Below are 115,343 nucleotides of genomic sequence, written 5' to 3' on the forward strand. Positions count from 1 at the left end.
ACCGTGCTGGACCTGCTCGATGAGAGTCAGGGGCTGGCGCGGCTGGTGGATGATATCGTGCTGCTGAACCGGCTTGAGGCGCATGACTGGTCACCCGATGCGACCGTCTTTAACCTGCAGGAACTGCTGGATGAGATCGCGCTGGAAAGCCTGCCGCTGATGCGCCGCAAAGGGCTGTCGCTGGTGGTGAATAATCACCTGGCTAATGATGAGACGCGCTTTGGCGACCGTCGCGCCCTGCGTAAAGTGCTGACCACGCTGATGCACTACGCCCTGACCACCACCCGCTGGGGGAAAATCACCCTGGAAGTTAAGGCTGCAGACAAGCAGGCCGATAGATTGATTATCGAACTGGTGGATACCGGTGCGGGCCTGACGGTGGATGAACTGGCCAATGTCGACTTCCCGTTCCTGGGCGATACCAGCCAGGATCGCTACGGACAGGCTTCTGGCATGGCGTTCTTCCTCTGTAAGCAGCTCTGCAAGCAGATGGGCGGCAGCCTCGATATCGTGGCAAAAGCGGATATCGGCACACGCTACAACATGCAGTTGCCGCTGGTGCTGGAGCAGAAGCGCGAAGAAGAAGAGGAAAAAATTCTGGATGGCGTTACCGCGCTGGTGGAGATCACCGTGGAGGACGTGCATAAAATTGTCTGCCGCCATCTGGAAAACTGGGGAGCGCGTTGTCTGACACCCGACGAGCGCATTTCCGGTCAGGATCACGATGTGCTGGTGACCGACGATCCATCAAAGCTTAGCGGCTGGGCACTGCTGCTGGCGGAAGATGAACTGGGGCACCATGCACTGAACGACCAGCAGTATCGGGTCAATTTCAATCTCAGTAATGCGCTGCTGGATGCATTGCTGGCACTGATAGAGAAGCAACTGTCGCATGATGTGATGGATAACGACACGGAAGACGACGCGGCCACGCCATTGATGAGCGGCGGCTATTTCCAGCTGTTTACGGAGACAGTACCGGTTGATGTGAAGAGGCTGTATACTGAGTCGGCGGAAAAGGACTACGCCTCGCTTGCTCAGACAGCGCATCGCCTAAAGGGCGTGTTTGCCATGCTCAATCTGACTCCCGGCAAACAGCTTTGTGAAGAGTTAGAACACCACATTAAAGCGTGTGACGATTCAAACATTACAAATACCACCAGTGATATTGACGCTTACGTCAATCAACTGCTGCAGCAAGGTAACCAATAAGATGAATAACTTAAACGTAATTATTGCCGATGACCATCCAATTGTCCTTTTCGGTATCCGAAAATCTCTGGAACAAATTGAATGGGTTAACGTTGTAGGTGAGTTCGAAGACTCAACAGCACTGATCAATAATCTGTCCAAGCTTGATGCCAACGTCCTGATCACCGACCTCTCTATGCCAGGTGAGAAGTATGGCGATGGTATTACGCTGATTAAATATATTAAACGCCACTACCCGGATCTCTCGATTATTGTTCTGACCATGAACAACAACCCGGCGATTCTGAGTTCAGTGCTTGATCTCGATATCGAAGGGATTGTACTGAAACAGGGCGCGCCAACCGATTTGCCAAAGGCACTGGCTGCACTGCAGAAAGGCAAGAAATATACGCCGGAAAGCGTTGCGAAACTGCTGGAGAAAATCAGCGCGGGTGGTTATGGCGACAAACGTCTGTCACCGAAAGAGAGCGAAGTGCTGCGTCTGTTTGCAGAAGGTTTCCTGGTGACCGAGATTGCCAAGAAGCTGAACCGCAGTATCAAAACCATCAGTAGCCAGAAGAAATCAGCGATGATGAAACTGGGCGTGGATAACGATATCGCACTGCTGAACTACCTGTCGTCTGTCAGCCAGACTCAGGTCGAAAGAGACTAAGTTACTTCCTGAGGCGGTGCAGACTGCACCGCCTCGCCTCTGCCCTTTCCTGCCCTACCCCATCCGCGTTTTACGTACCCGATCAGCATAGATTGCCAGCGTCACTTTCAGCACATCTAACGTCACCGGTTTCGACAGGCAGTTATCCATGCCCGCATCCATGCAACGCTGTTTCTCCTCAGCCAGCGCATTCGCCGTCACGCCAACCACCGGGAAGAGATGGCCCAGCTGGCGCAACCGCTGCGTCAGGCGATAACCGTCCATATTCGGCATATTTACGTCGGTGAGTACGATATCGATCTCATTGCGACTCAGTACGTTAAGCGCATCAACGCCATCCTGCGCAGTTTTCACCTGATAGCCCAGCGTGCCGAGCTGTTCCGACAGCAGCATGCGGTTAATCGGATGGTCATCGACAATCAGTACCATGATGTCATCGTTATGCACTTTCTCTTCTACCGGCGCGGCCAGCAACAGCGCATCTGCGGCGTCGTTGCCCAGTGCGATCCGATAGATGCGCGCCAGCAGCGCCGGAACCTCGTGCAGCGTGGCGGTAGAGTGGATCCAGCGGCCAGGCTGACGTTCACGCGGCATATCCACATGCGATCCATCGAAAGTGACCAGCGCGCGCAGCGGGACATCAATATCCAGTTCGTAATCGGTCATCACCACATCGTCGTGGCCAGGCTTACCGTTATACTCCGCGACCTGAATGCCCTGCTGCTGAATCTGACGCGTGATAAATTCCGCGAGGTACTCGTTGCGCATCGCCAGCCAGATTTTCTTATCCTGTAAATCCTCCAGCAACATCAGTGACGGCTTCTGCCCTTTGTAGATTGGAATACGCACAATAAACTGGCTGCCCATGCCTGGCTCTGAGTCGACCTCGATGTCGCCATCCATCATATTGATCAGCTTTTCACAGATCGCCAGTCCCAGCCCGGTGCCCTGGAAATTACGCTGCACGCCATTTCCCACCTGGAAGAAGGGATCAAACAGGCGTGGCAGATCTTTCGCCGGAATGCCGACGCCAGTATCACGGACGCGGAATGCCAGATAGCCCTGCGCAACGTAAGCGTGGAGGATAATACAGCCCGTATGCGTGAACTTAATCGCGTTATTCAGCAGGTTCGAGATCACCTGCTGCAGACGCAGCGGATCGCCGTCCAGCACCTGCGGAACGTCATGTTCAATAAAGCAGTAGAGCGTAATCCGCTTCTTCACCACCAGCGACAGATAGTTGCCGACGATGTGGGTCACGATTTCACGAGGTGCAAACGGACGCGGCTCAATTTTCAGCTGCTCTGATTCGATTTTTGAGAAGTCGAGAATATCGCTGATGATTTTCAGCAGCAGGCTGGAGGAGTTGTTCATCGCCGTCACCAGCGAGTCGATACCGCTGGGCAGCTCTTTGGTCTGCAGCAGATCGAGATTACCGATAATGCCATAAAGCGGCGTGCGCAGTTCGTGACTGACCGTGGCAAGGAACATCGATTTTGACTGGCTCGCCTGCTCTGCCGCGTGGGCCATCTCCTGCAGCGACTGCTCCATCCGCACGCGCGCCGAGACGTCGACCAGCACGCAAATCGCCACGTTCTCATTACGATAGCGCGAATGCACAAAGCTGATTTGCAGGTTGGTATTACTGCCGGTGAGCACATCGACAAAGTTGACCTGCTGCCCGCCAATAATCTCATTCAGCCGCAGGCGATCTTCCTGCGTCAGCAACGTCAGATAATTGTGCGCCAGCTCGTTACTCAGAATATTGGTGCCGTCGCTGGTGCGTAAAATACAGATCCCGACCGGCGCAGAGGCGACAATCTTACGGTTAAACTGCTCGTGCTCTTCCAGCCGGTGCGCATTCTCCTCCGCCGGCAGGAACATCCGGCGCTCAAACAGCCAGGCGAGGGTAAACAGAATAACGGCGCTGAAAATATTGAGCAGCAGCGCATTAATGATCATCAGCTTGAGCTGATCCACCATCACGTCGGTAGATATCGACCACACCACGTTAAGATCGGAGGGCGGCAGCGGCTTTTTCAGGACCAGCTGACGATAACCATTCAGGTAACCAAACCAGGTTTTATCATCAGGCAGACTGTCGAGCGAGAAGCCCAGCCCGCCGCGCCGCGAATTTAGCAGTGGACGATAATTTTCATCGGTAATAGACGCGATAACCGGCAGGCTGCCCGGCTGAATAAACTCATCCAGACGGATATTCTGTTCGACGCCAAGCAACGCCTGTAACTTATTAGCAACGTAGACGGGCACCACCATAAAGAAGGTTCCGACGCCTGGCTGAGCACTGCTGTTAATCCAGTACATCGGATTGCGGCGATCTTCTTCGCTGCTGTTGCGATAGCGCAGCACATTCTCACGCAGCGATTTCAGGCTGCGTTCCCGGTCAGCATTGCTGCTGCCAATCGTGAAGTCGGCCAGACACTGGCTCTCGCCACCGATAAAGAACACCCGATTCAGCTCATACGATGAGGCGAAGTTACTTTTCCAGTAATTGATGTAGTAACTGAGTGAGTCGAGCGAGTTGCGCCAGGTATTGCTCATCGAGGTACAGTCGCCATCCGAAAACAGGGGCGTAAACTGCGGCTGAGATGTTTTGCCTGGCATCATACCGGTCAGCACATCCAGACCGCTGCTGGCGTTGGTTAAGCGGTTTTCGGTGATATATTTCAGCTCACGCATCATGTCCGCCGAATGGCGGACATACCACTGTATCGTGCCGTAGTTGCTGGCAAACTCCTGCCGAACCTGCGTCTCTTTATTGTGCAGCACGCTGATAATGTAAAACGCAGTAAGAACGGCGCCCAGCGTCCAGATTAGCAGCGCCAGCGCGCGGAAAAGATAGCGCGAGATGCGAAGCGTAGTGCGGAAAGAGACAGGATATTTCAAAGGTAACTCGCAGTTGGCAAGGTTAGTCGCATCATCGATTTTTAATGCCCATACACTAGCTTTATCGGGCGTAAAAAGCCAGCCAGCCGCAGGCTTAGCGGGCGGTTTGGGAATGTTTTAAGACAGCCAAAGCAACATCTGCATCTACTCAAAGCGGTCCACCATCCCAAAAAGAAAGGCCTGCCTCTCACACCTCAAACAACACGCCCATCCCCTCAAAGCGACACCCAAATCCAACAAGAAAGGCCTGCTGTGCCCGAAGAGCAAAGCGTCCACGCCAGGGATGGCGTGGCCGATCCGCACGGATGCGGGAATCCTTTGCGATCGGGCACAGCAGGCCTTGCGACGGCTCCCGACTCACAGCCATCAGCCATCAGCCATCAGCCATCAGCCACCCATTTTCCCGACCCGCCTCTAAAACCTCAAACAACATGCCCATCCCCTCAAAGCGACACCCAAATCCCAACAAGAAAGGCCTGCTGTGCCCGAAGAGCAAAGCGTCCACGCCAGGGATGGCGTGGCCGATCCGCATGGATGCGGGAATCCTTTGCGATCGGGCATTGCGGGCCTTTCGACGGCTCCCGACTCACAGCTACCAGCCACCAGCTACCAGCTACCAGCTACCAGCTACCAGCCATCAGCCACCCGCCATAAGCTCTCTGCCCCCTGCAATCTCCCCATCACACACAAAAAAAAACGGCAGGCCGGGTTTCCCCTGACCTGCCGTTTCTGCAACGAACCTCAGCTCACGCCAGACAAATTACTCTTCGTCTTCAGCCGCGTCGTCTTCTGCATCCGCTTCCGGCGCAATCTCTTCATCGTCAATCTCTGCTTCCGGCGCGATATCTTCCTCGCCTTCCGCCACGCTACCGTCGATTGAATCCAGCTCTTCTTCTTCAACCGGCTCGGCAACACGCTGCAGACCCACGACGTTCTCATCCTCTGCGGTACGAATCAGAATCACACCCTGGGTATTACGACCCACGACGCTGACTTCTGAAACGCGGGTACGCACCAGCGTACCGGCATCGGTGATCATCATAATCTGATCGCCATCAACGACCTGAACGGCGCCAATCACCGGACCATTACGTTCGGTCACTTTGATTGAAATAACACCCTGGGTCGCGCGCGACTTGGTCGGGTATTCGCTGTTGGCAGTACGCTTGCCGTAACCATTCTGCGTCACGGTCATAATTGCACCCTCTTCACGCGGCACAATCAATGACACAACCCGATCACCTTCAGCCAGCCTGATGCCGCGTACGCCAGAGGCGGTACGACCCATCGCACGGACTGCGGTTTCTGCAAAGCGCACCACTTTACCGGCCGCTGAGAACAGCATCGCTTCATCGTTACCGTTGGTCAGCGCCACACCGATCAGCTCATCGTCGTCACGCAGATTCACGGCAATAATACCGGCGCTGCGTGGACGGCTGAACTCTTTCAGGGCGGTCTTCTTCACGGTACCGAGCGCGGTCGCCATAAAGATATTAAAGCCTTCGGTATACTCACGTACCGGCAGAATCGCCGTAATACGCTCGTTGGCTTCCAGCGGCAGCAGATTGACGATTGGACGTCCACGTGCGCCACGGCTTGCTTCCGGCAACTGATAAACCTTCATCCAGTAGAGACGGCCACGGCTGGAGAAGCAAAGAATCGTGTCATGCGTATTGGCGACCAGCAGACGATCAATGAAGTCCTCTTCTTTGATACGTGCGGCTGACTTGCCCTTACCACCACGACGCTGCGCTTCATAGTCGGTCAGCGGCTGATACTTCACATAGCCCTGATGCGACAATGTCACCACAACATCTTCCTGATTGATCAGGTCTTCGATATTAATGTCAGCCGTGTTGGCGGTAATTTCTGTGCGACGCTCATCACCGAACTGATCACGCATCAGCTCCAGCTCTTCGCGGATCACTTCCATCAGACGGTCCGCGTTCGACAGAATGCGCAGCAGCTCAGCGATCTGCTCCAGCAGCGCTTTATACTCATCCAGCAGCTTCTCGTGCTCAAGGCCGGTCAGTTTCTGCAGACGCAGATCCAGAATCGCCTGAGCCTGCTGCTCGGTCAGATAGTATTGACCATCACGGATGCCGTATTGTGGATCCAGCCACTCCGGACGCGCGGCGTCATCACCGGCACGTTCCAGCATCGCTGACACGTTACCGAGATCCCACGCCTGCGCAATCAGACCCGCTTTCGCTTCTGCCGGGTTTGGTGCACGACGAATCAGCTCGATGATCGGATCGATATTCGCCAGCGCAATCGCCAGACCTTCCAGGATATGCGCACGATCGCGCGCCTTACGCAGTTCAAAGATAGTACGACGCGTCACAACTTCACGACGATGTCGAACAAAGGCGTCCAGAATCTCCTTCAGCGCCATGATCTTCGGCTGACCCTGATGCAGGGCGACCATGTTGATACCAAACGAGGTCTGCAACTGGGTCAGTGAATAGAGATTATTCAGCACGACTTCGCCGACCGCATCGCGCTTGATCTCAATCACGATACGCATGCCGTCTTTATCAGACTCATCGCGCAGTGCGCTGATGCCTTCGACACGCTTCTCTTTCACCAGCTCCGCAATCTTCTCAATCAGGCGTGCCTTGTTAACCTGATACGGCAGCTCATGAATGATGATGGTCTCGCGGCCCGTTTTAGCATCAGCTTCCACTTCGCCACGCGCACGAATATAAATTTTACCGCGTCCGGTGCGGTACGCTTCTTCGATGCCACGGCGACCATTGATAATAGCGGCGGTCGGGAAATCAGGCCCCGGAATGTGCTCCATCAGCTCTTCAATGCTGATGTCTTCATTTTCAATGTAAGCCAGGCAGCCGTTAATCACTTCACGCAGGTTATGCGGCGGAATGTTGGTTGCCATACCCACGGCGATACCGGAAGAACCGTTCACCAGCAGGTTAGGAATTTTGGTCGGCAGAACTTCAGGGATCTGCTCAGTGCCGTCGTAGTTCGGTACGAAATCGACGGTCTCTTTTTCCAGGTCAGCTAACAGGTCGTGGGCGATTTTCGACATGCGAATTTCGGTATAACGCATCGCCGCGGCTGAGTCGCCGTCGATGGAACCGAAGTTGCCTTGTCCGTCCACCAGCATGTAACGCAGGGAGAAAGGCTGGGCCATACGTACAATGGTGTCGTATACGGCGGAATCACCATGCGGGTGATATTTACCGATAACGTCACCGACGACGCGGGCAGATTTTTTATAGGGTTTGTTCCAGTCGTTACCCAGTACGCTCATCGCAAAAAGTACGCGACGATGAACCGGCTTCAGGCCATCACGCACATCGGGTAAAGCTCGGCCAACGATGACCGACATGGCGTAACCGAGGTAAGAATTTTTTAATTCTTCTTCGATATTGACCGGTGTAATTTCTCTCGCAAGGTCGCTCATGGAGCCGCTATCCCTCTACTTAATCCCGGATTTTAAAGGTGCGAAAGTATATCACACTGCAATGCTCTGGTGAACGCTAACCACCGATTTCACCCGCTTTTCCTTGTGCCTGAAAGGTGTGCCATCTGCGGTTAAGCGTTTATACTGTGGGCACATTTTGTCAGGAGTTACGATTCAATGAATGCACAACCGCAGAATCATCAGCAGAACGTCGATGCGCAGGAAATTGCCAAGTTTGAGGCCGTTGCCTCGCGCTGGTGGGATCTGGAGGGTGAATTTAAACCGTTGCACCGCATTAACCCGCTGCGCCTGGGCTATATCGCGCAGCACAGCAACGGCTTATTCGGTAAAACCGTGCTCGACGTCGGATGCGGCGGCGGCATCTTAGCCGAAAGCATGGCGCGCGAAGGCGCCGTGGTCACGGGTCTGGACATGGGCGCGGAACCGCTGGCCGTGGCGCGCCTGCATGCTCTGGAGAGCGGAGTGACGCTGGACTACGTGCAGCAGACCGTCGAAGAGCATGCGGAGCAGCACGCAGGAAAATATGATGTGGTGACCTGCATGGAGATGCTGGAGCACGTGCCGGATCCGCGCTCAGTCGTTCACGCCTGTGCGAAGCTGGTCAAACCCGGCGGCGAAGTCTTTTTCTCTACGCTGAACCGCAATCCAAAAGCCTGGCTGCTGGCGATATTTGGCGCGGAATATGTGTTGCGCATGCTGCCGCGCGGCACCCACGACGTGAAGAAATTTATCCGTCCTTCCGAACTGCTGGGCTGGGTCGATGAAACGGCCCTGCGTGAACGCCACATCATTGGCCTGCACTACAACCCGGTGACCAACCGCTTCAAACTGGCTCCCGGCACTGACGTGAATTATATGGTGCACACCCACCGCGCCGTCTGAGTGATATTACCCGCCTGAAAGCAGGCGGGTAATATTGAAGTCTGACTTGCGTTAACCGCTCAAATAAAACTATCCGCGCATTAACCGTAACCATTGCAGCATTCAGTTACGAATCACGCTAAATACAGGCGCGCTTTTCATAGCCCCTCCCTGCCTGATAACCTTCGCTGGCACATTAAAACAACCCCCTCACCAAAACTGAATAAAACCACGTTCAGCGCATGAGAATAATTAAAATCAGGCCTTAATAGCCGATTGGCTTTAATTCATTAAAACGGATTACTGACTCAACCCTGACCTTTAAAAACTTATTGATTTAAAAAATAAAAAAATAAAAATCACGTTGATAAAACCCCAGATTTAATTATTCACCAGGTAAAGAACTTATCCTGTCAATGCGCTCATACCGCTCTGAAGTGATGGTTTTAACACACTGTGACACGCTTCAAAAAACCTCCATCCGCAATTCAATATACTAGAATGGTAGAATTACCTGATACTCAGTGACCTGACTGTTGATGCCTTAGATAAAGAGGGCTGAAACCTGTATAGCCCGGCAATCAATCTGTAAACGTCGCTACGGTGAGCGCTATAAATGGCGATTAAGGCTGAAAGCCTCCGGCCAGACAAACAGCGACTTTAATTCTGAACAGGGCAAGCGGTGCTGAATAAGTTACCAGCCAGAATAATAACGGGCAGTCGTATATGCCTGCATAAGATTAACTTCATCACTGTTAAGGATAACCATGACGCCCTTTTTATCGCTTTTTTGGGTACTGGCTGGTATCGCGATATTAGTCGTACTCAATCTGAAATATAAATTCCACAACGTCTTCTCTCTGCTGATTGCGGGCATGTTTGTTGCCATCATGGTGGGCATTCCGTCAGATAAAATTGTCGGCGTAGTCCAGATGGGGATCGGCAGCATCATGGGTCACCTTGCGCTGATCATCATATTCGGCGCGATTATTGGCAAGTTCATGACCGAATCGGGTGCAAGCCAGCAGATAGCGGATACGGTCATCCGCCATTGTGGCACTCGCTTCCTCTCGACCGGGCTGATGTTTATCGGCGTCATATTCGGTATTGCGATGTTCTACGAGGTCGCCTTTCTGATTGCCATGCCGCTGGTGATGAACATAGCTAAAAAAGCGGATATCCCTTACATGAAGCTGGTCATCCCGACGGTGGTCGGCGCCACCATGGGACACAGCCTGTTTCCACCACAGCCGGGGCCGGTTGCCCTTATCAGCGCATTTAACGCGGATATCGTTCAGGTCTATCTTTACGGCGTTGTGGTGATTATCCCTGCCCTGTTTTGCGCTGGCGTTTTACTGCCTCGTTTCCTGCCGGGAATCAGCCGTATTCCGCTTAATTCAATGATCAAACCGATAAAAGAGCTGGCATCTGAAGATCTTCCTTCTTTCAGAATCAGTATTCTGATCCCGCTGATCCCTGCGGTGCTGATGATTCTGGCGTCAGTGGTCAAACCCCTGGCCGGTGATGGCGCTGAGCTGACACGCGTCTTTAAACTGCTGGGCAGCGCGGAGGTCAGCATGCTGTTCGCCACGCTGGCTGCGATGTGGTTTCTGGGGGTTAAACGGGGGATGACTTCCGAAGGCATAACAGAGCACGTCACCAACTCGATTTCGCAAATTTCCAATGTGCTGTTTGTCATCAGCGCCGGCGGCATCCTTAAACAGGTGATCATCGATTCTGATGTGGGTGACAGCATTGTCCAGCTCATGAGTCATGTGCCCTTCTCACCTTTTATCATTGCCTGGTTAATCACGGCAGTGATCCGCATTCTTACCGGCCAGGGCGCGGTAGCCGCCATTACTTCAGCGGGCATTGTGGCCCCGATGATCGAGGCCTTTCATCTTAATCCGGCGCTGATGGTGCTTGCCGTAGCCTGTGGCAGCAACACCATCACGCTGATGTATGACGGTGGCTTTTTACTGTTCAAAGAGACCTTTGGTATCTCCATGAAAGGCACCTTCAAAACCTGGGGGCTGCTGGAGTTGATCAACTCGGTCGTGGGTCTGGGCATGGTCATCCTAATCAGCCAGCTTATTTAGTTTTTCCGCCTCTGCCGTACAGGATTCACGTCAGAGGCGATTCACTTTACTCCCTTCCGTGCCAAAGAGAGATTGCTGCAGGAAAACGCACACTGAGGCATTCTGTTATGTGCCAGAGAGTTACGCGTTTCTGGCGGTAAGCCATCAGAAGCAGCGGCAATGGCCTGACCCGCTCACAGCAACCCGCTAGCGGCTTTTAGCCATTTTTCATCCCTTTTCCTGCTGAATCCTGAGGATTGAATAAGAAACACGCGCCCGATCATAATAAGAAAAAAAAGTGTGATCTGGTTGACATGATGCCAGGCCTTACAAGGCGTGGGCTAAGAAATTTCGCAAGAATTACAACCCCTCCAGCCATCATTTTTTGCTCTTGTTAAGCGGCCGTAAAATACTAAAATATGCCCCCATGTAGTTATGGCTTTTCCCATCACCCCCTAGATGTAGTGTTTATCCACACATTATTCACAATGAATAGGCTGTGTATAAACCGGGATTTCTTTTAATTTTTGGATACTCACGCAAAGGTAAAAACGCGACATGAACCAGAGTCTGCTCGTTACTAAACGCGATGGCCGCCAGGAGCGCATTGATCTCGACAAAATTCACCGTGTGCTGGACTGGGCAGCTGAAGGGCTGAACAACGTCTCAGTTTCACAGGTTGAGCTGCGCTCTCACATTCAGTTCTATGATGGCATCAGAACCTCTGACATTCATGAGACCATCATCAAGGCCGCAGCAGACCTCATCTCCCGCGATGCCCCTGACTATCAGTACCTGGCTGCCCGCCTGGCGATCTTCCACCTGCGCAAAAAAGCGTATGGTCAGTTTGAGCCGCCAAAGCTCTATGACCAGGTCGTTAAGATGGTCGACATGGGCAAATATGATCGTCACCTGCTGGAAGATTACAGCCAGGAAGAGTTTGCGCAGATGGACGAGTTCCTCGACCACTGGCGTGACATGAACTTCTCCTATGCCGCTGTGAAGCAGCTGGAAGGCAAATATCTGGTGCAGAACCGCGTTTCGGGTGAAATCTACGAAAGCGCGCAGTTCCTCTACATTCTGGTCGCCGCCTGCCTCTTCTCCGGCTACCCGCGCGACACGCGTATGGATTACATCAAGCGTTTCTATGATGCGATCTCGACGTTTAAAATCTCCCTGCCGACGCCAATCATGTCTGGCGTTCGCACCCCGACGCGCCAGTTCAGCTCCTGTGTACTGATCGAGTGCGGCGACAGCCTGGACTCTATCAACGCCACCTCCAGCGCGATTGTGAAATATGTCTCTCAGCGTGCCGGCATCGGTATCAACGCCGGTCGTATCCGTGCGCTGGGCAGCCCGATTCGCGGCGGTGAAGCGTTCCATACCGGCTGTATCCCGTTCTACAAGCATTTCCAGACCGCGGTGAAGTCCTGTTCTCAGGGCGGCGTTCGTGGCGGCGCAGCCACGCTGTTCTACCCGATGTGGCATCTGGAAATCGAAAGCCTGCTGGTACTGAAGAACAACCGTGGTGTTGAAGGCAACCGCGTGCGTCACATGGACTATGGTGTACAGCTCAACAAGCTGATGTATCAGCGCCTGCTGAAGGGCGAAGATATCACCCTGTTCAGCCCGTCTGACGTGCCTGGCCTGTATGACGCATTCTTCGCCAATCAGGATGAGTTTGAGCGCCTTTATACCAAATATGAGCAGGATCAGAGCATCCGCAAGCAGCGGGTTAAAGCGGTCGATCTCTTCTCACTGATGATGCAGGAACGTGCCTCTACCGGCCGTATCTACATTCAGAACGTCGATCACTGCAACACCCACAGCCCGTTTGACCCGAGCATTGCGCCGGTTCGCCAGTCTAACCTCTGCCTGGAAATCGCCCTGCCGACCAAACCGCTGGAAGATGTTAACGACGAAAACGGAGAGATTGCCCTGTGTACGCTCTCTGCGTTCAACCTCGGCGCCATCGAAAGCCTCGACGATCTGGAAGAGCTGGCTACCCTGGCAGTACGTGCGCTTGATGCGCTGCTCGACTATCAGGACTACCCGATCCCGGCTGCCCAGCGTGGCGCAATGGGTCGTCGTACTCTGGGTATCGGCGTGATCAACTACGCCTACTATCTGGCGAAGCATGGTGTGCGCTACTCCGATGGCAGCGCCAATGGCCTGACACACAAGACCTTTGAAGCAATTCAGTATTATCTGCTGAAAGCCTCAAACGAGCTGGCGAAAGAGCAAGGTGCCTGCCCGTGGTTCAATGAAACCACCTATGCACAGGGCATTCTGCCTATCGACACCTACAAGAAAGATCTGGACGCGATCAGCAACGAACCGCTGCATCTCGACTGGGAAAGCCTGCGTGAAGAGATTAAAACGCACGGCCTGCGCAACTCGACCCTGTCTGCGCTGATGCCGTCTGAAACCTCGTCGCAGATCTCCAATGCCACCAACGGCATTGAGCCTCCACGCGGCCACATCAGCATCAAAGCGTCGAAAGATGGCATCCTGCGTCAGGTCGTGCCGGAGTATGAGCGTCTGAAAGATCAGTACGAACTGCTGTGGGAAATGCCGAACAACGACGGCTACCTGCAACTGGTGGGTCTGATGCAGAAATTCATCGACCAGGCGATTTCGTCCAACACCAACTACGATCCGTCGCGCTTCACCAACGGTAAAGTGCCGATGAAACAGCTGCTGAAAGATCTGCTGACGGCGTATAAGTTCGGCGTGAAAACGCTCTACTATCAAAACACCCGTGACGGTGCTGAAGATGCGCAGGATGACCTGGCACCTTCTATCCAGGATGATGGCTGCGAGAGCGGCGCCTGTAAGATCTAATGGTCAGGCGGGAGGAATCTCCCGCCTCATTCATTTCACGAGGCCTGGCTTCGTCTACTTTTGGACAACTTTTATGGCTTACTCCACTTTCTCACAGAACAAAAATGATCAGCTGAAAGAGCCGATGTTTTTCGGTCAGTCCGTAAACGTGGCGCGCTTCGACCAGCAAAAATATGACATCTTTGAAAAGCTGATCGAAAAGCAGCTCTCCTTCTTCTGGCGTCCGGAAGAGGTCGACGTTTCCCGCGATCGCATCGATTACCAGGCGCTGCCGGACCACGAAAAACATATCTTTATCAGCAACCTGAAATATCAGACGCTGCTGGATTCGATTCAGGGCCGCAGCCCGAACGTCGCGCTGCTGCCGCTGATCTCGATTCCTGAACTGGAAACCTGGATTGAAACCTGGGCATTCTCAGAGACGATTCACTCCCGTTCTTACACCCACATCATCCGTAATATCGTTAACGATCCGGCGGTGGTGTTTGACGATATCGTCACCAATGAGCAGATTCTGGCGCGTGCTCAGGATATCTCACGCTATTACGACGATCTGATTGAGATGACCAACTACTGGCATCAGCTGGGTGAAGGCACGCATCAGGTCAATGGCAAACCGGTTGTCGTCAGCCTGCGCGCCCTGAAGAAGCAGCTCTATATCTGCCTGATGAGCGTCAATGCGCTGGAAGCGATCCGTTTCTATGTCAGCTTCGCCTGTTCCTTCGCATTCGCTGAGCGCGAGCTGATGGAAGGCAATGCCAAAATCATCAAGCTAATTGCCCGCGATGAAGCGCTGCACCTGACCGGCACTCAGCACATGCTGAACCTGCTGCGCAGCGGTGAAGACGATCCGGAGATGAAAGAGATTGCGGCAGAGTGCCGTGAAGAGTGCTTCGAGCTGTTTAAGAAAGCAGCGCTGCAGGAGAAAGAGTGGGCAGAATATCTGTTCAGCGGCGGCTCAATGATCGGCCTGAACAAAGATATTCTCTGCCAGTACATTGAGTACATCACCAATATCCGTATGCAGGCTGTCGGCCTTGATTTGCCGTTCCAGACGCGCTCAAACCCAATCCCATGGATTAACTCCTGGCTGGTCTCTGACAACGTTCAGGTTGCGCCGCAGGAAGTGGAAGTGAGCTCCTATCTGGTGGGTCAGATCGATTCTGAAGTTGGCGCTAACGACTTCGACGACTTCCAGCTTTAATGATGAGCCGCGACGTTGTTATTCTGCGCAGTTCCGGCACCCGGCTGGAATGCACAGACGAACATACCAATCTGCTGACGCTGCTGGAAGCCAACAATCTCTGCGTGGAGTTTCAGTGCCGCGAAGGTTACTGCGGCTCCTGCCGGATGCGGCTGCTGAAAGGCGAAGTGCATTACCCACAGCGGCCGCTGGCCTTTGTGCAGCAGGATGAGATCCTGCCCTGCTGCTGCAAAGCCAAAGGCGAGATTGAGCTGGAGTTATAACTGAGATGGAATAAGTCTGGCTTGATTTGCTGTGAGATCGAGTCAGCTTAGGGAACACGGTCAGATCGGAAAGACGCAAAAAGCGTCATCCCTGACAACTCGGCCCGCGCGATTACGCACCTCATCCCTGAGGTGCGCCCGTAGCCGGGCCAACGCGTTGCGTTGTTCAAAAACGCTCCCGGCGTTTTTGTCCCAGGCGCGGGACGCTTTCCTCCTCTGCCCGTGTTCCCTGCGCTTTGAGCTAATTTATTGCTGCGAGAATGACGCTGTATGGGGTTAATTCGCAGTCACATATAAAACGGGCGCCTCAGGCGCCCGTTTCGTTTTCACTAACATTACTGTCTGACAGTTTCGACCACATCAATCCAGCCGTGACCGGTGCTCACTTCGCTGCCGTGTAACCAGCGGCGCAGCATGTTCATCGCCATCATTGCCACCACCTTCTGCCGCGTCTCCAGATTATGGCGACCGGTACTGAACTTCACGCGCTGACCAAAGCTGCCATCCGGCGTATGTAGCGCCACCGAAATCTCTTCCTGCTCCAGGCTGCCTACAGAGAGCGCCAGCGCGGCCTGCTGCTGTGCAGCAAGTTCGCGGGTGCGGGTCACCTGCTGCTCCAGCGTCTCCTGCCGGGATGGCAGGATGTCAGCGCCACGCAGCGGCACGCTGGCGCCAGCCAACTGCCAGTAGAGCAGTCCGGCGGTGTATTGCTCACTGACTGCCAGCTGCTCACCGCGCTGCTCCAGCTCACGTGCCAGCAGCGCCGGTAAGCCTTCGGTGCCTTCGAAAATGGTGCACTCCGCCAGTTGCAGGCGCACCTGCTGCCACACCTGCTCCATCGCCACCCGCTGACTGGCCGGGCCGGTGAGCTTGATCTCGATGATCGGCATGGACGAGCGATATCCCATGACTACGCCTTCCGGCAGCGCCAGCGGCTCCAGTTCGGCGGCAATATCGCTTTCACCACGACCGAAGGTAGTCAGCCGCAGACAAATCGGTGGCTCGGGCGGCGAAAATTTCGCTTTCAGACGGGGGATGATCTGCTGCTCCACCATCACTTTAAATTCAGACGGCACACCAGGCGTGAAGAACATCCAGCAGCGATTGAGTTGCAGGGCAAAGCCACAGGCGGTACCGACCGGATTATCAATCAGTTCCGCATTAGCCGGGATTTCCGCCTGCTTGCGATTGCTGGCCGCCATCACGCGTCCCCGGCTGGCGAACCAGGCTTCCATCTGTTCCAGCCACTCCTGCTGCACCTCTAGCTCAACGCCACAGGCTCTGGCTGCTGCCAGCGCACTGAGATCGTCACTGGTCGGCCCCAGACCGCCATTTACAATCAGCACATCTGCCTCATGGCTGCGCGCCTGTAGCGTGGCGATTAGCGATTTGAGTGAATCTCCTACCGTGGTGCGGCTGGTCATAGGTAACCCCTGCTGGAACAGCATATCCGCCAGCCAGGCTGCGTTGGTATCGACGATTTGGCCATGCAGCACCTCATCCCCGGTCGACAGCATCTCTACTCTAATCACGTTGAGTTCTCCTTTTCACGTTTGCTTTACTGTACGAACTCCTCCCGCCAGACACAATCGGCATCACCAGGGATTGTGACCATTGCGTCTCAGGCACATTGTGCATAAAGATAGCGAGGGTGAAGCAGGATCAAGGGAGGGGAAGGTGTTCAGGGAGTTAAAAACCAATAAAAACGGCGGGATTGCCCCGCCGCTTTTTTATTACTGTTGTCTGCTACAACCGGGTCAGCGAATCGCGATTAACGACGCGCCAGCAGCAGACCGAGTACCAGACCGGCTGTTGCACCGATACCGACACCCTGCCATGGTTTTTCGTGTACGTAGTCGTCTGCACGGTAAGCCGCTTGTTTAGCGCGATAATAGTAGCTATCGGACGCCTGGCTGACACGGGATTTCACATCGTTCAGCGCCTGTTCGGCTTTGCTTTTAAGCTCAATGTACTTCTGATCGGCCGGATCGCCTGATGCCTTAAGAACTTCTTCCAGCGTTTCAGTCAGTAACGCAATATCGTCATCGAGGCCCGTTTCGAATTGATTTGTCTGGTTTACCATCGTTTCCTCCGTGTGAATTGCAAAGCAGTTCATTAACTATAGTCATAATCTGGCGCTCTGCTGATTTCCTGCTCCAGGAATCACCTGATTTTTCATCTGTTAATCTTGCTCAGTGCAGGCTGTGCGCCGTTTCGCTGCGCAAAGAAGTGTAAGACGCAGCGGCAACCGCGGAATTTCGCTTCGCTTCTTTGATTAATCTGATAAATTTTGTCGTGACTGAATTTTCCAGTAACCCTACTGTCGTACCCCTCTGTTGCCTGTGATTATCGGGCCATGAAAGTGCATTTTGCACGACAGTCACGACACCCTCGAACAGCTAAGGAATAATCTCTGGCATGAATCGAAGAATGTTTATGAAAGCGTCAATGGCCTTCTCCGCCGTCAGCGGCATGACCGGCCTGTCAACGCTGTTTGCGCAATCCGCATGGGCAGAAGATGGCATTGCTGACGGAACCGCCGTACGCTTCGATTTCGACGTATTGAAGAAAAACGCGGCTGCGCTGGCGAAAAAACCCTGGGGCGGAGCACCGGGCGCGCTGCCGGAGACGCTGGCCACACTGACCCCGCAGGCGTACAACGAAATTCAGTATGACGCCAACCACTCACTCTGGAACAACCTGCCCGATCGTCAACTGGACGTTCAGTTCTTCCATGTCGGTATGGGCTTCAAGCGGCGCATTCGCATGTTCTCTGTTGACGGCGAGAGTCGCGAAGCGCGCGAAATTCACTTCCGTCCCGAATTGTTCAACTACAACGACGCCAAGGTCGATACGAAGCAGCTGGAGGGCAAAACTGACCTCGGCTTCGCCGGTTTCCGCGCCTTTAAAAAACCGGAACTGGCCCGTCGCGACATCGTCTCCTTCCTTGGCGCAAGCTACTTCCGTGCCGTTGACGATACTTTCCAGTACGGCCTCTCGGCGCGTGGCGTAGTGATCAACACCTTCAGCAATGGCCAGGAGGAGTTTCCCGATTTCACCGCCTTCTGGTTTGAAACGCCAAAAGCGGAAGATACCACCTTTACCTGCTACGCCCTGCTGGATGGTGCCAGCGTCACCGGTGCTTATAAATTCATCATCCATTGCGAAGAGAAACGCGTGGTGATGGAGGTGGAAAACCACCTGTTTGCCCGTAAAGAGATCCGTCAGATTGGCATCTCGCCAATGACCAGCATGTTCAGCTGCGGCACCAACGAACGCCGCATGTGTAACACTTACCATCCGCAGATCCATGACTCCGATCGCCTGGCGATGTGGACCGGTAAAGGCGAATGGATTGCCCGCCCGCTGAATAATCCTCAGCGTCTGCAGTTCAACGCCTATGAAGATGAGAATCCGCGTGGGTTTGGCCTGCTGCAGCTTAATCACGACTTCAAAGATTATCAGGATGTGATTGGCTGGTATGACAAACGTCCCAGCCTGTGGGTTGAGCCGGTCGGTAAGTGGGGCAAAGGCGCGATCAACCTGATGGAGATCCCGACCACGGGTGAAACGCTGGATAACGTGGTCTGCTTCTGGCAACCGGCTGAGCCGGTCAAAGCGGGCAGCGAGCTGAACTTCTCCTACAAGCTTTACTGGAGTGGTTTGCCGCCGGTGCGTAGCGGTCTGGCGCGCGTGGATGCAACCCGTACCGGTATCGGTGGTTTCCCGGAAGGCTGGGCGCCTGGCGAACACTTCCCGGAAACCTGGTGCCGCCGCTTCGCCATCGATTTTATTGGTGGCGATCTGCAGGCTGCTGCGCCGAAAGGTATTGAGCCGGTGATTACCGTTTCATCCGGTAGCGTGAAGCAGGTTGAGATTCTGTATGTCGATCCGCTTAAGGGCTATCGCATCCTGTTTGACTGGTATCCAAATAGCGATTCCACCGAGCCGGTAGAGATGCGTCTGTTCCTGCGCAGCAAAGATGAGACGCTGAGTGAAACCTGGCTCTATCAATATTTCCCGCCTGCGCCGGATCAGCGTAAATATGTCGACGACCGCCAGATGACGGTGGGTTGATGTAAAAAAGGCGAGGCTCAGGCCTCGCCTTTTTTATGGCGCGTTCTTCAGCATATCAACGTGAGGGATCCCATCTTCCAGGTAGTTCTCCCCCACCGCGACAAAGCCATGCTGCCCATAGAAACTTTCCAGATGCGCCTGCGCGGAGAGAAACAGATCGCGGCCCGGCCAGTGCTGCTGACAACTGTTGATTGCCTGCTCCATCAGACGATTACCCAGCCGCGCGCCACGAACCCGATCTGAAACAATCACCCGTCCGATTTTCACCGGGCTGGTCTCATCCTCCGGGGAGAGCAGTCGCGCATAGGCCACCAGCTGGTCATCCGCCATTCCCAGCAGATGCCGGTTTTCCGCCTGCAAATCTTTGCCATCCACATCAAGGTAAGCGCACTGCTGTTCCACCACAAACACGGCACTGCGCAACGCCAGCAGGGCATAGAGCTGTGAGGGGGTCAGTTCGCTATGGTGTTTATCCTGCCAGTTAATGTCCATGGTCTCTCCTTTAAACCACACACTCTACATCAGCGCGGTGTCGCCAGCACCTGCTGGTGACACCCTTTTACAGGCAAAAAAATCAGGCCCGGAGGCCTGATTCGTCAGTCGCAGCACGCGCTTACATCAGCGGTTGAGCCATCTGCACCAGTCTGATCAGCGGCTGCGGGTAAACCCCTAACAGCAGCACCAGAATGGCAGAGATCAGTACCACCACACCACCGGCCGTAAATGCCCAGTTAGCCGGAGTATCACGGGTATGCAGTTCCGGCGGGCTGAGGTAGAGACTCACCGTCACGCGCAGATAGTAGTAGAGGCCAATCGCACTACCCGCGACTACAGCACCGGTCAGCCACCACAGGTGCGCACTGACGCCTGAAGCGATAACGTAGAATTTACCGATAAAGCCCAGCGTCATCGGGATACCCGCCAGTGACAGCATCATCACCGTCATCACCGCTGACAGAATAGGACGATGCCAGAACAGACCGCGATAGGAGTAGAGCGAGTCAGCATCCGGGCCACGATACGGGCTGGACATCAGACTCACCACGCCAAACGCGCCCAGGCTGCTGAACAGATAACCGGCCAGGTATACGCCAGAGGTTTCCAGCGACAGCTGATGATCTTTAACCGCAATCAGCGCCACCAGCAGATAACCGAGGTGGGCGATAGAGGAGTAACCCAGCAGACGCTTGATGTTGCTCTGCGAAATCGCCATCAGGTTACCGAACAGAATCGACACAAAGGCGATCATGGCCAGCACTGTGCGCACCGCTTCGCTGTCGGTCACCGGCGCATACATAAACAGACGCATGATGACACCGAAGATTGCAATCTTGCTGGCGGTGGCCAGGAAGGTTGAAACCGGCGCAGGCGCACCCTGATAAACATCGGGGGTCCAGAGGTGGAACGGAACCAGTGAGAGCTTAAAGCCCAGACCGATGATCATCATACCCAGACCCACCAGCAGCAGTGGCTCGTGGATCATGCTGTCAGTCAGGCTCTGGCCCAGCGCCACAAAGCTCAGGTTACCGGAGTCGGCGTAAATCAGCGCAATACCAAACAGCAGGAACGACGAGGCCGCCGCTGAAAGAATGGTGTACTTCAGTGCGGCTTCAAGCGAACGTTTCTGGCGGAAGGCGTAACCAATCAGACCAAACAGCGGCAGCGACAGTAGTTCAATACCGATGAACAGCGAGGCCAGATGATTAGCACTGGCCAGCACGATGCCACCGAGTGCCGCAATCAGCACCAGCAGGTAAAACTCATCTTTGTTGTCCGGGAAGCCTGCCAGCCATGGATAGGCAAAGGTACAGGTCGCCAGACTCGCCAGCATGACCAGCGCGGTATAGAACATCGAATAGCCATCGACGCGCAGCAGCGGCGTGACATCCATCGCTCCGACCTGACCGACAAAGTAGAGCGAGAGCAGCGCCAGGTTCAGGCCAACTACCGTTAGCGTGGCGTTAACGAAGTGGTTGCGTCGCCAGGCAATGGACAGCATCACAACCACCACCGTCAATCCGACGATTAACAGCGGTAGCAACGCAATCAATTGGTGAGGAGTTATTGTCATGGCGAATTACGGCCTTGTAGTTGAAATTGAAGCGGTAAACCACTGCTGAATATTGCTCATGGCAGCGTGCGAAGTATCCAGAATCGGCTGTGGATAGACGCCCAGCAGCACCAGCAGCACCACCAGAACCCCGATAGTCATGAACTCACGCGGTGACATGCCTGGCAGCGGATCTTTCGATTTCGCTTCGCCGTAGTAAGCGCGCTGCATCATCACCAGCGAGTAAATCGAGGCGAACACCAGACCAAAGGTCGCGATGATGATAATCATCGGCACCACCTGGAAGCTGCCGGTCAGAATCATAAATTCGCCGACGAAGTTACCGGTGCCTGGCATACCGAGGTTGGCAACAGCAAAGAACAGCGACAGACCCGGTATCCATTTAATGCGCGACCACAGGCCACCCATCTGACGCATATCGCGAGTATGCAGACGCTCATACAGCTGGCCACACAGAATGAAGAGTGCTGCAGCGGAGAGACCGTGCGCAATCATCTGAATCACCGCGCCCTGCAGCGCCAGCTGGCTGCCGGTGTAGATGGCAATCAGCACAAAGCCCATGTGCGAAATCGAGGTGTAAGCAATCAGACGTTTGATATCGGTCTGCGAGAAGGCCATCCACGCACCGTAGAAGATACCGATGATGCCTAACCACATGGCAATCGGCGCAAACTCAGCTGACGCATTCGGAAACAGCGGCAGACTGAAACGCAGTAAACCGTAAGCTGCGGTTTTCAGCAGGATACCCGCCAGGTCGACAGAACCGGCAGTTGGCGCCTGACTGTGCGCATCCGGCAGCCAGCCGTGCAACGGTACCACCGGCATCTTCACCGCAAAGGCGATAAAGAAGCCCAGCATCAGCAGATATTCAACACCGCTCGACATTGGCGTCTGCAGCAGCTGTTCGTAGTTGAATGTCCAGACGCCAGTCGCGTTGTAGTGAACAAACACCAGGCCCAGAATCGCAATCAGCATTACCAGACCTGAAGCCTGGGTGTAGATGAAGAATTTGGTCGCGGCGGAAATACGGGTTTTGCCGTCCGATGCTTTATGACCCCAAAGCGCGATGAGGAAGTACATCGGCACCAGCATCATTTCCCAGAAGAAGAAGAACAGGAACAGGTCGATGGAGAGGAACACACCGATCACGCCGCCCAGGATCCACATCAGGTTCAGGTGGAAGAAGCCCTGATACTTTGAAATCTCATTCCAGGAACAGAGCACCGCCATCAGACCGAGCAGGCCGGTCAGCACCACCATCAGCAGCGACAGGCCATCAATGGCTAAATGGAAGCTGATACCGAAGCGTGGGATCCACGGAACGGAGAAACTTGACTGCCACTGCGGAATACCCGCTGCCTGCGTCAGTGAATAGCCTCCCTGCAACCAGAGTTGCAGTGAAAGCGCCAACGTCAGCCCCATAGTGATCAGTGCGATCCAGCGTGGCACCTTCGCGCCGAGGCGCTCAGTGAGCCAGCAGATCAGACCACCGACGAAGGGTATGATAATTAGCCAAGGTAATAACACGGCACACTTCCCTTTTCTTTGTCTTAGTTCGGGCTATCTTACTTGCCATTTTGGCTCCCGGCAGTGCTCGCAATCCTCACATACCTCGGTATGCTCCGGTTGCTGTGCGCTGGCGGTAACCAAACTGGCCGCGACGATAACGCCCTTGCTCAGGACAATTTTTGACATTCTCAATGGGCAGATTAGCTAACCTGCCCCGCTCATCAATCTTTAAATCACCAGCAGCAGAGCCAGCACCAGCACGGCGCCCACGCTCATTGACGCAACGTACCAGCGCAGGTAGCCATTCTCACTGACTACCAGGCCCTTGTTGGCAATACGTGACAGCAGCGCGGGCAGGTTCATCAGGCCATTCAGTGGGTCGCGCTTCAGCAGCCACGCAATACCCAGATAAGGTTTGACGAACACTTTATCGTAGAGCCAGTCGAAGCCCCAGGCCGCAAACCACCAGGTGCCGAAGAAACGGCCTGGTGCACTGTTTGCGATACGGGTAACCAGCTCACGTTTGCCCAGCCACAGCGCGGCAGCGATCAGAATGCCGACAATCGCTACGACGCCCGAGGTGATTTCAAGTCCCACTTTGCCCGCTTCACCGAATTCATTGGCTGGCAGTACACCTGCCAGCGGCGGCGTGATCAGCGCACCAATAAAGGTGGAGAGCAGCAGCAGCACAATCAGCGGCAGATGATGGGTAATACCCTTACCGGCGTGCGCATGAATTTTCTCTTCGCCGTGGAACACGATGAAGATCATGCGGAAGGTATAGATAGAGGTCAGGAACGCCCCCACCAGACCCGCAACCATCAGGTTGATGTGACCGTTAGCCAGTGCGCCAAACAGGATCTCATCTTTACTGTAGAAGCCCGCCGTAATCAGCGGCAGTGCCGCCAGCGCCGCGCCGCCCACCAGGAAGCAGGTGTAGACCAGCGGAATGCTCTTACGCAGGCCGCCCATTTTGAAAATGTTCTGCTCGTGATGGCAGGCCAGAATCACTGAACCCGAAGAGAGGAACAGCAACGCTTTAAAGAAGGCGTGCGTCATCAGATGGAAAATCGCCGCATCCCACGCCTGAACACCCAGCGCCAGGAACATGTAACCAATCTGGCTCATGGTGGAGTAAGCGAGAACACGTTTAATATCGGTCTGTACCAGCGCGGCAAAGCCTGCCAGCACCAGAGTAATCGCCCCGATAATCCCGACCAGATGCAGCACTTCCGGCGTCAGCAGGAAGAGACCGTGGCTACGGGCAATCAGGTAGACACCTGCTGTCACCATGGTCGCGGCGTGGATCAGTGCCGAAACTGGTGTCGGACCGGCCATCGCATCTGCCAGCCAGGTCTGTAACGGCAGCTGTGCCGATTTACCGACCGCGCCACCCAACAGCATCAGCGTTGCCCACTGCAGCATATGGTTATCTGCGGCAAAGTGCGCAGGAGCCAGCTCCATCATCTCGCGGAAGTTCAGCGTGCCCAGCTCGTTGTAGAGGATGAACAGGCCGAATGCCAGGAAGACGTCGCCCACACGGGTGATGATGAATGCTTTCATCGCCGCTTTGCCGTTTTCCGGATTGCTGTAGTAGAAACCGATCAGCAGATAAGAGCAGAGCCCTACCCCTTCCCAGCCCAGATACATCAGCATCAGGTTATCGGCCAGCACCAGAACAACCATGCTGGCGATAAACAGATTGGTGTAGGCGAAGAAGCGGGAGTAGCCCTCTTCTCCGCGCATATACCAGGAGGCGAACATGTGAATGAAGAAACCGACACCGGTCACGACAGACAGCATGGTCAGCGACAGGCCATCCAGCGTCAGGTTCACCTTCATGTCGAAGTTGCCGACATGCATCCAGGTCCAGAGCGCCTGCGTGTAGGCTTGCTGGCCGTTGGCGAAGAAGTCAAAACCGACCATAGCCGTGGTCAGGGCCGCCAGACCCACCGATCCCATACCAATCGTGGCCGACAGGTTCTCTGACCAGCGACCGCGCGAAAACGCTAACAGCAGAAAGCCGATCAGCGGAAACAAGACAGTTAAATAGAGAAGATTCATCCGCGCATCTCGCTCACAGTATCAATGTTCAGCGTCTGACGACGACGATAGAGCTGAAGCAGCAGTGCCAGACCAATACTGGCTTCCGCTGCCGCCAGGCTGATCGCCAGGATATACATCACCTGTCCATCGGCCTGACCCCAATAGCTCCCGGCAACCACCAGGGCTAAAGCGGCGGCGTTGATCATGATTTCAAGGCCGATCAGCATAAACAGCAGATTGCGGCGTATTACCAGCGACGTCAGTCCAAGGACAAACAGCACGGCAGCAAGAATCAATCCATGTTGTAACGGGATCATGCGTTCTCCTTTTTCACCTGAGCGGCGTCAGCATTACGGTTACTCAGGACTTCGCCCTGACGCTCTTCACGACCGATATGGAACGCCACGACCAGACCCGCCAGCAGCAGCATTGAGGCCAGTTCAACCGCCAGTACGTAAGGACCAAACAGGCTGATGCCGACCGCTTTGGCGTCGATGATGGTGCCATCGATGCCCTGATCGTTGGCGGTCAGGATGGCGTAGACCATTACGACCAGCAGCAGCAACGAGACGATTCCCGGGCCAATCCATAGTGACGGGCTGAGCCACTCACGCTCCTGCTTCTCGGTCTGTTTGCCTAAGTTCAGCATCATGACCACGAAGACGAACAGCACCATAATGGCACCGGCGTAGACGATGATCTCCAGCGCACCGGCAAAATAGGCACCCATAGAGAAGAAGACGCCCGCGATCGATAACAGCGAAACGATCAGGTACAGCAACGCATGTACCGGATTAGTGTGGGTAATGACGCGCAACGTCGTCAGCACCGCCACCAGTCCGCAAAGATAAAACGCAAATTCCATGCCTTGCTCCTTAAGGTAATAAGCCTTTGACGTCGATAGGCTTCGCTTCGTTTTCCGCTTCGCCCTTATCTTTACCGTCAATCGCCATACCTGCCATGCGGTAGAAGTTGTACTCCGGATATTTACCCGGCCCCGAAATCAGCAGATCGTCCTTCTCATACACCAGATCCTGACGCTTAAACTCACCCAGTTCGAAATCGGGGGTCAGCTGAATCGCCGTGGTCGGACAGGCTTCCTCACACATGCCGCAGAAGATGCAACGTGAGAAGTTGATGCGGAAGAACTCCGGGTACCAGCGGCCATCTTTGGTTTCAGCTTTCTGCAGCGAGATACAGCCAACCGGGCAGGCAACCGCACACAGGTTACAGGCGACGCAACGCTCCTGACCATCCGGATCGCGGGTTAACACGATACGACCACGATAGCGCGGTGGCAGATAAACCGGCTCTTCCGGATACATCTGAGTTTCACGTTTGGCGAAGGCGTGCAGCCCGATCAGCCAGATACTGCGAACTGTCGTGCCAAAGCCTGTGACAATATCTTTCAAAGTCATTTGTTAACCCCTTACGGCGCTGTGTAGAGAATCACTGCGGCAGTCGCCAGCAGGTTCAACAGCGTCAACGGCAGACACACTTTCCAGCCGAATGACAGCACCTGGTCGTAGCGTGGACGCGGAAGCGCAGCACGAATCAGGATGAACATCATCATAAAGAACGCCGTTTTCAGGGCGAACCAGATGAACGGCGGCAGGAATGGGCCGTGCCAGCCACCAAAGAACAGCGTCACAATCAGCGCTGAAACGGTGGTAATCGCCACATATTCGCCGACAAAGAACAGGCCGAACTTCATACCGGCATATTCGATGTGATAACCGTCCGCCAGTTCCTGCTCCGCTTCTGGCTGGTCAAATGGATGACGGTGACACACCGCCACGCCAGCAATACAGAAGGTCACGAAACCGAAGAACTGCGGAATGATGTTCCACAGGTGCGTCTGGCTGTTGACGATATCGTTCATGTTGAAGGAGCCCGCCTGCGCCACCACACCCATGAGCGACAGACCCAGGAACACTTCGTAGCTCAGGGTCTGCGCCGAGGCGCGCATCGCACCCAGCAGCGAGTATTTGTTATTACTCGACCAGCCGGCAAACAGCACCGCGTAGACCGCAAGGCCCGCCATCATCAGGAAGAACAGCAGACCGATATTCAGGTCTGTCACCATCCAGGTTGGCGAAACCGGTACGATAGCAAAGGCCAGCAGCAGTGAAACAAAGGCGATAACCGGCGCAAGGGTAAAGATAAAGCGGTCGGTAAACGGCGGGACCCAGTCCTCTTTAAAGAACATTTTGATCATGTCCGCTACCAGCTGGAGCGAGCCGCCCCAGCCTACGCGGTTTGGTCCATAACGGTTCTGGAACAGGCCGAGCAGACGACGCTCGGCGAAGCTCATGAACGCGCCGCAGGCCACAACCACCAGCAGAATCACGATGGCTTTAACAATGGCCAGCAGAATGTCGATAACGTCCGGTGTTAACCAGCTCATTGCGCCGCCTCCTGCAGAGTGTCGATTTTACCGTTCGCCAGGAATGGCGGAACGCCCGGCATGCCCAGCGGCAGACCAATCTGTCCCGCCTGCAGTGACGCCGAGAAACGGACCGGCAGACGCACTGTCTCACCGGCACAGATGAACTCAACCGCCGCGCCATTATTGACGCCCAGCTTCGCTGCATCTTCCGGGTTAATCACCAGTGCAGGTGGAGCCATACGCTGCTGGAAGACCGGTGAACGCTGTGACATCTCTTCGCTACCAAACAGCTGGTAGAGAGGGGCCACGCGCCACTGCGCTTCACTGACGAATGCCGCCGGAACGTTGCTGAACCAGGGCAGACTGGCTGCGCTGGCTTCAAACAGCCGTACACCCGGATCGCCATTACGCAGTTTGCCGCCCACTTCAACCTGGAACTTGTTCCACGCCTGCGGTGAGTTCCAGCCCGGTGCCCAGGCAAACGGAATCTGCGAACGCGGTGCGCCTGGCTGGTTGTTCCCTTCCATTGAGAAGGCGAACATCGTGTCCTGATCCTGCGGCTGACGCGGTTCGTGCACGCTGATATTGGCGCGCGCCGCGGTACGGCCACTGGCACGGTGCGGTGAACGCGACAGTTTCTGTCCACGAATACGGAAGCTGGCATCCGGTGCCGCATCCTTGATTCCGGCCAGCTGTGGCAGATGACTGACCACCGCATCGATCACGTGGTCCAGCTGCGTCCAGTCGACGTGACGGCTTTCCAGCGTGCTGTGCAGCGAATGCAGCCAGCGCCAGCTCTCCAGCATCACAACGTTGTTGTCATAGTAAGAAGGATCGTAAACCTGGAAGAAGCGCTGTGCGCGGCCTTCATGGTTGATCGAGGTGCCATCACTTTCGGCGAAGCTGGCGGTTGATAACACCAGACCCGCTTTCTCCAGCGTCGCGGTGCGCTGATGATCAACCACAATCACGTTAGTGGTCTGGGCCAGCGCCGCATCCACCAGCGCTTTCGGTGCATGGCGATAGAGGTCATTTTCCAGTACCACCAGCGCATCGGCTTCACCGTTGCTCAGCTGCTCCAGCGCGCTCTCCAGAGGATTACCGCCCATCAGGCCAAGACCCACACTGTTGGCGTGTCCCGCCAGCAGCGTAATCCCGACGTCGGCACCGCGCGCTTTCAGCGCTTTGGCCACGTTGGCGGCCGCTTCGATCATCGCGCTGCTGCCGGAATGGGTCCCGGAAATAATTAACGGTTTTTTCGCGCCGGCCAGCGCCTGCACGATGACATCCATCTTGCCGTTCAGTTTGCTGTCGAAATCGGTCACCGCCGGGGCGGTTTCATCCAGCGCACTGGCGATAGCGAAACCGAGACGCGCCTGATCTTCAACCGGTGCGCGATAGCTCCATGCCGCGATATCATCCAGACGGGTTTCATCGACGTTGGTGATAAACAGCGGATGTTTCGCATTCTGACCGATGTTCAGGATCGCGGCGATCTGCCAGTCTGCCACTTTCTGAGCGGCAGCCATATCGCGCGCTTTGCCTTTTACGGCCTGACGCACTGACAGCGCCACGCGTGCGCCAACCTGGGTCAGATCTTCGCCCAGCACCAGCACCGCATCGTAGCTTTCAATTTCACGCAGCGATGGCGTATAGATACCGCCCTCACGCAGGATTTTCAGCATCAGTTCAAGCCGGGCCTGCTCACCCGCTGGCATGCCGGTAGAGAAGTTCTCTGCACCGACCAGTTCACGCAGCGCGAAGTTACTTTCAATGCTGGCGCGCGGCGAGCCGATACCGATCACTTTTTTCGCCTGACGCAGCAAATCTGCACCGGCATTGACCGCCTGCTCTGCGTTCAGCGTCACCCAGTCGTTGCCGCGCAGCAGCATCGGCTGGCGTGGGCGATCTTTGCGGTTCACGTAGCCATAGCCAAAGCGGCCACGATCGCACAGGAAATAGTGGTTTACGGTGCCGTTATAACGGTTTTCGATACGGCGTAATTCACCATAACGCTCACCCGGGCTGGTGTTACAGCCCACACTGCACTGCTGGCAGATGCTCGGCGCAAACTGCATATCCCATTTACGGTTATAGCGTTCGGAGTGCGTTTTATCGGTGAAGACGCCGGTCGGGCAGATTTCAACCAGGTTACCGGAGAATTCGCTCTCCAGCGTGCCATCTTCCGGGCGTCCGAAGTAGACGTTGTCGTGTGCGCCATAGACACCCAGATCCTTGCCATCGGCATAATCTTTGTAGTAACGCACGCAGCGGTAACAGGCAATACAGCGGTTCATCTCATGGGAGATGAACGGGCCGAGATCCTGATTACGGTGGGTACGTTTGGTGAAGCGATAGCGGCGGAAGCTGTGGCCGGTCATTACTGTCATATCCTGCAGGTGACAGTTACCGCCCTCTTCACACACCGGACAGTCGTGCGGGTGGTTGGTCATCAGCCACTCCACCACGCTTTCGCGGAACTCTTTTGCTTCGCCATCATCGATGGAGATGAATGTGCCGTCAGAGGCCGGCGTCATGCAGGACATGACAAGACGGCCGCGGGTATCTTCGGCATTCTGGAATTGCTTTACCGCACACTGGCGGCAGGCCCCAACGCTTCCCAGCGCCGGATGCCAGCAAAAGTAAGGAATATCAAGGCCCAGAGAGAGACATGCCTGTAGCAGGTTGTCCGCTCCGTTCACATTATACTCTTTACCGTCTACATGAATTGTAGCCATAGTGACATGCTTCCGTAAGGCTCGTCAGAGACGAGCGTTAATCATATTCTTGCCCCGACGCACGACATTGTCGGGGCGGCGGCACCAGGCCTGTTCCGTGTTCTTCGGCGAATTACCAGCGCGCTTTCAGCAGGTTTGGCTGGATCCCGCCAATGGCGCGGGTATTGCCAAACACCTGCGGTGCCATGCCGGCTTCAAACTCTTCACGGAAATATTTAATCGCACTCTGCAGTGGCTCAACCGCACCCGGCGCATGCGCACAGAAGGTTTTACCCGGGCCAAGCTGACGGCAGAGTTGCAGTAAGGTTTCGATATCGCCTGGCTGACCCTGCTTCTGCTCCAGCGCACGCAGAATTTTTACGCTCCATGGCAGGCCATCGCGACACGGTGTACACCAGCCGCACGACTCACGGGCAAAGAACTCTTCCAGGTTACGCACCAGCGAGACCATGTTGATCTCGTGATCGACCGCCATCGCCAGCGCCGTACCCAGACGACTGCCCGCTTTGCCGATGCTGGCAAATTCCATGGGCAGATCCAGGTGCTGGTCGGTCAGGAAGTCAGTCCCCGCCCCGCCGGGCTGCCAGGCTTTGAACTTCAGTCCGTCACGCATACCGCCCGCATAATCTTCAAGGATTTCACGTGCGGTGATACCAAATGGCAGCTCCCAGACGCCGGGATTTTTAACCCGTCCGGAGAAGCCCATCATTTTGGTACCGGCATCTTCGCTTTTAGAGATGTTTTTGTACCACTCCACGCCGTTGGCCAGAATCGCCGGAACGTTGGAGAGGGTTTCCACGTTGTTCACGCAGGTCGGTTTGCCCCACGCGCCCGCACTCGCCGGGAATGGCGGTTTCGAACGCGGATTAGCACGACGGCCTTCCAGTGAGTTAATCAGTGCCGTCTCTTCGCCGCAGATATAACGACCTGCGCCGGTGTGGACAATCAACTCAAAGTCAAAGCCGGTACCGAGAATATTTTTACCGATATAGCCCGCTTCCGTCGCTTCAGCAATCGCACGACGCAGATGCACCGCGGCTTCAATGTATTCGCCACGTAAGAAGATATAGCCACGGTAAGCCTTCAGCGCAAAGGCGCTGATCAGCATTCCTTCCACCAGCTGGTGAGGCATCTGCTCCATCAGCAGGCGGTCTTTATAGGTGCCCGGCTCCATCTCATCGGCGTTACACAGCAGGTAACGGATGTTCATCGACTCGTCTTTCGGCATCAGGCTCCACTTCAGCCCGGTGGAGAAACCCGCACCGCCGCGCCCTTTCAGGCCTGAATCTTTGACTGCCGCAACGATTTCATCCTGCGACATGCTTTTCAGTGCTTTTTCCGCACCGGCATAGCCGTTTTTACTGCGATATTCGTCAAGCCAGACAGGTTGCTTGTCGTCACGCATCCGCCAGGTCAGCGGATGGGTTTCTGCAGTGCGAATGATCTGTTTAATTGTCATTGATACTGCTCCAGCAAACCAGGGATGCCTTCCGGCGTCAGATGCACATGCGTGTCTTCATCCACCATCATCGTTGGCCCCTTATCGCAGTTACCCAGACAGCAGGTTGGCAGCAGTGTAAAGCGGCCATCGGCAGTGGTCTGACCCGGTTTGATATTCAGTTGCTGTTCCAGTGCTGACTGGATGCCCTGATAACCGGTGATATGACAGACCACGCTGTCACAGTAACGGATCACATGACGGCCAACCGGCTGACGGAAGATCTGGCTGTAAAATGTCGCCACACCTTCAACATCACTCGCCGGGATACCCAGTACCTCGGCAATCGCATTGATGGCGCCATCCGGCACCCATCCACGCTGTTTCTGCACGATCTTCAGCGCTTCAATCGAGGCTGCACGCGCATCTTCGTAGTGGTGTTTTTCGTGCTCAATGGCGTGATGCTCTTCCGCGCTCAGCACGAAGACCTCGTTAGGGTCGATCGTTTTAATGGCAATGTGTTGATCGTGCATAATTAGCGGTCCACGTCTGACATAACAAAATCGATACTACCCAGATATACGATCAGGTCGGATACCAGGCTGCCACGGATTACTGAAGGAATCTGCTGCAGATGCGGGAAGCTCGGCGTGCGCACGCGGGTGCGGTAGCTCATGGTGCTGCCATCGCTGGTCAGGTAGTAGCTGTTGATCCCTTTCGTCGCTTCAATCATCTGGAACGACTCATTGGCTGGCATCACCGGCCCCCACGAAACCTGCAGGAAGTGCGTGATCAGCGTTTCAATGTGCTGCAGCGTGCGCTCTTTCGGTGGCGGCGTGGTCAGCGGATGATCCGCTTTGAACGGACCCTCTGGCATGTTGTTGAGGCACTGCTCAAGAATACGCAGCGACTGCCACATCTCTTCCATTTTCAGCATAACGCGGCTGTAAGCATCGCTGATGCCGTCGCCGACCGGGATTTCAAAATCGAAGTTTTCGTAGCCGGAGTAGGGACGCCATTTACGTACGTCAAAGTCGAGACCGGTAGCACGCAGACCAGCACCGGTAGTGCCCCACGCCAGCGCCTCTTCCATGTTGTAAGCAGCAACGCCTTTGGAACGGCCAATCAGTACGCTGTTGCGCAGTGCCGCTTTGTCATACTCTTTAAGACGTTTTGGCATCCAGTCGAGGAAGTCACGCAGCAGACGTTCCCAGCCTCGCGGCAGGTCATGCGCGACGCCACCAATACGGAACCACGCCGGGTGCATACGGAAACCGGTAATCGCCTCAACCACGTCATAGATTTTCTGACGGTCGGTAAAGGCAAAGAACACCGGCGTCATGGCCCCGACGTCCTGAATAAAGGTGGAGATATAGAGCAGGTGGCTGTTGATGCGGAACAGCTCAGAGAGCATCACGCGGATCACATTAACGCGATCGGGCACCACGATACCGGCCAGTTTCTCCACCGCCAGTACGTACGGCATTTCGTTTACGCAGCCGCCGAGGTACTCGATGCGGTCAGTGTAAGGAATGTAACTGTGCCACGACTGACGCTCGCCCATCTTTTCGGCACCACGATGGTGATAGCCGATGTCAGGCACGCAGTCGACAATCTCTTCACCATCCAGCTGCAGAATGATGCGGAATGCCCCGTGCGCCGACGGGTGGTTAGGCCCGAGGTTCAGGAACATGAAGTCTTCGTTGGTGGTGCTGCGCTTCATGCCCCAGTCTTCAGGCTTAAAGGTCAGCGCTTCCATCTCCAGATCTTCTTTCTGTTTGGTCAGCGTAAACGGATCGAATTCGGTGGCGCGCGCCGGGTAATCTTTACGCAGCGGATGGCCTTCCCAGGTCGAAGGCATCATGATGCGCGTCAGATGCGGGTGACCATCAAAGGTGATACCAAACATCTCCCAGGTTTCACGCTCATACCAGTTGGCATTCGGGAAAAGTCGGGTGATGGTCGGCAGATGCATATCGTTTTCAGAGAGTGCCACCTTGAGCATGATGTCGCGGTTGCGTTCAATCGACAGCAGGTGGTAGAAAACGGAAAAATCCGCCGCAGGCAGGCCTGCACGGTGGGTACGTAAACGCTCATCCACGCCATGCAGGTCATACAGCATGACGTAAGGCTTGGGTAATTTACGCAGGAACTCGATAATTTCCAGTATCTGTTCACGCCTCACCCACACCACCGGAATACCGGTACGGGTTGGCTGAACAGTGAAGGCATCCGGCCCAAAACGGTTACGCAACTCGCCGATCACCGGGTCATCAAGGTGATCACGGGTTTGCCATGAAGGCTGAGCGAGATCTTGCGTGGTCAAATCTGTCATACGTTACTCACCATTCCGGCCTGGTCTCAGGCACTCAAATGAAGGCGTCAGGATGGGGCCATGCATTAAATTGTGATGTTCTGCTGCAGGCGCTGTTTTCCATCCATACGGTTTTAAACTTCGTCCGGGCTGCGCAGGTTTGTGACTGCAATGCGCTCGCCGCGTTTTCTTTCACGCTCAGATGGCATGTTGGCGCGATAAACGCCCTGATCGCCAACCACCCATGAGAGCGGACGGCGCTCTTTGCCGATCGACTCCTGCAACAGCAGCAGTGCCTGCATATACGCTTCAGGACGTGGCGGACAGCCAGGAATGTAAACATCAACCGGCAGGAATTTATCGACACCCTGCACCACGGAATAGATGTCATACATGCCGCCAGAGTTGGCGCAGGCACCCATGGAAATCACCCATTTTGGTTCCAGCATCTGATCGTACAAACGCTGAATAACCGGGGCCATTTTGGTGAACGGCGTACCGGCAATGACCATGAAATCGGCCTGACGTGGCGAAGCGCGCATAACTTCGGCGCCAAAACGTGCCACGTCGTGGACCGCGGTGAATGACGTTGTCATCTCAACGTAACAACAGGACAGGCCAAAGTTATAAGGCCAGAGGGAGTTTTTACGCCCCCAGTTCACCATGTCATGCAGGGCATTTTCGAGTTTGCCCATATAAACGCTGCGATGAACGTGCTGCTCCAGCGGATCGCTGACGATTTCCTGCTTTTGCAGAGGATAACGGTCGTTCTCACCACCGTTCGGGTCTATGCGGGTGAGCGTATAGTCCATCTTATTGCCTCTCTTTTACTGCTTATGAGGATTGGTGTGGCTGACCGTAGTGGTTTTGACCACCACGCGACGGCGAGCTGGAGCCCAGTCCAGTGCGCCAATGCGTACCAGATAGACCAGACCCGCCAGGAGCACCAAAATGAAAATTGCGGCTTCCACAAAGCCGATCCAACCGCTTTCACGGATTGAAGTCGCCCATGCGTATAAAAAGAGGGCTTCGACGTCGAAGATGACGAAAAACATCGCAACCAGATAAAATTTCGCCGACAGGCGGATATGGGTATCACCAACGGATTCAATGCCCGATTCGAATGGCGTGTCTTTGTAGCGGGCGCGCGCTCTGCCGCCAAGCAGCCATCCTCCGGTCAGCATGAAAGCACACAGGCCAAAGGCAATAACGATAAATACGATAAACGCCCAGTGCTGAGCGATGATTTCGGTGGTAGTTGACATACTCATTGCTTACTCATCAAAAGTGGCGCTGGCATCCTGCACGCGTTTCCCGCAGCAAACTGACCACATCGATTCAAGGGAAGGATAAAAACCTTTCAAATGTCGCTGTTATTACGTAATAAGCAGCTATTTTATGGGGTTTTTTACTCCTTTCTATAACCTTTTGTCAACTTTGACAAAAGTATCCAAACATTATTTCACACCTGCATCATATTATTAACAAATGATGCCCCGCTTTCCAGCTAAATCGCTTCAGTCTGTAGGGTTAATTTTAGTGTAGCGGGTATTCACATGCATGGATCGTTCATTTAACAAACATATTTTGACAGGTATCACTGATTTTTCCCTCCCCTTTCCAGGGCTATTTTTTTGATCCAGAACACACTTTTGCCCTTTATGCGTTAATTTTCTCCATCTGAAACGGTGATTCGGAACAAAGTGTTCGGTTTTTTGGTCTTGAAATTTCAATTAAACAGTAGGTGAAACTTTTTTAGTCGGGTCAGGAGAGGCAGATGAATCAGTTAGGGACGTCGGACGAGGGTCAGGCACAAAAAAGCCTCTCGTTCTTTTCAGGGAAGGAGAGGCTTATTTATAAGCGTTTATTAAGGCAATCACGCGGGTATTGAGTACAACACGTTAGCGAAATTACTCTTCGTCATCCAGCAACAGTGAACCGTCGGGATTATTGCTCAGGTTATAAGGATCATTGGTGGACTGCATGGCATTGAAGATAGCCAGCGCCAGTTCATTATCGCTGTCTGGATTACGGCACAGCAGATATTGCGTATCCGGCAGTACCGGCAGTCCTTCAGCTGCACCCATAACACGCAGTTCCGGGCTCATCATCTCGACCGGACGTGCCGTCACACCCAATCCCGCTTTCACCGCTGCGCGCACTGCAGCCAGTGTGGAAGCGACATAAGAGATACGCCACGGGATACCCGCTTCGTTGAGATGATCAATAGCCATATCACGATAAGGACTTGGCTCATCCAGCAACACCAATGGAATGGCTTCGCCACGCTGGAAGATATAATCCGCTGCGCAGTACCACAAGGTAGGTGAAGTACGCAGTACCTGATAGGTAAAATTGCCCGGGCTGGAAGTGGTCACAACCAGGTCCACTTCACCCTGATTGAGCATTTCCATCATAAACGGATTACGTTTAACCCGCACATCGATTGCCAGTTTCGGATAAACCGAGGTCACCCGGTTTAGCAGGAACGGCAGAATAGTGTCAGAGGTGTCATCAGAGGCACCAATGGTCAGCACGCCCTGAATGTTGCTGTACATCAGAGACGTGCAGGCTTCGTCGTTAAAACGAAGAATTTTTCTCGCATAGCCTAAAAGCTGGATACCGTGCTCTGTCAGAAGCTTATTACGTCCATGTCTGGCAAACAGCTCTTTACCTACCAATTGTTCCAGACGCTGCATCTGCTGACTGACTGCTGACTGGGTTCTGCAGACCGCTGCAGCGGCTGCTGCAAAGGTATTCAAATCCGCAACGGCAACGAAGGTTCTCAGCAGATCGAGGTCGAGATTCAGTATCGGACGATTTGCATTAGTCATGTTTTTTCTTCACTTATAAGATTTTTACGAACTACTACCCTGGTGTTATCACAAGCTTATCAAAGTGATAAGCAGTAATGGTGCTCAATGACAGTCCTGTGTGAAGACTGACACAAAAAAAGTTTATGTGGATCCTGCACTGTTGACTCCTCTGAAGGGTCATAGTGCTATTCAAGACAGATACAACTTCTGAACCGATGGCGCTGGGTGCGCAAATGCAGGAAGCTGCGTAGTTGTCTTATTCCCACCAGAAAGAATCATGCGGGATAGAAAGCGCACTTTACGGGCTATCAAAGCGAAGCGGCAAAGTGCACTAAATAATAAATTATACTTAATCATTTTTGACTTCAAAATGGAAATGATTTTGTGAAAAGCGCTGTAAATTTTGTGCTAAAGGCATTTCCAGACCCTTATGCCACATTATTGATCACTTTTTAAGCCTTCAGCGTTCTGAAATTTAGTGAGGAAGTGTTAAGTACGGCTCACAATCCTGCAATAAAGGTGCCATATGAAGCTCTGCTTTTGGCACTTTTCCGGCGAACACAAGGCCTTAAACGCGCCACTCTTAAGCAGCGTTAAGGCGTAATCTTTAGGCACGTTCTAAAATCGTCCATAATTTGAACATTTATAAAATATCCTTTAACTATTTCTCTAAGTGTATATTTCAGGTGCAAAGAAAAGTTCCATTTCAATAACTTCCAGATAGCGTTCATGATGTTAAAGCCATATGTCGGTTCAGCAGCGCTTTGGACAAGTTAAAACCCTGCATTAATGCTAATTTATAGTTTAATTAACCAGTTTACTCGGCAACGAATATTTTTTACGCTGCGCACTGGGCAAAAAGTTGTTGAACCCGCCAAAACGGGGCGGCACCCTTCTTTTGTGACTGACAGGAGAGTACATTGTGCTGGTTGGATTTCTGTGGCAGCCAAAAGGATTCTGCCCATTAAGGCGGTAACAATGACTTTTCAAATTGATAAATCCGGAAAACTCGATAACGTCTGCTATGACATCCGTGGCCCGGTACTGAAAGAGGCTAAACGCCTCGAAGAAGAAGGTAACAAAGTTCTGAAGCTGAACATCGGCAATCCGGCGCCGTTTGGTTTTGAAGCACCGGATGAGATACTGGTCGATGTTATTCGTAACCTTCCCAGCTCTCAGGGCTATTGTGACTCCAAGGGTCTCTATTCCGCCCGTAAAGCGATCATGCAGCACTACCAGGCGCGCGACATGCGCGATGTCACCGTAGAAGATATCTACATTGGCAACGGTGTTTCAGAGCTCATCGTGCAGGCGATGCAGGCGTTACTGAACAGCGGCGACGAAATGCTGGTGCCGGCCCCCGACTATCCGTTATGGACGGCTGCGGTTTCCCTCTCCAGCGGTAAAGCGGTGCACTATCTCTGTGACGAATCAGCAGGCTGGTTCCCTGACCTTGATGATATCCGCAGCAAGATAACGCCTCGTACCCGCGGCATCGTGATCATCAACCCGAATAACCCCACTGGTGCGGTCTACAGCAAAGAGCTGCTGTTAGAGGTGGTTGAAATTGCGCGTCAGCATAACCTGATTATTTTTGCCGACGAGATCTATGACAAGATCCTCTATGACGATGCACAGCATCACTGCATCGCAGCGCTGGCACCCGATCTGCTCACTGTCACCTTTAATGGCCTTTCTAAAACCTATCGCGTTGCCGGTTTCCGTCAGGGCTGGATGGTACTGAACGGGCCGAAGAAACATGCTAAAGGCTATATAGAAGGGCTGGAGATGCTCGCCTCGATGCGCCTGTGTGCCAACGTACCAGCGCAGCATGCGATTCAGACGGCGCTGGGCGGTTACCAGAGCATTAGCGAATTTATCATGCCGGGTGGTCGTCTCTACGAGCAGCGGCAGCGCGCCTGGGAGCTGATTAATGACATCCCAGGCGTCAGCTGTGTGAAGCCACAGGGCGCGCTTTATATGTTCCCGAAAATCGATGCCAAAAAATTCAACATTTTCGACGATCAGAAGATGGTGCTGGATTTTCTGTTACAGGAGAAGGTATTGCTGGTTCAGGGCAGTGCCTTTAACTGGCCGTGGCCCGATCACCTGCGCATTGTTACGCTGCCTCGTGTGGATGATCTTGAGATGGCGATCAATAAATTTGGCCGCTTCCTGCAAGGCTATCGTCAATAATCAGGCCCGCGTATACTGACGCTATTTGGGGAGAGCCAGAGTCTGTCTCTCCCCCGCCAGCCAACAGGAACGCTCATGACACAAAGCCACTTCTTTGCTCATCTCTCCCGTCTTAAGCTGATCAATCGCTGGCCGCTGATGCGCAATGTGCGCACCGAAAATGTCTCCGAACACAGCCTGCAGGTCGCCATGGTGGCGCATGCCCTGGCCGTGATCAAAAACCTCAAATTCAACGGCTCACTTAATGCCGATCACATTGCCATGCTGGCGCTTTACCACGATGCCAGCGAAGTGCTCACCGGCGATTTACCGACTCCGGTAAAGTATTACAACGCGCAGATCGCCCACGAATATAAGAAAATCGAGAAGATTGCTCAGCAGAAGCTTATTGAGATGCTGCCTGAAGAGTTTCAGGCGATCTATCGCCCGCTGATCGATGAGCATCTGCACAGCGAAGAGGAGCAGGCGGTTCTGAAACAGGCGGATGCGCTCTGTGCATATGTAAAATGTCTTGAGGAGTTGTCTGCCGGGAACAATGAATTTTTACTGGCCAAAGCGCGGCTGGAAAAGACGCTGGCACTTCGGCGTTCACCGGAGATGGATTACTTCGTTGAGGTGTTTATTCCGAGCTTCAGCCTGTCACTGGATGAAATCTCGCAGGATACGCCACTCTAAGCCCGGCGGTCTGGCCGCCGGGCCAGCCCTTAAACCTGCTGACTGAAGGTAAAGCTACCGTCAGACTCGCGGGTTATCACCAGTGACGCCAGTGAGTCGAGCTGAAGCGCCACCTCATCCAGTCGGGGTGTCTCCGCCGGCGCATTGATGGCAATCACCGCACAGCCAGCATTCAGGCCGGATAAGATGCCGGCAGGTGCATCTTCTGCAACCACGCACGATGTCGCCGCTAATTCCAGCTTCTCCGCGCCAAGCAGGTAGGGATCGGGTTCCGGTTTGCCTTTAGCCACCTGTTCAGCGGTAATAAACACGGCGGGCTTCGGTAATCCTGCGGCTTTATGACGTGCATGTGCCACCGGCACCGAACCGGAAGTGACAATCGCCCAGGGAATCTGCAGTTCGTTCAGCCGGTTCAGCAACGCGTTGGCCCCTGGCAGCGCCTGCACACCGTCGGTGTCCGCCGCTTCAGCCTGCTCCAGCGCGACAAACTCCGCCTGAATAGCCTCTTCCGACTGGCCTGCCATGAAATGACGCAGAGAGGTAATCGCCTGTTTGCCATGAATGAAATCCAGGATTTCATCAGCCGCGATGCCATGACGGGCACCCCACTGGCTCCAGGCTCGTTCAACCGCTGGCAGTGAATCCACCAGCGTGCCGTCTAAATCAAATAGAAAACCTCTGTAGGTCACGCGCTCCTCCTCATCAGGCATTAATCACTTGCGCAATTTCGTTTGCACTTAAATGGTACTGGCGCGGACAAGTCTGCCACAAAGCTAACATCCGTTGATACTTTTCCCACATCGGGGTCTGCGCATTAAAACCATGGGTGCCGGAATCGAAGTGGGTATAACGCCCTTCTGTATTGACCATAAAACGGACGTAACCCAGCAGTCGCGCTTCCGTTGCCGCATCGAAGCCCAGAAAGGCCAGACGGCGCTCTTCAAGCTCACCTTTCTCTTTAAGGTTCGACCAGGAGACGTGGAGAGCGTGATGCATTTCCATAATGTCGATTACCGTCCGGCAGATCGCTTCGCTGAGTTCGCCAAACTCTTTGTCCAGCTCCCGCATCTGCAGCGCATAACCGCGTTCGATGATGGTCTGGTAACGGCGAAAACGTTCAGCATTTTCCGGCTCAAGCATGGCCATCATTTTGTACTGATTAGTGAGAATCAAACGCTGCGCATGGGTCATTTCCATCATTTACTCCCGGTCAGAGACCGCTCAGTTAATCGACAATGGAGAAATGATTGCACAGCGTTAGCGACACGGAAATCGCCGTATCACCATTCTTTGATTTGGCCGCAGGTTAGCGGTAAATATTTTACCGCCAGCCCGGGATGGGTCAGAGATCGTCGAGGAAAGTGCGGTCGAGTTGTTTGAACGCCCGCTTTAACAGATCGGCCAGCGCCTGATAGGTCGGCTTGCCTTCTACTGGCGCAGTCGCCTGCCCCGCTTCTTCCAGCCGGGCACGAACTTCATGAAACCAGTTAAGCAGCGTCGGCGGCAGCGGCGTCACTGAACGCTTCCCCAGCCACCATAAACCCTGCATCGGCAGGCTACAGGCAAACAGCGCGGTCGCCACGGCCGGGCCTAACTGACCGCCCATCGCGATCTGCCAGGTCAGCGTAAAAATCGCCAAAGGGGGCATAAAGCGAATAGCAAAACGCGTTGCTGAAGAAACACGGTTTTCCGGGAACATGGGTGCCAGGCGCTTATCAGCCGGCCAGGTCTTCATATAGTGTTGGCCGCGCTGAAACATCCGAAACCAATTGGTACTGCCAGATTCATTCGCCATGGCTCACCTCAACTAATTCTGTAAAAATTAAAAAATATTTATAACTACACAACTTTACGTGACATCCTTCAATTATTTTTGTCTTTAAAGGTGACTCCAGCTATTCTGACGCCGTTTTACCACCTTTCCGGAAGCGGATTGCGCCTTTGGGAAGAGGCCTGAGCCAGGTTTAGACAAGGCAATTTTCAAATTTTCGCGTAAGATTGCCGAAATTTTTTGCGGAAATGCAGAATTCTGTCTACCGCATGATGTTTGTCATTAATCTACCAGCTTTCATGGGCTACGCTGTTAGTCTGATTGCGTTTTATTTAGCCACTCTCAAAAAATAGGTACTTCCATGTCGAGTAAGTTAGTTCTGGTTCTGAACTGTGGCAGCTCTTCCCTTAAGTTTGCCATCCTCAACCCTGCCAGCGGTGAAGAATTCCTGTCTGGCCTGGCGGAATGTTTCCACCTTCCTGAAGCCCGCATCAAATGGAAGCTGGAAGGCGAAAAACAGGAAGCGCCTCTGGGTGCTGGCGCAGCGCATAGTGAAGCGCTGAACTTTATCGTTAAAACCATTCTGGCACAAAAACCTGAGCTTTCGGCACAAATTGCTGCAATCGGCCATCGTATCGTTCATGGCGGTGAGAAGCTGACTCAGTCAGTCATCATTACTGAAGAAGTGGTACAGGGCATCAAAGACGCCTCTTCTTTTGCACCGCTGCACAATCCGGCTCATCTGATCGGTATTGATGAAGCGATGAAAAACTTCCCTCACCTGTCAGATAAGAATGTCGCGGTATTTGACACCGCTTTCCATCAGACAATGCCGGAAGAGTCTTATCTCTATGCGCTGCCGTACAAATTGTATAAAGAGCATGGCGTTCGTCGCTATGGCGCGCATGGCACCAGCCACTTCTATGTAACCCACGAAGCGGCCAAAATGCTCAACAAACCGCTTGAGTCACTGAATATTATTACCTGCCACCTCGGTAACGGCGGTTCTGTCTCTGCCATTCGCAACGGCGAGTGTGTGGATACCTCAATGGGCCTGACCCCACTGGAAGGCCTGGTGATGGGTACCCGCAGTGGCGACATCGACCCGGCAATTATCTTCTTCCTGCACGATACGCTGGGTATGAGCGTCGATGCCATCAATAAACTGCTGACCAAAGAGTCTGGCCTGTTAGGTCTGACCGAAGTCACCAGCGACTGCCGCTATGTAGAAGATAACTACACCACTAAAGAAGATGCGAAGCGCGCAATGGATGTCTTCTGTCATCGTCTGGCGAAATATATCGGCAGCTACACCGCGCTGATGGATGGCCGCCTTGATGCCGTGGTATTTACTGGCGGCATCGGTGAAAACGCCGCGATGGTTCGTGAACTCTCACTGAAAAAACTGGCGCTGCTGGGCTTTGACGTCGATCACGATCGCAACCTGGCGGCCCGTTTCGGCAAGTCTGGTTACATCAATAAAGAAGGCACCCGCCCGGCGCTGGTGATCCCGACCAACGAAGAGCTGGTCATCGCCCAGGACGCCGCGCGTCTGACTGCGTAAACACTTCTTTCCGTCAGCTCAGGCTGACGGAGTTGTTTTTGACACCCTGCCATTACTGAGAGGTTCAAACGTGTCACGTACAATTATGCTCATTCCGACCGGCACCAGCGTCGGCCTGACCAGCGTCAGCCTCGGCGTTATCCGCGCCATGGAGCGCAAAGGCGTTCGACTCAGCGTCTTTAAGCCGATTGCTCAGCCGCGTACCGGCGGAGATACGCCGGATCAAACCACCACTATTATCCGTAAGAACTCTTCGATTCCTGCCGCTGAACCGCTGCAGATGTCACGTGTTGAATCACTGCTGGGATCGAACCAGCAGGATGTGCTGATGGAAGAGATCATCTCCCGTTACCATGCCAACACGCAGAATGCGGAAGTGGTGCTGGTTGAAGGTCTGGTCCCTACCCGTAAGCATCAGTTCGCCAACGCGCTGAACTATGAAATCGCGAAAACCCTGAATGCGGAAATCGTCTTCGTGATGGCGCTGGGCAATGACTCTCCGGCACAGCTGAAAGAGCGCATTGAACTGACGCAGAGCAGCTTCGGCGGTCAGAAGAATAAAAATATCACTGGTGTGATCATCAATAAACTCAACGCGCCGGTCGATGATCAGGGGCGTACCCGCCCTGACCTGTCAGAAATTTTTGATGACTCGTCAAAAGCCAGCATCGCCAATATCGATCCTAAGCAGTTGTTCTCAGACAGCCCGCTGCCGGTACTGGGCTGCGTGCCGTGGAGCTTTGATCTGATCGCCACCCGCGCAATCGATATGTGCCGTCACCTGGACGCGCGCATCATCAACGAAGGTGAGATTCAGACCCGCCGGGTTAAATCGGTCACCTTCTGCGCCCGTAGTATCCCGCACATGCTGGAGCATTTCCGCCCAGGCTCACTGCTGGTGACTTCCGCAGACCGCCCGGATGTGCTGGTCGCCGCCTGCCTGGCCGCCATGAACGGCATTGAGATTGGCGCTATCCTGCTGACCGGTAACTACGAGATTGACGATCGCATCGCGCGTCTCTGTGACCGTGCCTTCCAGACCGGCCTGCCGGTGTTTATGGTGAAAACCAATACCTGGCAGACCTCTCTGAGCCTGCAGAGCTTTAATCTTGAAGTGCCCGCTGACGATACGCAGCGCATCGAGAAAGTGCAGGAATATGTTGCCAGCTACATTAATGCTGACTGGATTGAGTCACTGACCGCCACGTCAGAGCGCAGCCGTCGCCTGTCGCCACCGGCCTTCCGCTATCAGCTGACTGAGCTGGCGCGTAAAGCAGGCAAACGCGTGGTGCTGCCAGAGGGTGACGAGCCGCGTACGGTCAAAGCGGCCGCTATCTGTGCTGAACGCGGTATCGCTACCTGCGTACTGTTAGGCAACCCGGATGAGATTCAGCGCGTCGCTGCGGCTCAGGGTGTCGAACTGGGCAAAGGGGTTGAGATTGTTGATCCGGAACAGGTGCGTGAAAACTACGTGCCGCGTCTGGTCGAGCTGCGTAAGAGCAAAGGCATGACCGAAGTGGTCGCCCAGGAACAACTGGAAGATAACGTGGTGCTGGGCACCATGATGCTGGAGAGCGGTGAAGTGGATGGCCTGGTTTCAGGTGCGGTTCACACCACCGCCAACACCATTCGTCCGCCTCTGCAGCTGATCAAAACTGCGCCTAACAGCTCACTGGTTTCATCGGTGTTCTTTATGCTGCTGCCGGAGCAGGTGCTGGTTTACGGTGACTGCGCGATTAACCCGGATCCAACCGCTGAGCAGCTCGCTGAGATCGCTATTCAGTCAGCCGACTCTGCTAAAGCCTTTGGTATCGATCCACGTGTTGCGATGATCTCCTACTCTACCGGCACGTCAGGTGCAGGCAGCGACGTTGAAAAAGTGCGTGAAGCAACGCGTATCGCGCAGGAAAAACGTCCTGATCTGGTCATCGATGGTCCGCTGCAGTATGACGCCGCGATCATGGAAGACGTGGCGAAATCGAAAGCGCCAGATTCACAGGTTGCCGGTCGCGCCACCGTGTTTATCTTCCCGGATCTGAACACCGGTAACACCACGTATAAAGCGGTACAGCGTTCAGCCGATCTGATCTCAATCGGGCCGATGCTGCAGGGTATGCGTAAGCCGGTTAACGACCTTTCGCGCGGTGCGCTGGTTGATGACATCGTCTATACCATCGCCTTAACCGCCATTCAGTCTCAGCAGGCTGAACAAGGCTAAGCGTCAGGTAAGAACAAAAAAGGCATGCCCCACAGGGCATGCCTTTTTTTCGCCGGTAACAGAGCCGGAGGCTTTAACGCGGATCGCTGAGAGGTGTTAAAGCGCCCGTTTTCAGGCCCGGTTATCACCGTTGCGGCTCATCCACAGAGAGAGCGCTTTCAGCGAATCGTCAGTGAACTCATCACAACGTGCGGTGATCTCGTCGGGCGTCATCCAGATAATCTCATCGACTTCCGATTCCTGCATGGCGAACGGCCCGTGTGACACACAACTGAACAGTCCACCCCAGACGCGACAGTGCTGATCTTCAAAGTAGAATTTGCCATGCTCAGCAAACGGCACCGCGGCAATTCCTAACTCCTCTTCCGCTTCACGTCGCGCAGACTCCAGCATATCTTCACCGCTCTGCACCACGCCGCCTGCGGTTGCGTCCAGTTTGCCCGGCATAAAATCTTTTATCTCAGTGCGACGCTGCACCAGAATCTTGCCCATACCGTCATGAACCACAATATAGGTAGCGCGGTGACGCAGGCACTCAGCGCGCATCTGCGCACGTGTTGCCTGAGCAACAACTTCATTCTCTTCGTTTACGATATCGACCCACTCGATGCCGTCACCCGCAGTTTGATCCACCATCCGTAACCCTTTCCTGTTTGGCGTACACTTGGGTACGCAGTTTGCCACGTCTTTATTTTTATGTGGCGTAAGGTAATCACTTCCGTCAGCCTGAGCAAGCCCTGGCTGTTACCGATTTTTACCACTTTCTGCTAACCACAGCTGTACAGAGGCTCGCTGCCACTGAAACTCAGCATAATCCCGCAGACGTGCAGGCAAGGGATCACCATGCAATACCAGTCGGTTAAGCATCACCGCCAGATCGGTATCCGCAATTGACCACTCGCCAAACAGGTTCTGTTGCCCGTCCGGCAGCAGGCGATCGACGGCCATAACGAGTTTATCCACCGCCTGCTGCGCTGATGCGGTCAGCGGTGAAAAGCGCTCACCGGCAAACAGCACTTCTGTGGGACGCTCCTGACGTATCCACAGGAAGTCACTGCGCAGCCAGGCCTGAATCTCTCTGGCGCGTGCACGCTTCTCGCGGTCGCGGGGATAGAGACGCTCAAACTCGGGCGCCGGAAAGCGCTCTTCAAGATATTCGGTAATCGCCGAGGATTCGCTTAACAGGAACGCATCAATCTGCAGAGTCGGTACCCGGCAGGTCAGCGACAGCTCGCGGTAAGCCGCGGCGTATTGCTGATTCTGCGACAAATCGACGCGCTTCAGCTGAAAAGGGATCCCTTTTTCGGTAAGAGCAACATAGGCCGACATGGCGTAAGGACTGAAAAATGATGAATCTGACCACAGGGTGATGGACGGATAATTCATCGGTTACCTCAATTGGCTGTCAGGGTTGCATCATGTTTACCGATTTTTTTTTGGGAAGGCAACGCTGAGCTGATCCGATCTCTTCCTCCGGAATAAGAAAGCGCGACGCGACTCACGATAGAGTGGCTCGACTCTTCTATGCTGAAAGGTGCAAATAACAAAAACATCAAGGGAGCCGCAACATGCATATTCTTATTACCGGTGGCACGGGACTGATTGGCCGTCACCTGATTCCGCGCCTGCAGCAGCTGGGGCATCAGATCAGCGTGGTGACGCGTGACGTGGTCAGCGCGCGTGAAAAACTGGGCGACGAGGTCGCGCTCTGGTCAGGGCTGGCGCAACAGTCGAACCTGGATACGATCGATGCGGTCATTAATCTGGCGGGAGAACCTATTGCCGACAAACGCTGGACGGAGCCGCATAAACAGCAGCTGTGTGAAAGCCGCTGGCAGATAACCGAGCAGATCGTCTCACTGATCAACGCCAGCGCCACGCCACCGTCCGTGCTGATCTCAGGTTCGGCAACCGGCTTTTATGGCAACACCGGCGATCTGGTGCTGACTGAAGAGGATCAGGGTCAGGATGAGTTTACTCATCAGCTTTGCGCCCGCTGGGAGCAGCTGGCGCTCGCGGCTGAAAGCGAACGCACCCGCGTCTGCCTGCTGCGAACCGGCGTGGTGCTGGCGCCCGAGGGCGGCGCACTCAGCAAAATGAAGCTGCCCTTTAAACTCGGCATCGGCGGGCCGATTGGCAGTGGTAAACAGTACATGCCGTGGATTCACATTGATGACATGCTAAACGCCATTATCTGGCTGCTGGAGCATGACGATCTGCGGGGGCCGTTCAATATGGTCGCTCCCTACGCGGTGCGTAACGAGCAGTTTGCCGCCACCCTGGGCCGGGTGATGCATCGTCCGGCCTTTATGCGCACGCCTGCCAGCGCCATTAAACTGATGATGGGCGAATCGTCGGTGCTGGTGCTGGGAGGACAGCATGTGCTGCCAAAGCGGCTGGAAGCCTCAGGCTTTGGCTTCCGCTGGTACGATCTGCAGGAGGCGTTGCAGGATGTTGTGAAGCATTAATCCTGGCCCGCGCCAGCGAGACGCGGGCGCGGGATTACTTCAGCGATCCCTTGAGGAACTGCTGTAAACGCGGGCTTTTTGGGCTGCCGAACAGTTCCGCAGGTGGCCCCTGCTCTTCGATTTTGCCCTGATGCAGGAAAATGACATGGCTGGAGACGTGGCGGGCAAATTCCATCTCGTGGGTCACGACCACCATGGTTTTGCCCTCCTCCGCCAGTTTCTGCATGATGCGCAGTACTTCCCCGACCAGCTCCGGATCAAGCGCCGAAGTGGGTTCGTCAAACAGCAACACCTCTGGCTCCATCGCCAGAGCGCGCGCAATCGACACACGCTGCTGCTGACCGCCGGAGAGGTGAACCGGATATTTTGCCTGCGCCCGCGCATCAATCCCGACTTTATCGAGGTATTTGATGGCACGCTCACGCGCTGCCGCTTTACTCAGCCCCAGCACCTGAATCGGGGCTTCCATCACGTTTTCCAGCACGGTCATGTGACTCCACAGATTAAAGTGCTGGAACACCATGGTCAGGCTGGTACGTAACGCGCGCAGCTGCTCTTTGTCAGCCACTTTGAGCTGACCATCTTTGTCACGGACTAAGGTGATTTGTTGGTTATTCACCATGATGCTGCCTTCACTCGGTTTTTCGAGGAAGTTGATGCAGCGTAAAAAGGTACTTTTCCCTGAGCCGGACGATCCAATGATACTGATCACATCGCCCGCTTTAGCAGTTAACGAGACCCCTTTCAGCACTTCATGTTCACCGTAACGCTTATGCAATTCGGTGACGCTTAATTTATTGTCAGCCATAGTTCTACTCAATGCGATGAAGAGGGTTTCACGTGGGCCAGCCAGCGACGTTCCGCCAGGCGGAACAGGCTGATCAACACGTAAGAGATAATCAGGTACAACACAGCCGCCAGACCAAAGGCGGTAAACGGCTGATAGGTCGCCGAGTTAATATCCCGCGCGATTTTCAGCAGATCCGGTACGGTAGCGGTGAAGGCCAGCGCCGTGGAGTGCAGCATCAGAATCACTTCATTGCTGTAGGCCGGCAGTGCCGTACGCAGCGCCGATGGCAGGATAATGCAGCGATAGAGTTTAAAGGTGGAGAAGCCGTACGCCCGTGCCGCCTCAATTTCACCGTGTGGCACCGAGCGAATCGCACCGGCAAAAATTTCCGTGGTGTAGGCGCAGGTGTTGAGGGTGAAGGCGAGCAACGTACAGTTCAGACCGCTGCGGAAAAATGCATTCAGCAGTTCGGTGCCTTTCACAATCTCCAGCGTGTACATGCCGGAGTAGAACACCAGCAGCTGCACATAGAGCGGCGTGCCACGAAACACATAGGTGAAGAGCCAGACCGGAAAGCTGATAAACCGGTTAGGGGAAACCCGCGCTATCGCCAGCAGGATTGCCAGACATCCGCCAATGGTGACCGAGAGGATCAGCAGCCACAGGGTGATAGCCACACCAGTAAAACGATAACCGTCAGTCCAGAGCAGCGATTTCCAGTATTCCTGAATAATATCAATCATAACTCGCCCTCTTCACACCCACCGTATAACGCCGGTTGAGCCACCACAGCACACCGTTTGATAGCGTGGTGAACACCAGATAAATCACACCGGCCACAATGGCGAAGTAGAACGGCTGCCAGGTACTTTTTCCTGCCAGCTGCGTCGCCTTCACCACATCTTCCAGCCCCAGCAGCGAGACCAGCGCGGTGGCTTTCAGAATCACCTGCCAGTTGTTGCCGATGCCTGGCAGCGCGTAGCGCATCATGGCCGGAAACAGAATGCGGCGGAACACCTGCGCGCCGGTAAAGCCAAACGCGGTTGCTGCTTCAATCTGCCCCTGAGGCACGGCCATAAAGGCGCCGCGGAACGTTTCGGTGAAGTAGGCACCATAGATAAAGCCGAGCGTGATGATACCGGCGACCATCGGGTCGATATCAAACTGCGCCATGCCCAGTGCATCGGTTATCTGGTTGAGGACAATCTGCAGACCGTAGAAGATCAGCAGCATCAGTACGAGGTCTGGCACGCCACGAATCAGTGTGGTGTAGCCTTCAAAAATCATCGCCAGTGGCCGGCTGCGCGACAGTTTCGCGCCTGCGCCAATCAGGCCCAGCAGCACTGCAAGCACGACGGAAGTGAGCGCCAGCTCCAGCGTCACCAGCGTGCCCCGAAGAATTACATCAGAATAGCCATACAGCATCGAAAGGGTCCTGTCGTGGGGTGAAAACGAAACGCTGCCCGCCAACAATCGACGGGCAGTTTAGCTTTACCTCTCTGTTGCAGATGCCATCCGCCATCAGCGGAAAAGAACCCGATTCTGCACCTGGCAGAACCGGCTCAGACCCGGCAAAACGGATACAGAGGGTAAAGCGACAGGATGGTTAATCGCCGTACACGTTGAAATCGAAGTATTTCTTCGCAATCTTGTCGTAGGTGCCATCTTTACGCATGTCAGCAAAGGCTTTGTCGATGGCGGCTTTCAGTTCGCTGTCATCTTTACGCAGTCCCATGCCGGTACCGACGCCAAAAATCTTGTCATCTTTCACGGCCGGACCGGCGAAGGCGTAATTTTTACCGACCGGCTGCTTCAGGAATCCTTCGCTGGCCTGCACTTCGTCCTGGAAGGCTGCATCAATACGACCGGCATTCAGATCCTGATAGACCAGATCCTGGTTAGCATAAGGCGTGACGTTCACCCCTTTTGGCCGCCAGTTCTGATTGGCGTAAGTTTCCTGCGTGGTGCCCTGCAGCAGACCGATATTTTTGCCTTTCAGCGACTCAATGGTCGGCTCAATTTTCGACCCCTTCGGCGCGACTAAACGCGCGTTAGCGGCGTAGAGTTTTTCCGAGAAGGCGATCTCTTCCTGACGTTTCGCTGTGATGGAAAGTGAGGAGATGATGGCATCAATTTTCTTCGCTTTCAGCGAAGGGATCAGCGCATCAAAGTCGCTCTCAACGTAGGTGCATTGGGTATGAATACGTTTACAGATTTCGTTAGCGAGGTCGATATCGAAGCCCACTAACTTGCCTTGCGCGTTTTTCGACTCAAACGGTGGGTAAGTTGGATCTGTGCCGATACGGATAGAACCCGGAACCGCCGCGAAAACGCTGGCAGCACTGGATAAGCCCAGCATCAGGGAAAGAGCCAGAACACGCTTTTTCATAGATTACCCTCAAGTGAAGTGCTTTTTGTTATGTGGTTCGTGATGTGTTTGCGCAAAGTAATTTGCATGTTTCATGCCAGTTCTGCAAGTTAACCACGCTGTTAGCGTGATGTCAGACAGGCGAAAACGCTGTGTTTGTGAGGGGAATATAGCAGTGAAGTAAAAGAGAAAAAGCGACGATGTTAACTTTTGGTGCGTCAAATGCACGAAGAGTGATCCGAGGCGCGCTTATGCACTAAATAAGTGCGCCAGCGGAACTTTATGCACCCTGCCAGCGCGTGAAGAGATCTTCCGATAATTCGATATCAAACTGGTCGATAACCCGGTTTACGGTCTGATCGATCAGCTGATCGATCGTTTCAGGCCGATGATAAAATGCCGGCACAGGTGGCATGATAATGGCACCCAGCTCTGCGGCAGTGGTCATCATTCGCAGATGGCCAACATGCAGCGGGGTTTCGCGCACGCACAGCACCAGCTTACGCTGCTCTTTTAACACCACGTCAGCCGCACGGGTCAGCAACGAGTCACTGTAACTGTGGACGATGCCAGAGAGCGTTTTCATTGAGCAGGGTAAAATCGCCATGCCCAGCGTTTTAAACGATCCAGATGAGATATTTGCTGCAATATCGCGCACGTCATGCACCACATCGGCCAGCGCCTGCACGTCACGCAGCGAATAATCGCTCTCCAGCCCCAGCGTCTGACGCGCCGCCTGACTCATAACCAGATGCGTTTCTACTTCTTCCACCTGCTGCAACACCTGCAGCATGCGCACGCCATAGATCACCCCGCTTGCGCCAGAGATGCCAATGATGAGTCGTTTCATATTCCAACCTTATGTCAGCCAATGGGCCATCATACGCGGCCTGCGGGTTTCTGAAAACAAACAGGGCGGGATTGCTCCCGCCCTGTTTTATGCTGCCCGCCTGCTGAAGGTATCAGCCTTCGTTGTGCAGCTCGAGGTTTTCGACTTCGTTCTGCCGCTGAAGTGCTTTGGCATCATCATTCCGCAGCGACTCGAGATACTCCAGATATTGCTGATCGACATCTTTCGTCACGTAAATGCCGTTGAACACCGAGCACTCAAATTGTGCAATGTCCGGATTCTCTTCGCGTACCGCTTCAATCAGATCGTCCAGATCCTGGAAGATCAGTGCATCGGCTTTAATCAGCTGGCGAATCTCTTCCACTTCACGGCCATGTGCAATCAGTTCCGTGGCGCTGGGCATATCAATACCGTAGACGTTCGGGAAACGAATTTCCGGCGCCGCTGACGCCAGATAAACCCGTTTTGCGCCCGCTTCACGTGCCATCTCAATGATCTGCTCTGAGGTGGTACCGCGAACAATAGAATCATCCACCAGCAGCACATTTTTATCACGGAATTCGGCGCGGTTAGCGTTGAGCTTGCGGCGCACCGCGCTGCGACGTAACTGCTGACCCGGCATGATAAAAGTACGGCCAACGTACCGGTTCTTCACGAAGCCCTGGCGATAGGGTTTGTCGAGAATACGTGCAATTTCCAGCGCGATATCGGTGGAAGTTTCAGGGATCGGAATCACGACGTCGATATCGAGATCTTCCCACTCGCGCGCAATTTTCTCACCCAGCTTGGTGCCCATACGGACACGGGCGCTGTAGACCGAGATTTTGTCGAGGAAGGAGTCGGGACGCGCAAAATAGACATACTCGAACAGGCACGGATTGCTTTTCGGATTTTCAGCGCACTGGCGGGTAGAGAGCTGGCCCGCTTCAGTCACATAAACCGCTTCACCCGGTGCGACGTCACGGATGAACTCAAAGCCCAGCGTATCCAGCGCCACGCTCTCGGAGGCGACCATATATTCGGTGCGACCATCAGCGATAACGCGCTTGCCCAGTACCAGCGGACGGATACCGTTAGGATCACGGAAGGCGACCATACCGTGGCCGATAATCATCGACACCACCGCATAGGCACCGCGCACCTGCTGATGCACGGCAGCAACCGCAGCAAAGATGTTGTCGGCTGTCAGCGGATCGTTTTGAAAACGATCTAACTCCTGCGCAAAAATGTTCAGCAGGATTTCAGAATCTGAGGTGGTATTAACGTGACGGCGGCCCTTTTCAAACAGGTGCTTACGCAGCACGTGGGCGTTGGTCAGGTTACCGTTGTGCGCCAGGGTGATGCCATACGGGGAGTTTACATAGAATGGCTGCGCTTCAGAGGCACTGGAGCTTCCCGCGGTTGGATAACGCGCGTGACCGATCCCCATATTGCCCTGCAGACGCTGCATGTGGCGTGCTTCGAAAACGTCGCTGACCAGGCCGTTTGCCTTTCGCAGGCGAAAACATTTCAGCGCATCGATAGTACAAATGCCTGCGGCATCCTGCCCGCGGTGCTGGAGCACCGTTAACGCGTCATAGATCGACTGGTTGACCGGCATGAAACCGGTGATACCGACAATACCGCACATGTTGTCATTTCCTCATTAAGCCGCACTCCCGGTCACATCACCGGGGTAAAAAACTCGACGTGCTTTTCAGGTAATCAAAAAACCACCTGATTATATAACTGAACTCGGGAATGAGTTGAGACTGTTGCCAGTCCGGACTTTTGGAAAACCCAGTGAATGTATCGAGGAAGAACAGCAAAGCGGCTACGATCAGCACACCACGCAATGCCCCGAAACAGACGCCCAACACCCGGTCGGTTCCCGACAGGCCGGTTTTTTCCACCAGCGTGCCGATAACGTAGTTCACAATGGCCCCCACAATCAGGGTCGCCACAAACAGCACACCGATGGCGATACCGTTACGAACCAGTTCGTCGTCAAAACCTGTAAACCAGACTGCAAGGTAGGCGTAGTAATGACTGGCGACAAAAAACGCGCATCCCCAGGTAACAAGAGATAAGGCTTCCCGGACAAACCCACGGACCAGGCTGACCAGAGCCGAAAAACCAACTACCGCAATAATGACGTAATCAATCCAGATCATGAACTCTTCCAGCGCCAGTGCAATTGCACCCCTGCATCCAGTTCGGGGCGCATTCTAACAGAAAAAGAAAACGTTTGCGTAGCGGTTTTCTTTTTCTGCATCCATAAAAAAGGCGATGAAAAAAAACGCTATCGCCCGGGTGATTCTCAGCCGGACAGGCCGTTGAAAATCGTCACTTTTTTCCGCGGCAGCGCGCATTAAACGCGCTGCCTGAGGGGTCAAAGACGCTGCCTGTTACTGCTATCGGCAGCGCCAATCGCCCGTTTTAGCGGGCGCTGTAGGGCTTCACGACACCGCCCAGTCCGGAGATGCTTTTCAGCTCGCCAACCGCACTCTGCATTTTGGTTTTCGACGCATCCGGCCCAACATAAATGCGGGTGATCTGACCCTGTACCGGCGTTGAAGGAACGGTAAAGGCGCGATAGCCCGATAACCGCAACTGCGCGACAATCTCATTCACTTTGCTGGCGTTTTTCAGCGCACCTAACTGCACCACATAAGCCTGCCCTGCCGGCGCTGTCGTCTCTGCTGATTTTGGCGCCTCTTCCTGCTTCGGCTGTTCGACCACTTTAGGCTGTTCAACCGGTTTAGGTTTAGGCTGCTCCACGGCTTTTGGCTTCTGCTGTTCGACTGGCTTCTGCTTAGGCTGTTCTGTTACTTTCGGTTTCTGCTGCTCAACGACCTTCGGCTTCGTCACCGTCTGTGCGGGCACAGACTGATGGACCGGCGGCGGCGAGACCACTACCGGATCGCTCTCGTCTTCCGGTTGAGTCCGACCCTGCTCTGCCGTAGCGTTGGTTTTACCGTTGCCATTGCCATTGCTGCTGCTGACCGCATTGCCAGCGCCTTCCGGCGGTTGTGCCGGCAGCGACTGAGTTACCGGCGGCACCATTTCGCTGTCCTGCTGATCGTCAGGTTTCGGCACCAGCGGAATGGCGGCGAACTCCTCTTTGTAATGCTTTTTCTGACCATCCAGCAGCCCTGGCAGCACAATCACGCCAACGGCGACCAGAATAACGGTGCCGACTAAACGGTTCTGAAACTTACTTGCCACGTCCTTTCTCCGTTTCAATCGATTCCATGACCTGTGCAACGGTGTGGAATGAACCACATACCAGCACAATGTCCTGCGGCGCTGCCCGCTGGCGTGCCTGCTGCCAGGCGAGCTCAACCGAATTAAAAGCCTCGCCCTGCGGCAGGTTGTTCAGCAGTTGCTCAGCACTGGCGCCGCGCGGACCCTCAAGGGGCGCGCAGTACCAGGCATCGACTACCGGTGCCAGCGCCGCCAGCGTACCGGCGATATCTTTATCATGCAGCATGCCCACCACGGCATGCACTTTGCCGCGTTTCGGCAGTGCCGCCAGCCGCGACGCCAGATACGCTGCCGCATGCGGGTTATGGGCGACATCCAGAATAACGCGTGGTGATTCGCTGAGGGTCTGAAAACGGCCTGGCAGCATCGCCAGCGGCAGGCTGGCGCGAATCTGCGCCTCACTGACCTCAAGCCCGGAGACCCGCAGCGCCACCAGCGCGGTCGCCGCGTTAGGCAGCGGCACCTGCGGCAGCGGCAGATCGTTCAGCTCACCTGTCGCATCACGCAGTGACCAGCTTTCTGCCTGCGCATGCCACGACCAGTCACGGTTGCGCTGCAACAGCTGCGCACCTTTTTCCTGTGCGACCAGGGCAATACTCTGCGGCATATCTGGTTCACCCACTACCGCAGGTTTTCCTGCCCGGAACACACCCGCTTTTTCACGCCCGATGCTTTCACGATCCGGGCCAAGCCAGTCGGTGTGATCGAGCGCAATGCTGGTAACCACCGCGACATCGGCATCCACGATGTTTGTCGCATCCAGCCGTCCGCCGAGGCCGACTTCGAGGATCACGACATCCAGCTGCGCCTGGCGGAACAGATTCAACGCGGAGAGCGTGCCAAATTCAAAATAGGTCAGCGAAATATCAGCACGTCCGGCTTCAATCTCCGCAAAACTGGCGCAGTGCTGCGCTTCACTCAGCTCCTCTCCCTGAACCCGAACGCGCTCGGTATAGCGCACCAGATGCGGTGAGCTGTACACGCCAACGCGGTAACCCGCGGCGATCAGCAACGTTTCCAGGGTGCGACAGGTGGTGCCTTTGCCATTAGTACCGGCCACGGTAAAGACAAAAGGAGCGGGTTTCAGCAGGTCGAGACGAAGCGCAACCTGACGAATACGGTCCAGACCCAGTTCAATGGCCTGAGTATGCAGGTGCTCAAGATAATAAAGCCACGTGGCCAAAGGCGACGTGGCTTGGGGAAGGTGAAGATTGTCCATATGTCCCGTTTTGCTTATTTATACCTGGCAGGCTGCTGCTGCGGTATACGGTGCATTGGTAAGAGGTGCTTTGGACGCACCTCTCTATCTCCTGTCAGGCCTCGTTGCTTTCCGATTCAGTCGTCGCCGGAGCGGACTGTTCACCGTCATGCAGCGGTGCCGGCAGGTTCATCATTTTTGCCAGCAGGCTTGCCAGTTTGTAGCGCATTTCCGGACGGCGAATGATCATATCAATCGCGCCCTTTTCAATCAGGAACTCACTGCGCTGGAAGCCCGGCGGCAGTTTTTCACGCACGGTCTGCTCAATAACGCGTGGGCCGGCAAAGCCGATAAGTGCTTTAGGTTCCGCGATATTGAGGTCGCCCAGCATGGCAAAACTGGCCGAAACGCCACCCATGGTCGGGTCAGTCAGCACGGAAATGTAAGGCAGACCGCGCTCACGCATTTTTGCCAGCGCCGCACTGGTTTTCGCCATCTGCATCAGCGACTGCAGCGCTTCCTGCATACGCGCCCCGCCGCTGGCGGAGAAGCAGATCAGCGGGCAGTTATCTTCTAACGCCTGCTCGACCGCACGTACAAAACGCGCACCGACCACTGAGCCCATTGAACCGCCCATAAAGGCAAATTCAAAGGCTGCCGCAACAACCGGCATGCCGTGCAGCTGACCTTTCATGACCACCAGCGCATCTTTCTCACCGGTGTCTTTCTGGGCCGCTACCAGACGATCTTTGTACTTTTTGGAGTCACGGAACTTGAGCAGATCTTTAGGTTCAAGTTCACTACCCAGCTCAACCATCGTGCCCTGATCGAGGACACTGCCGAGGCGCTCACGGGCGTGCATACGCATGTGATGGTCACACTTCGGGCAGACCTCAAGATTACGCTCCAGCTCGGCGCGGTAGAGAACCTGACCACAGCTGTCACACTTGGTCCAGACCCCTTCCGGGATACTGGCTTTGCGCACAGGCGTTCCGGTGCTTTTATTAAGAATGCGTTCAATCCAGCTCATTGATGACCTTTCTGTTTAAAACTGACCTGGTCCAGTCGTCTTGATACTGCTGAAAACCGCTTCAGCAGACGGTAAATGTCGCTCATTAAACCACAACCTGTTCAGACTGTGGATAAAAATCTGGTCTTACCCCTGAGCGCAGCCTTACGGCTGCTTCTGCTGCTTAGCCTGACGGCGATGACGCCAGACTTCAATCACACCTGGCAGAATCGAGACCAGGATAATGCCCACAATCAGCAGCTTCAGGTTTTCCTGCACCACCGGCAGATCGCCAAACAGGTAACCGGCATAGGAGAACAGCAACACCCAGAGCAGCGCACCCGTTACGTTGAACAGCGCGAAGTGGCGATAGGACATATGGCCCATACCGGCAACAAACGGCGCAAAGGTTCGCACGATCGGCACGAAGCGCGCCAGGATAATGGTTTTTCCGCCATGACGGGCATAAAACGCATGGGTTTTATCCAGATAGCTGCGACGGAAAATCTTCGAGTTCGGATTACTGAACAACCGTTCGCCAAACAGGCGGCCAATGGTGTAGTTCACTGCATCGCCCAGAACCGCGGCCACCACTAATAATGCCACCATCACATGCACATTAAGATCGTTACCCGGCAACGCCGCCAGTGCGCCCGCCACAAACAGCAACGAGTCACCCGGCAGGAAGGGCGTCACCACCAGACCGGTTTCGCAGAACAAAATCAGGAACAAAATAGCGTAAATCCAGATACCGTACTGTGCAACCAGTTCGGCAAGATGCACATCAATGTGCAGAATAAAATCAACCAGAAAATGGAGAAACTCCATGGCGCGCCCTTTTAAGTCCTGAAAGTGAATTAATCCGCGAGGAACAACGGTCCCATCGACGGCTGTGGTAACGCAAAGTGGGATGGGTAATCCACCGCCACCAGATACAACCCCTCTGCCCGGGCTGTGGCTGCGGCTAATGTCCGATCCTTCGCCGCCAGCAGCGTTGCCATCCATGACTCCGGCTTATTGCCGCAGCCTATCTCCATCAGGCTGCCCACGATATTGCGCACCATGTGATGCACAAAGGCGTTGGCTTTGATATCCACAATCACGTAGGGACCCTGACGCGTCACGTTGAGGTGAATCACGTTGCGCCACGGTGTACGCGACTGGCACTGCACCGCGCGGAATGAGGTGAAATCATTCTCGCCTAACAAACACTGTCCGGCGCGCTGCATCTTCTCCGCATCCAGTGGATGGTAAAAGTGCGTCACGCCCTGCGCCAGCACCGCCGGACGCAGACGCTGGTTGTAGATCAGGTAGCGATAGCGTCGGGCCGTGGCGCTGAAGCGGGCATGAAATTCATCCGGCACCGCTTTCACCCAGCGCACCGCAATATCCGGCGGCAGATTGGCGTTGACGCCCAGCGTCCAGGCGCCATCAGGCCGCTGCGAAGTGGTCTCGAAATGGACCACCTGCCCCGTCCCGTGTACGCCTGCATCGGTGCGGCCAGCACAAAAAATACTGACCGGATGATCGGCGACTTTCGACAGCGCGCGCTCTACCTTTTCCTGCACGCTGCGGACTTCATTCTGACGCTGCCAGCCGTAGTAACGGCTGCCGTCATACTCGATGCCGAGCGCCAGTTTTTGCGTCTGACCATCGGACATGGTTACAGATACTCCTGAACCAGTTTCTCAGCGGTTTTCACCGCCATCAGCGCGCCGCCAAAACGAATGTTGTCCGCCACTGACCAGAACTGCAGCAGTTCCGGGATACCGTAGTCGTTGCGCACAGCGCCGATGCTCAGTTCGCCGTTGCCTGAGGCATCCGTGACCGGCGTCGGCACTTCATCCTCTTCGCTCAGACGAATATCTGACGCCAGCGCCAGTTCGGCACGCGCTTCTTCAGCAGAGAGCGGGCGCAGGTTTTCGATATGCACAATCTGCGCATTACCGTAGAACACCGGAGCCTGTACGCTGCTGACCGCAATCGGTAAGCCTTCATCCTGCAATACCTTACGCACCTGATCAATCAGGCGACGCTCACTCTCCACGCTGCCTTCTGCGTCGGCCTGTTGTGGCATCAGGTTAAACGCCAGCTGACGACCAAAATGGTGTTCATCGGCCGGAATACCGTTCAGCAGACGGGCACTTTCCCCGGCCAGCGCATCCACAGCCACTTTGCCGTAGCTGGAGACTGAGATCAGGTTAGTCACCTGTAAACGACTCAATCCGGCCGCATCCACCAGCGGTTTAATTGCGGTCAGCAGCTGGCTTACCAGGTTGTCCGCCACGCTGATGATGTTGCGATTGCGATAATCTGCCAGCACCTGCGGATTCACATCCGGCACCACCAGCGGCACATCGGGTTCCAGCGCAAACAGCTCGCTGCTGTCGATTACCAGACAACCGGCATTGGCCGCTTCATCGGCAAAGCGCGCCGAGGCGTCACGTCCCGCCACGAAAAAGGCCAGCTGCGCCTGTGACCAGTCGAACGTCTCCGCATTTTCGACCCGCACCGAGCGGCCTTCGAAACGTTTGATTTCGCCTGCGCTGTTTTCGCTGGCCAGCAAATATAATTCACCAACCGGGAACTGGCGTTCCGCCAGCAGTTCCAGTACAGCGTTCCCTACTGCGCCTGTCGCGCCAAGTAGCGCAATATTCCAGCCGTCAGACATGTTGGTTTACTCCAGACAATGACATAAAAACAGAAGGCGGTGATATTCACCGCCCAGGGATTCAGATTTATCCCCGTCGTCTTTCACGTTGCATCTTTGTTGGCTGCGTTCACTCACCCGAATCACTTACCTGAGTATGCTCATCGGGATTCGTTCTCTTGCCGCCTCAATACAACCCGAAATCCATTGGGTATATCCCCCCGGAACCCGCCGTCATGCAGACATGCCAGCAGCGCGAGCCTTCCGTTCACTGATTAATTCAGTGCGGAAACCGCGCCGGGGCGCCTGACCTGCAGCGCCCGCTATTCCGGGGAGATGATTGCGTTAAAGCCCAGCTGGTTCAGCAGCTCAGCGGTTGTGGCGTCATCGCAGTTCACCTGCAGCGATGACCACTCGCGGCGCTCCTGATACTGCTTGCGCAGGCGATCAAACTCGCCGGGTTTTGCCGCCACTTTACGCAGGGGGGCATCATCGCGGCGCACATCATACACCAGATGCGCCAGGCGTTTCAGCGTTGGCTGATCCAGCGGGCCATTCAGGGTGATTTCACTGAATTCCGGCACCGGCAGTAAGGTGCTGAGCGGCACCTGCTGCGGCTGACCAATAAAGTCGCACCAGGCTTCAAACACCTGGGTGGTGCCGCGCGCTTTGCCTTCCAGCGTGTAGCCCGCGATGTGCGGCGTGGCGATATCGACCTTATCCAGCAGCGCCAGCGACAGATCCGGCTCCGGCTCCCAGACATCCAGCACGACGCTAAGATCGTGCCGCATTTTCAGCACCTCCAGCAGCGCGCTGTTGTCCACCACCGGGCCGCGACAGGCGTTGATCAGGATAGTATTAGGCTTTAGCGCCATCAGCAGCGCCGCATCCGCCAGGTGCCAGCTTTTATACGGGCCCTCTTTAAACAGCGGCGTATGGAACGTCAGAATATCAGCCTGCTCTGTCACGGCCTCCAGCGACAGGAAATCCCCCTCGTCACCGCGATCTGCGCGCGGCGGATCGCACAGCAGGGTTTTGATGCCCCAGGCCTCAAGACGCTTTTGCAGTCGCCCACCGACGTTACCGACGCCAACGATGCCGACAGTGCGGTCACGCAGCTGGAAACCATCGCGTTCCGCCAGCAGCAGCAGCGCAGAGAAAACATATTCCACCACCGCAATGGCGTTACAGCCGGGTGCGGCAGAGAACGCAATGCCCGCCTGCTGCAGCCAGTTCTCGTCGACATGATCGGTGCCCGCCGTGGCGGTTCCGACAAATTTCACCGGCTTTCCTGCCAGCAGGGCCTCATTAACCTGGGTGACTGAGCGCACCATCAGGCCATCGGCATCGGCCAGTTCAGCCACCGGCAGCGGACGCCCCGGCACCGCGACCACGTCGCCGGTGCGGCTGAATAGCTCACGGGCATAAGGCATATTTTCATCGACCAGAATTTTCACCACGGCTTTCCTGTCAGTTACATATCAGGCAATTATTCTGGCACAAAGCGACGCGTTAGCCTAACCGTGCACGGTAGCGTTCGGGCGTGGTTCCCGCCTGTTGCTGGAACATCACAATCAGTGCCGAAGCTGAACTGTATCCCAGCTCATGGGCGATGCTCTGCACGCTTTTCCCCTGCTCCAGCAGCACAATGGCGCGCAGAAACCGCAGCCGCTGCCGCCACTCGCCAAAGGTCATATGAAGCTGCTGCTGGCAGCGCCGCGCCAGCGTCCGTTCGGTGGTAAAGACCCGCGCCGCCCAGCCTGCCAGCGTGGTGTTATCGCCCGGATGTGCTTCCAGCGCATGTAACACCGGCGCGAGAAACTTATCGTCAGAGGTGGGCAGATAACTCTCCTGTACCTGCGCCAGCTGCAGGCGATCGCGCAGCACCTCGCACAGCCGCCACTGCGCATCCGTTTCGGGTTGCTCGATTTGCTGCTCAGCAAACTCATCCATAATGGCATGTGCAATGGGATCGACCAGCAGCAGGCAGGCGCGCCGGGGCAGATCGGCGCATAACGGGGCCGCCAGATTAAAAGTACGGAACTGTGCCTGACGATGGTTATAGCTACTGTGAAGCTGACCCGGAGGGATCCAGACCGGAATATCTGCCGGTGTCAGCAATCGTTCACCCTCGACCTGCATCTCCAGTACGTGGCTTTTCACCATAATCAGCTGACCCCAGGCATGCGCATGCGGCAGATATTCGGTGCGGGCATTGGCCTGTTCGTAACGCATAAAGTAGCGCAGCTGCGGCGCGTCAGGGGGCGGCTGGTAGATCACTTTCAGGGTCATTCTGTCCGCTCCACAACTAATTTTGTCCGATATTAACTATCTGAATAAATCCGGACAAGCGTACACTGCGCCTCATTATGGCGTGTGGAGAGTCAGCATGTTTTTCCTGTACCCGCTCTTTGCGGTAATAATCTGGTCGATCAACTCAATTGTCAGCAAACTCTCGGCGGATGCGATCGATCCGGCGGCAATCTCATTCTACCGCTGGTTACTGGCGCTGCTGGTGCTGACGCCCTTTGTGCTGCCCGGCGTCTGGCGCACGCGTCTGGCCATTAAACCGCACCTCTGGCGGCTGGCGATCCTTGGCCTGCTCGGCATGGTGCTCTATCAGAGTCTCGCCTACTACGCAGCACACAGTGTCAGCGCACTCTTTATGGGCATTATCGGTGCCCTCATCCCCCTGCTCACCGTGCTACTGAGCGTGGTGATCCTGCGGATTGCGCCGACGCTCGGCATCCTGCTCGGCAGCATCATCTCCTTTACCGGTCTGGTGTGGCTGGTCAGTGAGGGCAACGTGATGCAACTGCTGAATCACGGTCTGGGCAAAGGTGAACTGCTGATGCTGGCCGCCTCCGCCGCCTATGCGCTGTATGGCGTGCTGACACGGCGCTGGGCGCTGCCGCTGCCGATCTGGCAAAGCCTGTATGTGCAGATTTTATTCGGTGTCGTGCTGCTGCTGCCTGGTTTTCTGCTGGCTCCCGAGGTGGCGCTTAACCGGCACAACCTGCCGCTGGTGGCCTTTGCCGGTCTGTTTGCTTCGATCATCGCGCCGTTCCTGTGGATCCACGGCGTACAGCGTCTGGGTGCCAGCACCACCAGTATCTTTATGAATCTGATCCCGGTATTTACCGCGGTGATCGCGGTGATCTTCCTGCATGAGCAACTACACAGTTACCACTGGATTGGCGGCGGTCTGACGCTTGGCGGTGTAATACTGGCGCAGCGGCTGCGCGCACCGCTCACCCGAACAAAACCGGTCAACCTGCGTCGGCTGTAAACCATACCGTCACGCGCAGCCCGCCCAGTTGCGGGCTGCGATCCAGCTGCATACGGGCACCATGCCAGGCACAGATATCCTGTACCAGCGCCAGCCCAATGCCGGCACCCGGCTGCACGCCGACATTATCCAGCCGCTGAAAGGGCTGTAACGCTTTCAACTGCTCTGCCCCGGAAATGCCTGGCCCGTTGTCCTCGATTTCCAGCTTTCCCGCCACCACCCGCGCGGTAACGATACCGTGATGCGGAGTATATTTAATGGCGTTGTCCAGCAGGTTGGCACACAGCTCGCCGAGCAGCACGCCGTCCCCGATCACCTCACTGCTCTCATCGCCCTCATAGCCGAGATCGATTTGCCGGGTGCGCGCCGCCGTGTAACGGCTGAGACAGGCTTCACGCACGATGACCGCCAGATCGACCCGCATCATCGGCTTATCTTCACCGTGACGTGCCTTGATACGCGCCAGCTGCAGCAGCCGATCGGTGAGTAAGATGGTCTCATCCAGTGTATGACGCATACCATGAAGACTCTCCTGCCACTGCTCGGGTCGTTCACTGCTGAGCGCCACGCTCACCTGGGTTTTGAGGATAGTGAGCGGTGTGCGCAACTGATGTGCTGCGTCTGCGCTGAAGCGATCCTGACGCGCCAGCAGGCCGCGCAAACGCTCCAGATAGCGGTTAAAGGCGATGATCAGTGGTTGCAGTTCTGACCATGGCAGCGAGGGCAACGGGGTTAATTCTCCGCCGTCGCGCTGTAATACAATCCGTGACAGACGCCGCAGCGGGCGTAACACCCGACGCAGCATCAGGCTGGCCAGCAGCAACGTCATCAGCACCAGCCCGCTCTGGCTGATCAGCGCGGTACGCATCAGCCCGCGGGCAAACTCCTGGCGTGAATTGACCGTTTCCGCCACCAGTACCAGCGCCATACCGTCGACGCCCGCCTCGCTCACCGGTTGCCACAGTGCCGCTACCCGAATGCGATGCTGGTGATAACGCCCGTCATAAAAGTGCACCAGCGCCGGGTAAGCGGTCGACATTTCGCTGGCGGGGGGGATCGGCGGCAGGTCGTCGTAACCGGACAGCGTCTTTCCCTGTGGGGAGATCACCTGATAAAATAACTGGTCATTCATGTTGCGTTCGAAACTGTCCAGCACCACCCAGGGAACATCGACTTCCAGATGATGCTGGCGCACTACCAGCCGTTCTGCCACGGTGCGCGCCGAGGCCAGCAGCGAGCGATCGTACGCCTGATTAGCGGCCGCCAGCCCGCTCTGATAATGGGTGTAAACCGACAGCGCCCACAGCAGCAGCAGCGGCAGGCCGAGCCAGGCGAGCAGCTCGCCGCGCAGTGAATGGATCAACCGCACGGCAGCGTTTCCAGGCTGTAACCGAGTCCGCGTAACGTCACGATGGCGACATCGCTGCCCGCCAGTTTTTTCCGCACCCGATGGACATACAGCTCAATACTCTCCGGGCTGGCCTCATCCGCCAGGCTAAAAGTCTGTTCATACAGATGCTGACGGGAAACCGGTCGGCCGTGGCGCTGCATCAGCGTAGTCAGAATGCTCGATTCACGCGGCGTCAGCGCCAGCGACCGGTCGCCCAGCATGAAATAGCCTTCGCCATCCAGCACCAGCTGGCCCAGCGACTGCGTTTGCGCAGCCTGGTTCTGGCTGCGCCGCAGCAGCGCCCGTAGCCGCGCTTCCAATTCATCCAGTTCAAAAGGCTTGGTCAGGTAGTCATCCGCCCCGAGGTTCAGGCCGCGAACCCGATCGTCCAGCGCACTGCGCGCTGTCAGCAGCAAAACGGGCACGCTCTGTCCGCGTCGCCGCAACCGCGTCAGCACCTCCAGCCCATCGATGCGCGGCAGTGAGACGTCCAGCACGACCAGCGCATAGGCTTCACACTGCAAGGCGTGATCGGCGGCGACACCATCTGCCACCCAGTCAACGGCAAAGCCTTTTTGCGTCAGCGCTTTCTGCAGCCAGCGCGCCAGGTCAGCCGTATCTTCCACCAGTAAGAGACGCATATCACATCCTGTCATTAAATCCGGGCAGTGAAAGGTAAATGAAAGGTAATTGTTTTAACAATTCAGCAACGCCAATAGTTCGGCAGCAATCACACTCTGGAAGAATGAATGGAGCCTACGATGAAAAAAATAATCCATACCGCCCTGACTACCGCTCTGCTGGCACTGATGGTGCCTGCTGCAACCGCCGCCGACGGTCCAGGTCGTACTGAATGTATTGCACCGGCCAAACCGGGTGGCGGTTTTGACCTCACCTGTAAGTTGTTGCAGGTTTCGCTGCAGGAAACCAAACAGATTGAGACGCCGATGCGCGTCACCTATATGCCCGGCGGCGTCGGCGCGGTTGCCTATAACGCAATTATTGCCCAGCGCCCGGCTGAAGCCGGCACGGTAGTCGCCTTCTCGGGCGGCTCGCTGCTGAATCTGTCGCAGGGAAAATTTGGCCGCTACTCAGTTGATGACGTGAAGTGGCTGGCAGCGGTGGGCACTGATTACGGCATGGTGGCAGTCCGTGAGGATGCGCCGTGGAAAAACCTCGGTGAACTGATGGCGGCGATGAAAGCGGATCCAACCAAAGTGGTAGTCGGAGCCGGGGCTTCTATCGGCAGCCAGGACTGGATGAAAACAGCGCTTCTGGCACGGGAAGCCGGTATCGATCCACGCAAGATGCGCTATGTCGCCTTTGAAGGCGGCGGAGAGCCGGTGACGGCACTGCTCGGCAATCATATTCAGGTGGTCTCCGGCGACATGAGTGAAATGGTACCGCATCTGCAGGGCGGCAAAATGCGGGTACTGGCGGTCATGTCCGATCAGCGCCTGCCGGGCCAGCTGGCACAGGTACCTACCGCCAAAGAACAAGGCTTCAATATCGTCTGGCCGATTATTCGCGGCTACTACCTCGGACCCAAAGTCAGCGACGCCGATTATCAGTGGTGGGAGCAGGCCTTCAAAAAAATGGTGGATACCCCGGAATTCAAAAAGCAGCGTGATATGCGAGGCCTGTTCGAATTCAACCTGTTCGGACAGGAACTCGACAGCTACGTGAAAAAGCAGGTGGCCGATTACCGTGAGCAGGCAAAATCATTTGGCCTGGCCAAATAACAGGAGCACATCATGAGCGATCGTATTTTTGCGGGCCTGTGGCTGGCGCTCTGTCTTGGCGGCATGGTGGTGGCCTGGCAAATTCAGAGCGAATACAGCTATGAGCCGGTGGGGCCGCGGCCCTTCCCGATGGCGATTCTCGGCCTGATGGCGATCTGTGCCCTGCTGATGCTGTTCCGTAAACCCGACACCATTCACTGGCCTTCACGCAGCACGCTGAAACGGCTGGTCGCGCTGGCGCTGATGATGCTGCTGTATGGCTGGTTTTTTGAAACGCTGGGCTTTGCCATCTGCACCACCCTGCTGACCTTCGGTATCGGTCTGCTGTTTGGCGCGCGCTGGTGGGCAGCAGCGCTGGCCGGGCTGGTGATGGGCAGCACGCTGTTTTACGCCTTTGATCGCCTGCTGGAAGTGACCCTTCCGGTCGGCAGCTGGCTGAGTTAAGGAGAGCATCATGGATACCTGGTCCTTTTTAATGCAGGGCTTTGCCGTCGCCATGACGCCAGAGAACCTGCTGATTGCCCTGATTGGCTGCTTTATCGGCACCATCGTCGGCCTGCTGCCGGGTCTTGGCCCGATTAACGGCGTGGCGATTCTGATGCCGCTGGCCTTTGCGCTGCACTTACCGGCGGAATCTGCGCTGATTCTGCTGGCAACGGTCTACATCGGTTGTGAATATGGCGGACGCATCTCCTCTATCCTGCTTAACGTACCCGGTGACGCCGGCGCAATCATGACCGCGCTGGATGGCTATCCGATGGCACAACAGGGCAAGGCGGGCGTCGCTCTGTCGATTTCGGCGGTCAGCTCCTTTATCGGTTCTACGATTGCCATTATCGGCATTATTCTGTTCGCTCCGCTGCTGGCAAGCTGGTCGCTGGCCTTTGGTCCGGCAGAATATTTTGCCCTGATGGTGTTCGCTATAGCCTGTCTTGGCAGCATGATGAGCCATAATCCGCTGAAATCGTTCCTCGCCGCGCTGATTGGGCTGGGAATGGCCACGGTGGGCGTTGATGCCAATACCGGCGTCTACCGCTTTACCTTTAACAGCGTTCATCTTTCCGACGGCATTCAGTTTGTGGTGGTGGTGATTGGCCTGTTCTCGGTCAGTGAAATTCTGCTGATGCTGGAGTCGACCAGCGGCGGGCAGAAAGCGGTTCGGGCCAGCGGACGCATGATGTTCAATATGAAAGAAGCGGCAATGGTGACCGGCGCCACGCTGCGTTCCTCTTTCATTGGTTTCTTCGTCGGGGTACTGCCGGGTGCCGGTGCAACCATTGCCAGCGCCATCGCCTATATGACCGAGAAGAAGATCAGCGGCAGCGATCAATTTGGTAAAGGCGATATTCGCGGTGTGGCTGCGCCGGAAGCAGCAAACAACGCTTCCGCCTGTGGATCCTTTATCCCGATGCTGACGCTGGGGATCCCCGGCTCGGGCACGACTGCGGTGATGGTCGGCGCGTTGACGTTGTATAACATCACGCCGGGACCGGCGATGTTTGTTGAACAGCCTGATATCGTCTGGGGTCTGATTGCCGCTCTGTTAATCGGCAACGTGATGCTGTTGATCATGAATATCCCGATGATCAACGTTTTCGCCCGTATGCTGACCATTCCACTCTGGTTCCTGGTACCGGCAATCGCCGCCATCTCGGCCGTTGGTGTTTACGCGGTACACAGCACTACCTTCGATCTGCTGTTGATGGTCGGGCTGGGAATCTTCGGCTATATCCTGCGTAAGATGGATTTTCCGATGTCGCCATTGATTCTGGGCTTTGTGCTGGGTGAAATGCTGGAGCAGAACCTGCGTCGTGCGCTGTCGATCAGCAACGGGAATATGGTCATCCTGTGGGAAAGCCTGATTTGCAAAGTACTGCTGGTGCTGGCGATTGCCGTGCTGGTCGTGCCGCCAGTCTGGAAACGCTGGCGTCGTCATCGTCTGAAGCTGGCAGAAGAGTAAATCTCCCGCCGAAACGCGTGCGCCCCCGTGGGATTTCCCGGGGGCTTTTGCTATCATGGCCTATTCATTTTCCGGCGCACCTCACGCTGTTCTGTTTTCCCAAGGAATCCGCCATGCAACCACTCAGCGGCCCCGGTGTGCCGGTCGGCGATCGTTCATCTGTCAATCCACAAACTGGCGTAACGCGTCACGGTTCAGTGGCCGGTGAACAGCCCCTATCCCCTGCGCAGCGCACGACGTTAGAACGCCTGATCGTGCGTATCTCATCGCTCAGTAATCTTAAAGCGCCTGAACTGTGGGCGGGTGTACGCCATGAAGTGGGCGTAAAGAGTGAAGCGGAGTTGCAGTCGCGTCATTTTCCGGCAGCGGAACAGTACCTTAATGGCCGCCTTACGCAGACGCAAAATGGGCATGCCACACGCCAGCTGATGACCCAGCTCACCGATCTGCTGCCGAAAGGGAATAACCGTCAGGCCGTCAGCGATTTTATCCGTCAGCAATTTGGTCAGACCGTACTGAGCGCGCTGAGCCAGGATCAGCTGCGCCAGGTGCTGACGATGCTGCAGAACGGGCAGATGACGATTCCTCAGCCGCAGCAGATCCGCGTCAGCGATCGCACGCTGCTGCCTGCCGAGCACCATACGCTGAATCAGCAGGTGGTACGCCTGGCCGCTGCCACTGGCGAATCCACCGGTAAGCTGTGGACGGCTGCGCTGAAACTGGTCAATCTGACCAGCGGTGATCCCATCCCGTCGCGCCACTTCCCGCTGCTGACCCAGTATCTGCAGGTGCGTCAGACGCTGAGTCAGCACAGCGCACCGACGCTGCAATTGCTGGAAGCGTCCCTGAAACAGCCGCTTGATCAGCAGGAGCGGCAGCAACTGGAGGACTATAGCCAGCAGCGTTTTCAGGCGACACCACAGACGGTGCTCACCGTAACGCAGACCCAGGATCTGCTGAACTTCCTGTTCAGCCGTCGCGCCGACCGGGCAGAAAAACTTCTCGAACAGCCGCTGGCTGCCAGCGAGATTAAACCGCAGCCGATCTGGTCGCCCTTTGTCGCCTCGCTGCCGCCCGCGATTCAGCCTCTGGCAGAGCGCCCCCTGCTGGGTTTCTTTGTCGCACTGGTCGTCATCACCCTTTTACTCTGGCTGGTCCTCTGAGTTAACAGCCACAGAATGCTTTGGGCGCGGCGACTGGCCATTCACCCGGAGCATCACCCCAGGTCAGCGGATGACCGTCACGTTTCCAGAAATCCAGCCCGCCAATCAACTCCTTCACCTGAAATCCCAGCGAAGCCAGTTTCCAGGCCGCTTTCGTCGAGCCGTTACAGCCAATGCCGTCACAATACGTGACATAAACTTTGCTGCGCTCGAGCCGGGCCGTGGTAGTGGCATCCATCTCGCGATGCGGAAAGCTTATCGCGCCGCAAATATGCCCGTCGCGATAAGCCTCCGGCGCGCGAGCATCGATTACCACGATATCCGGGATTTGCCGCTCCAGATCTTCCGCCAGATCCCAGGCATCGGTGTAAAAAGCGAGTTTTGCCTGCAGATAGTCGTGGCTTTGCTGTGGGGTGGCGGCCGGAATGCGTAAAACCGATGACATAGTGATTCTCCTGTTGTGGTGAGTCTGCAGTTTACGGCAAAGTGGACTGCTTACTGATACCCATTCTCCATCAGGTATAAGACCCATATGTCTGCTCCGTTACTACAACTTTTCCAGCATCAGACCAGTGGTGGCGTGCGCGAGCGGCTCTGCTCTACTTTGCGACTGGCGATCAACCGGCACCATCTGCATGCTGGTCAGCAGTTGCCGTCCAGTCGGCAGCTGGCGCAGGATCTGCGTCTGTCACGTGTGACAGTGGAAGCGGCCTACGGACAGCTGGAGAGTGAAGGCTATCTGCGACGCGAGACCGGTCGCGGTACTTTTGTTGCCATCATCATCCCCACCCACTCATCATCATTACCTGCCCGGCCTCAGCCCGTCCGTTTCTCGGCGCGGGGCCAGCAGGTACTGGCAACCGGTGGCTGTCAGGATCCCCCTTTTCCTCATGCGTTCGCCGCCGGTTCACCGGAGTTACGCGCTTTTCCCCACGACACCTGGCGACGCCTCGGCAGCAGCGTGCAGCGTTCACTGGGGAGCGCCGCAATGGGATATGGCGATCCCTGCGGCTACCTGCCGTTACGCAGCGCACTCGCGGATTATCTGGCGCTTTCCCGGGGCGTGGTATGCCAGCCGGAACAGGTGATCATTCTGACCAGTTCACAACAGGCACTGCAGTTACTGGCAATGATGTTCGTCGATCCCGGTGATGAGGTATGGATGGAGGAGCCGGGCTATCCTGGTGCGCGTAACGCCTTTCTGGCTGCCGGCGCACAGGTGCGCGGGATTGGGGTCGATGCCGAAGGTGCCATCCCCGCCAGCGGCAGTGCAAAGCTGATGTACCTGACGCCATCGCATCATTATCCTGGCGGCGTGACGCTGAGCCTGACGCGACGCCTGGCGTGGCTGGACTGGGCGCAGTATAACCGGTGCTGGCTGATCGAAGACGATTATGACAGCGAATTTCACTACGACGAACGCCCTATCCCTGCGCTACAGGGACTGGATGGCCATCAGCGGGTGATTACGCTGGGTACCTTCTCGAAGTCGCTGTTTCCCTCACTGCGGCTGGCCTGGATGGTGGTCCCGCCCGCGCTGATTACCCCCATAGGCCAGGCACGCAGCGTGCTGGATGGACACAGCGCCCTGCTGCCGCAGGCTGTCACCGCCGCCTTTCTGCAACAGGGACATTTCGCCAGCCATCTGCGGCTGATGCGTCAGCTCTATCGTAGCCGTCGCGATCTGCTGCTAACGCTAATCGCTCAGCAACTGTCGCCGTGGATCACGCCGATTGCCAGCGGCGGCGGGTTACAGGTAACTGTCAGACTGCAACAGGATGAAGCGCGATTAACCGCACTGGCGGCTCAACAGGGTCTGCTGCTGCCGCGTCTGAGCCCGCTCTATGCCGGGCCTTCGTCTCAGCAGGGCTGGATGCTGGGCTTTGCCGCACTGACGCCTGACGAGATTGTGGCAGGATGCGATACATTGCTGCGGCTGCTGCAGCGGGAGGGCTAAAACGGAGGGTTGAACGAGGTAACGCGGATGGGCTGTAAAACAAAAAGGGCCGGCAAGCCGGCCCTTCAGAGTGCTGACGTAATAATTACGCCTGATATTTACGCATGGTCAGCGTGGCGTTGGTGCCGCCAAAACCAAAGCTGTTAGACATCACGGTAGTCAGCTCTTTTTCCATCGGCTCAGTGACGATGTTCATACCGGTTGCTGCCGCGTCAAGCGAGGTGATGTTGATGCTTGGCGCGATAAAGCCATGCTCCAGCATCAGCAGCGAGTAGATCGCTTCCTGCACGCCAGCCGCACCCAGAGAGTGGCCAGTCATCGCTTTCGTTGCTGAGATGTATGGCGTGTTATCGCCAAACACTTCACGAATCGCACCCAGCTCTTTCACATCACCCACCGGGGTAGAGGTTCCGTGACTGTTCAGATAGTCAATTGGGGTATCGACACCGTGCATCGCCATCTTCATGCAGCGCACTGCGCCTTCACCTGATGGAGCAACCATGTCTGCACCGTCTGAAGTGGCACCATAACCGACGATTTCGGCATAGATATGCGCACCACGTGCCAGCGCATGCTCCAGCTCTTCAACGACTACCATGCCACCGCCACCGGCGATAACAAAGCCGTCGCGCTCATTGTCATAAGTGCGTGACGCTTTTTCAGGCGTGTCGTTGTAACGGGTAGAGAGCGCGCCCATGGCGTCGAACTCACAGGCCATTTCCCAGCACAGCTCTTCGCCGCCACCTGCGAAAACGATATCCTGTTTGCCAAGCTGGATCTGCTCAACGGCGTTACCGATACAGTGCGCAGAGGTGGCACAGGCTGAGCTAATCGAGTAGTTTACGCCATGAATTTTGAATGGCGTTGCGAGGCAGGCAGAGACGCCAGAGGCCATCGCTTTGGTGACCACATAAGGGCCAACCGCTTTCAGGCCGCGTGGGCTGCGCATTGCATCAGCACCAAATACCTGGAAACGAGGGGAGCCGCCGCCTGAACCCGCAATCAGACCCACACGTGGGTTGCTCTGATACGCTTCAGCGCTGAGGCCAGAATCTTTAATCGCTTCTTCCATGGAAAGATAAGCATAGATGGACGCATCACTCATAAAGCGCACAACTTTGCGATCGATGAGGCCGGTGGTATCTAATTTAACGTTACCCCAGACGTGACTACGCATGCCGGAATCTTTCATCTCTTCAGAAAAGGTGATGCCAGAGCGTCCTTCACGCAGAGATGACAGCACCTCCTGCTGGTTATTACCAATACTGGAAACGATCCCTAAGCCAGTAATCACAGCACGTTTCATTCAATCTTCCTCATCCACTTCTTCTTAATTGGCATGCACTCTAGCGTACACTTGTACGCCGAACAAGTCCGATCAGCTATTTCCTTTTGTAAATTTGCGTCATGTCACGCGGGTCGCTAGAATCGCGCCACTGCCTGAAAAACGAGCCTTTACCGTGAAATTGACCCCGGTTGAACATGCAAAGCTAAACTGGAATGAACAGAGTACACCTGTTTCCCGAGCGTTTGGCGATGTCTATTTCTCTAATGACAACGGTCTGGAAGAGACACGCTATGTCTTCCTTGGCGGCAACGGTTTTCCCCAGCGTTTTGCTGAGCATACGCGCGATCTGCTGATCGTGGCGGAGAGCGGTTTTGGCACCGGTCTCAATTTCCTGACGCTGTGGCAGGCGTTCGATGCGTTTCAGCGCGAACAGCCCGACGCCACTTTAAAACGTCTGCATTTCATCAGCTTTGAGAAATTTCCGTTAACCCGTGAAGATTTAACCGCAGCGCAGCAGCACTGGCCCGAACTGGCCCCCTGGGCGGAGGCGCTGCAGGCGCAGTGGCCCGCTGCCCTGCCCGGCTGTCAGCGTCTGCTGTTTGATGGCGGCAGCATCACGCTCGACCTGTGGCTGGGCGATATTAACCTGCTGATGGGTCAGTTGGATGAGAGCCTGAATCGTCAGGTGGATGCCTGGTTCCTGGATGGGTTCGCGCCCTCAAAGAACCCGGATATGTGGACGCCGGAGCTGTTCGGCATGATGGCAAAACTGGCGCGGCCGCAGGGGACCTTCGCGACTTTTACGGCTGCAGGTATTGTCCGGCGCGGTCTGCAGCAGGCGGGCTTTGCGGTCATTCGCCGCAAAGGATTTGGCCCGAAGCGCGAAATGCTATGCGGGCCGTTGCAGGATGCGCCTGCGCTGCCCGCCGCGCAGCCCTGGTATCATCGTCAGGCTGCGGAGCAGCGTGATGTGGCCCTGATTGGCGGTGGCGTCGCCAGTGCCACCCTGGCGCTGGCACTGCTGCGTCGCGGCTGGCGGGTAACACTTTATTGCGCCGATGAGGCGCCCGCGCTGGGCGCATCCGGCAATCGTCAGGGAGCGCTCTATCCGCTGCTCAATCAGCACGACCCGGCGCTTGCCACTTTTTTCCCCTCGGCCTTCAGCTTTGCCCGGCGGCTCTATGATCAACTAACCGTCACCTATGAGCATCACTGGAGCGGGGTGCTGCAGCTGGGCTGGGATGAGAAAAGCCGTAAGAAGATCGATCAGATGCTGGCGATGGATCTGCCTGAAACCATCGCCTGTGGTGTCGATGTGGCAGAGGCAGAGAAACTGGCGAATGTTAAACATGGCTGTGGCGGCATTTTCTATCCGCAAGGCGGCTGGCTCTCACCGGCAGAGCTGACCACCGCGATGCTGGCGCATGGCGAGACCCAGGGATTGCGCATTCACTGGCTGCACCGGGTGAGCACGCTTTCCCGGGAGGATGATCACTGGACGCTGACGTTCAGCGATCGTCCGGCGGTGCGTCATCCGACCGTCGTACTGGCAAACGGTCATGCGATTGCCGACTTTGCGCAAAGCGCCCCGCTGCCGACCTATCCGGTGGCCGGTCAGGTTAGCCATGTTCCCTCCACGCCCGGCCTCAACGCGCTGCAAACGGTGCTCTGTTACGACGGCTATCTGACCCCTGTCAGCCCGCAGTTTGGTACGCACTGTATCGGGGCCAGCTATCACCGTGGCGATACCGCAACCGCGTATCGGGAAGAGGATCAGCAGGAGAACCGCAGCCGCCTGCTGCATTGCCTGCCTGACAGCAACTGGGCCGAAACGGTGGATGTCAGTGACGGAGAGGCAAGAATGGGGGTGCGCTGCGCTACCCGGGATCACCTGCCGATGGTGGGCGGCGTGCCGGATTATGCTGCTACGCTGGCGCAGTATGCTGATTTACCGGCACAGCAGGCAGCAGGCGGCGATATCGCTGACGCACCCGATCTTGCGGGCTTGTATCTGTTTGGGGCGCTGGGATCGCGCGGCCTGTGCAGTGCGCCGCTGGCGGCCGAAGTGCTGGCAGCTCAGCTGGCGGGCGAGCCGCAGCCTCTGGATGCCAGTACCCTGGCAGCACTCAATCCGAATCGTTACTGGGTAAGGAAATTACTGAAGGGAAAAGCCGTTTAGCGGACGCTAAGGGCGGCATGCCGCCCTGCACCATTACGCGGAGAGCTGGCGTGCCTGAACAAACAGGTTATCCCACATCCCGACCACTAATGCCTGATCGCGCGGCGAGAGTTCTCCGGCAGCTATGGCATTTTGCAGACTGCGGCTCACCTGAATCTGCAGCGCTTCTGGCGTATGTTCGCCCAGTTGCTCCACTTCAGCGACGGCCAGTGTCAGATGCCCGCGCAGATAACCGCTGGCGAACAGCTCATCGTCACTGGCATGCTCGACCATGTCGTCAATCAGGGCCAGAATACGCGCTTCAAATTCTGCGATCATCTCAATTCCTCTTTTAATAATGCCTTTCTGCATCACAGATCGTCCGGCCAGGGAAACTGCGATGCTGTTAATGAAGGCCTGCCATAAAATTCCGCCAGGGCGGTAATAAAACGCGCGGGACGGTCGGGAATGCCCGACGTCAGATAGCTCATGACCTGAGCATGCACTTTACGCTGGAACGCAATGCGATCCGGCTCACAATCTCCGTCGAGATTGTCACAACTCACGTTGAAGGGAAAGCCTGCCGCCGTACAAAACATCCATTCCAGCGCCTGTGGCTTCACTTCCACCGCTTCAAACTGACTCTGGGTCAGCGCATCGCGGCCATCCGGACAGTACCAGTAGCCAAAATCGACCAGTTTGCGGCGCGCTTCACCGGCGATGCACCAGTGAGAGATCTCATGCAGGGCGCTGGCGTAGAAGCCGTGAGCAAAGACAACACGATTCCACGGCGATTCGGCATCAGCAGGAAGATAGATCGGTTCATCATCGCCTTTAATTAGACGGGTCTGAAATTCATCGCTGAAACAGCGATCAAACAGCGTGATCAGCTGTTCATAATGATGTGTCGGGTTCATGACGGTATCAGGTTTTAGGTTACGATTGCAGCGTGGCAAGCCAGGCCATAACGGCGCTGCCATGGCTGTCCCACAGTAATTTAATGCTCATGACGGCAGACACAATCACCACCATCGGGCGGATCAGCTTCTGTCCGCGGCTCAGCACCAGTCTTGCGCCCAGACGCGCGCCGCAGAAAGCGCCGAGCATCATGATCAGGCCGGTTCCCCACACCACTTTGCCGCCGAACATAAAGAACAGCAGGCTGCCGAGGTTCGAGGTGAAATTGAGGACCTTAGCATGGGCGGTCGCTTTGGCAAGGTTGTAGCCGCAGAGCGTGACGAAAGCCAGCGCATAAAAAGAGCCTGCGCCCGGTCCGAAAAATCCGTCATAGAATCCCACAGCCCCGCCGCCGACCAGCGCATAGGCCAGACCATGCAGGCGACGCGCCTGATCCACTTCGCCGAGGCGCGGCATCAGCAGGAACCACAGACCGATAGCGATTAAAAACAGCGGCAGCATCTGGCGCAGGAAATCCGCCTGCAGGCGCTGAATCAGTATCGCGCCCAGCACGGAACCCAGCAGCGTCATGGCAATGTTCAGCCACTGTTCATTCAGATTGACCGCACCACGCCGGATAAAGTAGAGACTGGCGGAAAACGATCCACCGACCGATTGCAGTTTATTGGTCGCCAGCGCCTGGGCCGGAGAGAGGCCCGCCGCCAGCAACGAAGGTACCGTAAGTAATCCCCCGCCACCCGCGATTGAATCAATAAAACCGGCGAGCATGGCGATTAAAAACAGCAGCCCGACGAGCAGCGGGCTGACCACAAACCAATCCATGGAATCCCTTACAGTAGATGTTTATCCAGCAGGGCCTGACAGGCAGGCGGTAATGGCGGCGGCTCACGTTTCACCGGCGCGCCCGAACCAGGCTGTTTCGGCAGGAACCAGCTCTGCAGCTCTGCGCCACAGCCATCGCCAGCAGGCGGTGCGGGCTGATCTTCACAGCCAATGCTGCCCGCCGGGCAGCGCAGGCGCACATGCATATGGGCCCGGTGAGCAAACCACGGGCGCACTTTACGCAGCCAGTCACGATCGTTACCTGCATCGGCACAAAGCTGCTTTTTAATCGCCGGATTGACGAAGATGCGTGTCACATCATCATCTTTGGCGGCCAGTTTAATCAGGCTATCAATTTCCGGCTGCCAGTGACGCGCAATCACATTTTTGTCACCCGGCCCGACCAGATCGAGCGGCTGCGGCTTCAGCAGTTGCTGGGCGCTCCAGCGGGTTTTCGGCAGTTGCAGCCAGATATCGACATCCAGCCCGGTCTGATGACTGGCGTGACCGCTGCTGAAACGTCCGCCTGCTGCCATGCCCATGTCACCAATCAGCACGTTGCCCAGTTGCAGGTTATGCACCTGCGTACTGAGCCGCTGAATAAACTGAATCAGATCGGGATGACCAAAGTAGCGCCGCTGATCCTGACGCATCACCTGATAGTGCGGTGAATTCAGCGGCAGCGCCTCGGCGCCAACAATACAGCCGTTGGCAAAGCCGCCAATTGACTGCGGTGCGCCGGTGATCGGCTGCTGGATGCGTTGCCACGGCGTCGCCGCCAGGCTGGAGGCGCTGATTAACAGCGCACTCAGGGTAAGCAGAAGAGCCTTCATGGCATCACCAGCGCGGTACGGAGCTGTTAACGTCACCGTTCTGCGCCCGCTGGCGCAGCAGATGATCCATCAGGACGATCGCCATCATCGCCTCGGCGATCGGCACTGCGCGGATCCCGACGCAGGGATCGTGGCGGCCTTTAGTGATCATCTCCACTTCTTCGCCGTCGCGGGTAATGGTTTTACCCGGCACGGTGATGCTGGAGGTCGGTTTCATCGCCAGATTGGCGCTGATGGTCTGGCCGCTGCTGATACCGCCCAGAATGCCCCCGGCGTGGTTGCTCTGGAAACCATCGTGGCGGATCTCGTCGCGATGCTGACTGCCGCGCTGGTTAACCACCGCAAAGCCGTCACCGATTTCAACGCCTTTAACGGCATTGATGCTCATCAGCGCATGCGCCAGATCGGCATCCAGTCGGTCAAATACCGGCTCGCCCAGGCCTGGCGGCACGTGATCTGCCATGACTGTGACTTTAGCGCCAATGGAGTCGCCCTCTTTTTTCAGGCCGCGCATCAGTTCATCCAGCGCCTCCAGCTTGTCCGCATCCGGGCAGAAGAAGGGGTTCTCTTCCACGATGCTCCAGTCTTTCAGCTCACAGGCGATGTCACCAATCTGTGACAGATAGCCGCGCACCACCACACCGTGTTTCATCTGCAGGTATTTCTTGGCTATCGCACCGGCCGCCACGCGCATCGCGGTTTCGCGCGCCGACGAGCGGCCACCGCCACGATAGTCACGCTGACCATATTTCTGCTCGTAGGTGTAATCAGCATGGCCCGGACGGAAGAGATCTTTGATAGCGCCGTAATCCTGCGAACGCTGATCGGTGTTCTCAATCAGCAGGCCAATCGAGGTGCCGGTGGTCACCCCCTCAAACACACCGGACAAAATTTTCACCTGATCCGGCTCGCGGCGCTGCGTGGTATAGCGCGATGTGCCAGGGCGGCGGCGATCAAGATCATGCTGAATATCCGCTTCGGTCAGCGGAATGCCTGGCGGCACGCCGTCAACGATACAGCCCAGCGCAAGCCCATGGGACTCGCCAAAGGTCGTTACTCGAAAAAATTGCCCGATGCTGTTTCCGGCCATGCTATTTCCTTCTCAGGGTTCCGCGGGCGATGCTTCGCCCCATTTTTAGTCTTTGTAAAAAGAGAAATGGTGTTGTGCGTCGACAATCTGCTGGCGCGTCAGCGTAAAGACGCCGTCACCGCCGTTGTCGAATTCCAGCCAGGTAAAGGGCACATCGGGATACTGCTCGATCATGTGCACCATACTGTTACCCACTTCGCAGACCAGGACGCCCTGCTCGCTGAGATAATCCGGTGCACAGGCCAGAATGCGACGCACCAGCTTCAGGCCGTCGCTGCCTGCCGCCAGCCCCAGCTCTGGTTCGTGGCGATATTCGTTCGGCAGATCATCCATATCTTCCGCATCAACATACGGTGGATTGGTGACGATAAGATCATATTTCAGCGGTGGCAATTCGCGGAACAGGTCAGCGCGAATCGGCGTAACCTGATGAATCAGGCCATGTTCTTCAATGTTCTGCTCGGCAACCGCCAGCGCACCGGTGGAGATATCCACCGCATCCACTTCCGCTTCCGGGAAGGCATAGGCGCAGGCAATCGCGATACAGCCGCTGCCGGTACACATATCCAGAATATGATGGGGTGGCGTGCTGACCAGACCGGCAAAGCGGTTCTCAATCAGTTCGCCAATCGGTGAACGCGGCACCAGCACGCGCTCATCAACAAAGAACTCGTGGCCGCAGAACCAGGCTTTATTGGTCAGATAGGCGACCGGAATGCGCTCGTTAACGCGACGAATGACGCGCTCGACGATCAGAAGACGTTCGCTGGCGGTCAGACGCGCATTGCGCATATCTTCAGGAATATCCAGCGGCAGCCAGAGTGACGGCAGGACCAGTTGAACGGCTTCGTCCCAGGGATTGTCTGTGCCATGTCCGTACCAGATTCCGGCAGCGGAAAAGCGGCTGACCGCCCAGCGCAGCATGTCCTGAATGGTGTGCAGTTCGTTCACTGCCTCATCGACGAAAATTTTGTCCACGTAGCCCTCCGCAGGCCTTTTGCTAAATCGGCCAGTAGTGTGCCATGAAGCCGGGGAGAATTCAGCGCAGCGAGGTGAAAAAGCTGACATTTAATGACGCTTAACGGTAAGGTATCGGCTCTGCTGTGTGACAGCCTTTTCTGATATGACTGACCTGCCATGAGTAAAAAAACACCACTAAGCCCGGATGACCAGGCGCTGTTTCGCCAGTTAATGACGGGGACACGCCAGTTGAAACAGGACACGTTTGTCCACAAAGCGCCGGTTAAAACCCGCCAGATCCCGGTAAAGCGTCTGCTTTCAGAGCAGGCGGACAACAGTCATTACTTTTCGGATGAGTTTCAGCCGCTGCTCTCAACGGAAGGTGCCACCCGTTATGTGCGCGCCGATGTCAGCCATTTTGAGCTGAAAAAATTACGTCGTGGCGACTATACGCCAGAGATTTTCCTCGATCTGCACGGCTTAACGCAGCAGCAGGCCAAGCAGGAGCTGGGAGCACTGATCGCCGCCTGCCGCCGTGAACATCTGTTCTGCGCCAGCGTCATGACCGGTCATGGAAAGCATATTCTGAAGCAGCAGACGCCGCTGTGGCTGGCCCAGCATCCGTGGGTGATGGCTTTTCATCAGGCACCCAAAATGTTCGGCGGTGACGCCGCGCTGCTGGTTTTGATTGAGATTGAGGAGTGGCAACCGCCTGAATTGCCCTGAGAGGGGCCGGAATGATCGGCCCACAGACGTCAGATTGCTTTAGCCAGCTTTTTGGGACTGACCTGCCACAGCAGTTTACCGGCACTCGCCGCGGGATCGAATTCCACGCAGGCAATAGCGGAAGTGGCAAACATTGGCGGTGCTTCCTGCGGGCACAGTTCAGAGACTAAATACCCCACCAACGGTAAATGTGAGATCACCAGAGCCGATTTCACCCCTTCATTCGCCAGGGCCTGCAGATAGCACCCGACCATCTCCGGATCGCCGCCCGGCGTTAATTCCGGCAGAACGTCCTGGCTTTCCGGCAGGGGAAAGGCTTCACGCACGGTCGCGAGCGTTTGCTGCGCGCGTAAATAGGGACTCACCAGGACACGCTCAATGTCCGGGGTCTGGCTGTTAAGCCAGTTGGCCATCTGACGTGATTCATTGCAGCCACATAAGGTTAAAGGCCTGACTGAATCACTGGCTGCTTCCAGAGCCGCATCGCCGTGACGCATGATAAAAACTTGCATAAAGCACCGCTGTTGTTTGTCGACATCGCCCGACGCGTAGCGCCTGACTCTTCACTCTGCGAATGAACGCTGTGTTTTACCCTAATGGCTTTAGTATAGTCAACCGGTTGTTTATTAAATAAGCACTTCTCAGAATCATGCTGCGCCGCACACTCTGGCGGCGCTTTTCTAAGCCGCTGAATCGGATTGGTTATTCCATTTTCAGCAGAAATGTAAAATTTCGTCTATTTTGCAGCCGCCTGAATCAGCGCCTCACAGGGTGTGAATCGTTCGCCATGCTGCTGCGCAAGCCGGGTTAATCTGTTGACCACGTCCGCCGCGCCCAGTTTGTCCATGTAGTGGAACGGGCCGCCTAAGAAAGGCGGAAAGCCGATGCCAAACACCGCACCGATATCCCCATCGCGGGCGCAGCGAACCACCTGCTCATCAAGACAGCGTGCAGCTTCGTTCAGCATCATCATCACGCAGCGTTCAGCAATCTGCGCTTCGCTCTGCCTGGCCTGCGGCGAGACTTTCAGCAACGTATACAGCGAAGCGTCCGGTTTTTTACGCTGCCAGCGCGGCTGGTCATAGCGATAAAAGCCTTTGCTGTTTTTACGTCCCTTGCGGCCATCTTTCAGCACCGCATCAAAAGCGGCTGGCGCGGCAAAGCGTTCACCATAAGCCTGATGCAGGATGGGACTGATTTTGCTGCCAACGTCGATACCGACCTCATCCAGCAACTGAATCGGGCCGACCGGGAAACCAAACTTCACCAGCGCCCGATCAATATGGTCAATCGGCTCGCCCTCCAGCAGGCAGCGCATCGCTTCATTTATATAGGGCGTCAGGATGCGGTTAACATAGAAGCCAGGCTTGTCCGCCACCACAATCGGGGTTTTACCCTGGCTGCGCGCCAGCGCCACAATCGTCACCAGCGTCGCGGTAGAGGTATTCAGATGAGGAATCACCTCCACCAGCGGCATTTTCTCTACCGGACTGAAATAGTGCAGCCCGATGACGTTCTCAGGACGCTGGGCGCCGGCGGCGATCGCCTCAATCGGCAGCGAAGAGGTATTTGAGGCAAACAGCGTGTGGGGCTGACAGTGTGCCTCCACTTCGCTGACCATCTGCTGCTTCAGGGCTAAATCTTCAAATACGGCTTCAATTACCACGTCGCGCTGTGAGAAGCCCTGATAATCGATGCCGCCCGTGATACGTGCCATCTGCTGCTGACGCTGTGCCGGAGTAAGCTGGCGTCGTTTAACTTTTTTGCTCAGCAGTTCCCAGCTGGTTTTCAGCGCATGGTTCACACCTTCCAGGCTGATATCTTTAATGCGTACCGGCAACCCGGCGTTGACCGCGGTGACGCTGGCGATACCGCCGCCCATCAGGCCGCCGCCGAGGATACCAACACGCTTAACGGTGCCGGGTTCCGCTTCACCGCCCCGCTCCTTTTTCATAGCCGTAGTCGCGAAAAAGATCCCGCGCAGCGCAACCGATTCTGGCGTCATCGCCAGCTCACCAAAAGCGCGTGCTTCAGCCTCATGTCCGGCCCGACTGCCCTGCTCCAGCCCGATGCGCACCACCTCAATAATGCGTTTTGCCGCCGGATAGTTACCCTGTGTTTTGGCTGCGGTCTGTCGGGTCGCCAGCGCAAACAGCGCCTGACGGCCAACCGGACCATGCAGCAGACGATCGCGCAGCGGCAGCGTTCGTCCACTAACCTTGCCCTTTTTCACCCGGGCGATGGCGGTTTCCAGCAGAATCGCCTGCGGCACCGCGTCATCAACCACGCCCAGCTTACGAGCCTGTTTCGCCCGCAGGGCTTTGCCGGTCAGAATCAGTGGCAGCGCCTGCTGCACGCCGATTAAGCGTGGCAGCCGCTGAGTGCCGCCAGAGCCTGGCAGTAAGCCGAGCTGCACCTCCGGCAAACCGAGGCGGGTTTTATCATCCAGCGAGCAGATACGGGCATCACAGGCCAGCGCCAGTTCCAGTCCGCCTCCCAGGCAGGCGCCGTGGATCGCCGCGACCACCGGGAACGGCAGCGCGTCAAGCGCAGCCATCACTTCCTGGCCCTGTTTTGCCAGCGCTTCGGCTTCCTGCGCGCTCTTACAGCGGTCAATCATGCTGATGTCTGCGCCCGCGATGAAGTTGTCCGCTTTGCCGGAAATCAGCACCAGGCCAGCCAGTTGCGGATCGCGCCGCGCCTCCGCAATGATGGCGGTGATCTGCCCGGCAAATTCCGCTTTCAGGGTGTTCATCTTCTCACCAGGGACATCGATCGTAATGATGCCAACGTGATCCAGTCGCATCTTCAGATGAAACGCATTCTGCTCCATTATTCGGCCTCCAGAATCATTGCCGCACCCAGTCCGCCTGCCGCACAGGCCGTGACCAGTCCTAACCCGCCACCGCGACGGCGTAATTCATTCAGCGTCTGAGTGATCATGCGCGCACCCGTGGCGGCAAAAGGATGACCATAGGCGATCGATCCTCCCAGCACGTTAAAGCGCTCTTCATTCACTTCGCCCAGCGCGTGTGGCCGATTCAGCACCTCACGGGCAAAGCGCTCGTCGCGGAACATTTGCAGGTTGCTCAGTGTCTGGGCAGCAAATGCTTCATGCATATCGATCAGCGTCAGATCGGCCAGGGTTATGCCGGCGCGATCCAGTGCCAGTGGTGAAGCGTACGCCGGGCCCAGCAGCATATCCTGCTGCACACCAATGGCGGTAAAGGCGTAGCTGCGCAGATAGCCCAGGGGCCTGATGCCCAGTTCGCGGGCGCGGCCCTCGCGCATCAGAATCACTGCCGCCGCGCCGTCGGTGAGGGGCGTGCTGTTGGCCGCGGTGACGCTGCCGTGCTGGCGATCAAATGCCGGACGCAGTCGGGCGTAATCCTCCGCTTTGGCATTCATCCGCACGTTATTGTCCTGATCGATGGCGCTTTTCCACGGCGGCACAAAGGCTGCCATGACTTCCTGATTCAGTACCCCGGATTGCCAGGCCCTGGCGGCATGCTGATGGGATCGCAGCGCCAGCGCATCCTGTGCTTCGCGAGTGATGCCGTGACTCTTAGCCATCTGCTCCGCAGTGTCGCCCATGCGCAGGCCGGTCGAATACTCCGCCACTGCGGGCGGGACCGGCAGCAGATCACGCGGACGCAGACGCCGCAGAATGTGCAGTTTTTGACCGAAGCTGCGGGCTTTATTGAGATCAACCAGCGCACGGGCCAGCGTTTTACTGACCCCAATCGGCAACACCGACGAGGAGTCCGCGCCTCCGGCGATACCGGCAGAGATGGTGCCCGCCAGCAGACTTTCTGTCACATTCGCTACCGCCTGAAAGCTGGTGGCGCAGGCACGGCTGACGCTGTAGGCGTCGGTATGCACACTCAGCCCGCTGCTTAATACAATTTCACGCGCAATGTTCGGCGCTTCCGGCATCTGCACCACCTGCCCAAAGACCAGTTGCTCGATCACCTCAGCCGGCAGTTCACTGCGCGCCATTAATTCGCTGACCACCATGCGTCCAAGCTCAATGGCGGGAATGCCATGGAAGCCGGTCGCCTGGCGTAAGAAAGGGGTGCGTAATCCGTGGGTTATTGCGATGCGTTCACCATCACGCGTCAGCAGCGGCTGCGCTTTGCTCATTGTTCTCACCTGTGGCTGGGACTGTGGCATCATTGCCTGAAGAGGTCTGACCTGATCAGTGTTAACCACAAGCGGGTGAGCCGCCAATATCGGAAGGGAAAAAGTGCGAAGGGAAACACGAAAATGAAAAACGCCGCAGTGACGCGGCGTAATGATACTTAACGCAAACCGAGCTGAAAAATCATGGTTTCAGCCTGGCAGCTGAAGGTGAAATCGATATCCAGCTGCACACCCTGATCCACTTCGCTGAAGCGCGATTCAATCAGACAGGGTTCCGATTCAACCTCGCGGGCACGTTCGGTCAGTTGCGCTAATTTCGCTTCCGCATCGGCACGCTGAGCAAACCATTCTGACCAGCTGGCGGTGCAATCGGTGTTATCCATTACCGTGCCGACATCAACACAACAACAGGCTGCGGTTTCGGTCGCACTGCATTTTTTAATGGCATCAGTCATTTCATTCTCCAGACCAGCAATTGCATAGGTTGAGCGATTTTATGGACGAAATCTTACCTGCTCGCTGAAAGATGCGCCACGCACCTGTTGCTAAGTGACGAATATCACAATAAAAATTGATCCAGAACAAACTGGAATGGTTATGCTGTCCAGGATCAGGGGCTTTTTGTTATGCAGATCGAATTTTAAGCGATCAAACCTGAAATATTTTAAAAACAATATTGCAACATGCACACAGGTCGGACCTATACTCTCCGCACTGGTCTGATATGTGCGCTTTACATCAGTCCCTACAATCCGCCGTCCTTTGTTACGCGACGTTATAGCGTTAAATAATAATTCACATGAGGTTGTGGTCATGAACCATAAAAACCTGTTTGCAAAGTCAGCCGTGGCGGCTGCAGTGGCGCTTGTCTCTTCCCACGTTTACGCTGCTGGGTTTCAGTTAAATGAATTCTCTTCGATTGGTTTAGGTCGCGCATATTCAGGCGAAGGGGCAATGGGTGATACCGCGGCGTCTGCCAGCCGTAACCCGGCGACAATGGCGTTAATGGATCGCCCGGAATTTTCTATCGGGGCCGTCTATATTGCGCCGGATGTAAATATCAGTGGTCGCAGTCCCAGTGGCCGCAGCCTGGATGCGAATAATATTGCCCCTAATCAGTGGGTACCCAATATTCATTATGTCCAGCCCATCAACGATCAGTGGTGGATTGGCGCATCTGCAACCTCAAACTACGGCTTAGCAACAGAGTTTAATAATGGCTACACCGCTGGCGGTTACGGCGGTAAAACTGACCTGATGACCGGCAATTTAAATCTCAGCACTGCTTATCGCTTTAATGAACATTTTAGTGCAGGCATCGGTTTTGATGCGGTTTACGCTAAAGCCAAAATTGAGCGTTATGCCGGTGAGTCAGGCGCGAGGCTGGGGGTTCCGGCTGATACGCAGGTTGCCCATCTGAAAGGCGATGAGTGGGGTTACGGCTGGAATGCTGGCATCCTGTATGAAGTGGATGAAAATAACCGCTTCGGCTTTACCTATCGTTCAGAAGTGAAAGTCGACTTTGATGGCGATTACAAAAGTAATCTCTCATCCCGGCTGAATGCGGTGAATAATCCGGAAGTGTCAGGCGTACCTTTTGGCACCAACGGCACCACCGTTCCAGGCGCGTTAACGCTGAATCTGCCAGAGATGTGGGAAGTGTCAGGCTGGCATAAAGTGGCACCGCAGTGGGCAGTTCACTACAGCATGGCTTACACCAGCTGGAGCCAGTTCCAGGAGCTGAAAGCCACTGGCTCTAACGGCCAGACGCTGTTCTATAAAGATGAAAGCTTCCACGACGCCTACCGTATTGCACTGGGCACAACCTATTCCTACGACAAGAACTGGACCTTCCGTACCGGTATTGCATTTGATGACAGCCCGGTTCCGGCCGATAAGCGCTCTATCTCCATCCCGGACCAGGATCGTTTATGGCTGAGTGCCGGTACTTCTTACGCCTTTAACGATGATGCCTCGGTGGATTTAGGCATCTCTTATATGCACGGACAGAAAGTCACGGTGAAAGAAGGTCCTTATACCTTTACCTCTGAAGGCAAGGCCTGGCTCTACGGCGCGAACTTTAACTATAAGTTCTGACTGGATGGTACGAACAAAAAGGGCGACTCTGGTGAGTCGCCCTTTTTGTGGCCGTGGATTGCTTAATGGCTCAGGGAGCATACGCCCTGCCCAAAGTGGCATAAACCGCCATCCCTGGCGGCGCAGCGCGGGCGATTACTCGGCGTCAATATCCTTCAGGTCATCCTGAATCGCGGCCGCGTTAGGATTATCTTCCGGCTTGAGCTTGCCGCCGCGCGCCAGGAAGTCGTGACGCTGGAAGTAAGCGTTACGGATAAAGGCGTACGGATCGCTCTGCTGTTTCAGGATTGCATCAGAGTCCAGCAGCTGCGCGCGTGTCTCAATCCCTTCAAGCGTCCATTTACCAATCGACATTGGCCAGGTCAGCCAGCCAAGGATCGGATAAAGCGTATCAACGTAGTCGCCGCCATCCTGACGCACCGTAAAGCTGCCGTAAGCAGGCAACTCAACATAAGGCCCGTAGCCGACGCCATAGTGACCGAGCGTGGTACCGAAACGGTGCGGCTCTTCACGCGCCAGTTCCGGATTCGCCTTACCGGCAACGTCAATGAAGCCGCCCAGTCCCAGCACGCTGTTCAAGAAGAAACGGGTGAAGTGAATACCTGCATCACGTCCGTTACCGATCAGGATGGCGTTGACCATGCTGGCAGGTTCTTCCAGGTTGCCGAGGAAATTGCTCAGGCCGGTACGTGCCGGCACCGGCACATAATCACGCCAGGCCACAGCGACCGGACGCAATACATACGGATCCAGCACGTTGTAGTTAAAGTTAAACATCGTGCGGTTAAAGCCTTCGAACGGATCGCTGCGCTGAGCAGGATCGCTATTCGCCGGCTTTGAACTGGCACAACCTACCAGAAGGACGCTGGCGACAGCCAGGCTGGTCAGGCGATAATTCATTCCAATCTCCCTGTGCGGATGAAAAAGGTCTACCCATCGTTCAGGTCACAGCCCGGTATCGAATCGACTTACCCGATGAGCATAGCTGACTTTGTGCCAGAGGCAGCAGGCAATGGCACCCATCATCCTGAACGCGGTCAGTTGATGCGTTCAGGGAAGCTGCTGATTAATCTCTACTGCAATCGGCTGATGCCCATCCCAGGGCGTCACTGCGCTCAGGCCCAGCCAGTCACCCGGCCGGGGATTAGCGCTGCCATCGCGGGAGATTCGCACCCGGACCTCGACCTGATGCTGCGCCGAAAGCAGGCGATCCGGCATCATGGCGTTGCTGTCATCCAGCGACAGCGACAGCGGGAAGTGACTGAGCGGCATCCGCTTAACAGCCACCGGCACCGGTGAAGCACCGTCAGAAACCGAAATATACAACACTCCGTCCTGCGGTAACATTTTTTCTGCCTTAGGTGCCAGCGTCACGGTCAGCGCCAGTTGACGACTCTGTTGCCCGGCGGCACTTCTGGCCTTTTCGATGCTGCGGGCGATCATCGCGTGTCGCGAATCACCGGCCGGCAACAGACCCAGCAGGGTCTGCCATGCGTCGATAGCCTGATCATATTGCTGCTGTCCGTAAGCATTAAATGCCAGCAGGCTCAGCGTACGCAGGTTTTGCGGATCCGCTTTAAGCAATGCCTGCAGCAGCAGTGACGCCTGACGGTTATCCTGCGGATCAGGGGATCGCGTCAGGACTTCGGCATAATCCTGTTTTAGCGCCAGATCGTTGGGAGCAAGCTGTAGCGCATGCTCAAATGCCTGGCTGGCGATATCGGCATTATTCAGCACCATGCCGAGCCGTCCCAGCATCGTCCAGTCAGCCAGATTATCCGGTTCCGTTTGCAACGCGGTACGCAATCCGAGCTGTAAACGCGCCAGCTCCTCCATGCTCAGCGGTTTAGCGCCAGGATCCATCAGTCGGGCACGCAGCTCAGGATACGCCTGCTGCACCTGCTTCCAGCCCGTGAGCTGTGCCAGGCCACCGGTTTTCAGGTAAGTCCCCAGCGATACCCCAATCAGCACGATCAGGCCTGGCAGCAAAATCCAGCGGCTGCTGCTGTGTGACTTCATCGTCTGTGCCGGTGGAATATCCGCCAGCAGTGCCTGCTGTAACTCCCGCTCCATTAGCGGACGCTCAGCGACGACGCCCTGATCTTCATCCTGCGCCAGCTCATCTATCCGCTGGTGGTAGAAGCGCTGATTAAGGCGATCGCGATCGCCTGTGCTGGCCTGACGTTGCCGCCAGCCCGCCGCCATAAACAGCGTACAGGCCGCCAGCAGTAACAGAAAAAGGGTGATCCAAAATGCACTCATTACGGCTTCCTGTCTGACTTCAGTAGCGCATTAAGACGCTGTTGCTCATCTTCATCCAGCTCACTGCGGGTTTTTCGCTGACGGCTGCGCAGGATAATCACCGCGCCGCCCAGCAGCGCAAACAGCGCCGGACCAGCCCACAAAACCAGGGTTGAGGGCGTGACCGGTGGCGAATAGCTGACGAAATTGCCGTAACGCGCCACCATATAGTCGATGATCTGCTGGCGACTCTGGCCCTGTTTCATCAGCTGATAGACTTTCAGCCGCATATCGGCGGCAATCATGGCATTTGAGTCGGCGATGCTGTTGTTCTGGCACTTCGGACACCGCAGTGAAGCGGTCAGGTCGCGGTATTGTTCTTCCTGGGCCACCGAGTCAAATTGCAGAGTGTCGATGCTTGCCCACAAGTTGATGCTGAACAGCAAGCCGCAGAGCAGTAACAGCGTTCTCATGATCCCGCCTCCGCGCTGTATTTCACCCACAAGGGTTTCACTTCCTGATCCCAGACGCGCGCATTGAGATCGCCCGCGTGGCGATAACGGATGATCCCTTTACCGTCGATCAGAAAGGTTTCCGGCGCGCCATAGACGCCGAGATCCAGTCCCAGCATACCGTTGCCATCATAGAGGCTCAGTGCGTAAGGGTTACCCAGCGTATTCAGCCAGTTAACCGCCTTGTGACGATCGTCTTTGTAGTTCAGCCCGACGACGCGAATGCCCTGCTCCGCCAGCGTATTCAGATACTGATGCTCGGCGCGACAGGTCGGACACCAGGTCGCCCAGACGTTCAGCAATATCGGTTTGCCATCTGTCAGCACGCGCTGGTCGTAGGTTTTGCCTGGCTGATCGAGTGCTTCAAGCCGGAACAGCGGCACCGGCTTACCGATCAGAGCGGATTCGAGACGGGTCGGATCGTCGCCATCGGCATTACGTGTCAGCTGCCACAGCAGCGCCGCCGCCAGCAACAGAAACAGCATCAGGGGAATAAACAGGATTTTCTTGTTCATGTCCGCTCCTCAATTCCCGCTTTTTTGCGCGAGCGATAACGGGGATCAAACAGGCAGAACAGCCCACCCAGCGCCATCAGCGCGCCACCGAACCAGATCCAGCGGACAAAGGGTTTGTAGTAGATGCGCACGGCCCAGCCGCCATCCTCCAGCTCTTCGCCCAGCGCCGCATAGAGATCGCGGCTGAAACCCCCATCGATCGCCGCTTCGGTCATCATGGTGCGGGCGGCCGTATAAAAGCGTTTCTCTGCCTGCAGCGTCGCTTCGTGTTTGCCGTTGCGCGTGACATCGATGATGCCCATGCCACCGCTGTAGTTAGGCCCCTGCAGATTCTGCACGCCGCGGAAGACAAAGTGATAGTGATGAATATCAATGCTTTCACCCGCCTTCATCCGCACATCGCGTTCCACGCTGTACTGGGTACTGAACGCAATCCCAATCACCGTCACCCCCACACCAAGATGGCCCAGTACCATGCCCCAGTGACTGCGCGACAGGTGACGTAAACCGGCAAAGAACGGATGACGGTGAGTGGCGCGCTCATGCAGTTCCAGCAGCGTCAGCACGATAATCCAGAGTGACATCAGCAGGCCAACCACGGTCATCGCCTCAATGCGATCCTGTAGCCACCAGGGAATAATCATGGAACATGCCAGAGTCACGATCAGCGCCAGCGCCAGCCGTTTTGCCAGCTTCTGCGGTTCATCGCGACGCCAGCGCACCAGCGGTCCGATCCCCATCAGCAGCGCAAACGGCGCCATCAGCCAGCTGAACATGGTATTGAAGAACGGCTCACCGACCGAAATGCTGCCCAGGCCCAGTTGCTTGTGCACCAGCGGCAATAGCGTGCCGAGCAGAACCACCAGCATCGCGGCAATCAGCAGCACGTTATTACCCAGCAAAAACGATTCGCGCGACCAGGTTTCATTCTGCACCCGGCCACGTACCTGCCCGCCTTTAATCGCGTAGAGCAGGAGCGAACTGCCGATAACAATCACCAGAAACGCGAGGATAAACATCCCGCGTGCCGGATCGGAGGCGAAGGAATGCACCGACACCAGCACCCCGGATCGCACCAGGAACGTCCCCAGCAGGCTCAGCGAAAACGCGGTAATCGCCAGCAGCACGGTCCAGGCCTTAAAGGTGCCTCGCTTTTCTGTGACCGCCAGCGAGTGCATCAGAGCGGTGCCTGCCAGCCACGGCATAAACGACGCATTTTCAACCGGGTCCCAGAACCACCAGCCGCCCCAGCCCAGCTCGTAATAGGCCCAGGCCGAGCCAAGGACGATACCAATCGTCAGAAAGACCCAGGCCGCCGTGGTCCAGGGACGCGACCAGCGCGCCCAGGCCGTATCCAGCCGTCCGGCCATCAGCGAGGCGATAGCAAAGGCAAACGCCACCGAAAAGCCGACATAGCCCATATAGAGCAGCGGCGGATGGAAGATCAGGCCGATATCCTGCAGCATCGGATTCAGGTCGTGCCCGTCTATCGGAAAGTCCGGCAGCGTGCGGCCAAATGGATTCGAGGTCAGCAGGATAAACAGCAGGAAGCCGAGATTGATCATCCCCATGACCGCCAGCACGCGTGCCAGCGCATCCTGCGGCATACCGCGACTGAATATCGCCACCGCCAATGTCCAGGTGCTGAGCAGCAACACCCACAACAGCAGCGATCCTTCATGCGCGCCCCAGGTGGCGGCAATGCGATAATAAACCGGGAGCAGACTGTTGGAGTTTGTAACGACATAGGCAACGGTAAAATCGTTGCTGATAAAGGCCCAGACCAGCAGCGCAAAAGCCGCCGCGATGCAGATAAACAGACCGCAGGCCAGCGGACGCGCCATCGCCATCAGACGGGCATCCTGGCGCACTGCGCCCCACAGCGGATAGCTGCTCAGCAGCAGGGAGAGCCCCAGCGCCAGACAGAGCAGAAAAGTACCAATCTCGGGCATCATGATGATTTATTTCCCGCCTGATACAGCGACTGCGGGCCGGTGTGATTACTCTTCATCGCGTCTTCAATCTCCGGCGGCGTATATTTCTCATCATGTTTCGCCAGCACTTCTTTGGCGATTACCTGGTTGCCCGCCGCCAGCACGCCCTGTGCGACGACGCCCTGCCCTTCACGAAACAGATCCGGCAGGATGCCTTCAAAACTGACGCTGACCACGCCGCGGGCATCATAAAGTTTGAACGACACGGCAAGCGTATTCGGATCGCGCCGGACGCTGCCGGGCATCACCATGCCGCCGACGCGCAGGCGCTGGCCCGCTTCGGGCTTCTCGTGCGCCTCGCCTTTGCCGTAGAGGATTTCACCTGGGGTATAGAACAGATCGATGTTTGAGCGCAGCGCATACATCACCAGCGCGGTGGCCAGGCCGAGGCCGAGCAGAATCGCCACTGCCGCATAGAGGCGGTTGCGTCGACGGGTATTCACAATGTCTCTCCTGCCGCTTCAGCCGCGGCTTTTTTAGATTTCGCTGCCCGGATGCGGCGTTCCCGCGCGTCGCGCTGGCGGATCTCAGCCAGCAGGCGGCGGCGCAGCAACAGGGTATGCAGCGTCAGCCCGACAAGCGGAATCAGCGTGCAGGCAACTGCAAGCCAGACATAGAAGGCGTAGCCTCCCATCTCAAAGAAAGCGTGCCAGGAGGAAAAGGCGGGTGTCATGCCTGCTCTCCCCGCTTCGCCACATCAATCGCCCAGGGACGATGACGTTCGGTTAACAGAATCAGGTTGCGCAGCCGCATCAGGGTCAGCGTGATAAACACCAGCAGATAACCGATGATTGCCCAGCGCAGCGGCGTTCGCATCACCGGCGCAATCGCCTGCTGGAGAATGCCCGACGAGCCCTGATGCAGGGTATTCCACCACTGCACTGAGAAGTGAATGATCGGCAGATTAACTACGCCGACCAGGATGAGAACACCCGCGGCCCGCCCTGCGGTGCGACGGTCATCAAAAGCATGCCAGAGCGCAATCACGCCCATATAGAGGAACAGCAGCACCAGCTCCGAAGTGAGGCGTGCATCCCAGATCCACCAGGTCCCCCACATCGGCTTACCCCATGCGGATCCGGTGACCAGCGCAATAAAGGTAAAGACCGCGCCCACCGGTGCCATGGCGGCAGAAACCAGATCGGCCATTTTCATCTGCCACACCAGGCCGATAAAGGCGGCGATGGCCATCGAGGCATAAATGCCCATCGACCACATCGCGGCGGGCACATGAATGTACATGATGCGGAAACTGTCGCCCTGCTGATAGTCAGCGGGAGCAAATCCAAAGCCCCAGGCCCAGCCCAGCAGCAACGCCGCCAGCCCTGAGATGGCGAACCACGGCACCAGTCGCCCCGAAAACTGATAGAGCCGTTCGGGCCTGGCCAGCTGATGTAACGCTTTCCACATATCAAATGCTCACATTAACGATAAAAGAGTGTTGCCGCGTCTTTTACGCGCGGTTATTTCAACGGCTGTTATTGCAAAGTAATTCTTAGCGCTGCCGCCGTGGCAAACGGGGAGAGCGTGGCGCTGCCCAGCAGCATCGCGCCGAGAATCGCCAGATAGCCACTAATCGGCAATCCCTGACTGGCCGCCTCCATCGCCGCACTGGCGAAGATCAAGACCGGAATAGCCAGCGGCAGCACCAGCAGGCTAAGCAGTACGCCACCACGCCGTAAACCCACCGTTAGACCTACACCAATGGCACCGAGAAAACTCAGGGTTGGCGTGCCGAGCAGCAGCGTCAAAGCCATCGCCCGCCAGCCATTAAAATCCAGTGACAGCAGCAGCGCGGCCAGCGGCGACAGGATTATCAGCGGCACGCCTGTGACCAGCCAGTGCGCCACTACTTTGCCGATAACCGTTACCGGGAGCGGCGTCGGTAGCAGTACCAGTTGCTCCAGCGAACCATCGCTGAAGTCATCGCGAAACAGCCGCTCCAGCGCCAGCAGCGACGCCAGCAGCGCGGCAACCCAGGCTACGCCCGGTGCAATGCGCGCCAGCTGTTGCGGGTCAGGTCCGATGCCCAGCGGAAACAGGGTAATAACAATCAGGAAAAACCAGAGCGGATTGATCACATCAGCCCCGCTGCGAAAGGCGATGCGTAATTCACGCTGGATGAGGCGAAACAGCATCAGCCTGCCTCCCCGTCGCCGAGGCGAATTTTACGCACCCGCGCAGCATCCGCGGGCAAATCCTGATGGGTTGTCAGGATCACTGCGCCACCGTTATCGGCATGCCGGGCGAATTTCGCCATTAATTTTTTAACACCCGCTTTGTCGATGGCGGTCAGCGGCTCGTCGAGAATCCATATGCGGGCCTGGCTGAGCCACAGCCGCGCCAGCGCTACCCGACGCTGCTGGCCCGCCGATAACCGGCTAACCGGCACCTCTTCGTCGCCCGTGAGATCGACGCTTTCCAGCGCAGCAAAGATCTGCGCATCACTGCAATCAGGATGGTAGAAACGCAGGTTTTCCAGCGGTGTAAGCACGCCTTTGACACCGGGATGATGGCCCAGATAGAGCATCGCCTGATGCCAGGCTTCGCGCTGCCGCAGGATTGGCTGCTGCTGCCAGCGTATTTCACCCTGTTCAGGACGGCTCAGGCCAGCCAGCAGCCGCAAGAGTGAGGTCTTACCGGCACCATTAGGGCCTTCAATCTGCACAATGTCGCCTGCAGAGACGCAAAATGAGAGCTGCCGGAACAGCGCACGTTCGTCGTATGCACAAGTGAGCGTAATGATTTCCAACATCGAGGGGGGAATCGCACCAGCTAAAAGTGGCCGGGATATTACCACAATGTTGCTGTGGGCCGAAGTGTGAGCCAGCGCTCAGTTTCGATGCCATGGGTTTATTCGTGCGGTATCGCCCGCAGTCTGAATAAAAATGCAGTTCCGAAAAACGTTGTTACTCTTATTCGCATCAATCGTTACATTATCGGCAAATAAAAAACGGCTACGCTTATTACGCGACAGCACTATCACCAGGAGAAAATATGAAGCCTTCATCAGGTAATGAACAGGGTCCTAACGACGTCGAGAGTGAAGAGAAGGATAAAGGCACTGACATCGAAGTCGATGAAGAAGCTTTACCCTCCCGCGCCGCCGCCATCCATGAAGAGATCCGCCAGGATGGGGAAAAGGAGCTGGAGCGCGATGGTATGGCGCTGCTCTGGTCAGCCATTGCGGCGGGCTTATCCATGGGTGCCTCGCTGATGGCGAAGGGGATATTTCAGGTGCATCTGGATGGCGTACCAGGGGCGTTCCTGCTTGAAAACCTGGGTTATACCTTTGGTTTTGTTATCGTCATCATGGCGCGTCAGCAGCTGTTTACCGAAAATACCGTTACGGCAGTCCTGCCGGTAATGCACAAACCGACCTGGAGTAATGGCGCTCTGCTATTACGTTTATGGGGCATCGTCTTGCTGGGTAACCTGATCGGTACGGCACTGGGTGCGCTGGCGTTTAATGAGATGCCGATATTTGACGAAGCTACCCGTCAGGCGTTTACCAACATCAGTATGAAGGTGATGGAAAATACGCCCGGCGAGATGTTTGCCAATGCAGTGATCTCCGGCTGGATTATCGCCACCATGGTCTGGATGTTCCCCTCGGCGGGCGGCGCCAAACTGCTGGTGATTGTGATGATGACCTGGCTGGTTGCGCTGGGTGATCTGGCGCATATCGTGGTGGGATCGGTGGAAGTGCTCTATCTGGTCTTTAATGGCAGCATCAGCTGGTATGAATTCTTCTGGCCGTTTGCCCTGCCGACGCTGCTCGGCAACATTACCGGCGGCACGCTGATTTTTGCCCTGATCAGCCACGCGCAGATCCGCAACGACATGAGTGAAGCTGCTGTGGCTAAAGCGAAGGCTGAGAAGAAGAAGCAGGAGAAACGTCGCCAGCGTGAAGAGCAGGAAGGCGCTGAGTAAGAGGAAAGGCAGACAGTTCACCCTGTCTGCTTTTCATGTCTGTTTGCTGAAGCCGATTTGCCAGGCGGGCGTCTGAAAAACGTTTACTGGAAGTGTCTGCTGCAAAGAGGGAGTGAAGATTTTAGAGTCGGGGTGCCGCTTCAGTCTGGATGACATCCCGGACTTCAGTACAGCTGTTTCCGCTTTCTGCACGTAACGTTAGCGCGTGCAGAAAACCGGAATTGCTGGCGGAATGAGCAAACGGACGGCGACGTAGTGAATCTCCTGGCCTGTTTGCGCTATACTGCGCGCCGCTGTCCTCTTAGTTAAATGGATATAACGAGCCCCTCCTAAGGGCTAGTTGCAGGTTCGATTCCTGCAGGGGACACCAAATGCTAGTCTCTCAACGTATCTCAAAGTCTACTTTACCCATTCCATTCAGTCACTTAACTAAACCCGATAGTCCACCTGCGTCTCCATCGGGCTCACAAAATCCACAGTGTCATGTTGGTACAATTGTTGGTATGTTTGGTTCGATAATGCAGATACCATCAGCCGGGGATTTTTACTATGCCGCTCACTGAGTTAAAGGTAAGAAATGCTAAGGCTGCTGTGAAGCCGGTCAAGATGACAGACGGTAATGGTATGCATCTTTTGATTACCCCACACGGTTCCAAATACTGGCGTTTTCAGTATCGCTTTGGTAGCAAACAAAAGATTCTTGCTCTCGGTGTTTATCCTGAGGTCACGTTATCGGAAGCCCGACGCAGAAGAGACGAAGCTAGGCAACTCGTGGCAAATGGCGTTGATCCAAGTGAAAAACGCAAAGCTGATAAGGTCGAGATCAAAGGGCTGCTGACATTTGAAAAGGTTGCACGAGATTGGCATTCCAGTAACAGGACCTGGTCGGAAAACCACAGAACTACTGTGTTAAGCAGTCTTGAAAGTCATTTATTCCCTATTATTGGCAATCGTAATATCACAGAACTCAAAACCCGTGACTTACTGATTCCACTAAAAAGGGCTGAAGCAACAGGTCACCTCGAACTCGCTTCACGTCTTCAACAACGCATAACTGCGATCATGAGATATGCTGTCCACAATGCATTGATTGAGCAAAATCCTGCCTATGACCTCGCTGGTGCTGTAATTTCTAAAAAAAGTATTCACCGCCCTGCCCTTCCTTTAGAACGGTTACCAGAGCTCATGCAACGCATTGAAGCTTACAGAGGCAAAGGCATAACACAGATTGCGACCCAGCTTACACTCCTGACATTTGTACGTTCGAGTGAATTAAGATTTGCACGTTGGTCAGAGGTAGATTTCAAAAACTCACTATGGACTATACCCGCAGAGCGACAAGCACTCATTGGGGTTAGATATTCAGCAAGAGGGGCAAAAATGAAAAGCCCTCATCTGGTGCCTTTAAGCAAACAATCTAAAAAATTGTTGTTACAGCTACATGCAATCAGTGGTGGCAAAGATCTCATGTTCATCGGATTTAGTAATGACGACAAACCGATCAGTGAAAACACAGTCAACAAAGCCCTTAGAACCATGGGATACAATACCCAAACTGAAGTTTGTGGGCATGGTTTCAGGACTATGGCTTGCAGTGCATTGATTGAATCCGGGCTTTGGTCAAGAGACGCCGTAGAGAGGCAAATGAGCCACCAAGAGCGTAACAGCGTTAGGGCAGCTTACATCCATAAAGCCGAGCATTTAGAAGAGCGGAAACTTATGCTGCAGTGGTGGGCTGACTATCTGGAAGCTTGTAAAGAAGAAGCACAAACACCTTTTTACTTCTCAAAAAAATCCCAATCTACAGGGACGTAATTTTTTTGATAGTTTTTAATTAATAAGCATAAAACACTTAGAGTTACTAAATTCTAATTCAGACAGTTATTCTTCCTGCACCATAAAATACATCAAAGAGGTCAGGATATTTTTCTTCTTTTCCAAAAATAAACTCATGCCTTACCTGCTCGTGCAGATTTATAACCATAGATTCAAAGCTTGAATAGTTTTTATTTAAATCTCTAGAAGCCTTATTTTTTAAATTGTTAGCTATTTCAATTGCTGTTTGGTTCATTGAGAGCGATAAATTTAGTGCTGCAACACCAGCCGCTACCGCGCAAGCTCCGCTTGTGCCTTTAAAATTATGCGTATATTTCTTCAGGTCTGCGGAGAGCGTGGTAAGACCTAAGTTTTTAATTTCTCCATTTGAAGAATAGGCATCATGTGATGGAGCACAAAGATCGATACCAGGTCCAAAACAAGAATAAGATGCTTTCTCATAAAAAGGGCTAATAGCTGATACAACTAATACATTGCTGAGGGTACTTAGATTATTGCTAAAATGAGATGAAAACTTCGGTTCACCATTAATATTTTGTGAGTATACTATCTTTTTATCCCCGTCATAGTTAATAGGGCAATTACTATTACCAGCTGACCACAAAAAAAGCACACCTTTACCTCTTCTCCCTCCTTGAGAGGATAAAGAAGAGATCAAATCAATACTTTCATTATTAAGAATAAAATCAGGAAGCTTTGACCATGTATTTACGAATATATCAACTTTATCCGAGAGAGCCTTAACAAACTGCTGAAATCCAGATTGGTTTATGATAAATCTGTTATCGTAAGGCCATCGGATCGGTAAAATCTTTACCGTAGGGGCAATACCTACAGGAAGGCTATTGCTCAATGGCCCAGCTATCAGACCACAAATTGCCGTTCCGTGCTTGAATTTATCAGAGAAAACTCTATCAGCTTTCGATTTATCTTTAGTTATATTAAGCTTACCGTTTTCAATGTAAGTAAATGCTTCAATATTATCTGAGTAATCATTACTAAAATTGTCAATCAAACACCCATCATCAGCTACTGCAACAACTATGTCACTATCACCAAAAGACTGATTTGAATTCCAATAATATTCAGCATTAACTGAACATAAAGAGCCTGATGTAAAAGAGGGATGCTTACCATGCAAGTGCCATTGGTGATCATAAAGAAGATTATCTTTTAAAAGAGAATTAAGGGCATCAAATGATTTCACTGAGCATCCTCCAGAGATACAGTTTCATTTTCCCAATGCTGTTTATATTCTTTACAACCTATCAAAAGTTCATGGTGCTTCCCTTCCGCGAATACACTACCATTTTTTATGAAAATCACTTTATCCATATCATTAATGATATCAACACTATGAGATATACATATTACTGTTTTATTCGAAAAAAAGTTTTTGAGATTTTCCAAAACTTTCGCTTTGGTATTTGGATCTAATGCTGAAGTTACTTCATCAAGTAAGAGAACATTATGTTTTTTAATTAAACCACGAGCTATATTTAACCTCTGCAATTGCCCACCCGACAAAGTAGAACCTTTATTCCCAATTTTTGTATTTAAAAGAGAGGTGAAACTTTCTTTTTCATTCATAAGGTCTTGCAAACAAACCGAACTCAGAACATGCTCAATTTCATTAATAGATAAGCTTTCCTTAGAAGTGCAAATATTATACAAAACCGTATCATCAAAGAAATTTGCGTCCTGAGATACATATGAAATGTTCTCTCTTAGACTTGAGGTATTCAAATCATCCAATTCAGATGTATTAATCAATATAGAGCCATCACTTTCATAATCATATAATCCTAACAACAACTTTAAAATCGTTGATTTGCCACACCCTGTAGCACCGACTAAACCTACCTTTTCTCCTTTTTTAATTTTGAAGTTAATTTCTTTCAAGACCAGCTTTTCGCCGTGTTTCATTGAGACGTTTTTAAACTCAATCAATTCGATATTATTTAAACAGTGATAACCTTCTTTTTCTTTTTCATTCTTTATCAGTGTGTTTAAGCTTGTATTGAATAAAGCATATGCACGAAACAAAGCAGTGAATTGGTCCATTAATGTCGAAAAAAGTCCCTCCAGTTTAAATACCAATGCGTACACAACAGCCACTTCACCTGAAGAAATACCTTTTGAAATCCATAGAAACAAGATCATCAGTGTTATGATAGCCATTATGAGTGAACTTGTAATAATCATTATCGTCTCTGATCTCGTAATTGACCTTAAATACAAAGCAGATTTATTTATAAAATCCTTTAGTGAAACCACTATCCTGTTAGATTCATTTACATCATTGTATTTAGAAAATAACTTCAGAGTTAAAACGTTATTGAAACTATCGCTAATTACTCCATTGACGTTCACGGATTGATTTGCCGACTCACGAGCTAGTTGTTTTGTTTTAGGAACATAAACTTTAGCAATAAAGAAAATCGCGAGCATCCACGTGAAAATTGGAGCAAGCAAATACAGGTTAATCGACGCCATAACAGAGAAGGAGAATATAAAAAAAGCGGTTGTAACCCAAATATTCTGGAAGAACAGAGAAGACATTTCATTGACAGCCTGACCAGCCTGCCAAATAGAAGATGTTATTTTACCAGGATTATTACTGTCAAAAAAAACCATCTTATTTTTCAAGGTTTCTTTGTAGAGCTGAACTCGAACTAATGCACTTAATTTCGAGTAAACTGCTTGATTTATTGTTAGTAAATTTAAGCACCTTAATAGAGGCCTAATAAACAAAAGCATTGCCAAGAAAAGAATAATAAAAATCTGGTTATCGCTTAATGCTTTAATGATAGTATCGCGATCCCGACTAACCTCACTAATCAGATCAACAAGCTTTCCTGAAGAGTGAATTATAAAAACCTCACAACCAGAACATAATAAACCAAGTATGAAAAGTGAAGAAGCTAAAATCTTATGTTCTAATGCAAGTTTAATTAACACTCTTAAAGAATTCTTTTCTTTTAGAAAACCATTATCCTCTTCAAATGGCTTAATAAAGCTCTCAAATTTTTTTAAAATAGAAGTTAGCATTTTCTATCCTTATTTAAGCAACAGCGAAAAAGCGCTGTTGCTTATCCCTATTGATAATTAAGATTTCATTTAGAAGTGTCCACCGACACCCGGTCCGCCACCACCAGCGCCTACGGCACAGCAAAGGAACTCAAAATTACCTTCTTCATCTTCAGGATGTTTTGAAATAAAAGTAATTTCAACATCTTCATCCTCTAGATTAATATTTTTCTCACTTTGATGCAATTTCGAATCAAGACTCATTTTACTCTCCTTTGATTGGAAAAAACACTACTCACACATCATTCCGCCAGAGACTGCTGTACTCCAAATTTTAGCAATTCCCTGGTGATATGACATATCGGGCCATGCTCGGCTATGCCATTCTTATCGTAACGTGCAGACAAGCATCCTGAGGCACAACTCCATCTGGCAAAACATTTAGAACAATCACTAAATGAAGTATTATTAATTTGCCTTAAAGAATTAACTTTTTTCACATCAAACTTAAAGTCATTGTCTTTGAATGTCCCAACATGGAACAGGTCATAACCTTCATTTTCGCTTCGACTATATCTATGACAACCTGCGACTTCACCTTTGGGAGTAACAGCGAACTCTACATTACAAAAACGGCCCCCCCTGCGATCAACGTTACCCATTAGCTTGTTTGTGACATTGATGCCATTTTCTTTAGCTAAAAAATATGCTTTTTTAAATTGATCTATGAACTCTTGTTGTTTGGGCTTTGAAAGTTCACTATCAGTCGCTCGGCCAATCTCAGCCATTGGTTCCATGCGAACTTCCTTGGCAGAGGTATAGTCCCTAATATATTCGACCATTTCGACTAACCGTCCTGTTGATTCGCTAGATAGAGTCGTCCTGAAATGATAAGGAACACCATGCTTAGTTAATAATTCGCTTGTTCTAAGTAGCGCTTTTTGTGAACTTTTTCCATTAGGGAAAGGACGGTTCAGTTGAAGATCGGGTAATACATCAAATGATAAAGTTACAAAGTCGATATTTTTTTTGAGCCACTTTGCCTTTTCGTCATTGATTAAGACTCCATTAGTTATTAACCTGATATAAGTATTAACACCAGCCTCGTCAGCTTTATACTTTATGTAATTATTTATCCATACAATCAATTCCCATTCCGTAGTAGGTTCTCCACCTCCAAGGTACCTGAACTCTGCGGTGTGACTATGGATTGATTTTGCATTCTCAATAGCAATGTCTACAGCCTTTTTAGCTATTTCTTTGCTCATTGCTTCACTCTTCTCACCTGTGGCCCTGGCATAACAATAGCTACAAGCCAGATTACATGTTTCAGTGAGTAGCAAAGTGGCCTCAAACGGTTTAAATTCCTCAAGATCTTCTATTACAGGTAATTGCTTAATGTGTTCTCCAATAACATTCCACTTGGACAGTTTTTTTATTATCGGATGATTTATTTCTTCAGCATCCAGATTAACATGATTTGCAAGCTTTTCAATTAATGGTAAAGAAGCCTTACTACTTTTAAAAGCTATACCTCTTAAAGGCAGATGAGAGTATATAAGCCCATCATCTCCTTCAAAGTGATACATGGGTGTATTCAATACTTTATGCTCTGATGAACTCATAACTCACCTCACTCTATCTAAAGTAATATAGTTTTTAATTTCTCTTTAAGTTCTTCTTCTAACTTTATTTCTTGCGTATTTCCTTTATCAAGAAAATTTGAGTGCCTTTTATTAAGAAGTCGATGCAAGTGGTAGTGAGATGGTTTCTTGATTAAGATTAATTTCATTCCATCGGGAAATTCAACACCACAATGTCTTGTTTCATTCGCATACTTATCTGAAACTAATTTGGATTTGCTGAATTTAAGGTTTAACTCTTTCTTCCAGACTCTTATGTGTGGATTAATTAGCTTCTTGCCATACATGTCTTTGTACATTTTTGAATTTACAATATAAGACGATCTAGAATTCAATGTATAGCATTCAGTCATTATGGCTTGGTGTTCAGCATAATCTGTGCAGATTCTCTCATAAAAAGAAAGATCATAAACATCATCCGCATCATGTTGCATAACCCAATCAACATCTTTTTTGTACAAAATGTCTAAGGCAGCATTGCGAGCTGATATCTGATCATAACCCCCATCTCGGATCGAAGTTTCATAACCAGAACCATAGTTCCCACATTTAATTTCGAACTTATGCGAAAAACGCTCTAATAATTCCAAAGAGGCAAAATTTTGATTTATGTTTCCATTATCAGTGATCAAAATAAGAATGTTAGAAACAAATTCAGAGCGTGCTGCAAAAGATAGTGTTTTAAAAGCCAGCAATAGCTCATTACTACTGACCGTGCAAAAAATCCCTACAGAACACCCATACTTAGCTTGCTTACAATATGCTGGATCATTATTAATGATGTGTTCACTCACTACTCACCTCCATGGAATTCCAAGAAGCTAACTCATCAGTAACGTGAAAGGTTAAAATCAACCTAACACTACTTTTGTGAAGTTATATTCATCAGAAATGTTTCAGAATAGGAGGTTAGTATGTAATTTTGTTAATTTTATGTTGCGTGTAAAACTTTGCATTAGCTCTGGACTATAAAAAAAATCACTATTTATGTATGGACACTCCACCATTAAACAGAATTTTCAACTACAAATTTTATTTTTATTTATTAGCTAAATAGGTTTTCCATATTAATAAGTTACATTTATTAAAATCTTAATACTCCTCTATATTTTGCTAATAATTCAAAAAAATATATTTATCATGCTAATTATACATGTTTTAGTAATCAAGAATTTCGTTTCTGTATTTGAATGAAGTTTCCAGATTATTGCTCACATGCGAGTGAAAATTCACATCATGCCGTCTCATACGAGATGTGTTGTCCAGTCAAAACAATGAATGTCTTTTTGTATCCATAACAGCAGCTCTCGCTGGGCTTCTCCTTGGACTTGATATAGGTATTATCTCAAGTGCCCTGCCACTCTGGTAGCCGCGATTGGAGCAATCTGTAACGGCTGGGTTTCACATAGACTGGGAAAAAAGTACAGCCTTATGGCGGGAGCCATACTCTTCATAATGGGTTCCCTTGGATCAGCCTTCGCCATAAGTGTTGAAGCTCTGCTTACATTCAGGGTTTTACTCGGACTGGCCGTTGGTATCGCCTCCTATACCGCCCCTCTCTACCTGTCAGAGATGGCAACAGAGAATGTACGTGGAAAAATGATTAGTCTTTACCAGCTCATGATCACCTTTGGTATTGTCGTAGCTTTCCTTTCGGATACAGCATTCAGTTACAGTGGCAACTGGCGGGCAATGCTGGGTGTTCTCGCTATACCAGCAGTTGTACTTTTCGTCATGGTTATTTTCCTGCCCAACAGCCCCCGCTGGCTGGCTTCAAAAGGTCTGCATGTTGAGGCGGAAGAAGTTCTGCGAATGCTTCGTGATACCTCAGAGAAAGCCAGACAGGAACTGAACGAGATAAGGGAAAGCCTTCGTATGAAGCAAGGGGGGTTTTTTCTGTTCAGGCAAAACAGGAATGTGAGACGCGCCGTCTACCTTGGTATGTTGCTGCAGGGCATGCAACAGTTCACGGGTATGAACATCATCATGTATTACGCTCCTCAGATTTTCAAATGGCTGGTTTCCAGAGCACACAGGAGCAGATGGTTGCAACCATAGTAGTTGGCCTGACCTTCATGTTTGCTAACTTCATTGCGGTCTTCACCGTTGATAAAACGGGAAGGAAGCCAATCCTTAAAATTGGATTCAGTGTAATGGCATTCGCCACTATGGTTCTGGGCTACTGCCTCATGAAAGCGGGTCATGAAAATATCAGTTCCGGTCTGTCATGGGTGTCAGTGGGTATGACAATGTTGTGTATAGGTGGCTATGCCATGAGTGCTGCCCCGGTGGTCTGGATACTGTGTTCAGGGATACAGCCTCTGAAATGCTGGGACTTCGGGATTACCTGCTCAACGACTACTAACTGGGTTGCCAACATGATATTCGGAGCAACCTTCCTGTCACTTCTGGGAAGTATTGAGCCTGCAGGAACGTTCTGGCTGTATACCGGCTTCAACCTGATCTTTATCGTGATAACTTTTCTCCTGATTCCCGAAACCAAAGGAGTCACTCTTAAGCATATCGAAAAGAATCTTATGTCTGGCAAGAAGCTACGTGATTTAGGTCAATAAATTTCATTTTTTAATAAAAGCCAGTAAATAGTGACTGGCTTTTTTTGCATTGAACCATGGCTCGTAGTGCATTAATTGAATCCGAACTTTGGTTAAGACACCCTGTAGAGAGACAAATAAGCCATCAAGAGCGCAATAGCGTTTGGGAAGCTTACATCCATAAACCAGAATATTTAGAAGAGCGAAACTCATGTTGCAATGGTGGGCTGACTATCTGGAAGCCTGTAGGGTGAGAACGCTAACGCCCTAAAACTTTTCTAAAAAAGCTATGCATTAATTCCTAAAATCACTTGGGTTAAAATGGGCCTACCCCTAATGATTCGAACATTCTGATTAGCTTCATATTTCATTATCATTTTATGTGTTCTATTGAAATACCCCCCTTAAAACATCTTTAATACTAGGCAGTTAAAATTCAGTGTATTGTTAAAAACACTAATATTTTATATATTAGTGTTAAAATAAAATAATCTTATATCATGCAAGATAAAGACTCAGAAGAATTACTGATCATTTGAATTTTTTTGGCGATGTGCACGGAAGCGTTCTTCAAAAAAAACCATTATACCAGGATAGTGCTTCCTATTAAGCGAGTAATTGTGATTACCTAATTTAGGGAAAACATAAGCATAGTTAGCATTTTTCATAGAGTTCTCAGAAAAAATATGATGGCCGCTTAACCAATCGTTGACAGCTTTCTCTACTTTTTCAGGACATACCTCAGTATCACCAACCTCTTCGTTAAGAACTTCATTTACTGGTATATAGGGAACAATAAATGTTACAGCAAATCGACGATACGCTTCCTTTTTACTCAAGTCTCCAGAATCCTCCCAAGCCCTTCGCATCGCACGAGCAATATAAGTATTGCCATCGGAACGAGACCCAATAGACTGCACAGTTTGCTTTGCTTCAATTGCAAAACTACTGTTTGGGGACTGAACAAACAAATCACAACGACCATGGCGCAGATACCCGCTATCAACCCCAGGTACAAGAGTGCGGTAACGCTTCATCGTAGAAAACTCTTCCAAAGCGAGCCAATTTTTCAGCGTCCATGCGGCTCCAGCCAAAACACTTAGCGAAGCCCTTTCATTATACCACCATGGGTTATCGTACTCATTAGTTGAGGTATAACGTATGATGGCATTAATCCAAGCATTTAGAAGGTTTTGTAACTCATCATCACTTTTATAAACCTGAATTGCTTTAATAGTTTTCACTTATTTTAAGCCTTGCATCTAAAAATTAACGATAATTTTATTATTTAAAAAACCAAAATCGATATAAAATATTATTTATATGGTTAACTAAAGGTCAATAAGCAACCACCTCTTCTTGTGGAATTTTGAAATGCAATCTTTATGGCTTAACTGACGACAAAACGTGAAAGTTGTGTGCTGCCACCTCAGCTAAAAAAATAAAAATCTGGATACTCATATACTGGGAAAGGCCTCCAGGAAGATTACCAAAATATTTTTCAGGAAGAGTATTTTTATTAAACCACTAAGATAACTGGATTCAATGCGATAACAAAGTTGATTTTAACGATTTCTTTCGGACCACTACATTTACATATTCGTAGGCATAACTCACTCCTGAAGGAAAAAATCAATCTAAGAAAAGAACATAACCTTCATCGATAAATAATAAGTTAGGCCTTTGTTAAAAAAATCCACATAATCATCTAAATTTTTATTATACTTTAAACAAAAAAAGCCCCGCAAGGCTTTTAATTGTTACTAGTTAGAAATTACTAAGGTTTGGAATTTTTACTAGGTTTTACCTTTGGGTTATTTCCCGGAGTTTTTTTGTTATCACGTTGACGCTGATCAGGTTGTCCTGTTGAATCAGCAATTCGTTTCGGACCAGGCTTAAGTGCCATAGAAATTCTCCTGTGAATGTTTGAAAAGGAACCCTTCTGTTCAAAATATGATCAATAGTTGGCTATATCAAGAGATCTTTTGACAAACTGATAGGGATTTGATCAAGGTCTAATTTTTAAGAGTTCATAGCAAGATGAACATAGATACAACTAATGCTAAATCTCGTTCTGACCGAGATACTTTCTGAGTGTCGTATTGCTTGGCTGGAGGGTTACACTCGAATCCAGCCGGGTTTAGACACATAATCTGAGTAGTGAATAAACATTACTGGAGTCATACGTAAATCGCTTCAAGCACTATTAACAGTATTTAAAAGTCACCAATCATAATTCTATAATAAAATCAAGTGCTTGTGCAGATTAACTTTAGTTATATCTGGAAACCAGTTCTTGGTAGCCACCTAAAGCATTCAATAGATTACCTAATAATGTACCTGTACCTACATTAGGCTTAAAATTTTCTAAGCCCAACCAAACCTTTTTCACAACGTTATGCTGTGTGGGTATAAATTACCTGCAACTGGGCTACCTATTTTCTGACCTTTAAAGCACCAAAGCATCAATCTTACTTATATCAAACTCCTTTCACCTTAGCTATGGCTTTAACGGCCTTATTTAAGCACATGATTTTTAAGAAGTAAAAAATAACAACCAATATTAATTAGAAAATTCTTAATTTTCACGCTGAAACATTCTAATATGTACAGAAAAATTGCAGTGATTTAAAGCTATTAGCATAACTCACTGATTAACTGATAAATTTTCAATTCAAGGTTATGCGTAATGGACGAAATTGAAGGCTCGCTTTACAAAAACTCCAATCTGTCACTCAGCCAGAAACTTGAAAAGTCGCGAGCAGAGTTACTCGATCTGACAGCTAGAAATCGTTTACTTAACATACCAAAATCAAAGACTACAAAATTTTTGGAAGTAGTTAATGAAAGATCTGACATTTTGTTCAAGATGCTTTTTGAAGAAGGCAAGCCGTTCACTTTTCTTCATGGTCGAGAAGATAAAAAAACAGATGAAAGCAATGAGAACAATGAGACAGACTCAGAGTCCGAAGATATTATTTTCTTAGATGACTCCGAAACCAACCACAATGATACAAAACTCCAGACCAAGCTCACGCCAAAGACATTACAAAAAAAGTTATTAGATTTATATTATGACTCAAAGACCCTTGAAGAAGAACAAGGCGTAAACATCCTGTTTCTATCGCTAGGATCGCTTAAATGGATAGATCCTAATAACAAAGCAAACATACGGCATGCCCCTCTTTTATTGTTGCCAATTGAATTAATGCGAGCTAAAGCAGGAGAACGCTTTAAAATTAAAGTCAGGGATGAGGACATCATTAGCAACCTGTCGCTTGAGACATTCCTCAGCCGTGTTCACCAAATCACCCTACCTCCCCTGAGTATCGATGAAGATTTTTCTTTAACGAATTACTTCGCAGAGATAAAACAAGCTGTATCATTGAAAGAAAGCTGGGAAGTATTAGAAAATGAAGTCAATCTAGGTCTGTTCTCCTACGCTAAATTTATGATGTATACAGATTTAGATCCTGATAACTGGCCTTCAGATTCAAAGATCACAGATCAGGAATCAATAAAGTGTCTTTTAGAAACAGGCTTCTCTGGTGGAGAGTTAATCTCTGACGACATTGTAATTGACTCAGTCATCCCCCCACGAGAAATGCTTCATATTTTGGACAGTGATAGCTCACAGACTCTTGCCATTCACGAAGTACGTAATGGTAAAAGCTTGGTTATTCAGGGTCCTCCAGGAACTGGTAAATCTCAGACAATCGCAAACATCATAGCTTCAGCTGTAGCAGACGGTAAAAAAGTATTGTTTGTAGCTGAAAAGATGGCGGCCCTTGAAGTAGTTAAGCGCAGACTTGATCAGGCGGGTGTTGGAGATGCTTGTTTAGAGCTACATAGCAATAAAACCAACAAAAGAGCATTCCTTGAAGAACTGAAGCGAGTCTGGGAACTCGGTTCACCTCGGGGAGAATTTCCAGATACATTAGTCAATAATCTCACAGAAAGCCGAGATATCCTCAACAATCACCCGGCAAGAATTCATAAAACGTACATGCCATCTGGCTTAACGCCATACAAGGTTATGGCGCAACTGGTACGTCTCAGACAATCAGGTTTTGATCCTAATGATTATAAGCTTAGCGGTTATGAATCATGGAGTAACGACGATTTCGCCAAAAGACATGCACTTATTGATGAATTAATTGAGAGGATAAGTGATATTGGCATTCCTGATTCGCACCCATGGAATGGTATCGATAGAACTGAGATACTTCCTAGTGAAGTTGAAAGACTCACTGCCTCATTAACGAACCTGAAGTCTGAACTTTCAGATTCTATTGAAGAGTCTATCAATCTTTCTAAACTTACCAATGAAGCCTATCATATAGGCTCATTAAAAGAGTTACAGGAATTCATTCTAATAGCTGAATTAATTAACTCAGCGCCTAATTTATCACCTGAATCATTAAGTTCGCCATTATGGGCCACTTCTAAAGATGAGACAAAGACGTTAATTGAAACTGGATTCTCATTTAAAGAACTCTACAGCAAGCTTGAAAAAGAATTACATGCAGACAAATTCAACACCGAGGTCGCCAGCCTTTCAGAAGATTATCGTAAATTACCTGTAGATATTAATATTAATGCTTTTACTACTGCCTATAAACTGAAGACACTTACACCTAGAATCTTAAAAGAGTCTTCCAGATTGCAGCAGGAGTTGGGTTCTAAAATCGGATTCTCGAATTTAAGTGAGATTGAAAGTCTCATTGAGTTGGGTGAAAGTATTACTCAAGCTCCAAATGTGAGTCCAGAAGCATTCATTGCCACTGTCTGGGAAGGTGGTATTGATAAAGCGGCAAGTCTGGTTGCAGATATTAAACAGCTTAGTATTTATAAATTAAAAATCAATCTCATCTTTGTTGAAAAGGCGTGGGAAACAGATGTAGAAAGCACACGAAACAGCCTTGAAAACAACACTGGCGCTTTTAAATTCCTTAATAGCGAATGGCGAAAGTCGAAAAAGCTTACCCTTTCATTGATAAATGATAAAGGTTTGACGATCCCTCAGCAGGTTGAGTACCTCGATCTGTTGACAAAAGCACAGAAATTGAGAAAATCCATCATTGATTTGAATGAGTTTGGACAGTCTGCATTTGGTTCAGACTGGCGAGGTGAGAATAGCGATAGTGAATTGCTGAAATCACTTGTCGAATGGATGCGTACCTTACGTGGTATCAACTCTGAGGCCCGAATAATTGCAAGTCGCCTCTCCAACAAAGACGCCTTAGCATATCAAGTGAGTCAGCTTAAAAAACTCACTCATGAAGTTTTAGGTGAAAGCCGTATTCTTTGGGATTCATTAGGAGCCACGCCAGAAGAGTTTTTTGATAACTATTACTCCGTTAAAAGCATTCCACTAGAATCACTTCTTGTAAAGTCTGAAGTGCTAAGCACTATGGACTCCGCGTATAAAGATGTTTTCGTCAAAAATGAACCCTCTGTTTCTGATCGTATTGAATTGTTGAGTTTGTTATCAAACGCCCAGCAAAAAATGAATATCATTCATACTTTCGATAATTTAGCTCAGTCAACCATGTATCCATTATGGTTGAAAGAAAACAGTGACTGGGATCTGTTACTTCAATCTCACTCATGGATTGAATTAAATAACGACCTAAGAATCTTAGCGTCTAAAATAGATGACAGACAGGGTTTAGTTGATAAATCCCGAAGCTTGAGTGAGTCTATTCAAGCGCAGTTTGCCAAACTCACATCAGTGTTTACTTCGCTTAGATCTTCCTATGGATCAATTTTCAAAAATGAAAATATTCATGAAATACTATTTAATCCAGTCTATGACAAGATTACTCTTTGGATAGATAATTCTGAACAACTTTCAAAATGGGTTGCCTGGCAAAACCGTGTAGAGCTGGCGAGAACATTTGGTATTTATCCATTAATCTCCGATTTGAGTAGTGGAGTTCTTTCCCCTGAACGTTTAGCGGGTACTTTTGACAGAACTTATTTCGACTCAATTCTGTCTGTAATGGTCGAAGATGAGCCAGAACTGGCTCGTTTTGATGGTGATTTGCATTCAAGAAGAGTAGCAAGCTTCGCTGAAATGGATCTGCGAAGAATAAAAGCTTCGAGTTTTGAAGTTGTAAGAGCTCACCACAGAGCAATTCCCTCTAAAGTTGGCGTAGGCCCTGTGGGTGTACTGCGGGGTGAGATGGCACGCAAACGTGGCCATATGGCGATTCGACAGCTCATGACAAAAGCTGGTGCAGCTATTCAGGCCTTAAAGCCAGTTATGATGATGAGCCCTCTGTCAGTTGCCCAGTTTTTAGTACCAGGTAAGCAGTCGTTTGATTTACTGGTAATGGATGAAGCCAGTCAGATCCAACCTGTAGATGCATTAGGAGCTATTGCACGAAGTAAGCAGATGGTCGTTGTCGGAGACGAACGTCAGTTACCTCCAACTTCTTTCTTCGCCAAAATGACAGGTTCCGCAGATGAGCAGGATGATGACGAGTCAGCACAAGTGGCGGACATTGAGAGCATACTTGGACTTTTTGTTGCCAGAGGGTTGCCTCAAAAAATGCTTCGCTGGCATTACAGAAGCCGCCACCAGTCATTGATTGCTGTGTCAAATAGCCAGTTTTATGAAAACAAACTTTTTATAGTTCCCAGCCCCTATACACAAGAAGCAGGTATGGGCCTAAGTTTCCATAAAGTTGAAGATGGCGTATTCGAATCTGGAAGCAATGCAAACGAAGCAAAACGCGTAGCAACAGCAATTCTCGAACATGCAAGAAGCCATCCTCATTTATCTTTAGGTGTTGCTACCTTTTCTGTTACCCAGAGAAAGCGTATTCAGGACGAGCTTGAAGTGCTTCGCAGGTTGAACCCTGAGTTCGAGGACTTTTTCTATGCACACCCAAGCGAACCGTTTTTTGTAAAAAACCTTGAAAACATTCAGGGTGACGAACGCGACGTCATTATCATTTCTGTTGGATATGCCAGAAATCCACAAAACTACATGGCAATGAGATTTGGTCCTCTTGGAGCAGAGGGTGGTGAAAGACGCCTGAACGTTCTTATCAGTCGAGCCAAAAGGCGTTGCGAAGTTTATGCCTCAATCACTGACGAAGATATCGATCTTGAAAGAGCTAAAGGTAGAGGTGTCTTCGCTTTTAAACTTTTCCTGCAATATGCAAGAACAGGACGCTTGTCAGTTGCAGAACAAAGTGGCCGTTCAATGGACAGTGTGTTCGAAGAACAGGTTGCAAATGCTCTTCAAAAAGAAGGCTTCCAGGTCCACCCTCAAGTTGGTATAGCAGGCTTCTTTATTGATTTAGCCATTGCCGACCCTGATATGCCGGGTCGCTACCTTATCGGGATTGAATGCGATGGTATGACATACCACTCTTCCCGTTCTTCAAGAGAACGAGATCGCCTACGTCAGGCAGTGCTTGAGGACCATGGTTGGATCATTCATAGGATTTGGAGCACGGATTGGTTCCAGCGCCCCGAAGAGCAACTACAGAAAACTCTCTCTGCTATTCAGGCGGCTAAGAAAGAGCTCGAAAATCGTTCTGAAACTTCTCTATCTCGGTCAAGAGCTGTACCTGTCGAGATAGTGACAGTTGAAAGAGAGACTGTCACAGAGATTGGTCTTGAGACAATTGAAGGCAGTTTCAATGAAACTGTGGCATATGTTGAGGCGGTTCCTGACGTTGACACAAGATTCCAGATTCATGAAACCCCAGTTGGCGTTCTCGCTAAGATAGTTGAGCAAATTGTTCTTGTGGAAGCCCCAATACATGTGAATGAAGTCATCACTCGTGTCAGGTCAGCATGGGGTTTACAACGTGCAGGGGCCCGTATTGAAGCCATTGTTAAAGATGCAATAAAAATTACAACCTCAAATTCCTCATTTTGCCTGGAAGATGACTTTTTATACAATGATAGTCTTTCAATCACATTGAGAGACAGAACGAATGTTAAATCAGCAGGATTAAGAAAGTCGGAAAACATATCTAATAAGGAAATGGAGGCAGGAATCATTGAGATTATCAATAAAAGCTTCGGTGCTACCCAGGACGAGTTGGTCAATTCTGTATCAAGGGCCATGGGCTTCAAGGCTACAAGTGGTACTTTAAAAGGAATTATCACATCCGTTATTCAAAAAATGGAAAGTGATAATAAAATAATTTATAAATCACCAATGTATTATATTATATAATACTTATTTAGTGGCTTGCACTCCAAGCGCCACTAAATACATAGAGAGTTGAGACACAAGAATATTATTCTCGTGTCTCACTTAATAAAAAGACTCAGTTAACTCACGGTTTTTACGAATAATATGGACAACCCTTTATGATTTATCAATGTTATTCATGTAGTAAGACATCTTTTGAAATTATTTGCCCATGGTGCTCTGGCGGAGTTCCAACGGCGACAAAATCATGGGGTACAAAAACACACATCCCCATAACCTCAGAAGAAATGATACCTCTTAACCCTTCTTTTTATCCAGAATTTCAATATCAATCAAAAGGAGTTATAAAAGACCTGTTCGGGAAAAAGAAAGAGCAATCCCAACTCAATAGCCTCCTTCAAAATGTTCTAGATAAATATGCAACGTTTAAGGATCCTTACTTCACAAATTTCATTTACACGACAAAATTTTCACATGATAAGCGTTCAGAGAATAATGTCACTGAAGACAAAAGTACCTACTCTGATTTTATTTTGTTTCGCGAAGTACTTGTTCGAAAGGGTTTTGATGAGTTAGAAGAGCTGCCAATGCTTTTGGACAAGCTTTTACTTACCACATCATTCAACGCTTTATATAGTGGATTTGCGAATGAGATCAAAAGGCATATCAAACCTACATTAACAGAATCTTTAAAATCATGGATTGAAGAAGCAGGAACAACATTTCGAGCGGATCTATCTTTATTTCTATATTTTGTCTGGAACAATAAAATAACCTTCCCTGCATTAGATTTCAACGAGAATGCTCAAAACACTCCAGGCACACCATTAATAACGATTGATAATGTTAGAAAATATACATCAATCTGTGAAACTATATACTTTGACATTTTAGTCGAAAGATTGGCTACACGTCTTGAGCACTTCAATCCTGATAAATATGTTAATATGTACTCAGTAGATTCGATGAATGGATTTGAATTTGAAGACTTTTTAGTCAAAATATTCCAGACTCTCGGATATGATGTTAAAGAAACAAAGAGAACCCAAGATCAGGGTGCAGATTTATTCGTCACTCGTTTCGATAAAAACATTGTTATCCAAGCAAAAAACTATTCTGGCTCAGTTGGTAACTCAGCAGTACAACAAGCTATCTCCGCTAAAGCATTTTACTCATGTGACGAAGCAATGGTTATTACAAATTCATATTTCACTAATTCGGCGAAAGAACTTGCAGAATCAGCGAAAGTTCGCTTAGTTGACAGAAATGAACTGCAAAATTATCTTGAGGATTATAATCAAAAAATAATTGAAAACTTTTCTTAGTTTGGTCCCATCTCTTAGGTCTAAAATATATAAACATCACCTTTGATCAATACAATTCCATTATAAAGGAAAGCGAATGAAAAAGATTGAACTTAAATCAATAGCTAAAGATCTTTGTGGTTTTGTCGCCACTTTAACATTAGCTTATTATGCTTGTAAATATATCATAAAGCACCCAGACACTTTTCACCTATCATCTCTCATTACAAAACCGAATGATACACTTTTATTTTCTGTACTTATAATCGGGGGGATAATTATATCTACTTGGTATTTTCATAGAGGTAAATCTATTAAGGCATTAAATGATGCGGCACTTTCTGCTTCAGCAACTTATGTGGCTTACTCCGCTTTTTACAAAAATATCCTAGGTAACACTGCAATATTTGATTTTTTTAAATCACTATTTGACTTGGAAGACCTCCTGATACTTAAGGTTATTATCCTAACCTGCTTAGCTGCAAAATTCTTTATCTGCGCAATTGAGTTTATTCAGGAACGCGTTAAGGAAACATTAAACTCTCTCAAAAAAAGTGAACTTAGCGAACTCACAGAAAAAACGCCTGAAAACTCTAAAGAAAACCTTATATCTGAAATATTAAACACTATAAAATTTATTGTCAGAAGCAGGAATAATTAAAAATCAATTTTTCCAGACCTTTTCATTGCCGCAATAACGATAATTGTTATTGCGCACCAAATATCAACAATTACAACCCAAGCAGTTATACTGCTATCGAACACAGCCAATATATTTAACGATAATATAAAAATTGAACATATAAACATATTAACCCCCAAAGAAAACACCAATATATTCTTAATACTTCCGAAATCTATATTTGTCAAGTTCATCAATTAAAGAATATTTTTACTTAAAGCAAGGGCTAACTCAAAGAAGCTCCGCTTCTCTGAGTTGCCTTGCTTTTCTGCTCTATGTTTGAAAAGAAAAAATCAAGATAAAAAGACGTGCTTCAGTTATTTAATCCTAACATAAGTGGATGCGCAATCTGCTAATTTAAATGACGCTCTAAATTTAAATTATAGAATTTATTTGATTGAGCATTAAGTTAGATAATGCTATAAGTTGCCTTATGGCGATATTACTCTTTTCACTTTGATCGCTACCATGAGCAATTTCATTCCTTATCTTGATAAGTTCCTCAAACATATC

Annotated in this window: 98 protein-coding genes, 1 tRNA gene and 2 pseudogenes (2 of these 101 only partly in view); 30 read left to right on the forward strand and 71 right to left on the reverse strand. The window is 52.8% G+C overall.

The features are described 5' to 3' along the window. A protein-coding gene (gene rcsD, locus FOV68_RS04970) for a phosphotransferase RcsD (RefSeq protein WP_050680390.1) crosses the window boundary here: on the forward strand, positions 1–1,212 show its final stretch. 1,446 nt of this gene lie to the left of the window's left edge; only the last 1,212 of its 2,658 coding nucleotides appear in the window; the start codon falls outside the window, past its left edge; the stop codon is at positions 1,210–1,212. A gap of 1 nt (position 1,213) precedes the next feature. Continuing rightward, positions 1,214–1,864, forward strand: a complete 651-nt coding sequence (gene rcsB, locus FOV68_RS04975; protein ID WP_009089068.1) for a response regulator transcription factor RcsB — start codon at positions 1,214–1,216, stop codon at positions 1,862–1,864. Positions 1,865–1,918: 54 nt separating this feature from the next. Here the strand turns inward: rcsB and rcsC are convergent, their stop codons facing one another. Both rcsC and gyrA read right to left on the reverse strand, forming a co-directional pair. Then, positions 1,919–4,771, reverse strand: a complete 2,853-nt coding sequence (gene rcsC, locus FOV68_RS04980; protein ID WP_143990422.1) for a two-component system sensor histidine kinase RcsC — start codon at positions 4,769–4,771, stop codon at positions 1,919–1,921. 760 nt (positions 4,772–5,531) lie between these two features. Continuing rightward, positions 5,532–8,198 carry a DNA topoisomerase (ATP-hydrolyzing) subunit A gene (gyrA, locus tag FOV68_RS04985; protein ID WP_115387318.1) on the reverse strand — a complete coding sequence of 889 codons (2,667 nt, stop codon included), beginning with the start codon at positions 8,196–8,198 and terminating at the stop codon, positions 5,532–5,534. Positions 8,199–8,375: 177 nt separating this feature from the next. Between gyrA and ubiG the strand changes: the two genes are divergently transcribed. The 5 genes from ubiG to yfaE all read left to right on the forward strand — a co-directional run bounded on the left by ubiG (position 8,376) and on the right by yfaE (position 15,469). Next, positions 8,376–9,101 (forward strand): bifunctional 2-polyprenyl-6-hydroxyphenol methylase/3-demethylubiquinol 3-O-methyltransferase UbiG, encoded by a 726-nt coding sequence (gene ubiG / locus FOV68_RS04990; protein ID WP_010671459.1) that lies wholly within the window; start codon positions 8,376–8,378, stop codon positions 9,099–9,101. A gap of 746 nt (positions 9,102–9,847) precedes the next feature. Next, positions 9,848–11,179, forward strand: a complete 1,332-nt coding sequence (locus tag FOV68_RS04995; RefSeq protein ID WP_143990423.1) for a gluconate:H+ symporter — start codon at positions 9,848–9,850, stop codon at positions 11,177–11,179. A gap of 537 nt (positions 11,180–11,716) precedes the next feature. Beyond that, positions 11,717–14,002, forward strand: a complete 2,286-nt coding sequence (gene nrdA, locus FOV68_RS05000; RefSeq protein WP_010258098.1) for a class 1a ribonucleoside-diphosphate reductase subunit alpha — start codon at positions 11,717–11,719, stop codon at positions 14,000–14,002. 73 nt (positions 14,003–14,075) lie between these two features. Next, entirely contained in the window at positions 14,076–15,206 is a 1,131-nt protein-coding gene (gene nrdB, locus FOV68_RS05005; protein WP_010258096.1) for a class Ia ribonucleoside-diphosphate reductase subunit beta, read from the forward strand. 2 nt (positions 15,207–15,208) lie between these two features. Continuing rightward, a complete protein-coding gene (yfaE, locus tag FOV68_RS05010; RefSeq protein ID WP_010258095.1) occupies positions 15,209–15,469 on the forward strand; it encodes a class I ribonucleotide reductase maintenance protein YfaE in 261 nt (86 codons plus the stop codon). Positions 15,470–15,804: 335 nt separating this feature from the next. Here the strand turns inward: yfaE and FOV68_RS05020 are convergent, their stop codons facing one another. Next, complete coding sequence (locus FOV68_RS05020; protein ID WP_143990424.1) at positions 15,805–17,001, reverse strand: nicotinamide mononucleotide deamidase-related protein YfaY; 1,197 nt, start codon at positions 16,999–17,001, stop codon at positions 15,805–15,807. 239 nt (positions 17,002–17,240) lie between these two features. Beyond that, positions 17,241–17,552, reverse strand: a complete 312-nt coding sequence (gene elaB, locus FOV68_RS05025; protein WP_010258091.1) for a stress response protein ElaB — start codon at positions 17,550–17,552, stop codon at positions 17,241–17,243. Between the two features lie 335 nt (positions 17,553–17,887). Here elaB and FOV68_RS05030 point away from each other — a divergent pair, with 335 nt between their 5' ends. Further along, a complete protein-coding gene (locus tag FOV68_RS05030) occupies positions 17,888–19,546 on the forward strand; it encodes a glucan biosynthesis protein D (RefSeq protein ID WP_143990425.1) in 1,659 nt (552 codons plus the stop codon). A gap of 33 nt (positions 19,547–19,579) precedes the next feature. Here the strand turns inward: FOV68_RS05030 and FOV68_RS05035 are convergent, their stop codons facing one another. The 15 genes from FOV68_RS05035 to lrhA all read right to left on the reverse strand — a co-directional run bounded on the left by FOV68_RS05035 (position 19,580) and on the right by lrhA (position 36,885). Next, entirely contained in the window at positions 19,580–20,038 is a 459-nt protein-coding gene (locus FOV68_RS05035) for a GNAT family N-acetyltransferase (RefSeq protein ID WP_010258085.1), read from the reverse strand. A 121-nt stretch (positions 20,039–20,159) separates the two neighbouring features. Continuing rightward, the gene (gene nuoN, locus FOV68_RS05040; protein WP_010258083.1) at positions 20,160–21,617 is read right to left on the reverse strand and encodes an NADH-quinone oxidoreductase subunit NuoN; all 1,458 of its coding nucleotides are present in this window, start codon (positions 21,615–21,617) and stop codon (positions 20,160–20,162) included. Positions 21,618–21,623: 6 nt separating this feature from the next. Further along, the gene (nuoM, locus tag FOV68_RS05045; RefSeq protein ID WP_010258081.1) at positions 21,624–23,144 is read right to left on the reverse strand and encodes an NADH-quinone oxidoreductase subunit M; all 1,521 of its coding nucleotides are present in this window, start codon (positions 23,142–23,144) and stop codon (positions 21,624–21,626) included. 210 nt (positions 23,145–23,354) lie between these two features. After that, positions 23,355–25,190, reverse strand: a complete 1,836-nt coding sequence (nuoL, locus tag FOV68_RS05050) for an NADH-quinone oxidoreductase subunit L (protein WP_010258078.1) — start codon at positions 25,188–25,190, stop codon at positions 23,355–23,357. Continuing rightward, positions 25,187–25,489, reverse strand: a complete 303-nt coding sequence (nuoK, locus tag FOV68_RS05055) for an NADH-quinone oxidoreductase subunit NuoK (RefSeq protein ID WP_003854236.1) — start codon at positions 25,487–25,489, stop codon at positions 25,187–25,189. Before nuoK ends, nuoL begins: the two co-directional genes overlap by 4 nt. Next, entirely contained in the window at positions 25,486–26,037 is a 552-nt protein-coding gene (gene nuoJ, locus FOV68_RS05060) for an NADH-quinone oxidoreductase subunit J (RefSeq protein WP_010258075.1), read from the reverse strand. Before nuoJ ends, nuoK begins: the two co-directional genes overlap by 4 nt. Before the next feature lie 10 nt (positions 26,038–26,047). Beyond that, positions 26,048–26,590 carry an NADH-quinone oxidoreductase subunit NuoI gene (gene nuoI, locus FOV68_RS05065; RefSeq protein ID WP_031590610.1) on the reverse strand — a complete coding sequence of 181 codons (543 nt, stop codon included), beginning with the start codon at positions 26,588–26,590 and terminating at the stop codon, positions 26,048–26,050. Between the two features lie 11 nt (positions 26,591–26,601). Then, on the reverse strand, positions 26,602–27,579 hold the full coding sequence (gene nuoH / locus FOV68_RS05070) for an NADH-quinone oxidoreductase subunit NuoH (RefSeq protein WP_003854240.1): 978 nt from the start codon (positions 27,577–27,579) through the stop codon (positions 26,602–26,604). Then, a complete protein-coding gene (gene nuoG / locus FOV68_RS05075) occupies positions 27,576–30,299 on the reverse strand; it encodes an NADH-quinone oxidoreductase subunit NuoG (RefSeq protein WP_143990426.1) in 2,724 nt (907 codons plus the stop codon). The genes nuoH and nuoG overlap by 4 nt, the downstream gene beginning before the upstream one ends. A gap of 112 nt (positions 30,300–30,411) precedes the next feature. Continuing rightward, on the reverse strand, positions 30,412–31,752 hold the full coding sequence (gene nuoF / locus FOV68_RS05080; RefSeq protein ID WP_029519446.1) for an NADH-quinone oxidoreductase subunit NuoF: 1,341 nt from the start codon (positions 31,750–31,752) through the stop codon (positions 30,412–30,414). 2 nt (positions 31,753–31,754) lie between these two features. Continuing rightward, positions 31,755–32,270, reverse strand: a complete 516-nt coding sequence (gene nuoE / locus FOV68_RS05085; protein WP_010258066.1) for an NADH-quinone oxidoreductase subunit NuoE — start codon at positions 32,268–32,270, stop codon at positions 31,755–31,757. A 2-nt stretch (positions 32,271–32,272) separates the two neighbouring features. Then, positions 32,273–34,072, reverse strand: coding sequence for an NADH-quinone oxidoreductase subunit C/D (nuoC, locus tag FOV68_RS05090; protein WP_134160867.1), 1,800 nt, complete (start codon positions 34,070–34,072; stop codon positions 32,273–32,275). 113 nt (positions 34,073–34,185) lie between these two features. After that, complete coding sequence (locus tag FOV68_RS05095; RefSeq protein ID WP_003854245.1) at positions 34,186–34,863, reverse strand: NADH-quinone oxidoreductase subunit B family protein; 678 nt, start codon at positions 34,861–34,863, stop codon at positions 34,186–34,188. A gap of 15 nt (positions 34,864–34,878) precedes the next feature. Further along, entirely contained in the window at positions 34,879–35,322 is a 444-nt protein-coding gene (locus tag FOV68_RS05100) for an NADH-quinone oxidoreductase subunit A (RefSeq protein WP_010258058.1), read from the reverse strand. A gap of 639 nt (positions 35,323–35,961) precedes the next feature. Then, entirely contained in the window at positions 35,962–36,885 is a 924-nt protein-coding gene (gene lrhA / locus FOV68_RS05105; protein ID WP_010258055.1) for a transcriptional regulator LrhA, read from the reverse strand. Between the two features lie 960 nt (positions 36,886–37,845). Between lrhA and FOV68_RS05110 the strand changes: the two genes are divergently transcribed. Both FOV68_RS05110 and yfbR read left to right on the forward strand, forming a co-directional pair. Further along, entirely contained in the window at positions 37,846–39,063 is a 1,218-nt protein-coding gene (locus tag FOV68_RS05110; protein WP_010258051.1) for a pyridoxal phosphate-dependent aminotransferase, read from the forward strand. Positions 39,064–39,138: 75 nt separating this feature from the next. Then, on the forward strand, positions 39,139–39,738 hold the full coding sequence (yfbR, locus tag FOV68_RS05115) for a 5'-deoxynucleotidase (RefSeq protein WP_010671453.1): 600 nt from the start codon (positions 39,139–39,141) through the stop codon (positions 39,736–39,738). A gap of 29 nt (positions 39,739–39,767) precedes the next feature. Here yfbR and FOV68_RS05120 read toward each other — a convergent pair whose 3' ends face one another. From FOV68_RS05120 to yfbV, 3 genes are all read right to left on the reverse strand, one after another. Further along, on the reverse strand, positions 39,768–40,427 hold the full coding sequence (locus FOV68_RS05120; RefSeq protein ID WP_031590607.1) for a sugar phosphatase: 660 nt from the start codon (positions 40,425–40,427) through the stop codon (positions 39,768–39,770). Positions 40,428–40,440: 13 nt separating this feature from the next. Continuing rightward, positions 40,441–40,935 carry a YfbU family protein gene (locus FOV68_RS05125; RefSeq protein WP_010671451.1) on the reverse strand — a complete coding sequence of 165 codons (495 nt, stop codon included), beginning with the start codon at positions 40,933–40,935 and terminating at the stop codon, positions 40,441–40,443. Positions 40,936–41,080: 145 nt separating this feature from the next. Next, on the reverse strand, positions 41,081–41,533 hold the full coding sequence (gene yfbV, locus FOV68_RS05130) for a terminus macrodomain insulation protein YfbV (RefSeq protein ID WP_031590606.1): 453 nt from the start codon (positions 41,531–41,533) through the stop codon (positions 41,081–41,083). Between the two features lie 337 nt (positions 41,534–41,870). Between yfbV and ackA the strand changes: the two genes are divergently transcribed. Both ackA and pta read left to right on the forward strand, forming a co-directional pair. After that, the gene (gene ackA, locus FOV68_RS05135; protein WP_010258040.1) at positions 41,871–43,073 is read left to right on the forward strand and encodes an acetate kinase; all 1,203 of its coding nucleotides are present in this window, start codon (positions 41,871–41,873) and stop codon (positions 43,071–43,073) included. An 85-nt stretch (positions 43,074–43,158) separates the two neighbouring features. Continuing rightward, positions 43,159–45,291, forward strand: coding sequence for a phosphate acetyltransferase (pta, locus tag FOV68_RS05140; RefSeq protein WP_031292718.1), 2,133 nt, complete (start codon positions 43,159–43,161; stop codon positions 45,289–45,291). 111 nt (positions 45,292–45,402) lie between these two features. Here pta and yfcD read toward each other — a convergent pair whose 3' ends face one another. Next, entirely contained in the window at positions 45,403–45,927 is a 525-nt protein-coding gene (yfcD, locus tag FOV68_RS05145) for an NUDIX hydrolase YfcD (protein WP_010258035.1), read from the reverse strand. A gap of 108 nt (positions 45,928–46,035) precedes the next feature. Next, the gene (gene yfcF, locus FOV68_RS05150; protein WP_031590601.1) at positions 46,036–46,677 is read right to left on the reverse strand and encodes a glutathione transferase; all 642 of its coding nucleotides are present in this window, start codon (positions 46,675–46,677) and stop codon (positions 46,036–46,038) included. 182 nt (positions 46,678–46,859) lie between these two features. Here yfcF and FOV68_RS05155 point away from each other — a divergent pair, with 182 nt between their 5' ends. Then, the gene (locus FOV68_RS05155; protein WP_031590600.1) at positions 46,860–47,759 is read left to right on the forward strand and encodes a TIGR01777 family oxidoreductase; all 900 of its coding nucleotides are present in this window, start codon (positions 46,860–46,862) and stop codon (positions 47,757–47,759) included. Positions 47,760–47,793: 34 nt separating this feature from the next. On the opposite strand, the gene hisP is transcribed toward FOV68_RS05155, so the two are convergent. The 15 genes from hisP to FOV68_RS05230 all read right to left on the reverse strand — a co-directional run bounded on the left by hisP (position 47,794) and on the right by FOV68_RS05230 (position 62,162). After that, complete coding sequence (hisP, locus tag FOV68_RS05160; protein ID WP_010258014.1) at positions 47,794–48,567, reverse strand: histidine ABC transporter ATP-binding protein HisP; 774 nt, start codon at positions 48,565–48,567, stop codon at positions 47,794–47,796. Positions 48,568–48,575: 8 nt separating this feature from the next. Next, positions 48,576–49,292 carry an ABC transporter permease gene (locus FOV68_RS05165; protein WP_010258010.1) on the reverse strand — a complete coding sequence of 239 codons (717 nt, stop codon included), beginning with the start codon at positions 49,290–49,292 and terminating at the stop codon, positions 48,576–48,578. Next, positions 49,285–49,974 carry a histidine ABC transporter permease HisQ gene (locus tag FOV68_RS05170; RefSeq protein ID WP_010258006.1) on the reverse strand — a complete coding sequence of 230 codons (690 nt, stop codon included), beginning with the start codon at positions 49,972–49,974 and terminating at the stop codon, positions 49,285–49,287. Before FOV68_RS05170 ends, FOV68_RS05165 begins: the two co-directional genes overlap by 8 nt. A gap of 181 nt (positions 49,975–50,155) precedes the next feature. Beyond that, complete coding sequence (gene argT, locus FOV68_RS05175; RefSeq protein WP_010258004.1) at positions 50,156–50,938, reverse strand: lysine/arginine/ornithine ABC transporter substrate-binding protein ArgT; 783 nt, start codon at positions 50,936–50,938, stop codon at positions 50,156–50,158. 259 nt (positions 50,939–51,197) lie between these two features. After that, positions 51,198–51,767 (reverse strand): UbiX family flavin prenyltransferase, encoded by a 570-nt coding sequence (locus FOV68_RS05180; RefSeq protein WP_010258003.1) that lies wholly within the window; start codon positions 51,765–51,767, stop codon positions 51,198–51,200. Positions 51,768–51,879: 112 nt separating this feature from the next. Continuing rightward, positions 51,880–53,397: an amidophosphoribosyltransferase gene (gene purF, locus FOV68_RS05185; protein ID WP_010258001.1), complete on the reverse strand. Its 1,518-nt coding sequence runs from the start codon at positions 53,395–53,397 to the stop codon at positions 51,880–51,882. Between the two features lie 37 nt (positions 53,398–53,434). Next, positions 53,435–53,920 carry a colicin V production protein gene (gene cvpA / locus FOV68_RS05190; RefSeq protein ID WP_003854265.1) on the reverse strand — a complete coding sequence of 162 codons (486 nt, stop codon included), beginning with the start codon at positions 53,918–53,920 and terminating at the stop codon, positions 53,435–53,437. A gap of 265 nt (positions 53,921–54,185) precedes the next feature. Continuing rightward, on the reverse strand, positions 54,186–54,974 hold the full coding sequence (gene dedD / locus FOV68_RS05195; RefSeq protein WP_143990427.1) for a cell division protein DedD: 789 nt from the start codon (positions 54,972–54,974) through the stop codon (positions 54,186–54,188). Then, positions 54,964–56,232: a bifunctional tetrahydrofolate synthase/dihydrofolate synthase gene (folC, locus tag FOV68_RS05200; RefSeq protein ID WP_115387310.1), complete on the reverse strand. Its 1,269-nt coding sequence runs from the start codon at positions 56,230–56,232 to the stop codon at positions 54,964–54,966. Before folC ends, dedD begins: the two co-directional genes overlap by 11 nt. A 94-nt stretch (positions 56,233–56,326) precedes the next feature. Beyond that, the gene (accD, locus tag FOV68_RS05205; RefSeq protein ID WP_031590594.1) at positions 56,327–57,241 is read right to left on the reverse strand and encodes an acetyl-CoA carboxylase, carboxyltransferase subunit beta; all 915 of its coding nucleotides are present in this window, start codon (positions 57,239–57,241) and stop codon (positions 56,327–56,329) included. A gap of 144 nt (positions 57,242–57,385) precedes the next feature. Continuing rightward, positions 57,386–58,048: a DedA family protein gene (locus tag FOV68_RS05210; RefSeq protein ID WP_031590592.1), complete on the reverse strand. Its 663-nt coding sequence runs from the start codon at positions 58,046–58,048 to the stop codon at positions 57,386–57,388. A gap of 29 nt (positions 58,049–58,077) precedes the next feature. Next, positions 58,078–58,881 carry a tRNA pseudouridine(38-40) synthase TruA gene (truA, locus tag FOV68_RS05215; RefSeq protein ID WP_008926481.1) on the reverse strand — a complete coding sequence of 268 codons (804 nt, stop codon included), beginning with the start codon at positions 58,879–58,881 and terminating at the stop codon, positions 58,078–58,080. A 2-nt stretch (positions 58,882–58,883) separates the two neighbouring features. Then, positions 58,884–59,891, reverse strand: a complete 1,008-nt coding sequence (locus FOV68_RS05220; protein ID WP_022625082.1) for an aspartate-semialdehyde dehydrogenase — start codon at positions 59,889–59,891, stop codon at positions 58,884–58,886. Positions 59,892–60,193: 302 nt separating this feature from the next. Continuing rightward, positions 60,194–61,327: a 4-phosphoerythronate dehydrogenase PdxB gene (pdxB, locus tag FOV68_RS05225; protein ID WP_033788195.1), complete on the reverse strand. Its 1,134-nt coding sequence runs from the start codon at positions 61,325–61,327 to the stop codon at positions 60,194–60,196. Positions 61,328–61,382: 55 nt separating this feature from the next. Beyond that, positions 61,383–62,162: a helix-turn-helix domain-containing protein gene (locus tag FOV68_RS05230; protein WP_039388431.1), complete on the reverse strand. Its 780-nt coding sequence runs from the start codon at positions 62,160–62,162 to the stop codon at positions 61,383–61,385. A 97-nt stretch (positions 62,163–62,259) separates the two neighbouring features. Between FOV68_RS05230 and FOV68_RS05235 the strand changes: the two genes are divergently transcribed. Continuing rightward, positions 62,260–63,159: a DMT family transporter gene (locus FOV68_RS05235; RefSeq protein WP_143990428.1), complete on the forward strand. Its 900-nt coding sequence runs from the start codon at positions 62,260–62,262 to the stop codon at positions 63,157–63,159. On the opposite strand, the gene FOV68_RS05240 is transcribed toward FOV68_RS05235, so the two are convergent. Both FOV68_RS05240 and tctD read right to left on the reverse strand, forming a co-directional pair. After that, positions 63,140–64,528, reverse strand: coding sequence for a sensor histidine kinase (locus FOV68_RS05240; protein ID WP_031590587.1), 1,389 nt, complete (start codon positions 64,526–64,528; stop codon positions 63,140–63,142). The genes FOV68_RS05235 and FOV68_RS05240 overlap by 20 nt on opposite strands. Further along, entirely contained in the window at positions 64,519–65,190 is a 672-nt protein-coding gene (tctD, locus tag FOV68_RS05245) for a transcriptional regulator TctD (RefSeq protein WP_039388428.1), read from the reverse strand. Before tctD ends, FOV68_RS05240 begins: the two co-directional genes overlap by 10 nt. Before the next feature lie 120 nt (positions 65,191–65,310). Between tctD and FOV68_RS05250 the strand changes: the two genes are divergently transcribed. From FOV68_RS05250 to flk, 4 genes are all read left to right on the forward strand, one after another. Next, positions 65,311–66,291 (forward strand): tripartite tricarboxylate transporter substrate binding protein, encoded by a 981-nt coding sequence (locus FOV68_RS05250; RefSeq protein WP_039388599.1) that lies wholly within the window; start codon positions 65,311–65,313, stop codon positions 66,289–66,291. A gap of 12 nt (positions 66,292–66,303) precedes the next feature. Next, positions 66,304–66,735, forward strand: a complete 432-nt coding sequence (locus FOV68_RS05255; protein WP_039388427.1) for a tripartite tricarboxylate transporter TctB family protein — start codon at positions 66,304–66,306, stop codon at positions 66,733–66,735. Between the two features lie 10 nt (positions 66,736–66,745). Beyond that, the gene (locus tag FOV68_RS05260; RefSeq protein WP_109650864.1) at positions 66,746–68,251 is read left to right on the forward strand and encodes a tripartite tricarboxylate transporter permease; all 1,506 of its coding nucleotides are present in this window, start codon (positions 66,746–66,748) and stop codon (positions 68,249–68,251) included. 113 nt (positions 68,252–68,364) lie between these two features. After that, on the forward strand, positions 68,365–69,414 hold the full coding sequence (flk, locus tag FOV68_RS05265; protein WP_010671443.1) for a flagella biosynthesis regulator Flk: 1,050 nt from the start codon (positions 68,365–68,367) through the stop codon (positions 69,412–69,414). 1 nt (position 69,415) lies between these two features. Here the strand turns inward: flk and FOV68_RS05270 are convergent, their stop codons facing one another. Further along, the gene (locus FOV68_RS05270) at positions 69,416–69,859 is read right to left on the reverse strand and encodes a rhodanese-like domain-containing protein (protein WP_143990429.1); all 444 of its coding nucleotides are present in this window, start codon (positions 69,857–69,859) and stop codon (positions 69,416–69,418) included. A gap of 87 nt (positions 69,860–69,946) precedes the next feature. Here FOV68_RS05270 and FOV68_RS05275 point away from each other — a divergent pair, with 87 nt between their 5' ends. Then, positions 69,947–71,371, forward strand: a complete 1,425-nt coding sequence (locus tag FOV68_RS05275) for a PLP-dependent aminotransferase family protein (RefSeq protein WP_115765265.1) — start codon at positions 69,947–69,949, stop codon at positions 71,369–71,371. 85 nt (positions 71,372–71,456) lie between these two features. Here the strand turns inward: FOV68_RS05275 and fabB are convergent, their stop codons facing one another. Further along, positions 71,457–72,677, reverse strand: a complete 1,221-nt coding sequence (fabB, locus tag FOV68_RS05280) for a beta-ketoacyl-ACP synthase I (RefSeq protein ID WP_010257968.1) — start codon at positions 72,675–72,677, stop codon at positions 71,457–71,459. Between the two features lie 154 nt (positions 72,678–72,831). On the opposite strand from fabB, the gene mnmC reads away from it, so the two are divergent. Beyond that, positions 72,832–74,838, forward strand: coding sequence for a bifunctional tRNA (5-methylaminomethyl-2-thiouridine)(34)-methyltransferase MnmD/FAD-dependent 5-carboxymethylaminomethyl-2-thiouridine(34) oxidoreductase MnmC (gene mnmC / locus FOV68_RS05285; protein ID WP_143990430.1), 2,007 nt, complete (start codon positions 72,832–72,834; stop codon positions 74,836–74,838). A 33-nt stretch (positions 74,839–74,871) separates the two neighbouring features. Here the strand turns inward: mnmC and FOV68_RS05290 are convergent, their stop codons facing one another. The 6 genes from FOV68_RS05290 to prmB are packed head-to-tail and all read right to left on the reverse strand — an operon-like array spanning position 74,872 to position 79,458. Then, the gene (locus FOV68_RS05290; protein ID WP_003854283.1) at positions 74,872–75,156 is read right to left on the reverse strand and encodes a YfcL family protein; all 285 of its coding nucleotides are present in this window, start codon (positions 75,154–75,156) and stop codon (positions 74,872–74,874) included. 32 nt (positions 75,157–75,188) lie between these two features. After that, on the reverse strand, positions 75,189–75,734 hold the full coding sequence (locus tag FOV68_RS05295) for an elongation factor P hydroxylase (RefSeq protein WP_003854284.1): 546 nt from the start codon (positions 75,732–75,734) through the stop codon (positions 75,189–75,191). A 19-nt stretch (positions 75,735–75,753) separates the two neighbouring features. After that, entirely contained in the window at positions 75,754–76,557 is an 804-nt protein-coding gene (locus FOV68_RS05300) for a sulfite exporter TauE/SafE family protein (RefSeq protein WP_031590579.1), read from the reverse strand. An 8-nt stretch (positions 76,558–76,565) separates the two neighbouring features. Next, on the reverse strand, positions 76,566–77,390 hold the full coding sequence (mepA, locus tag FOV68_RS05305; RefSeq protein WP_010257953.1) for a penicillin-insensitive murein endopeptidase: 825 nt from the start codon (positions 77,388–77,390) through the stop codon (positions 76,566–76,568). A 4-nt stretch (positions 77,391–77,394) separates the two neighbouring features. Beyond that, a complete protein-coding gene (gene aroC / locus FOV68_RS05310; RefSeq protein WP_010257950.1) occupies positions 77,395–78,480 on the reverse strand; it encodes a chorismate synthase in 1,086 nt (361 codons plus the stop codon). Positions 78,481–78,525: 45 nt separating this feature from the next. Next, a complete protein-coding gene (gene prmB / locus FOV68_RS05315; RefSeq protein WP_039388414.1) occupies positions 78,526–79,458 on the reverse strand; it encodes a 50S ribosomal protein L3 N(5)-glutamine methyltransferase in 933 nt (310 codons plus the stop codon). A gap of 159 nt (positions 79,459–79,617) precedes the next feature. On the opposite strand from prmB, the gene smrB reads away from it, so the two are divergent. Next, complete coding sequence (gene smrB, locus FOV68_RS05320) at positions 79,618–80,166, forward strand: endonuclease SmrB (protein ID WP_031590577.1); 549 nt, start codon at positions 79,618–79,620, stop codon at positions 80,164–80,166. 29 nt (positions 80,167–80,195) lie between these two features. Here smrB and sixA read toward each other — a convergent pair whose 3' ends face one another. The 4 genes from sixA to FOV68_RS05340 all read right to left on the reverse strand — a co-directional run bounded on the left by sixA (position 80,196) and on the right by FOV68_RS05340 (position 84,764). Further along, a complete protein-coding gene (gene sixA / locus FOV68_RS05325; protein ID WP_010257941.1) occupies positions 80,196–80,678 on the reverse strand; it encodes a phosphohistidine phosphatase SixA in 483 nt (160 codons plus the stop codon). Between the two features lie 224 nt (positions 80,679–80,902). Continuing rightward, positions 80,903–82,999, reverse strand: a complete 2,097-nt coding sequence (gene fadJ / locus FOV68_RS05330; RefSeq protein WP_134160893.1) for a fatty acid oxidation complex subunit alpha FadJ — start codon at positions 82,997–82,999, stop codon at positions 80,903–80,905. Then, the gene (gene fadI / locus FOV68_RS05335; RefSeq protein ID WP_083069176.1) at positions 82,999–84,309 is read right to left on the reverse strand and encodes an acetyl-CoA C-acyltransferase FadI; all 1,311 of its coding nucleotides are present in this window, start codon (positions 84,307–84,309) and stop codon (positions 82,999–83,001) included. Before fadI ends, fadJ begins: the two co-directional genes overlap by 1 nt. Positions 84,310–84,467: 158 nt before the next feature. Beyond that, positions 84,468–84,764 (reverse strand): YfcZ/YiiS family protein, encoded by a 297-nt coding sequence (locus FOV68_RS05340; protein ID WP_010671435.1) that lies wholly within the window; start codon positions 84,762–84,764, stop codon positions 84,468–84,470. Between the two features lie 358 nt (positions 84,765–85,122). Here FOV68_RS05340 and fadL point away from each other — a divergent pair, with 358 nt between their 5' ends. Next, a complete protein-coding gene (gene fadL / locus FOV68_RS05345; RefSeq protein ID WP_010671434.1) occupies positions 85,123–86,406 on the forward strand; it encodes a long-chain fatty acid transporter FadL in 1,284 nt (427 codons plus the stop codon). Positions 86,407–86,541: 135 nt separating this feature from the next. Here fadL and mlaA read toward each other — a convergent pair whose 3' ends face one another. The 10 genes from mlaA to ccmA form a co-directional block, all read right to left on the reverse strand. Then, positions 86,542–87,306, reverse strand: coding sequence for a phospholipid-binding lipoprotein MlaA (mlaA, locus tag FOV68_RS05350; protein ID WP_010257927.1), 765 nt, complete (start codon positions 87,304–87,306; stop codon positions 86,542–86,544). Positions 87,307–87,456: 150 nt separating this feature from the next. Beyond that, positions 87,457–88,668: a c-type cytochrome biogenesis protein CcmI gene (ccmI, locus tag FOV68_RS05355; protein WP_143990431.1), complete on the reverse strand. Its 1,212-nt coding sequence runs from the start codon at positions 88,666–88,668 to the stop codon at positions 87,457–87,459. After that, a complete protein-coding gene (locus FOV68_RS05360; protein ID WP_022625093.1) occupies positions 88,668–89,120 on the reverse strand; it encodes a cytochrome c-type biogenesis protein in 453 nt (150 codons plus the stop codon). The genes ccmI and FOV68_RS05360 overlap by 1 nt, the downstream gene beginning before the upstream one ends. Beyond that, the gene (locus FOV68_RS05365) at positions 89,117–89,674 is read right to left on the reverse strand and encodes a DsbE family thiol:disulfide interchange protein (RefSeq protein ID WP_010257920.1); all 558 of its coding nucleotides are present in this window, start codon (positions 89,672–89,674) and stop codon (positions 89,117–89,119) included. The genes FOV68_RS05360 and FOV68_RS05365 overlap by 4 nt, the downstream gene beginning before the upstream one ends. Further along, complete coding sequence (locus FOV68_RS05370; RefSeq protein WP_143990432.1) at positions 89,671–91,629, reverse strand: heme lyase CcmF/NrfE family subunit; 1,959 nt, start codon at positions 91,627–91,629, stop codon at positions 89,671–89,673. Before FOV68_RS05370 ends, FOV68_RS05365 begins: the two co-directional genes overlap by 4 nt. After that, complete coding sequence (gene ccmE, locus FOV68_RS05375; RefSeq protein ID WP_010671430.1) at positions 91,626–92,111, reverse strand: cytochrome c maturation protein CcmE; 486 nt, start codon at positions 92,109–92,111, stop codon at positions 91,626–91,628. The genes FOV68_RS05370 and ccmE overlap by 4 nt, the downstream gene beginning before the upstream one ends. Further along, positions 92,108–92,341, reverse strand: coding sequence for a heme exporter protein CcmD (gene ccmD / locus FOV68_RS05380; RefSeq protein WP_010257916.1), 234 nt, complete (start codon positions 92,339–92,341; stop codon positions 92,108–92,110). The genes ccmE and ccmD overlap by 4 nt, the downstream gene beginning before the upstream one ends. After that, positions 92,338–93,078, reverse strand: coding sequence for a heme ABC transporter permease (locus FOV68_RS05385; RefSeq protein ID WP_010257913.1), 741 nt, complete (start codon positions 93,076–93,078; stop codon positions 92,338–92,340). The genes ccmD and FOV68_RS05385 overlap by 4 nt, the downstream gene beginning before the upstream one ends. 68 nt (positions 93,079–93,146) lie before the next feature. Further along, a complete protein-coding gene (ccmB, locus tag FOV68_RS05390) occupies positions 93,147–93,806 on the reverse strand; it encodes a heme exporter protein CcmB (protein ID WP_143790156.1) in 660 nt (219 codons plus the stop codon). After that, positions 93,806–94,423, reverse strand: coding sequence for a cytochrome c biogenesis heme-transporting ATPase CcmA (gene ccmA, locus FOV68_RS05395; protein WP_069025243.1), 618 nt, complete (start codon positions 94,421–94,423; stop codon positions 93,806–93,808). Before ccmA ends, ccmB begins: the two co-directional genes overlap by 1 nt. A gap of 242 nt (positions 94,424–94,665) precedes the next feature. On the opposite strand from ccmA, the gene FOV68_RS05400 reads away from it, so the two are divergent. The 3 genes from FOV68_RS05400 to FOV68_RS05410 all read left to right on the forward strand — a co-directional run bounded on the left by FOV68_RS05400 (position 94,666) and on the right by FOV68_RS05410 (position 97,416). Then, positions 94,666–95,601: a formate/nitrite transporter family protein gene (locus FOV68_RS05400; RefSeq protein ID WP_143990433.1), complete on the forward strand. Its 936-nt coding sequence runs from the start codon at positions 94,666–94,668 to the stop codon at positions 95,599–95,601. Between the two features lie 295 nt (positions 95,602–95,896). Next, positions 95,897–95,971, forward strand: a tRNA-Arg gene (locus FOV68_RS05405). Between the two features lie 179 nt (positions 95,972–96,150). Continuing rightward, complete coding sequence (locus FOV68_RS05410; protein WP_143990434.1) at positions 96,151–97,416, forward strand: integrase arm-type DNA-binding domain-containing protein; 1,266 nt, start codon at positions 96,151–96,153, stop codon at positions 97,414–97,416. Positions 97,417–97,474: 58 nt separating this feature from the next. On the opposite strand, the gene FOV68_RS05415 is transcribed toward FOV68_RS05410, so the two are convergent. From FOV68_RS05415 to FOV68_RS05430, 5 genes are all read right to left on the reverse strand, one after another. Next, a complete protein-coding gene (locus FOV68_RS05415; RefSeq protein WP_182686631.1) occupies positions 97,475–98,644 on the reverse strand; it encodes a S8 family serine peptidase in 1,170 nt (389 codons plus the stop codon). Beyond that, entirely contained in the window at positions 98,641–100,488 is a 1,848-nt protein-coding gene (locus FOV68_RS05420) for an ABC transporter ATP-binding protein (RefSeq protein ID WP_143990436.1), read from the reverse strand. The genes FOV68_RS05415 and FOV68_RS05420 overlap by 4 nt, the downstream gene beginning before the upstream one ends. Before the next feature lie 69 nt (positions 100,489–100,557). After that, positions 100,558–100,731, reverse strand: coding sequence for a hypothetical protein (locus tag FOV68_RS23970; RefSeq protein WP_155740523.1), 174 nt, complete (start codon positions 100,729–100,731; stop codon positions 100,558–100,560). 38 nt (positions 100,732–100,769) lie between these two features. Further along, complete coding sequence (locus tag FOV68_RS05425; RefSeq protein WP_063880370.1) at positions 100,770–102,092, reverse strand: radical SAM/SPASM domain-containing protein; 1,323 nt, start codon at positions 102,090–102,092, stop codon at positions 100,770–100,772. Positions 102,093–102,109: 17 nt separating this feature from the next. Continuing rightward, positions 102,110–102,904: a hypothetical protein gene (locus FOV68_RS05430; protein WP_143990437.1), complete on the reverse strand. Its 795-nt coding sequence runs from the start codon at positions 102,902–102,904 to the stop codon at positions 102,110–102,112. Between the two features lie 452 nt (positions 102,905–103,356). Here FOV68_RS05430 and FOV68_RS05435 point away from each other — a divergent pair. After that, positions 103,357–104,683 (forward strand): annotated as a pseudogene (locus FOV68_RS05435) (sugar porter family MFS transporter). A 53-nt stretch (positions 104,684–104,736) separates the two neighbouring features. Then, positions 104,737–104,933 (forward strand): annotated as a pseudogene (locus FOV68_RS24290) (integrase); the annotation flags it as partial. 253 nt (positions 104,934–105,186) lie between these two features. Here FOV68_RS24290 and FOV68_RS05440 read toward each other — a convergent pair. Together FOV68_RS05440 and FOV68_RS24295 are read right to left on the reverse strand one after the other, a co-directional pair. Next, a complete protein-coding gene (locus FOV68_RS05440) occupies positions 105,187–105,906 on the reverse strand; it encodes a hypothetical protein (protein WP_222104188.1) in 720 nt (239 codons plus the stop codon). 533 nt (positions 105,907–106,439) lie between these two features. After that, positions 106,440–106,568 carry a hypothetical protein gene (locus FOV68_RS24295; RefSeq protein WP_004170286.1) on the reverse strand — a complete coding sequence of 43 codons (129 nt, stop codon included), beginning with the start codon at positions 106,566–106,568 and terminating at the stop codon, positions 106,440–106,442. Between the two features lie 783 nt (positions 106,569–107,351). Here FOV68_RS24295 and FOV68_RS05445 point away from each other — a divergent pair. The 3 genes from FOV68_RS05445 to FOV68_RS05455 all read left to right on the forward strand — a co-directional run bounded on the left by FOV68_RS05445 (position 107,352) and on the right by FOV68_RS05455 (position 114,809). Further along, a complete protein-coding gene (locus tag FOV68_RS05445) occupies positions 107,352–112,865 on the forward strand; it encodes a DUF3320 domain-containing protein (RefSeq protein ID WP_143990438.1) in 5,514 nt (1,837 codons plus the stop codon). 137 nt (positions 112,866–113,002) lie between these two features. Beyond that, the gene (locus FOV68_RS05450; protein ID WP_143990439.1) at positions 113,003–114,169 is read left to right on the forward strand and encodes a restriction endonuclease; all 1,167 of its coding nucleotides are present in this window, start codon (positions 113,003–113,005) and stop codon (positions 114,167–114,169) included. Between the two features lie 76 nt (positions 114,170–114,245). Next, positions 114,246–114,809, forward strand: coding sequence for a hypothetical protein (locus FOV68_RS05455; protein WP_143990440.1), 564 nt, complete (start codon positions 114,246–114,248; stop codon positions 114,807–114,809). A gap of 396 nt (positions 114,810–115,205) precedes the next feature. On the opposite strand, the gene FOV68_RS05460 is transcribed toward FOV68_RS05455, so the two are convergent. Next, positions 115,206–115,343 carry the end of a hypothetical protein gene (locus tag FOV68_RS05460; protein ID WP_143990441.1) on the reverse strand. Its footprint extends 942 nt past the window's final position, so 138 of the gene's 1,080 nt are visible here — the last part of the coding sequence; its start codon lies beyond the right edge, outside the window; it ends in the stop codon at positions 115,206–115,208.

The sequence above is a fragment of the Pantoea sp. paga genome, from assembly GCF_007558755.1.
Taxonomy (GTDB): domain Bacteria; phylum Pseudomonadota; class Gammaproteobacteria; order Enterobacterales; family Enterobacteriaceae; genus Pantoea; species Pantoea agglomerans.

Excerpts from the sequence above, each read along its gene's own strand:
- FOV68_RS05270 (WP_143990429.1), bottom strand. The coding sequence starts at position 69,859 with ATGTCATCGGTTTTACGCATTCCGGCCGCCACCCCACAGCAAAGCCAC.
- FOV68_RS05100 (WP_010258058.1), bottom strand. The coding sequence starts at position 35,322 with ATGAGTATGTCAACTACCACCGAAATCATCGCTCAGCACTGGGCGTTT.
- yfcD (WP_010258035.1), bottom strand. The coding sequence starts at position 45,927 with ATGGTGGATCAAACTGCGGGTGACGGCATCGAGTGGGTCGATATCGTA.
- rcsB (WP_009089068.1), top strand. The coding sequence starts at position 1,214 with ATGAATAACTTAAACGTAATTATTGCCGATGACCATCCAATTGTCCTT.
- FOV68_RS05425 (WP_063880370.1), bottom strand. The coding sequence starts at position 102,092 with ATGAGTTCATCAGAGCATAAAGTATTGAATACACCCATGTATCACTTT.
- fadJ (WP_134160893.1), bottom strand. The coding sequence starts at position 82,999 with ATGGAGCAGAATGCGTTTCATCTGAAGATGCGACTGGATCACGTTGGC.
- hisP (WP_010258014.1), bottom strand. The coding sequence starts at position 48,567 with ATGGCTGACAATAAATTAAGCGTCACCGAATTGCATAAGCGTTACGGT.
- ccmI (WP_143990431.1), bottom strand. The coding sequence starts at position 88,668 with ATGAGTGCATTTTGGATCACCCTTTTTCTGTTACTGCTGGCGGCCTGT.
- ackA (WP_010258040.1), top strand. The coding sequence starts at position 41,871 with ATGTCGAGTAAGTTAGTTCTGGTTCTGAACTGTGGCAGCTCTTCCCTT.
- ccmB (WP_143790156.1), bottom strand. The coding sequence starts at position 93,806 with ATGCTGTTTCGCCTCATCCAGCGTGAATTACGCATCGCCTTTCGCAGC.
- FOV68_RS05400 (WP_143990433.1), top strand. The coding sequence starts at position 94,666 with ATGAAGCCTTCATCAGGTAATGAACAGGGTCCTAACGACGTCGAGAGT.
- FOV68_RS05235 (WP_143990428.1), top strand. The coding sequence starts at position 62,260 with ATGTTTTTCCTGTACCCGCTCTTTGCGGTAATAATCTGGTCGATCAAC.
- gyrA (WP_115387318.1), bottom strand. The coding sequence starts at position 8,198 with ATGAGCGACCTTGCGAGAGAAATTACACCGGTCAATATCGAAGAAGAA.
- nuoN (WP_010258083.1), bottom strand. The coding sequence starts at position 21,617 with ATGACAATAACTCCTCACCAATTGATTGCGTTGCTACCGCTGTTAATC.
- FOV68_RS05035 (WP_010258085.1), bottom strand. The coding sequence starts at position 20,038 with ATGGACATTAACTGGCAGGATAAACACCATAGCGAACTGACCCCCTCA.
- aroC (WP_010257950.1), bottom strand. The coding sequence starts at position 78,480 with ATGGCCGGAAACAGCATCGGGCAATTTTTTCGAGTAACGACCTTTGGC.
- FOV68_RS05275 (WP_115765265.1), top strand. The coding sequence starts at position 69,947 with ATGTCTGCTCCGTTACTACAACTTTTCCAGCATCAGACCAGTGGTGGC.
- nuoL (WP_010258078.1), bottom strand. The coding sequence starts at position 25,190 with ATGAATCTTCTCTATTTAACTGTCTTGTTTCCGCTGATCGGCTTTCTG.
- nuoJ (WP_010258075.1), bottom strand. The coding sequence starts at position 26,037 with ATGGAATTTGCGTTTTATCTTTGCGGACTGGTGGCGGTGCTGACGACG.
- fadL (WP_010671434.1), top strand. The coding sequence starts at position 85,123 with ATGAACCATAAAAACCTGTTTGCAAAGTCAGCCGTGGCGGCTGCAGTG.
- FOV68_RS05295 (WP_003854284.1), bottom strand. The coding sequence starts at position 75,734 with ATGAACCCGACACATCATTATGAACAGCTGATCACGCTGTTTGATCGC.
- FOV68_RS05445 (WP_143990438.1), top strand. The coding sequence starts at position 107,352 with ATGGACGAAATTGAAGGCTCGCTTTACAAAAACTCCAATCTGTCACTC.
- FOV68_RS05370 (WP_143990432.1), bottom strand. The coding sequence starts at position 91,629 with ATGATGCCCGAGATTGGTACTTTTCTGCTCTGTCTGGCGCTGGGGCTC.
- truA (WP_008926481.1), bottom strand. The coding sequence starts at position 58,881 with ATGTCCGATGGTCAGACGCAAAAACTGGCGCTCGGCATCGAGTATGAC.
- FOV68_RS05420 (WP_143990436.1), bottom strand. The coding sequence starts at position 100,488 with ATGCTAACTTCTATTTTAAAAAAATTTGAGAGCTTTATTAAGCCATTT.
- cvpA (WP_003854265.1), bottom strand. The coding sequence starts at position 53,920 with ATGATCTGGATTGATTACGTCATTATTGCGGTAGTTGGTTTTTCGGCT.
- FOV68_RS05210 (WP_031590592.1), bottom strand. The coding sequence starts at position 58,048 with ATGGAGTTTCTCCATTTTCTGGTTGATTTTATTCTGCACATTGATGTG.
- ubiG (WP_010671459.1), top strand. The coding sequence starts at position 8,376 with ATGAATGCACAACCGCAGAATCATCAGCAGAACGTCGATGCGCAGGAA.
- nuoE (WP_010258066.1), bottom strand. The coding sequence starts at position 32,270 with ATGCACGATCAACACATTGCCATTAAAACGATCGACCCTAACGAGGTC.
- accD (WP_031590594.1), bottom strand. The coding sequence starts at position 57,241 with ATGAGCTGGATTGAACGCATTCTTAATAAAAGCACCGGAACGCCTGTG.
- FOV68_RS05220 (WP_022625082.1), bottom strand. The coding sequence starts at position 59,891 with ATGTCTGACGGCTGGAATATTGCGCTACTTGGCGCGACAGGCGCAGTA.
- yfaE (WP_010258095.1), top strand. The coding sequence starts at position 15,209 with ATGAGCCGCGACGTTGTTATTCTGCGCAGTTCCGGCACCCGGCTGGAA.
- yfbR (WP_010671453.1), top strand. The coding sequence starts at position 39,139 with ATGACACAAAGCCACTTCTTTGCTCATCTCTCCCGTCTTAAGCTGATC.
- purF (WP_010258001.1), bottom strand. The coding sequence starts at position 53,397 with ATGTGCGGTATTGTCGGTATCACCGGTTTCATGCCGGTCAACCAGTCG.
- yfbV (WP_031590606.1), bottom strand. The coding sequence starts at position 41,533 with ATGGCGAATGAATCTGGCAGTACCAATTGGTTTCGGATGTTTCAGCGC.
- mlaA (WP_010257927.1), bottom strand. The coding sequence starts at position 87,306 with ATGAATTATCGCCTGACCAGCCTGGCTGTCGCCAGCGTCCTTCTGGTA.
- folC (WP_115387310.1), bottom strand. The coding sequence starts at position 56,232 with ATGGACAATCTTCACCTTCCCCAAGCCACGTCGCCTTTGGCCACGTGG.
- nuoK (WP_003854236.1), bottom strand. The coding sequence starts at position 25,489 with ATGATCCCGTTACAACATGGATTGATTCTTGCTGCCGTGCTGTTTGTC.
- FOV68_RS05340 (WP_010671435.1), bottom strand. The coding sequence starts at position 84,764 with ATGACTGATGCCATTAAAAAATGCAGTGCGACCGAAACCGCAGCCTGT.
- smrB (WP_031590577.1), top strand. The coding sequence starts at position 79,618 with ATGAGTAAAAAAACACCACTAAGCCCGGATGACCAGGCGCTGTTTCGC.
- ccmA (WP_069025243.1), bottom strand. The coding sequence starts at position 94,423 with ATGTTGGAAATCATTACGCTCACTTGTGCATACGACGAACGTGCGCTG.
- yfcF (WP_031590601.1), bottom strand. The coding sequence starts at position 46,677 with ATGAATTATCCGTCCATCACCCTGTGGTCAGATTCATCATTTTTCAGT.
- FOV68_RS05365 (WP_010257920.1), bottom strand. The coding sequence starts at position 89,674 with ATGAACAAGAAAATCCTGTTTATTCCCCTGATGCTGTTTCTGTTGCTG.
- FOV68_RS05255 (WP_039388427.1), top strand. The coding sequence starts at position 66,304 with ATGAGCGATCGTATTTTTGCGGGCCTGTGGCTGGCGCTCTGTCTTGGC.
- argT (WP_010258004.1), bottom strand. The coding sequence starts at position 50,938 with ATGAAAAAGCGTGTTCTGGCTCTTTCCCTGATGCTGGGCTTATCCAGT.
- fadI (WP_083069176.1), bottom strand. The coding sequence starts at position 84,309 with ATGAGCAAAGCGCAGCCGCTGCTGACGCGTGATGGTGAACGCATCGCA.
- FOV68_RS04995 (WP_143990423.1), top strand. The coding sequence starts at position 9,848 with ATGACGCCCTTTTTATCGCTTTTTTGGGTACTGGCTGGTATCGCGATA.
- elaB (WP_010258091.1), bottom strand. The coding sequence starts at position 17,552 with ATGGTAAACCAGACAAATCAATTCGAAACGGGCCTCGATGACGATATT.
- FOV68_RS05385 (WP_010257913.1), bottom strand. The coding sequence starts at position 93,078 with ATGTGGAAAGCGTTACATCAGCTGGCCAGGCCCGAACGGCTCTATCAG.
- tctD (WP_039388428.1), bottom strand. The coding sequence starts at position 65,190 with ATGCGTCTCTTACTGGTGGAAGATACGGCTGACCTGGCGCGCTGGCTG.
- FOV68_RS05165 (WP_010258010.1), bottom strand. The coding sequence starts at position 49,292 with ATGATTGATATTATTCAGGAATACTGGAAATCGCTGCTCTGGACTGAC.
- nrdA (WP_010258098.1), top strand. The coding sequence starts at position 11,717 with ATGAACCAGAGTCTGCTCGTTACTAAACGCGATGGCCGCCAGGAGCGC.
- nrdB (WP_010258096.1), top strand. The coding sequence starts at position 14,076 with ATGGCTTACTCCACTTTCTCACAGAACAAAAATGATCAGCTGAAAGAG.
- FOV68_RS05455 (WP_143990440.1), top strand. The coding sequence starts at position 114,246 with ATGAAAAAGATTGAACTTAAATCAATAGCTAAAGATCTTTGTGGTTTT.
- nuoG (WP_143990426.1), bottom strand. The coding sequence starts at position 30,299 with ATGGCTACAATTCATGTAGACGGTAAAGAGTATAATGTGAACGGAGCG.
- FOV68_RS05170 (WP_010258006.1), bottom strand. The coding sequence starts at position 49,974 with ATGCTGTATGGCTATTCTGATGTAATTCTTCGGGGCACGCTGGTGACG.
- FOV68_RS05250 (WP_039388599.1), top strand. The coding sequence starts at position 65,311 with ATGAAAAAAATAATCCATACCGCCCTGACTACCGCTCTGCTGGCACTG.
- FOV68_RS05260 (WP_109650864.1), top strand. The coding sequence starts at position 66,746 with ATGGATACCTGGTCCTTTTTAATGCAGGGCTTTGCCGTCGCCATGACG.
- flk (WP_010671443.1), top strand. The coding sequence starts at position 68,365 with ATGCAACCACTCAGCGGCCCCGGTGTGCCGGTCGGCGATCGTTCATCT.
- fabB (WP_010257968.1), bottom strand. The coding sequence starts at position 72,677 with ATGAAACGTGCTGTGATTACTGGCTTAGGGATCGTTTCCAGTATTGGT.
- FOV68_RS05410 (WP_143990434.1), top strand. The coding sequence starts at position 96,151 with ATGCCGCTCACTGAGTTAAAGGTAAGAAATGCTAAGGCTGCTGTGAAG.
- ccmD (WP_010257916.1), bottom strand. The coding sequence starts at position 92,341 with ATGACACCCGCCTTTTCCTCCTGGCACGCTTTCTTTGAGATGGGAGGC.
- FOV68_RS05030 (WP_143990425.1), top strand. The coding sequence starts at position 17,888 with ATGAATCGAAGAATGTTTATGAAAGCGTCAATGGCCTTCTCCGCCGTC.
- FOV68_RS05360 (WP_022625093.1), bottom strand. The coding sequence starts at position 89,120 with ATGAGAACGCTGTTACTGCTCTGCGGCTTGCTGTTCAGCATCAACTTG.
- FOV68_RS05125 (WP_010671451.1), bottom strand. The coding sequence starts at position 40,935 with ATGGAAATGACCCATGCGCAGCGTTTGATTCTCACTAATCAGTACAAA.
- FOV68_RS24295 (WP_004170286.1), bottom strand. The coding sequence starts at position 106,568 with ATGGCACTTAAGCCTGGTCCGAAACGAATTGCTGATTCAACAGGACAA.
- FOV68_RS05290 (WP_003854283.1), bottom strand. The coding sequence starts at position 75,156 with ATGATCGCAGAATTTGAAGCGCGTATTCTGGCCCTGATTGACGACATG.
- sixA (WP_010257941.1), bottom strand. The coding sequence starts at position 80,678 with ATGCAAGTTTTTATCATGCGTCACGGCGATGCGGCTCTGGAAGCAGCC.
- FOV68_RS05300 (WP_031590579.1), bottom strand. The coding sequence starts at position 76,557 with ATGGATTGGTTTGTGGTCAGCCCGCTGCTCGTCGGGCTGCTGTTTTTA.
- FOV68_RS05450 (WP_143990439.1), top strand. The coding sequence starts at position 113,003 with ATGATTTATCAATGTTATTCATGTAGTAAGACATCTTTTGAAATTATT.
- FOV68_RS05230 (WP_039388431.1), bottom strand. The coding sequence starts at position 62,162 with ATGACCCTGAAAGTGATCTACCAGCCGCCCCCTGACGCGCCGCAGCTG.
- lrhA (WP_010258055.1), bottom strand. The coding sequence starts at position 36,885 with ATGACTAATGCAAATCGTCCGATACTGAATCTCGACCTCGATCTGCTG.
- nuoC (WP_134160867.1), bottom strand. The coding sequence starts at position 34,072 with ATGACAGATTTGACCACGCAAGATCTCGCTCAGCCTTCATGGCAAACC.
- FOV68_RS05155 (WP_031590600.1), top strand. The coding sequence starts at position 46,860 with ATGCATATTCTTATTACCGGTGGCACGGGACTGATTGGCCGTCACCTG.
- FOV68_RS05095 (WP_003854245.1), bottom strand. The coding sequence starts at position 34,863 with ATGGACTATACGCTCACCCGCATAGACCCGAACGGTGGTGAGAACGAC.
- pta (WP_031292718.1), top strand. The coding sequence starts at position 43,159 with ATGCTCATTCCGACCGGCACCAGCGTCGGCCTGACCAGCGTCAGCCTC.
- nuoI (WP_031590610.1), bottom strand. The coding sequence starts at position 26,590 with ATGACTTTGAAAGATATTGTCACAGGCTTTGGCACGACAGTTCGCAGT.
- mepA (WP_010257953.1), bottom strand. The coding sequence starts at position 77,390 with ATGAAGGCTCTTCTGCTTACCCTGAGTGCGCTGTTAATCAGCGCCTCC.
- FOV68_RS05110 (WP_010258051.1), top strand. The coding sequence starts at position 37,846 with ATGACTTTTCAAATTGATAAATCCGGAAAACTCGATAACGTCTGCTAT.
- nuoH (WP_003854240.1), bottom strand. The coding sequence starts at position 27,579 with ATGAGCTGGTTAACACCGGACGTTATCGACATTCTGCTGGCCATTGTT.
- FOV68_RS23970 (WP_155740523.1), bottom strand. The coding sequence starts at position 100,731 with ATGAGTCTTGATTCGAAATTGCATCAAAGTGAGAAAAATATTAATCTA.
- FOV68_RS05180 (WP_010258003.1), bottom strand. The coding sequence starts at position 51,767 with ATGAAACGACTCATCATTGGCATCTCTGGCGCAAGCGGGGTGATCTAT.